This window comes from Kaistia sp. MMO-174 (assembly GCF_037147815.1).
In the GTDB taxonomy this organism is placed as follows: domain Bacteria; phylum Pseudomonadota; class Alphaproteobacteria; order Rhizobiales; family Kaistiaceae; genus Kaistia; species Kaistia nematophila.
In genome coordinates this window covers 1-108,056 of sequence record NZ_JBBCUO010000004.1, presented here as the reverse complement: position 1 = coordinate 108,056, position 108,056 = coordinate 1, and the positions used below count along the sequence as shown (strand labels likewise).

The window sequence follows — 108,056 nt, the reverse complement described above, 5'->3', positions numbered from 1 at the left end:
TCCTGGGCTACGGCCGGCGTTGATCCCGCCGTGATGGGAACCGGCCCGATCCCCGCCTCGAAGAAGGCGCTGCAGAAGGCCGGCTGGTCGGTCGAGGACCTCGACCTGATCGAGGCGAACGAGGCCTTTGCGGCACAGGCCTGCGCCGTCAACCAGGGCCTCGGCTGGGACACCTCGAAGGTCAACGTCAATGGCGGCGCCATTGCCATCGGCCACCCGATCGGCGCGTCGGGTGCCCGCATCCTCGTCACGCTGCTGCACGAGATGGCCCGCCGCGACGCCAAGAAGGGACTGGCGACGCTCTGCATCGGTGGTGGAATGGGAATTGCTCTGACCGTCGAGCGCTAACGCTTCGGCGGATTTCATCGAGGACCGGAACTCAACCGGTCGCTTCAGGGAGGAACACATGGGGAAAGTCGCCCTGGTTACCGGCGGCACGCGCGGCATTGGCGCGGCCATCGCAAGGGGTCTGCAGGCTGCCGGATACACGGTGGCGGCCAGCTTCGCCGGCAATGTCGAGAAGGCGCATGCCTTCCAGGCGGAGACGGGCATTCCGGTGTTCCAGTGGGACGTGAGCGACGCGGAGGCCTGCGAAGCGGGCGTCCGCGCGGTCGAACTGGCGGTCGGGCCGATCGACATCCTGGTCAACAATGCCGGCATCACGCGCGACGGCTGGTTCCACAAGATGGACCAGGCGCAGTGGTCGAGCGTGATGCGGACCAATCTCGATTCGATGTTCACCATGACCCGGCCCGTGATCGAGGGCATGCGCGAGCGCGGCTTCGGCCGCATCGTTAACATCTCGTCGATCAACGCGCAGAAGGGCCAGCTCGGTCAGGTCAACTACGCCACGGCCAAGGCCGGCGTCATCGGCTTCACCAAGGCCTTGGCGCTCGAGAACGCCCGCAAGGGCATCACCGTCAACTGCGTCTGTCCGGGCTATGTCGACACCGACATGGTGATGGCGGTGCCGCCGAAGGTGATGGAAGGCATTCTGGGCCAGATCCCCATCGGTCGCATCGGCAAGGCCGACGAGATCGCGGCGCTGGTGACCTATCTCGCCTCCGACGCCTCGGCCTTCATGACCGGCGCGGTGCTGACCATCAATGGCGGCCAGTACATGGCGAATGGCTGAGCGGAGAATGGCTGACCGCCTTCCGGCTTGGGCGGGCGGTTGATACGAGAAAGGCCGGTGCGGAGCACCGGCCTTTTCTTTTCTGGAACCTTCCCGCGCCGGGTTCGCTCAGCGGCCGGGCTTCCGGTTCTGGCTGTAGGCGGCGAGGATGCGCTGGATCTCGTCGCCGATGTCGCCGTCGTCGGGGACCTCCTGGAGGAGGTTCTGCGGCGGGGCGGCGGGCTCCGGCTGCGCCGCAATCCGGGCGGGTGCGCGGGTCTGGGCCCGTGGCGGGGTCGAACGCTGCGGCTGCCGCGGCTCGGTCTCCGCGGGCGCCTGCGCTTCCGTCTGGCTGCCATCATCAACCAGGACATCGACCGCCTGGGCGATCGCGGCGAGGATCGAGCTCTCGATCGGATCGCGCGGGTCGACCTCGTCCTCGGCGGTGGCCGGGGCGGCGCTGCGGCGCGCGGGCGGACGAACGGCGATCGGATTGACGGTGCCGCTGCGCGGCGCCGCCGGCCGCGGCTGGGCCGGACGCGACGCCGGCTCCTCGACCGGCTCCGGCTGGGCGGGGCGGGCGACGCGCGCACGCGGCGGCGCGATGTTGGAACGGGCGGTCGGCTGGGGCGAGGAAATCTCCGCCAGAAGCGATTCCGGGTCGACCTGGCTCCGGCGCGGCGCCGGTTCGGGCGCCGGGGCTGGCGCCTCGACCTTCACTTCCGTGCGCAGCACCGCCTGCGGCGGCGATGGCGGCGTGGCGACGACCGCAGCGGCCGGCTGCACGACGGGGCGAGGCGCCTTCTCGACCGGCGCGGCTGCCGCCGTGGCCTCGTCCCCGGGCTCCGGGACCGGCTCGACGATGGCGCGGACCTGGATCGGCCGGGCCGGCGGCTGCATCGTCGCCGAGATCGGCTGCAGGCTGATCGGGCGTGCCTCGCGCGGCGCCGCCTGGGGAGCGGCCGGCTGGGCCAGCGGCTGCGCCGACAGGCGGGAAGCCGACACGGGCGAAGGCGAAACAGGCGCCGGTGAAACCGAAGGCGTCGGCGCGGGCTGCGGCGCGAAGACCGGGGCGGCCGGGATCGGCGGCTGCGTTGCCGGCGGCTGCACCTGGAAGTGGGCGACGTCGGGCTGCGGCGCCGACGGGCGAGCCCAGGCCGGCTGCGCCGTGGGAGCTTGCGGCGCGACCGCAATGGACGGCGCGACCGACATGGGCGGCGGCGACGGAATCGGACGCTGCGCCGGGCGTTCGGCCGGAGCCGGCGCGGCGGCGATCTGGGTTGGTGCCTGCACGGGGGGCGGCGTCGGCGGCGGCAGCGCCGCCGGGGCGTTGCCGGTCTCGCGGCCGACGATCCAGGTGCTGATCAGCGTCTCCATGCCCTCGTCGATCTCGACGCCGGCGTTGCGGGCGAGATAGAGCACCTGCTCCTTGAAGGCCTCGGCGAGCTTTTCCGGGCTGTCGCTGGTCGAAAAGACATGGCCCTTCAGAGCCAGGCCCTTGACGACGAAGGCGATCTGCCGGCGCGAGGCATTGCGGCCATTGGCCGAGAGCCGGGCGGCGACGTTCTCCGCCGTGGTCTGGAAGTGATAGCCGTTCTCGGCGACTTCGCGCGTCAGCGCACGGAAGAGTTCGCCATACACGCGCGGCGCGAACAGCGGGACGTTGGTCGCCTGGTGGATGCGGCGGGCGAGGCCCGCCAGTCCGTCGCGCTCGCCGCCATTCGGCCGCTGCGCGTTTTCCTCTTCGGCGTCTTCCGTCGCTTCCGGTGTCTCGGCGTCGGCCGTCGGGGCCAGCAGCGCGATCAGCGCCTGTTCGTCGATGGCGCCGTCGGCGATGGCGCGGTAGCCGGCCGAGGTGGTCAGCGTCGTGTAGATCGAGGTGGCGCGGTTATAGGAACGCAGCCGGAAGATCACCGGCGTCAGGTCCGAATCCGCCGACAGCAGGATGAATTCCTCGAAGCCGGTCTGGTGCGCCAGCGCGTCGATCGTGTCGAGAACCATGTGGATCTCGGCCGAGTTGCGCTCGCGGCCGGGCAGCGGCGGGCAGTCGACGATCTGGAAGCCCTGGCCGGTGAAGGCGGCGCGCGCCTTGCCGAGCAGCTTCGGATCGGCATAGCAGCGTCGCATCAGGATGCGGCGGCGGGCCGTCTCCTCGCCGCGCGGTTCCTGCAGCAATCCGGCTTCGATTGCCTCGAGCCAGACGCCGGGGCGCAGCGCGAAACGCCGCGCCATGCCGGGGTCCCGGGCGCGAAGGCTGAGGTAGAGGCTGTCATAGTCGACGAAGAGAACGCTCTTGATTGGGGCCGTCATGACCTATTCCTGCGGTGCACCAACGTCATCCCCCCACTCCGATCGCAGACCCAAGCCGTCGCCCCAACGGCGCAAGCACCTTAACGGGCGATCTCTGATTTGGCGATGGCGCTTCGCCACTCTCGGTAAAGAATGGCGGTTTTCCCCTCAGTATCGCTCGGGCTGGTCGAGCGGCGCCCACTCCGGCGCCGCCAGTTCGAAGCCCTCGAAACGGAAGCCCGGCGCCACTGTGCAGCCGACCAGCGTCCAGTCGCCGAGGCTCTCCGCCGCCTGCCACCAGCCGGTCGGAACCACGACCTGCGGCCGCTCTCCGGCCAGAAGATCCGGGCCGAGGCGGTGGGTTTCCGTGACGCCGCCATCTTCCGACAGCGACAGCGCGATCGGCGCGCCGGCATAATAGTGCCAGACCTCGATCGCATCGATCCGGTGCCAGTGCGACTTCATGCCGGCGGCGAGCAGGTAGTAGATCGCCGTCGAGGCCGGCCGGCCGTCCTGCGCGACGCTGTCCTCGAAGGTGCGGCGATAATAGCCGCCCTCCGGATGCGGCTCGAGGCCGAGCAGGCCGATGATCTCCTCGGCCGAACTCACTTGAAATTGTCCTTGGCGGTGCGGATGGCGCCGAAGACGTCGGAGGCAGGCGCGGTCGGCATGTTCAGGGCGGCGCGCACGGCCGGGTCGTCGGCGCGCAGATAGGGATTGGTCGCCTTCTCGGCGGCGATCGTCGTCGGCACGGTCGGCTTGCCGGCGGCGCGCAGCTTGCGGATCTCCTCGCCGCGGGCGACGAGGGCGGGGTTGCTGCCGTCGATGGTCATGGCGAAGCGGAAATTCGATTCGGTGTATTCGTGGCCGCAATAGACGACCGTCTGGTCCGGCAGGGCGGCGAGCTTCTGCAGCGAACTCCACATCTGGTCGAGCGTGCCCTCGAACACGCGGCCGCAGCCGAGCGCGAACATGGTGTCGCCGACGAAGGCGACGCCGTCCTGCGGCAGGTAATAGGCGATGTGGCCGAGCGTGTGGCCCGGCGTGTGGATCACATGCACGGGATGGCCGGCGAAATCATAGACGTCGCCTTCGCTCAGCTTGCGGTCGATGCCGGGAATCGTGTCGGCCTCGTAGCTCGGGCCGCTGATGGTGCAGCCGGTCGCCTGCTTCAGCGCCAGATTGCCGTCCGTGTGGTCGGGGTGGTGATGCGTCGTAAGGATTTCGGTCAGCGTCCAGCCCTTCTCGGCCAGGGCGGCGCTGACGGCGGCTGCGTCCGGTGCGTCGATCGCCGCGGTGCGGCCAGAAGCCTCGTCGTGGATCAGAACGCCGTAATTGTCGGAAAGACACGGGAACTGGAAGATTGCGAGAGCCATGACGATCTCCGATATGGGCGTATGGATGGGGTGGCGTGGGTTCGGATCGTTACCTAACATCGTCGCGCCGACATCGACAGGGGAGATCGTGCTTGGAACAGGGCCGGACGTTGACGCCCGACGTGCTCGACCTCGCCAGCTTCTATGCCGAGCGGCTTGGCGGCGTGGCGCAGGGCCTCGTCGGCGCCAAGCTGGCGGCGCTGTGGCCGCGCGTCACCGGCGACCGGGTGCTCGGCCTCGGTTACGCGACGCCCTATCTCGCGCCGTTCCTGCCGCATGCGGAACGCGTGCTGAATTTCATGCCGGCGGCGCAGGGCGTGATGAATTGGCCGTCCGAGGGCGGCAATCTCGCCGCGCTCGTCGCCGACGACGAATTGCCGCTTACCGATTCGTCGATCGACCGCATCCTCGTCATCCACTGCCTTGAGACCGCGTCGAACGCGCGCGAGACATTGCGCGAGCTCTGGCGCGTGCTGGTGCCGGGCGGCAAGATCGTCATCGTCGTGCCGAACCGGCGCGGCATCTGGGCGCGGGTCGAGCGCACTCCCTTCGGCTATGGCCGACCCTTCAGCCGCCGCCAGCTCGCGACGCTGCTGCGCAATACCGAATTCAGCGAGACCGCCTGGAGCGGCGCCCTGTTCGCACCTCCCTTCAGCAGCCGGCTGCTGATCCAGAACGGCCGCGCCTGGGAACGGGCCGGCGAAATGCTGTGGCCGGGCTTTGCCGGCGTGCAGATCGTCGAGGCGACGAAGCTCGTCTATCAGGGCCTGCCGGCGCGGAGCCGCCGTCGCCACCAGCCCGCCTTCCGGCCGGCCTTGGCGCCACCCGGATAGGCGCTTTCGGTCGTCGTTCGCCTCGGCGCCGCCGGCTTTGCAGTTCCCGCGGTGATGCCGATCCGCAATGTTTTCTTTGATTTTGCCTTTGCGCTTGCCTATGAATCGGCCGCCTTGGCCGCCTCGGGCGGTCCTTGTTTTTCCCGCCCAGAGCCGATCCGACGATGGCCCCGACCGTGACAAAGAATTCTGCCAGCGAAGCAGATGCGGCGACACTCGCCCGCATCCGGCAAACCATCGACGAGCTGGATGCCGAGATGCATCGCTGCCTGATCGAGCGCGGCACCGCGATCGACACGCTGATCAAGGTCAAGGGCACGAGCCGCCCCGGTGCGGCGTTCCGGCCCGGCCGCGAGGCCGACATGATGCGCCGCCTGGTCTCCCGCCATGAGGGCGCTCTGCCGATCTGGACCGTCGAGCACATCTGGCGCGAGATCATCACCACCTTCACGCGGATGCAGGCGCGCTTCGACGTCGGCATCGACCAGGGCGTCGCCCGCGACCAGCTGCGCGATACGGCCCGCTTCCTGTTCGGCTTTACGGTAGCGCTGCACGGCTATGCCGACGCGGTGGCGACGATCAACCATATCCGCGAGACGGGCACCGACCTCGGTCTCGTCTCGGCTGAACAGCCGGCCTCCGCCGGCGCCTGGTGGCGCGCGCTTGGCCGCCCGTCGGCGCCGCGCATCATGGCGCTGTCGCCCTATATCCGCATCGCCGGCCGTCCGGCCGAGCATCCGGCCTTCGTCATCGCGCCGGAGCTGGCCGATCCGACGCCGCCCGATCTCGACCTGTTCGCCGTGACGGCGATCGGCAAGGATCCCTGGCCCGCGATCACGGCCGCCGGCGGCACCGTTCTCGCGGAAGCTGGCGCCGAGAAGCTGATCGCGCTGCCGGCCGGCGTCGCTGTCGCCGCCCTGGCGGCGCGTGCCGGCTTCGAGGATGTCGCGCGCGTCGGCGCGCTGTCGCGCGGCATCGCCATCGGCGATGTCGACGCCAACCCCGTTCTTTATGAGCGCCTCGACGAGGCGGGAGTATCGTGATGAGCAAGTCGTCGAAGACGCCGGACACCAAGCCCGCCGACCGGCCCGTGCCGCGGCCGGGCGTGCTGGATATCGCCCCCTATGTACCGGGTCGCTCCAAGGCGACGGGCGGTTCCAAGGTCTACAAGCTCTCCTCGAACGAGACGCCGCTCGGGCCGAGCCCGGCGGCGGTCGCCGCCTACCAGGGCGTCGCTGCCAAGCTCGAGATCTATCCCGATGGCTCGGCCGCGGAACTGCGCGCCGCGATCGCCGACGCCTATGGCATCAACGCGTCCCGCGTCATCTGCGGCAACGGCTCGGACGACGTGCTCGCGCTGGCGAGCCATGTCTTCCTCGGGCCGGGCGACGAGGCGATCTATTCGAAGCATGGCTTCAACGTCTATCCGATCCTGATCCAGGCTGCCGGCGCCACCCCGGTCGTTGCGCCGGAGAAGGACATGACGACCTATGTCGACGGCATTCTCGAACTGGTGACCGACAGGACGCGCATCGTCTATGTCGCCAATCCGAACAATCCGACTGGCACCTACCTGCCGTTCAGCGAGATCCGCCGCCTGCATGCGGCGCTGCCGCCGCGCGTGCTGCTGGTGCTCGACGCCGCCTATTCTGAATACGTCCGCCGCAATGACTACGAGAGCGGCATCGAGCTCGCCGGCACCTCGCCGAACGTGCTGATGACGCGCACCTTCTCGAAGATCTATGGCCTTGCCGGCGTCCGCCTCGGCTGGGGCTATGGTCCGGCCGAGGTCATCGACGCGATGAACCGCATCCGCGGTCCGTTCAACGTCTCCGCGCCGGCCATGGCCGCCGGCATCGCGGCGCTGAAGGATCGCGCGCATCTCGACGCCGCCGTCGCCCACAACGAGGAATGGCTGCCGCGCGTCACCGAGGGCATCCGTGCGCTCGGCCTCGAGGTGACGCCGAGCGTCGGCAATTTCGTGCTGATCCATTTCCCGGACGAGAAGGGCCGCCGCGCCGCGGACGCCGACGACTATCTGGTCTCGCACGGCATCATCCTGCGCGCCATGACCAGCTATCACCTGCCCAATGCGCTGCGCATGACCATCGGCTCGGCCGAGGCCAACGAGGCGACGATCGCGGCGCTGCGCGACTTCCTGCACCGGACGGCGCGCTGATGACGGATCCTCTCTTCGGCAAGCTCGCCCTGGTCGGCATCGGCCATATCGGCGCCTCGATCGCGCTCGCGGCGCGCCGGGCCGGCGTGGTCGGCGAGATCGCGATATCGACCCGCAGTCCGGCGACGCTCGCCCGCGCCGAGGAACTCGGCCTCGGCGACGTCTATTTCGTCGACGCGGCCGACGCGGTGCGCGGCGCCGATCTCGTCATCGTCTGCGTGCCGGTCGGCGCGTCGGGCGACGTCGCCAAGGCGATCGGCCCGCATCTGAAGGCCGGCGCGATCGTTTCCGATGTCGGCTCGGTCAAGGTCTCGGTCGTCAAGGCGATGGCGCCGCACCTGCCGTCGGCGGTGCATTTCATTCCCGGCCACCCGCTCGCCGGCACAGAGCATTCGGGCCCGGACGCTGGCCTGGTCGACCTGTTCCAGAACCGCTGGTGCGTGCTGACGCCGGCGGAGACGGCCGATCCCGCCGCGGTCGAGAAGCTGATGGCGTTCTGGCGGGCGCTTGGCGCCAATGTCGAGGCGATGAGCGCCGAGCACCACGACCTGGTGCTGGCGATCACCAGCCATCTGCCGCACCTGATCGCCTACAACATCGTCGGCACCGCCTCGGATCTCGAATCGGGCATCCGCTCGGAAGTGCTGAAGTTCTCGGCCTCCGGCTTCCGCGATTTCACCCGCATCGCGGCCTCGGATCCGACGATGTGGCGCGACGTCTTCCTGAACAACAAGGAAGCCGTGCTCGAGATGCTCGGTCGCTTCAACGAGGATCTGGCGACGCTGACGCGAGCGATCCGCAACGGTGACGGCGACACGCTCTTCGACCTGTTCACGCGGACCCGCGCCATACGTCGTTCGATCGTCGCCATTGGCCAGGACACGTCCGCCCCAGATTTCGGCCGCCGGGATCATACCAAGCCGGATCAGGCCAAGACCTGAGGTTGGAGGCTCTTCCTCACCTCTCCTGAGGGAGAGGTGAGTGTTCAGCTCGTCCGCGCCAGCGCGATCGCCTTGCGGATGGCGGCGCGGTGCGGGTCGACGAGCGGTAGCGGCAGCTCCGCCGCGACGTCGGCGAGGATCGGGATCAGCCCGGCGCCGCCGAGCACGACGCGCGCCGCGCCGGTGCGCTCTGCCTCTTCCGTGATCATCGCGCGGCACAGTTCGGCATCGCGCGCCGCCGCGTCGCCGATCGACAGGAAGCTGGAAATCCGGTCGGAGAGGCCGATCGTCGCCGCCAGCTCGGCGAGCATGTCGCACCAGGCTTCGCCATTGGTGGCGACCATGAACGGTCCCGGCTGTTCCGCCGCGGCGCGCAGTCCCGCCTCGGCAAAGCCGGCGACGGGGCAGGGGACCGCCTCCTGCAGGGCGTCGATGCCGGGATCGCCAAAGCAGGCGATGACGATCGCATCCGGTGCCGCGCCATCCAGCAGTTCAGCCTTGGCGACATCGACGACGGCCTCGGCCGCGATCGCCGCGCCGGCGCGGTCGGAGATATAGGGCGCGCCGAAGCGGGCGGTGACGGCGGAGACGGTGACGGAGCCGCCGGCTTCGTCCTCGGCCAGCGCACGAAGCCTCGCGGTGATCGCCTCCGACGTGTTCGGATTGATCACCATCAGCCGCAGCGGGCTCTGGGCGGGCTGGGAATTGTCGTTCATGTGCGCGTCTCCCGATGTTTCATCATGCCCGTTGCAAGCAAGCCGCGCGCCAGAAACCTCAGCTCCCGGCGATGGCGGCGGCCTTGCCGAGCCTCAGCGGCGGCAGGCGGCCGAGCGGGATGAAGCCGGCCGACACCTTGCCGTTCTTGATCGTCAGCGTCGTCTCGCGCCAAGTCTTGCCGTCGACCTGGACCGGCTTCAGGAAGGCCGAGAGCGGGCCGAGGATCTGTGCGACCTGGTCGCGGCTGCCGGGATGGATGGTTTCGGCGAGGTCCGGCAGCTTCTCGAGCTGGTCGACGCGGATCGCGACCTTGCCGGAGATGACGCCGTCCGGCGCGACCGTGAGATCGCCGCTGGCATTCGCCAGGAAGCCGCCGACATCGAGGCTGAGCTGGCCGAGCTTGACCTGGCCGCCGGCGGCTATCCAGGCTGGCAGCGGATCGACGTGGCCGTCGCGGAGCTCGGGCAACGCGCCCGGCAGGATGGCGTAGAGCTTGGCCGAGAGAGCGGGCAGCGGCGGCGCGCCGGGAATCGTCGCGGCGAAATTGTCGACCGTGCCGGCGAGGTCGAGAGCCGTTGCGTCCGCGTCGTTCTGCAGCAGGTGCAGTTCGGCGTGCTTGGCGCTTGCCGCCGTCGGAAGGCGCGGATTGGCGGGGGCGTTGATCGTGGTCGTCAGATCGTCGGCGACGGCGGAAAAACGCTTCAGGCGCGAGGTGCCGACGCGGACGCTGGTCTGCAGCGAGGTCCAGTTGGCCTCGACGCCGAGATCGCCGGGCGCCTTCAGGGCCAGCGGCCCCTGCACCGAGGCGAGCACATGGCCGGGATTGTAGATGAGCGCGATCGCCTCCATCGCGCCGACCTGGGCTTTGAGCCCCTTCGACGGCAGTTCGAGCGAAGCGGGTGCGCAGTCGAGCGTAAACTTGAACGGGAAGCCGCCGAGCGATTCGGCGTTGCAGCCGAGAACGCCGCCTTCGGCGACAAAATCGGCCTTCATGGCGGCGATGCGTTCGCTGGCGATCCGGTTGGCCCAGAACCAGCCGCCGGCCCAGATCGCGCACAGCAGCAAGGCTGCGGCGATGACGAACTGGAACTTGCGCCGGGCGGAACGGGGCCGGGCGGCGTCCACTGTCGCGGTTGCGTCCGTCTTGGCCGGGTCGATCATCCGTTTCCTCCGTTGATGTGGCGGGCGGCGGCTGTTACGCGGTGACAATCTGTCTTTTCGAGGACGAACTCATGTCCGATTTCTGGGTCTTTGGCTATGGCTCGCTGATGTGGCGGCCGGGCTTCGCCTTCGAAGAGGCGATTCCCGCCCATCTCGAGGGCGAGCGCCGGGCCTTCTGCATCCAGTCCTATGTCTATCGCGGCACGCCGGAACATCCGGGCCTTGTGCTGGGCCTCGACAAGGGCGGCTCGTGCCGAGGCATGGCGTTTCGCGTTGCCGATGGCGCGCGTGATGTCGTCCTCGCCTATCTGCGCGAGCGAGAGCTCGTCACCAATTCCTACATCGAGGTCGAGCGCAACATCCGGCTGGAGCGGCCGGCGCGCGATTATGTGCGGGCGATCACCTATGTCGTCGATCGCACCCACCCGCAATATGCCGGCGACCTCTCGCGCGAGGCGGTGTTGGCGCAGGTGCGCGACAGCGTCGGCCAGGCCGGCAGCAATCGCGATTATGTGCTGGCGACCGCGGCTCACCTCGCCGGGCTCGGCATAGAGGATCCGTTGCTCGAATGGCTGGCGGCGCGGCTGATGGCCGAGCCGGCCAGTTGATCACGCTGATTCGCTCGCCTGGACGGCGTTGATGCGGGCGACCGCTTCGGGCGGCAGCGGCGGCGGGTTCGGACCCTCGGCCGCCTCGATCAGCAGCTTGTCGGTTGCCGGCTCGAGCGCGCCGATCAGGGTCGCCAGGAAGGTCTTCGAATCGAGACCGGGCGGAATCGGGTCGAGGACGTCCATGACGATGGTGCCGGGAAAGCGCAGGAAGCTCTGGCGCGGCCAGTAGAGGCCCGAATTCATCGCGATCGGCACCACCGGCACCTTCAGCTCGCGATAGAGATGGATGATGCCGAACTTGTAGTCGGGCGGCGAGCCGGCGGTGCGGCGTGTGCCCTCGGGGAACAGGATGACCTGGCGGCCCGCCTCGACGGCTTCCTTCGAATCGGCGGCGAGCTTCCGGAGCGCCTTCGAGCCGCCGGCGCGGTCGACCGGGATCATGCCGGCCTTCCAAGTGTACCAGCCGAACAGGGGGATCCACATCAGCTGCCGCTTCATGACATAGGTCGGGTCATCGAGCAGATGGAACAGCGCCATCGTCTCGAAGGCAGACTGGTGCTTCGGCGCGATCAGGCCGCCGCCCTTCGGCAGCTTCTCGATGCCGCGCACCTCGATCTTCGTGCCGGCGAAGACGCGCAGCGCCCACATCGACGAGGCGGTCCAGAACTTGACCACGGCGATGGCGGCGCGGTGCGGCAGGAAGAAGAAAAACGGAAGCGTCACGGCGAGGATGATCGCCATGATCAGATAGAACGCGGCCTGGAAGAGCAGTGAACGAAGGGTCAGCATGGTGCGGTTCTACGTCGGCGTCGAAAGATACGGCGTCAGCGCAGGACCCCGCCGGTTGTCGCGTGAGTATGCGTTTCCGCCGCCATCGCGGTCCCGCTTTCCCCCCGCGGCGTCTCGAAGGCGAGCCGCGCACGAGCGAGCGTATACTTCAGGTACTCGCCGAGGAGAAGCTTTACTGATGCGCCATGTCGCCACCAGCGGTCCATTTCGAGCTGCTTGTTCGAAACCGGGTAGGGAATCAGGCGCACGCCGGGCATGGCTCGGGCCAGCTCCACCATGCTGCGCGGCATGTGGTAGTCGCTGGTGACGATGATCAGCGAGTGGATTCCCTGCTTCTCGACCCAGGCGCGGGTTTCGTCGGCATTGCCGATCGTGTCGCGTGCCGCATGGCCGAGATCGACGCGCTGGTCCAGCACGGCGCCATAGGCGCTTTCGACCGCGCGGGCGATGTCGTGCCGGCCGACCGCCGGATTGACGCCCGAGATCAGCAGCTTTTCGGCGCGATTGTCGCGCAACAACGCCAGTGCGCCGTCGATTCGCGCCGTGCCGCCGGTCAGCGCGACGATGCCTTCGGCGGTTACGTCGGTCGGCGGCGTGGTGTTGGCGACCTGGCTGGCGAAGCGGGCGAAGTCGAGGCCGGCGATCGAACCGGCGATGGCGACGAGCAGCAGCACCGTGACGAATGGGCGGCGGCCGGGGGCCGGCAAGCGGCCATGCGAGGCCGGGCCGGCAAAATTCCGTCGGCCAAGATCCGTTCCGGTTTGGGCCGCGTCACTCATGCCGATCAGCTTGCGAGCCGATTGCGGCCAAGAAGGGGCAGAAGTCACACCATGGTGACGACCGAGTGACGGGGACAAGGGCGCGCCGCCGGTCATTCGATCGAGGCCAGGTGGCGGTAGACGGTGAGCCGCGAGGTGATCGCGGTCATGATTCCGATCAGCAGCGCGATGACGAGGGCGCCGAGATAGCCGGTCGGGCCGATCGCGAAGCGGCCGAACAGCGCCGAGACCTGGTCGCCCTCGGGCGTCGCGATCGAGCGGCCGATGAAGAAGGAGAGGACGGCGAACAGGATCGCCGCGCCGGATGCGCCGAGCAACCCGCCCTTCAGGCCGAGAAACAGGAAATGACGCTGGAACTCGCGCGCGATGAAATTCGCTTCCGCCCCGACATAGTGCAGCACCGAGACGATGTCGCGGTTCGAGGCCATGGCGCCGCGCGTCGCGAAGATCACGGACAGCACGGTGGCGATGAAGACGAGGCCGAGGATCGAGACGCCGATGATCACGGTGGCGTTGGCCATCGTCTTCAGTCGGTCGGTCCAGCTGCGGTGATCGTCGAGGCTTGCGCCCTTCACTTCGGTATTGAGGCGGGAGGCGAGCGCGACGAGATCCACGGCATCGGGATCCGCCAGTTCAACGACGATCAGATGCGGGATCGGCAGGTCGCTCATGTCGAGGCCGCTGCCGAGCCAGGGTTCCAGCAGCTTGGCGTTTTCCCAGTCCTCCAGCACACGGGCCTGGGCGACGCCGGCCATCGATGCGGCGATGGTCGCCGCCTTCTGCGCCTCGGCATTCGTGTCGACGCCGTCGACCGGACGAACCTGGATAGTGACTTCGCGCACGATGTCGGCCTGCCAGCCGAGCGAGGCGTCGCGCACCAGCGACACGGCGCCGAGCGTCAGGCAGGCGAGGAAGCTCATGATGGCGATGACGATCATCAGCGACTTGCCGGCGATGGACTGCGACGGGACGATCGGCGCCGAGACGGTGTTTCCCGAGCGGGCGCGGCGGCGCGACGGCAGGATCGAGCCGAACATGCGGCCGAAGAAGCCTGGACCGCGGTGGGTGGCGAGCTCACTCATAGATCGAGAGCCGTCCTTCATGCAGCACGAGGCGCCGGGCATCGAACTGGTTCATCAGGCCGATGTCGTGGGTGGCGATGACGACGGAAGTGCCGAGCCGGTTCAATTCGACGAAGAGGCGCAGCAGGCGCTTTGCCAGCGGCGGGTCGACATTACCGGTCGGTTCGTCGGCGAGCAGGATCTCGGGCTGGCCGATCAGGGCGCGGGCGATCGCGGCGCGCTGCTTCTCGCCGCCGGAAAGGATCGGCGGCAGCGCCTGCATGCGGTCGCCGAGGCCGACCCATTTCAGCAGCTCGATGACATCGGCGCGATAGCTCGCCTCCTCGCGCCCGAGCACGCGCAGCGGCAGCGCGACGTTCTCGAAGGTGGTCAGGTGGTCGAGCAGGCGGAAATCCTGGAACACCACGCCGACGCGGCGACGCAGCGCCGGCAGCTCCGCCTTCGGCAGCGTGACGACGTCGCGGTCGAACACGGTGATCAGGCCGCGGGTCGGTTTCAGCGACAGGCAGAGCAGGCGCAGCAGCGTCGACTTGCCGGCGCCGGAAGGGCCGGTCAGGAACTGGAAGGATTTCGGCGCAATCTGGAAGGAGAGGTCGCGGAGGACCTCGGCTCCCATGCCATAGCGCAGGCCGACATTCTCGAAGCGGATCACCGTATTTTTCCTGCTTCCGCTCTCTCTGTGTCGTGGCGGCCGCTGGTCCGGCCGCGCTGAAGGCCGCCGCGCCGAGGCGGCGGACGATTCGCACAGCTTGCCGGGATCAGCGTTAACGAGTTGTTAGCGATGCCCGGTCTCCGGGCGGTTCCTGCCCAATATGCCATCCGATCAAGGCAAAGCGACGGCATGCCTGGCGTCGGCGCCGGCGCGAAAAGCCGCGGTACGAGGCTCTTTTTCGCCGATCGGCGCGGGTATTCCGCCGCGCCATGGCTACGACTTGCGACAAATCGCGGAGATCGGCCCGGATTCATGCGCCGCCGTCGCGTTTTCGGTGACATTCGCGCGGCCGGCGACTAAGAGAACTGCTTTCCCCGGGCCCGATCGCCCGGCCGGGTGAGCGGGACGGCGCGCGGCGCGCGCCACCGCTTCCGCCAACGAAGGAATGAACTGATGCCTGTTGTCCGTGGCCGGTCGATCCGCGTCCTCTATGACATTCCCGAGATCGCCGCGCGCAACGCCGAACTCGCCACCGAGATCGCCGGGGCCGGCTATCGCGACCTCCTGGTCATCTCGATCCTCAAGGGCAGCTTCGTCTTCGCCGCTGACCTGATCCGCGCCCTGCACGCGGCCGGGATGGCGCCGGAGGTCGAGTTCATCTCGCTGTCGAGCTATGGTGCCGGCACCACCTCGTCGGGCTCGGTCCGGGTGGTCAAGGACATCGAAAGCGAGGTCGCCGGCCGCGACGTCCTCCTGATCGACGACATCCTCGAATCTGGCCGAACCCTCGATTTCGCCCGCAAGCTGATGCTGGAGCGGGGCGCCGCCCGGGTCGGCATCGCCGTTTTGCTCGACAAGCCCGGCAAGCGCGCGACCGAGATCACGGCCGAGCATGTCGGCTTCAACTGCCCGGACCTGTTCGTTGTCGGCTACGGCATGGACGTGGCGCACGCGTTCCGCGAACTGCCCTTCGTCGGCGTCGTCGAAGACGCGGAATAGGCCCTCTTTTCCACGGTTTTTGGACAGGCGCGTCGGTTTCCGGCGCGCCTGTTCCGTTTTGGGCGACCTCTTCCGGCACGGAAGTCACGATCTGTTTAGGGGAATGGGGGATGATCCCGGTCTGATTGTTTGATCGATGATCCGATCCGGAAGCGTTTCGTTCCGGAGGATCATGCTCTGGGAACGGACCTGATGGCGCGTATTCTGGTGACCGAAGACGATGACGCGGTGCGCATGTTCGTATCGCGCGCGCTCATGCTCGACGGCCATGAGGTGCTGACGGCGGAGGATGGCGAGGACGCTCTCGACGTGCTGATCCGCGAGAACGGCCAGTTCGACCTGCTCCTGACCGATATCAAGATGCCGATCATGGACGGCATCGCGCTGACCCACGCGGCGGCGTCGCAATATCGCGACCTGACCATCCTGCTGATGACCGGCTTCGCCGATCAGCGCGAGCGCGCCGACGGCCTCGCCGAACTGATCTTCGACGTGGTGACGAAGCCGTTCTCGCTCGCCGAGATCCGTCACGTCGTCAAATGCGCGCTGAACTCCAATAATCTCCGGGCTGCGGTGGCGTAGGGGCGTAGACCCTCACCCTAGCCCTCTCCCGCGCGAGGGAGAGGGGATCCGCCGTCGCCTCGGCTGAATGGATCCCGGGTCAAGCCCGGGATGACGGCGAGGGTGGGGCGCTGGCGTGCCTGCATGCCAGATGCGCCGTTCCGCTGAAGCGATCTCGCCTCAGTACTTCTGCAGCAGCCGTTCCAGATAGTCGCGTTCGATCAGCGGCCGTGACGGGTCGCCGAGGCGCTTGCGGATCATGTCGAGGATCTCGCGGGCGCGCTGCGTGTCGATCGCGTCCGGCACCTTCACCGTCGAGCCGAGATCGGTGCCGCGGCCCTGCTGCTGGCGGCCGAGAGGGTCCTGGCCGGGCATCGGGCCGCCCTGGCGGGTGGCCGAGCCGTTCTGGCGGGCCATCTGGTCGGCGAGGCTGCGCGCGCCCTCGCGAAGCGCCTGCAGCGCCTGCCCCTGCGGGCCGACGGCCTGTCCGGGCGCGCCTTCGCCGAGCTGGTCGGCGGCGTCGCCCATCGAGCGGTCGGCCTGGCCGAGCTTGCCGTCCGGCTGCATGCCCTGCTGCTTCATGGTCTGCTGCAGCTCCTGCAGCATCTTCTGCAGGCTTTGCTGGCCCTCGCGCAGTTCCTGCAGCGCCTTCTGCCGCTCCTCCGGCGACATCGGCTGCGCCTCGGCGCCGCTGCCATCGGTATCGGGATCCATCTTGAAGGTGCGGTCCATAAGCTGCTGCTGGCGCTGGATCATCTCGCCGAGCTTGTCGAGCGCCTGGTTCATCGGGCCGTTCTGGCCATCCTGGCCCTGTTGCGAGCGGCTGGCCTCGAGGTTCTCCATCATCTGCTGCAACTGGCTCAGCATCTGTTGGGCGGCGTCGCGCGAGCCGGTCTTCGCCAGATTCTCGATCTGGTCCATCATCTTCTTAAGGTCTTCCGGCCGCAGCACCTGGGTGTTCGGATCCATCGGCTGCCGGTTGGCCGATTGCGGATTGCGGGCCGCGTCCTGCGCCAGCGCCTCCAGATACTTGTCCATCGCCTCGCGCAGGTCCTGCATCGCCTTTTCAAGCTCGGCGTCGGAGGCGTTGCTCTCGATCGCCTTGCGCAGGGCCTCCTGCGCGGCGCGCAGGTCCTGTGCCGCCAGCGACAGGTCGCCATCCTCGATGCCGAGAGCGATCTGCCAGAGGAAATCGACCGTTTCGACCAGCTCGGCGTCGCTCGGCTGGCCGGTCAGCCGGTGATAGGCCGTGCGCAGCGCCAGATAGGGGCCGTTGGTCTTGAACTTGTCCGGATAGAGCGTGATGGCGTCGATCGCCATGGCGACGTTCGGCGCCTTGCGGGCGTCGAGCGCCAGGACGCGGCGCTGCTCGACGACGGCGCGCGCGATCGGATTGCGGAAGGCGCGCATCGGCAGCGTGAATTCGATGGTCGGGCTCTCGCTCGTCTGACTGGCCTCGTCGGTGGCGGTCAGCCGCATCTTGACCTTGGCGCCGGCCCAGGGATGGGCCGACAGGTCGCGGATCGTCTCACCATTGCCTTCCCGCATCCGCAGGCGCGGCAAATTGAGCGGCAGTTCGGGCGCGGCGACCAGCGGCCGCGCGCCGCTTTCGGCCGGGGCTTCCGGGGCGCTGATGGCGGCGGCGGCGGACATCACGCCGTAGTCGTCGCTGACCGAGTAGCCGAGAGACAGCGCGCCGCTCTGTGTCGCCGACGGCTCGCGCGTCAATTCGATCTTCGGCGGCTCGTCAGGCGTCACGGCGAAAGACCAGGAGAGCAGGGTGCGGTCGCCGCGCGCGACCGTGAGGGCGCTGTCCCTGGAAAGCGTCAGCTTGTGCTCGGCAGGCGGCGGCGCGTCTGTTTGCGTCTTCGGCGGCGGCGCCGCATCGAAGACGAGGGGCTGGCCGCCCGTGGAGACCGCGTGCGCGGCGAGATCCGGCTCGGACGGCATCCGCAGGGTCACGACGGAGCCCTGTGGCACCTTCAGCGGCACATTCGGATCGAGCGAGCCCGGACGGGCCGCGTCGCCGGTCAGGAAGATCGGAGGGCGGCTGGTATAGGCGGGCGGGGTCACCCAGGCGTCGATCCGCGGCGGCGCCTCCGTTGCGGCGGCGGCCGGCCGGATGGCGTCGGCGATTCGGTCGATCCGGTCCGGCCCGGCCATCAGGAAGGCGACGACCAGGACCAGCGGCAGCAGGAAGCGCAGCGCATAGGGATCGCGCGCGTTCATGCCCGGCGAGGGCAGGCCGGCGGAGAGATGGTCGAGCTTCTCGAGCAGGCGCAGCCGATGGGCACGCCAGAGCGACTGTGTCAGCGGATCGTCGCTCGGCTGCGACAGCCGGTCGCCGAAGGCGGTGGCCGGGCGATGCTCCATGGCGCTTTCGCGCGCGACGCGGGCGAGCGCCTCGTCGCGGGACGGCAGCGGCATCCGCGCGAGATGGAGGATGAGCCCGACATAGGCGATGCCGAACGCCGCCAGCACGACGTAGCGCAGCGGATCGGCCATGCGCGGCCAGAGGCCGAGCCAGGAAAGGACGAGGAAGAGACCGCCGAGGCAAAGGATGGGGACGATGCGGGGCCAGGCGGCTTCCCAGACCAGCACCCGGCGCGCGCGGCCGACAGCCGTCGTGATCCGCCGCTGCGCCGCCGCTTCCAGCGCGGCCGGCAGCGCCGATCCCGTCTTGTTGCTGTCCGCAGTCTTGCCCGCGGGCTCGGTCATTGCCGCTCCGTCTTGTCCGCCACGCCCGCCGCCCCGGCTAGTGTAGCAACTGAAGTTGGGACGGGCGAGCCTTCCGGCAAGGTTTAGCGGTCAAGTGAGGCCGCGGCGAGACCGGCACGCCCGCATCGGAGGATGCGCGCGTGCCGGGTATTGCCTGTTAGCGCATGCCGCCGGAGGCGAGCAGCAGTTCACCGGTAAGCCAGCCCGAATCGGGGGAAGCCAGGAATACGGCAATCGTGCCGATATCGCCCGGCTGGCCGATTCGGCCGAGCGGCGTCTGCGCGACCAGCTGCTTCTCCAGATCGCTGCCGATGACGCCGGCCGTGCGCGTGCCCTCGGTCTCGACGCCGCCCGGATTGATCGAGTTCACGCGGATGTTCCGGCCCGCGAGCTCCTTCGACAGCACATGCGTGATCGCGTCGACCGCGCTCTTGGTGGCGGTATAGATCGACGAATTGGGCATCGGCAGCTGGCTGATGGTCGAGCCGATATTGATGACGCTGCCGCCTGCGGCACCGAAATGCTTCACGCCTTCCTGGGTGGTGAGCAGGAGGCCGAGCACGTTGGTGTTGAACTGCCGGTGGAACTCGTCCTCGGTGACGTCCTCGAGCGCGCCGAACTGGTAGACGCCGGCATTGTTCACGAGGATGTCCAGCGAGCCATAGGCCGCCTTGGCCTCGGCGAAGAGCCGCGTCACATCGGCCGATTTCGAAACGTCGCCCTGGACAGCGACGGCCTTGCCGCCCCTGCCTTCGATCTCCGCCACGACGCGGTCGGCGCCCTCCCTGCTGGAGGCGTAGTTGACCACGACGGAGGCGCCGGCGGCGGCCAGCTCCTTGGCGATGCCTGCCCCGATGCCCTTCGATGCGCCCGTCACGACCGCAACCTTGCCTGTCAGTTTGCTCAACTCATTCACTCCTGTTGGTATGAGTTGATTAGACAGTTAGATAATCGTCTAATCGTTACAAGAGCCGAGTCCGGTGAAATTTCCGGCCGCGGCCGGATTTCCTTCTCTTGGGTCAGATCTGGGAGAGCTGGGCCAGGTAGGCGTCGAGCACGTCGCGGCGCAGGACGAGGCTTGCGAACTTGCCTTCGCGCACGATCTCGATCAGCCCCGCCGTCTCCAGTTCCTTCAGATGATGGGAAATGGTGGCGGCGCTGACCTGCTGGTTCTGGACGACGCAGCTGCAGGCCAGCGGCGCGCTGGAGGCGCCGAGGTCCTTCAGGATCTGGTAGCGGCGCGGCTCGGCCAGCGCCTTCGAGATCAGCACCACCTGCCGATCGCTGAGGCGGGGCTCGGAGCGCTGGGTCTGGCCGGGATCGAGGGGAAACGCGTCTGCGTTGGTCATCGCCCCTCCAATATCGGTATTGCGCGGCAAAATGGCAATCTTGCCGCGCAGCGGCGGTGGAGCCGGGGCTGGCCTATTCGGCCAGCCAGTCCGGCAGCCTGTCCATGCCGATCAGCTCGTCATAGGTCTGACGGGGCCGGATGACTGCGAATTCGCTGCCATTGACCAGCACCTCGGCGGCGAGCGGCCGCGTGTTGTAGCTCGACCCTTGCACCGCGCCATAGGCGCCGGCCGTCATCACCGCGATCCGGTCGCCCGGTTCGACGGCGGCCATGGTGCGGTTCTGCGCCAGGAAATCGCCGGTCTCGCAGACGCCGCCGACGACGTCGGCGAAGATCTCGCGCGCGCCGGGCTTCGGCAGGGCGACCGGCAGGATGTCGTGATGCGCCTCGTAGAGCGTCGGGCGGATCAGGTCGTTCATGCCGGCGTCGACGATGACGAAGGTCTTGGCGGCGCCTTCCTTCACATAGACGACCTCGGAGACCAGAATGCCGGCATTGCCGACGATCATCCGGCCCGGCTCGAACAGGATCCTGCCGCCGAGATTGCCGAGCCGCTTGCGCACGATCGACGCATAGGCTGCCGGGTCCGGCGGGGCTTCCTCGTCGAGGTGATAGGGGATGCCGAGGCCGCCGCCGCCATCGACATGGTCGATGGTGTGCCCATCGGCGCGGAGCTCGCGCACGAGGTCGGCGAGCAGGCCATAGGCGGCATCATACGGCGCCATGTCGGTGATCTGGCTGCCAATATGCATGTCGACGCCGGCAACCTTGATTCCCGGCAGCGCGGCGGCGCGGGCATAGACCTCGCGGGCGCGCTGGTAGGGGATGCCGAACTTGTTCTCGGCCTTGCCGGTGGTGATCTTGGCGTGCGTCTTGGCGTCGACGTCGGGATTAATGCGCAGCGAGATGGTCGCGATCTTGCCCTTGGCGGTCGCGATCTCGGAGATCCGCTCCAGTTCCGGCTCGGATTCGACGTTGAAGCAGAGAATGCCGGTATCGAGCGCCAGCGCGATCTCGCGCGCCGTCTTGGCGACGCCGGAGAAGACGATCTTTTCCGGTGGGCAGCCGGCGGCAAGCGCGCGGCGCAGTTCGCCTTCCGAGACGACGTCCATGCCGGCGCCCTCGGCGACCAGCGTCTTCAGCACGGCCTGGTTTGAGTTCGCCTTGACGGCGTAGCAGACGAGCGTGTCGAGCCCGGCCAGCGCCTCGCGGAAGACGCGAAAATGGCGGACGAGGGTGGCGGTCGAATAGCAGTAGAACGGCGTGCCGACAGCGGCCGCGATGTCGGCGATCGCCACGTCTTCGGCGTAGAGCGCGCCGTCGCGATATTCGAAATGGTTCATGGCAGGGTCATACCTCAGTCGTCATCCCGGGCTTGACCCGGAATCCATTCCGCCGCGGCCCTGGCCGGAGGAACCTCCCCAGGCTTCGGCTGGATGGATTCCCGCCTTCGCGGGAATAACGGCAATCCAATGATGGCTTTGGCGCCGCTCGATCGCGACGCTCAGAGAAGCTTGTCGATCCAGAGCGACTGGTCCGGCTTGGCCGGTTTCGAGACGTCGGGTTTCTTGCCGTCCGGGCCGGCATGCTCGGCGGAGAGCGCCTGGGGACCGCCCGGCGGCGGCTCCGGCGGACCCTTCACGCCGCAAGCGGCAAGACCCAGCGCGGCGGTCAAAAGTAGAATTCGGGCGGCAAGGGCCAAGGCGGCTTCTCCTGGGGACTCGTCGGTCGGCGGCGCATCTTATCCGATCGCGCCGCCCCGTCATTGGCAAACTTGGCCAAGCTGGCCTGTGCCGAACTTGGCAGGTCTGCGAAGGCGTCGCGATGCCTTCGCGTTGTCGCCAAGCGTCGGCTAGGCCTTGAGCTCGCGTGCGAGCGCGCGCTGCCAGCGTTTCGCCTGGGCGCGGACGTTCTTCGGCGAGGTGCCGCCATAGCTGGTGCGGCTCCTGACCGACTTGTCGACGGTCAGCACCGAATATACCGCGTCGGTGATGGCCGGGTGCACGGCCTGCATCTCGTCCAGCGTCACCTTGGTCAGATCGACGCCGCGCTCGGAAGCGATCGCCACGATGCGGCCGGTGACGTGGTGGGCGTCGCGGAACGGCATGTTCAGCTCACGCACCAGCCAGTCGGCCAGATCCGTCGCGGTGGCGAAGCCGGAGCCGGCCGCCTTCTTCAGGTTGGCGGCTTCCGGCTCCATGTCGAGCACCATGCCGGTGGTCGCGGCGATCGCCAGTTCCAGGCTCTCGAAGGCGTCGAAGGCCTGTTCCTTGTCTTCCTGCATGTCCTTTTGATAGGCGAGCGGAAGACCCTTCATGACGATCTGCAGCGCGGTCTGGGCGCCGATGATGCGGCCCGTCTTGGCGCGCACCAGTTCGGCCGCGTCCGGGTTGCGCTTCTGCGGCATGATCGACGAGCCAGTGGTGAACTTGTCGGAAAGCTTGATGAAGCGGAACTGTGCCGACGACCAGATGACGATCTCCTCGGCGAAGCGCGACAGGTGGATGGCGCAGAGGCTCGCCGCCGCCAGCGCCTCGATGACGAAGTCGCGGTCGGAGACGCTGTCGAGCGAGTTCGCCGTCGGCCGGTCGAAGCCAAGCGACGCGGCGGTCTGGAAGCGGTCGATCGGGAACGAGGTGCCGGCCAGCGCTGCGGCGCCGAGCGGGTTCTCGTTGAGGCGCCTGCGCGCGTCCTGGAAGCGGCCGCGGTCACGGCCGATCATCTCGACATAGGCGAGCAGATGGTGGCCGAAAGTCACCGGCTGGGCGCTCTGCAGATGGGTGAAGCCCGGCATCACCTGGCCGGCATGGGCGAAGGCCTTGTCGGCGAGCGCCACCTGCAGCTCGCGCAGCGCCGCGTCCATCGCGTCGATCGTGTCGCGCACCCAGAGCTTGAAATCGGTCGCCACCTGGTCGTTGCGCGAGCGGGCGGTGTGCAGCCTTCCGGCGGCGTCGCCGATCAGTTCCTTCAGGCGCGATTCGATGTTGAGGTGGATGTCCTCGAGCGCGCGCGAAAACTTGAACTCGCCCGCTTCGATTTCGCGCAGGATGGCGTCTAGACCTGCCGCAATCTTTTCGGCATCGTCCGCCGCGATGATCCCCTGGCGGGCGAGCATGGCGGCATGCGCCTTCGAGCCGGCAATGTCCTGACGGTAGAGCTTCTGGTCGAAACCGATCGACGCGTTGATCTCTTCCATGATGGCGGCCGGGCCTTCGGAGAAGCGGCCACCCCACATCGAATTGCTCATGTACCCTCTCTCGGAGGCCTTGGAGGCAGGACGGAATGAATGAGACGCGCGGTAAATCGCGACGCTGGCCGATCATCGGCCTTGCCGCGATCGCAGGCATCGCAGTCGGAGTTGGCGCGGTATACGTGACCGAGACCCGGAAAGGCAACGGGGCTGTTGCGATGGCCGGGGTCGATTGCGGCCCCGCGGTCGAGGCCGCCGGCCTGCTGGCGCCGCTTGCGAAGGGCGAGGTCGCCGCCTTCCGCGTCGCCACCGAGCCGGCGCGACTGTCGGAACTCTCCTTCCAGACCGCCAATGGCGACAAGAAGAGCCTGGCCGATTTCAAGGGTCAGGCCGTGCTCCTGAACCTCTGGGCGACCTGGTGCGCGCCGTGCCGGCAGGAAATGCCGGCGCTCGACCGCCTCGACGCCGCCCATGATGGCAAGGACTTCTCCGTCGTCGCCGTCTCGATCGACACGCAGGACCCGGCCAAGCCGAAGAAGTTCCTGGAGGAGATCGGCGTCAAGTCGCTCGCCTTCTACGGCGATCCCACTACCGGCATTTTTTCCGCGCTGAAGGGCAAGGGTATGGCCGTCGGCCTGCCGACGACGGTGCTGATCGATAGGGAAGGCTGCGCACTGGGCGTGATGTCCGGCCCCGCCGAATGGGATTCGGAAGACGCCAAGGCGCTGATCGGCGCCGCCAGCAAGAGCATCTGACCAGCGGGGCGGCGAGGGGGTGAGGGATGACGGAGGTCGGTTACGATATTCGTCCGCTCGAACATCGCGATATCGACGCGCTCTACGCGATCTCTCTCGCCACCGGCGCTTCCGGCTCGGATGCCTCGTCACTCTACCAAGATCGTTCCCTGATGGGTGCGATCTATTCAGCGCCCTATGCCGTGCTCAGCCCGGCGACGGCATTCGTGGTCGAGGACCGGCAGGGCGTCGCCGGCTATGTGGTCGGCGCGCTCGATACGGTCGCCTTCGAGGCGCGTCTGGAGGCCGACTGGTGGCCGGCGCTGCGGGCAAGACATGTTGCGCCTTCGCGGGCTACTCAGGGGCGCTGGACGGCGGATGAGCGCCGCATCGCCCAGATCCATCAGCCGCGCCGCACGCCCGCCATCGTGGCGCTGGCATTCCCGTCGCATGTTCACGTCAACCTGTTGCCGCGCATCCAGCGGCAAGGTGCCGGCACGGCGCTGCTGCAGCGCTGGGCGGAATGCATGTCGTTGCTGGGCGCAGTCGGCGTGCATGCCGGCGTGAACGCGGGCAACCTTGGCGGGCTGGCATTCTGGGAGGCGCGGGGTATGGAGCGCCTGTCGCCGATCGCGGAAAGCACGGTCTGGCTTGGAGCCGGGATTGCGCAACTGCGCTAGGGCCACCTGATTGGCGGCATGGCTTGGTCGGTCGTAAGGACCCTCACCCCGACCCTCTCCCGCTGGCGGGAGAGGGGGCGCGTTAAGCCCAGTCTTCCGACAGGACCGCAAGCCAAAAAGCCCTCGCCCGCTTGCGGGAGAGGGTTGGGTGAGGGGCTTGCTTGACTAGATGGCCGTGTCGACGACGACGGTGGCCTGCCAGGCCTCAGCGGGTCGGGACGGGGTGCTCGCCGCGATAGTCGTAGAAGCCGCGATTGGTCTTGCGGCCGAGCCAGCCGGCCTCGACATATTTCACCAGCAGCGGGCAGGGGCGGTACTTCGAATCCGCCAGGCCCTCATAGAGCACCTGCATGATCGACAGGCAGGTGTCGAGGCCGATGAAATCGGCGAGCTGCAGCGGCCCCATCGGATGGTTGGCGCCGAGCTTCATGGCGGTGTCGATCGCGTCCACCGTGCCGACGCCCTCATAGAGCACGTAGATGGCCTCGTTGATCATCGGCAGCAGGATGCGGTTGACGATGAAGCCCGGGAAATCCTCCGAGACGGTCGAGGTCTTGCCAAGCGCCAGCACATAGGCCTTGGCCGCCTCGAAGGTCTCGTCGCCGGTGGCGATGCCGCGGATCAGCTCGACGAGCTGCATCACCGGTACGGGATTCATGAAATGGATGCCGATGAAGCGCTCGGGCCGGTCGCTCGCCGAGGCGAGGCGGGTGATCGAAATCGACGAGGTGTTGGTGGCGAGCATCGCCTCGGGCTTCAGCGCCGGGCAGACGCCGGCGAATATCTTGCGCTTCGTCGCCTCGTCCTCGGTTGCCGCCTCGATGACGAGGTCGCATTCGCCGAGCGCGTCGACGCCGAAGGCTGGCTTGACGCGGGCAAGCGCCGCCTTGCGGTCTTCCTCGGTGATGCGGCCGGAATGGACCTGGCGCGCGAGGTTGCCGTCGATGGTCGCGAGACCCTTGCGGACGCGCTCCTCGGCGACGTCGTGGATGAAGACCTCGTAGCCGGCAAGCGCGCTCACATGGGCGATACCATTGCCCATCTGACCGGCTCCGATGACGCCGATCGCCTTAATCGCGGTGCTCATGCCCCAAGGGCTCCTTTGTCTTCCAGAAATCGAAATGGCGTTCAAAAACGGTTCGGCCGCGCTCGCTGACCGGAGTCAGTCGAGCACGGCCGGCAGGAATGTCAACCGGCGATGGTAAAGGTCTAGTTCGCGAGGGCCTTCGTCAGCGCCGGAACCGCCTCGAACAGATCCTCGACCAGGCCGAAATCGGCGACCTGGAAGATCGGCGCGTCACCATCCTTGTTGATCGCGACGATGACCTTCGAATCCTTCATGCCGGCGAGATGCTGGATCGCGCCCGATATGCCGATGGCGATGTAGAGATCCGGCGCGACGACTTTGCCGGTCTGGCCGACCTGCCAGTCGTTCGGCGCGTAGCCTGCGTCGACGGCGGCGCGAGAGGCGCCGATGGCCGCCTTGAGCTGGTCGGCGAGCGGGGCGATCACTTCCTGGAACTTCTCCGCCGAGCCGAGTGCTCGGCCGCCGGAGACGATCACCTTGGCGGAAGCGAGCTCCGGCCGGTCGGAGACGGAAAGATCCGCGCCGACGAAGCTGGAGATGCCCTTGTCGGCCGGCGCGGCGATCGTTTCGATCGGCGCGCTTCCGCCGAGGGCTGCGGCCGGGAAGGCGGCGATGCGGACGGTGACGACCAGCTTCTTGTCGCTCGACTGCACCGTTTCGATGGCGTTGCCGGCATAGATCGGACGTTCGAATGTATCGGGAGCCACGACCTTCGAGATTTCGGAGACCTGCATCACGTCGAGCAGGGCGGCGACGCGCGGCGCGACGTTCTTGCCGGTCGAGGTCGCCGGGACGACGATCGCGTCATACTTGTCGGCGAGCGACACGACCAGGTCGGCGAGCGGTTCGGCCCGGCGATTGGCGAGGCTCTCGCCGTCGGCGAGCAGCACCGTGCGCACGCCGGAAAGCTGCGCGGCGGCATCGGCGGCCGCCTTGGCCTGGTGGCCGGCGACGAGGACGTCGACCGGCTGGCCGAGCGCAAGCGCCGCGGTCAGCGCCTTGGCGGTCGCCTCGTTCAGATGCGCGTCGTCATGTTCCGCGAGGATCAGCGTTGCCATCTCAGAGCACTCCCGCCTGCTTGAGCTTTGCGACGAGTTCGTCGACCGAACCGAGCTTGACGCCGGCCGTGCGGCCGGTCGGCTCGACCGTCTTCAAAACGGTGAGGCGCGGGCTCGCGTCGACGCCGAGCGTCTCCGGCGTGGTCTCGTCGAGCGGCTTCTTCTTCGCCTTCATGATGTTCGGCAGCGAAGCGTAGCGCGGCTCGTTCAGGCGAAGGTCGGTGGTGACGATCGCCGGCAGTTGCAGCCGCAGCGTCTCGAGGCCGCCATCGACTTCGCGCGTCACGTCGACGGAACCGTCGCCGAGCACGACCTTCGAGGCGAAGGTCGCCTGCGGCCAGCCGAGCAGGGCGGCCAGCATCTGGCCGGTCTGGTTCGAATCGTCGTCGATCGCCTGCTTGCCGAGGATGACCAGGCTGGGCTCTTCCGCCGCGATCACGGCCTTGAGCAGCTTGGCGACGGCGAGCGGCTCGACGCTGGCGGCGTCGGTCTTCACCAGGATGGCGCGGTCGGCGCCCATGGCGAGGCCGGTACGCAGCGTTTCCGCCGACTTGTCCGAGCCGATCGACACGACGACGACTTCCGTCGCCTTGCCGGCTTCCTTGATCCGCAACGCTTCTTCGACGGCAATTTCGTCGAAGGGATTCATCGACATCTTCACGTTGGCGAGGTCGACGCCGGTTCCGTCCGCCTTCACGCGGATCTTGACGTTGGTATCGACCACCCGCTTGACGGGCACGAGGATCTTCATCGCGGCGATTATCCTTTCGGCGCAGCAATTTGCGGAGCGTTTGGGGCGGGACCGTACCGGCGGGTTCTCCCCGAGTCAACGTAAGGAACGTACCCTGGAAGGGCTCAAACCACAGGGTCGACGGGCATTTCCTCGTCGACCTGCCGCGCCAGCAGAGGAACGCCAGGCCGGCGGAAGAAGAGAACCAGCACGGTGCCCATCAGCAGGCCGCCGAGATGGGCGGCCCAGGAGATCTCGCCTGGCGCGCCAAAGGCGAAATTATACAGCTGCAGCAGGATCCAGAAGCCGAGCACCCAGACCGTCCTGAGCCGGATCGGGATGCGGAACAGCAGCAGCACCCAGATTTTCACGCGGGGGTGCAAGAGAAGGTAGGCGGCGATGACGCCGGCGACCGAGCCGGAAGCGCCGATCAGCGCGACATCCGAGCCGGGCTCGACCATGACATGCGCCAGCCCGCCGCCGATCGCGCAGAGGAAATAGAACAGGATGAAGCGGATGTGCCCCATCGCGTCCTCGACATTGTCGCCGAAGACCCAGAGGAACAGCATGTTGCCGGCGAGATGCCAGATGTCGCCATGCAGGAAGGAGGAGGTGATGAAGGTGAGGTATTCCGGCGCGTGGTAGATGCCGGGCGTGCGGATGTGAATGCCGGCGAGCGTCGACGGGATCAGCCCGAACGCCATCACGGACGCCGCCTCGGCATCGGCATTGCCGGCGCGCTGGTAGATCAGGAAGACCAGGCAGTTGAGGACGACGAGGCCGCGCGTCACCCAGGGAAAGCGGATGTAGCGGAGCGGATTCTGATCGTGGAACGGCACGAACATGCGTCGTTCCTCACCGGTTCTGGCCGGGCACCCACAGGACATCCGTGGCGCCGCGATCATTGACGTAACGGGCGGCGACGAACAGGAAGTCCGACAGCCGGTTGACATAGCGGATCGCCGCCGGATTGACAGCCTCGCGCGAGGCGAGCTCGACCATCACCCGTTCGGCGCGGCGCGTCACGGTGCGGGCGATGTGCAGATGCGCCGCCGCCGGCGAACCGCCCGGCAGCACGAAGGAGCGCAGCGGGCTCAGCTCGGCGTTCAGCTGGTCGATCTCGGCTTCCAGCCGGTCGGTCTGCGCGTCGATGATGCGCAGCGCCTCGCGGCCGGGTTTCAGGCCGGTTTCCGGCGTCGACAGGTCGGCGCCGAGGTCGAAGAGATCGTTCTGGATGCGCGCCAGCATGGCGTCGACGACGGGATGGTCGGCGAGGTGGAGCCGGGCGGCGCCGACCTGGGCGTTGGTCTCGTCGATCGTGCCGTAGCTGTCGACGCGGAGATCGGATTTGGCGCGGCGCTCTCCCGTGACGAGGGACGTGGTCCCGTCATCGCCGGTTCTTGTGTAGATGCGGGTGAGCGCGACCATCGGAATGCCTCAGCGGGCCGAGAAATACAGTGCAGCCATCATGATGATGATCGCCGCGAACTGCAGCAAGACGCGCATCCGCATCAGCTTCTGCGACCGCTCCGGCGAGCCGCCGCGCAGCATGTTGAACAGCCCCAGCAGCAGCACGATGGCCACGGCGGCGAGCGCAATCGGGATCAGATAGTAAAAGAAGCTGTTCATCGGGCTCTTGCTTCAGGAATCGGATCGATCCGTCCTTATACGCTCGATCTTCGCCGCCTCGCCATATGCGCGGCCTGCGCTCAATTGAGCCACCAGACCGCCGCGTTCAGCACGCTGGCGAACGAGACCCAGGCGAGATAGGGCAGCAGAAGCCAGCTCGAAAGCCCGTCGATCCGCGAGAAGGCGCCCATGGTCGCGATGATGGCGAGGAGCAGCGCGACGATGTCGATCAGCGCCAGCCACGGCATGTGCAGGGCGAAGAAGGCTCCGGACCAGGCGACGTTCAGCACCAGCTGCACCGCGAAGGCGAGGACGGCGACCTGCAGCGTCGTGCCGCGGCCGAGCACCCATACCCGCCAGAACGCCACCGCCATCATCGCGTAGAGCAGGGTCCAGACCGGCCCGAACACCCAGTTCGGCGGGCTGAAGAACGGCTTCGCCAAGCCCGCATACCACGTCGGGATGCTGGGCAGGGTCATCCACGAGCCGAGCGCCGCGGCGGCGAAGCAGATGGCGAGGCTCACGACCAGGCGGACCAGCGAGCCCGGCGACAGCCAGAAATGCGGCGAGCGGAAATCGGCGGAAACGGAACTCATGGCAATACCCTCACGGCGGCGCGTCCCGCGCCCGATGCTCCTTCTACGCGCGCCGGGGCGTTCCGGTTCCAGTGCCCTGCGATTTCCCGCTCAGGAATTCCGCGCGATCAGCCGGTCCATCAGGCGGGCCGGTAGCAGCCGCTTCATCACGGCCGCCGCCTTGGTCAGCACGGTGACGCGGTAGCGAAGGCGCGGGCGCGAGCTTTCGAGCGCATGCAGCAGGGCAGCGGTCACCGCCTCCGGCCCGAGCTTGAAGCGGGAAGGGCGGCGGGTGCCCTTCATGCGCGCGAGCTGCGACTGGTATTCGTCGCGGTGGATCGAGCCCTCGACATCGACGGTCGCATGAAAATTCGCCAGTGCGTTCTGGGTGAAGCGCGTGGCGATCGGGCCGGGCTCGATCAGCGCCACTTGGACCCCGCTGCCGCAGAGCTCGATGCGCAGCGAATCGGTCAGGCCTTCGAGCGCGAATTTCGAGCCGACATAGGCGCCGCGATACTTGCCGGCGACGAAGCCGAGGATGGACGAGCACTGGACGATGCGGCCATGGCCCTGCGCCCGCATCACCGGCACGATGCGGCGGGTCAGCGTGTGCCAGCCGAAGACATTGGTTTCGAACTGCCGGCGCAGGACGTCGGTGGTGAGATCCTCGACCGCACCGACCTGGCCATAGGCGCCGTTGTTGAACAGCGCATCGAGCCGGCCACCGGTCCGTTCGAGCACGGCGTCGGCGCAGGCATGGATCGACGCCTCGTCCACATAGTCGAGGTAGAGCGCCTCGCATCCGGCCTCGGCGAGGGCGGCGAGATCCTCCGGCTTGCGCGCCGTTGCGAAGACGCGCCAGCCGCGCGTCTTCAGGGCCAGCGCGGCATCGCGGCCGATGCCGGTCGAGGCGCCGGTGACGAGGATCGATCGGGCGTCCGTCATGCTGGTCTCTGCTGCTCCCGTTCCGCGCCGGGCTTCGGCGCGACGGCCGGACTATAGTGTGCGAGGCGGCGGAGCCAAGCGGAACCATGGTCGCGCCGGTTGACCGCTGCGGCAGCGCTTTCTACTGTCGGGAACCATCCTCCCAGCCTTGTGATCCCGCATGCCCGCCTGTGCCTTCCCCATCACCGCCCTGCCGGGGGCCGGCGCATGCTGATGCTCGGCCGCCTGACCGAGATCGCTTTCATCGTGCTGCCGATCGCCGGGCTGATCAGCGTCGGCTATCTCGCCGGCTGGACCAAGCATCTCGGCGACCGGGCCGCCGACGGCCTGTCGGAATATGTGTTCGGCATCGCCGTGCCGGTCTTGATTTTCAAGACGCTGTCGGAAGCGAAGATGCCGGAAGGCGGCCAGCCCTGGGGCTACTGGATCGCCTATTTCACAGGCGCTTTCATCGTCTTCGGCATCGGCTTCCTGATCGCCAGGCGGGTGTTCGGCCGGGCCCATGTCGAGGCGGTGATGCAGGGCTTCGCCTCCGGCCAGTCCAACACCGTGTTTGTCGGCGTGCCGGTGATCCTCAACGCCTTCGGCGAAGAGGGCGCCGTGCCGCTCTTTCTGCTGATCGCCATCCATCTGCCGGTCATGACGACGGCCGCGACCTTGTTCGCGGAGGGCTCGGAGTCAGGCATTTCGCGCGCGACGCTGATGCGGCTCCTGAAGGCGCTGGCGCGCAACCCGATCCTGTTCGGCATCTATGCCGGCGCGATCGGCCAGATCGCCGGCATCCAGGCGAGCGGCCCGGCCGGCGAGGTGGTGCGCATGCTGGCGGCCTCGTCGGTGCCCTGCGCGCTGATCTCGATGGGGCTGGCGCTGCGCCGCTACGGCTTCGCTGGCGACCTCAAGGCCTCCTTCGTCATCAGCATCCTGAAGCTGGTCGTCCACCCCCTGATCGTGCTCGGCCTGGCGCATGTGCTGCCGATGCCGCCGGTCTGGGCCGGCGTCGCCGTCGTCTTCGCCGCCATGCCCTGCGGGGTGAACGCCTACCTGCTCGCCAATCACTACAAGGCCGGCGTCGCCAGCACGGCGAGTGCCGTCTCGCTGTCGACGCTGCTCAGCCTGTTCACGGTGACGATATGGCTCTACGTGCTCGGCGTCGGCTGATCGGGCGTTAGAGCCCGACGAGGGCGCGGATCTCGGCTGGCGTCGCGCCGGCGTCGCGCAGGACGCGCAGCCCGGTCGAGCCCTCCGATTTCGACAGCTTGCGCCCCGCGGCGTCGCGGATCAGGCCGTGATGGCGATAGGCGGGTTCCGGCAAGTCGAGCAGGGCCTGCAGCAGGCGGTGCACGCTGGTGGCGTGGAAGAGGTCTTCGCCGCGCACGACGTCGGTGATGCCCTGCAGCGCGTCGTCGACGACGACGGAGAGATGGTAGCTGGTGGGGATCTCCTTGCGCGCGATCACCACGTCGCCCCAGCGGCCGGGCTCCGCCGTCACCCTTCCCGTCTCGCCTTCCGGGCCGCGACCCTGTTCGGCGAAGGCGAGGGGGCCGGCCTTGGCCATGGCCGCGTCCATCTTCAGCCGCCAGGCATAGGGGGCGCCGGACGCGATCCGCGCGTCCGCCTCGCGCGCCGGCAGGTCCCGGTCTCCGCCCGGATAGAGCGGCGCGCCGTCCGGATCGCGCGGCCAGTCCGGGCTCGCGGTCGCCGCGCGGATCTCCGCCCGGCTCAGGAAGCTTGGATAGACCAGGTCCATGGCCTTCAGCCGGCCGAGCGCTTCCGCATAGGCGTCGAAATGTTCCGATTGCCGGCGTACCGGTCGTTCCCAGTCGAGCCCGAGCCAGGCGAGATCGTCGAGGATCGCGGCCTCGAACTCCGGCCGGCAGCGCGTCACGTCGATGTCCTCGATCCGGATCAGCAGCCGCCCGCCGGTCTCCCGCGCCAGGTCGCCGTTGAGCAATGCCGAATAGGCGTGGCCGAGATGCAGCTCGCCATTCGGGCTCGGGGCAAAGCGGAAGGTGTGGGACATGTCGGCGCGACGTCGTGCGGGATGGCGAAACGGAATGCGGACTTGCTAGCATGAGCCAGATTCGTTTGCCTGCCTGCAACAGGGATTTTCCATGCTCGATGGTCCGCGCCTCGCTCCGCTTTCCGGCGATAAGCCCAAGAAACTCGTCGTCCTGCTGCATGGCGTCGGGGCCGACGGACACGATCTCATCGACATCGGCCGGCATTGGGCGCCGCTGTTTCCCGATGTCTATTTCGTCGCTCCCGATGCGCCCGATCCGTCCGATTGGGGCATGGGCCGGCAATGGTTCCGCCTTTCCGTGCGCGATGCGCATGAATACTGGCAGGGCGCTTCCGCGGCCGCGCCGAAGCTCGACGAATTCCTCGACGCCGAACTGGCGCGGCACGGCCTGACCGATGCCGACCTGGCGCTGGTCGGCTTCAGCCAGGGCACGATGATGGCGCTGCAGGTCGGCCCGCGCCGGCCGAACGAGATGGCCGGCATCGTCGCCTATTCCGGGCGCATCGCCGGCGTCGAGCGGCTGAAGGCGGAGACGAAGAGTCGGCCGCCGATCCTGCTGGTGCATGGCGCGCTGGACGAGGTGATTCCCGTCGCCGCGCTCAAGGAGACGGAAAGGGCGCTTCTCGACGCCGGTTTCCCGGTCGCGGCGATCGAGCGGCCGGCCCTCGGACACAGCATCGACGAGGCCGGACTTGCCGCAGGGGCGGCCTTCCTGAAACGCATTTTTGCCACAGCCGAGGCCTGATCGACGCGCACGGAAACGTCAACGTTTCATTGGCTTCACAAGGATGACACAGAGCCTATAGACTATTTCGGCAATCTCGAGGTTTCGGCGAGTCTCAACAGAGGAAGCCTGTCTTGACGATAGCCGTGTCGCCCGGCGCCCATCCGGCCCTTGTGCTCAATGCCGATTACCGGCCGCTGAGCTACTACCCGCTCTCGCTCTGGTCGTGGCAGGACACGATCAAGGCGGTCTTCCTCGATCGCGTGAATATCGTCTCGGAATACGACATCGACATCCGCAGCCCGTCCTTCCGGATGCGGCTGCCCAGCGTCGTCTCGCTGAAGAGCTACATGACGCCGGCCCGCAACCCGGCCTTCACCCGCTTCAACGTCTTCCTGCGCGACCGCTTCCAGTGCCAGTATTGCAGCGCGCGCGAGGACCTGACCTTCGACCACGTCATCCCGCGCGCCCGCGGCGGCCAGACGACGTGGGAAAATGTCGTGGCCGCCTGCTCGCCCTGCAATCTGCGCAAGGGCAGCCTCACCTCGGCCGATGCCAGGATGTGGCCGCGGCAGAAGCCCTACCAGCCGAGCGTCTCCGACCTGCACAACAATGGTCGCCTGTTCCCGCCGAATTATCTGCACGACAGCTGGCTCGATTATCTCTACTGGGATACGGAACTGGACCCGTAGTCCGCCTTCCTCCCCAGCCTGCCGCCCGTCTTGCCGAACCTGATCCGCATCACCGACCCCGCCGATCCGCGCATCGCCGCCTATTGCCATGTGCGCGAGCGCGACCTCGTCGGCCGCGACGACCACTTCATCGCCGAGGGCGAGGTGGTGCTGCGGACCCTGCTCGAATCGAAGCGGCACCAGCCCGTCTCCCTGCTCCTCGACGAGAAGCGCGTCGACGGCCTCGGCGACATCACCGATCGCCTGGCTGATAACGTGCCGGTCTATGTCGCGAGCCAGACCGTGCTCGACGGCATTGTCGGCTTCCATATCCACCGCGGCATCCTGGCGCTCGGCCACCGCGCGCCGGCGCCCACGGCCGATGCGCTGCTTGCCGGTCTTTCCGGCCGGGCGCTGGTCGTGGTGCTGATGGGGATCGCCAACCACGACAATCTCGGCGGCATCTTCCGCAACGCCGCCGCCTTCGGCGCCGATGCCCTCCTGCTCGATTCGCATTGCTGCGACCCGTTCTATCGGAAGGCGATCCGCGTCTCGGTCGGCAATACGTTGACGCTGCCGCACGCGAAGCTGGGGCCTTCGGAGGATGTCGTGGCGCTGCTGGAAGAGCACGGCTTCACGGCGGTGTCGCTGAGCCCGAATGGCGAATTCCGGCTGGCCGAGCTGAAGCGGCCGGCCCGCGTCGCGGTGCTGCTCGGCACCGAGGGGCCCGGTCTCGACGAGGCGGTGCTGGTCCGGACGCGCACGGTGCGGATCCCGATGGCGGCCGGCGTCGATTCGCTCAATGTCGCGACGACGAGCGGCATCGTCCTGCACCAGCTGACGCAGGCCGCCGCCGACGAAGAGCCGGCCTAGGCGGCCGGCCGCCGGCTCACGCCCGGCGCAGGCCGGCGCGGAGCAGGAGGGCGGCGATCACGGCCGAGACGACGGCGTTCCAGCCGGCGAAGGAGAGGCCGAGGACGCGCAGCGCGGCGTCGGTGCAACTCACCACTTTCGTCTTGTTCACCTGCGCCAGCAGGTCGCCGGCGTTGCTCGTCGTCGTCAGGCCGCCGCCGCAATCGGCCGGGCCGAGCCAGAATTTCCATTCGACGCCGGCATGATAGATGCCGAGGCCGAGGCCGACGAGGAAGATCACCCCGGCCAGAACGAGCAGCGCGCGCGCCAGCCCCGTCGACTTGCGGGCGGCGAGCAGCAGGATCGCGACCAGCAGCACGGGCAGGCTGAGATAATAGGGAATGCGCTGTTCGAGGCAGAGCTTGCAGGGCGAATAGCCGCCGAAGATCTGGAAGCCCCAGGCGCCCAGGATCGCCGCGAGGCCCAATCCGAAGCTGAGGACGGCAAGCGGCAGGCGGCGGGAGGTATGGTCGGCCATTCAAGTCTCGCTTTGATCGATGCGCTCTGCTTCTAGCTTGCCGCGCGCAAATCTGTCGACCGCGACGGCTTTCACATCCGCGTGGGGTGTGGAGGCGCCGCGCGCGGGGGGGCATCCGGCAGGTGGGCATAGCGCGAAAACGGCGTTGCTTCTGCCGCCGGCCTGACTATAGTCGCGCCGTCGCAGGCCACTGGCCAGCGCGTTGCGGGCGTGGTGGAACTGGTAGACGCGCCGGACTCAAAATCCGGTTCCGAAAGGAGTGTCGGTTCGATTCCGACCGCCCGCACCACCTTTATCCTTACAGAGCAGATCCTGAACAGATCCATCCGCCGGCGAGAACCGCGCATGATGCGTTGATGTCCATGGCTGCGGGCTCCGCGATGAGAAGGCTGCGACGCGCCCCGGTTCGGGCGCGCGGCTCGTGGGGACGCCTGCAGGCGCGGACAGGTGGAAGCGATTCGAGTCTTGCCGGGCGAAGGATTCCGACCCTGCAGCCGCGATCCGGCGCATTCATCGAATGGCGGGCAGCCATCCCGCGCGTCTGGCTGTGGCCAAAAAACCTCAAGCCTGTCCGGTTTCGCGTCGCGTTGTTTGGCGGGGAGGCGCTTGACTCTGGTCCGGCAAGCAACGCCGCCCGGGGCTGAATCGCACGATTCAGCGGTTGCAAGCCAATACTCCGCAAGCCCGCGGATATCCTTAACGAATGGTTAATCGAGTTGGATGCGGCTTGCGTGGCGGTGTTGCATTTCTGTCATAGCGCGCGTCAGGCCCTTGGGTAATAGTGACTGCAGGAATCACGAGATGAGGTTCCGGTTGCGTCTGCCGGCTGCCCTGGGGTGGGAGCCAAAAAAGCGGACGCAGCTAAACGGGGATTAGGACGGACTTCGTACGGGCTGTCGAGAAGGGGTGATCCTGCGGGATCTACTCGGTGGCGACGAGAAGAATGAAATACTCTCCTGGATTTACCTTTTTGGAGGTCAGGATATGAACTTTAAGACCCTTCTCCTCGGCTCTGCAGCAGCCATGCTGATGGCTGGTGGCGCTCAGGCGGCGGATCTCACGGTCGCCGAGCCGGTTGACTACGTGAAGGTCTGCGACGCTTTCGGCGCTGGCTTCTTCTATTCGCCGGGCACGGACACCTGCATCAAGATCGGTGGCTACGTGAAGTTCGGTACCGCCTTCGGCGATAGCGACTTCGGCTACTTCAATGCTGGCTACGACAACAGCAACTGGGGCAACTTCTACACGGAAGTGTCGATCCAGGCGACGGCTTCGACGGTCACCGAATACGGTAACCTGACCGGCTTCATCGACATGCGCGCCCAGACCGGCAACACCTACTCCGGTGGTCAGACCTTCTCCGACCTGGTCAACTCCTCGACCAATTCGGCTTACGTCGACAGCGCCTACCTGGAGCTTGGCCCGCTGAAGGCTGGTCGCTTCACCTCGCTGTTCGACTTCGGTCGTGGCTACAACGACACCGGCATGTTCGGTTCGGACTCGACCACTGACCACATCCAGCTGACCTATGCCGTCAACGGCTTCGGTCTGGCGATCTCGGTCGAAGACAACCGTGACCGTGGCGCTCTCGGCTACACCGACGGCATCCTGGTTGATGGCTCCGGTGACTACTTCACCGGCGGCAACGACAACATCCCCGATATCGTCGGTGCGGTGACCTACGCTTCGGGCATCTTCAGCGCCAAGGTGGCTGCTGCATACGTCAACGAAGCTGTTTCGATCGGCAGCGGCTCGGGCACTCTCCTGGATCCGTACAACCTGAACAACGAGTCGGGTTGGGCCATCGGCGGCGGTCTCGAGATCGCGCTCGACAGCTTCTCGGCTGGCGACCGCTTCTTCGTGTCGGCTGCTTACGGTGACAACGCCAACTCCTTCACCGGCATCACCGGTGGCACCTCGGTTGCTGGCACGTTCAACCCGTTCTCGGCTGACATCACCTACTCGGTCACCCCGGGCACCAGTTGGTCGGCTCTCGCTTCGTACAAGCACGTTTGGAGCCCGCAGCTCTGGTCGTCGCTCTCGGGCGGTTATGCCAACTTCGACGGTTCCGATCAGTCGGACGGCGTGAACGTCGACGCATGGCGCGTTGGCTTCACCACCGCCTACACCCCGGTCAAGGGTCTCGACCTCGTTGGCGACGTGTTCTACTCGAACATCAAGGCTGACGATAACGGCTACGACCTGAACGGCGACAACGGCGACAGCGCCTGGAACTTCAACCTGTTCCTGAAGCGTTCCTGGTAATCTGACCTAGTCAGACTATCGAAGGCCCGGCAGAGCAATCTGCCGGGCTTTTTTGTTTTTGCCGGACGCGATCGAGCGGCGAGGGCAGCCGCCAGCCTGATCATCGGTCCGGCCAGAGCTCCGACACCCCGGGATCGGATCGTGCGGAAGGTATCGGCGCCAGGGCTCCCGCCGATGCGGTGGAATTGCTAGCCCGAACGCCGCGCGCCCCATTTCCGGCCGAGCTTCGCGCGGCCGATATCGCGAGCGTCCAAACGGGCGCGTCGAGACGCGCGCGCCTGCAGGCCGCGACGGTCGCCGCCGATCACGGCCGCGCCGTGCGCCGTCGTGTGGCGGTGCCGGTCGCCCGCCGCGCATCGTGAATGCGTTCGTCGTCGCTTGCCTGCGCGGCCGAGCCGAGCGGCCCGACACCGGCGCCGGCTTCAACCTTTGCGGGTCCCGGATGCGATCGGTCCGGACATGCGAGGCAGCAGGCCCGGGCGCCTTCTCTCTGTTTGCGCGCCACTATTGTCAGGCAGCAAATATAGTCGGCGCTGTCCGGATCCCGCGATTGCGCCGGCTGAGCAATGCTGCAATGCAGCCAAGAAGATAGGCCGGATTCTGCAATAATATCTCCGGTTGAAGTTGCCTTTGCGCCGCCTAACCTAGATGGATCGTTGCGGGGGTGAGGTCTTTCCTGGTTTCACTCGCTCTGTTCGGCCGCCCTTGCGCAACGCCCATTCACCGAAAAAGCAGCCTCGTCACGCAGATAGTCGTTGCTCGGGAAGGGACCAGATCGATGAGCAAGGATACAGGGACAAACCTCGGCGAGCCCTCGCAGCCGGAGACGGGACTGACGCGCCGCAATCTGCTTCTGACCTCCAGCGTGCTGACGGCGTCGGCGGTGCTGGGACCGCTCGCTGCGGTCGAGCAGGCCAAGGCCCAGCAGGCTGCGACGGGCCGCAGGCCGAACATCCTGATCATCTGGGGCGATGACATCGGATGGCAGAACGTCTCGGCCTATGGCATGGGGACGATGGGCTACACGACGCCCAATATCGACCGTGTCGGCAATGAGGGTATCCGCTTCGTCGATCACTATGCCCAGCCGAGTTGCACCGCCGGCCGTGCGTCGTTCATCACGGGGCAGTATCCGATCCGGCATGACGACGGTCGGCCAGCCCGGATCGTCGCTCGGCCTGCAGGCGGCGTCGCCTTGCCTCGCCGAGGTCATGAAGTCGGCCGGCTATCGCACCGGTCAGTTCGGCAAGAACCATCTCGGCGATCGCAACGAGCATCTGCCGACGGTGCACGGCTTCGACGAGTTCTACGGCAATCTCTACCACCTCAACACGCAGGAAGAATCCGAGCAGCGCGATTACCAGCGCTTCGGCAAGGCGTTCGCCGGCAATATCGAGGACTATGAGAAGCGCTTCGGAACCCGCGGCGTCCTCCATGCCAAGGCTACCACCAAGGACGATCCGACCGAGGATCCCCGCTTTGGCCGCGTCGGAAAGCAGACGATCGAGGATACCGGCCCGCTTACCCAGGAGCGCATGAAGAACTTCGACGCCGGCGAGGTGATTCCGCGGGCGCTCACCTTCATGGGCGCCGCCAAGGATGCGAACGAGCCGTTCTTCGTCTGGCTGAACACGAGCCGCATGCACCTCTACACGCGCCTCAACGACGAGTGGCGCTACGCGGCGGAGACCATGACGTCGGAGGCCGACATCCATGGCTCGGGCATGCTGCAGCACGACCACGACGTCGGTCTGGTGCTGGACTGGCTCGATAACCAGGGTCTCGCCGAGGACACGATCGTCTGGTACTCGACGGACAACGGCCCCGAGCATACGTCCTGGCCCTATGGTGGCACGACGCCGTTCCGGGGCGAGAAGATGACGACCTATGAAGGCGGCGTCCGTGTCCTCTCGATGCTGCGCTGGCCAGCCGAGCTGCCGAAGGGCAAGGTCCTGAACGGCATCCAGGCGCATCAGGACATGTTTACCTCGCTGGCGGCCGCCGCGGGCGTCGATGACGTCAACGCCCAGGTGCTGAAAGACAAGAAGCAGTATATCGACGGCGTCAACAACCTGCCCTACTGGAAGGGGGAGAGCGAGACCTCACAGAGGGATCACATCTTCCACTATTATGAGAGCAAGCTGACGGCGGTCCGGATGGGGCCGTGGAAGTTCCATTTCTCCACGAAGGAAGACTACTACGCGAACGTCATCCCGAGGACGGTGCCATTGGTCTTCAATATCCGCATGGACCCGTTCGAGAGCTTCGATTCACCGGATGCCTATGGCCATCTGATGCAGAAGGTCTCCTGGCTGATCCAGCCGATGAATGTCCTGATGCAGGAGCATCTGCAGACGCTGGCGGACTATCCGCCGGTGCAGGGCGGCACTTCCTTCGACATGTCCAACATCGTCAAGGACTTCATGGCCAAGGGCCACGATTGATGCATCGCGGCCCCCGACCTCGCAACAAGGTTGGGGGCCAAAGCGCATGCCGGCTCTCGTCCAGGTGCCTGTCCGCGCTTCCGGCGGGCAGGTGGGACGTCGGTTGATCGACGCAGCAAATGTCCCCCGGCCGGGTCGATTTCCGGCCGAGGGGTGCAAGCCGGCTAGATGAAATGGCCGTCGCAGCCGGGATGCGTCCGCGTGGGGGCGATGGGCAGTGTCGTTATGCCTGACGCTATTTCGGAAACAGGAAGGTGGCGACGAGGCGCGCTCCCCATTCCGGCCCATTCTCGGGCGCGACGGCGTAATAGCGTCCCATCGCCGCGAGGCTGACGCGCTGGTCGCCGAACTTGAAGATCTTACTGACGCCGAAATTGATCGGAATGGTCCACTCGCCGGACTGCCAGTCGTAGGTCGATTCGGTATTCAGGATCAGCGACGTCGTATCGGGGAAGGTGTAGTTCAGGAACGGCTGGATGAAGGCCTTGCTGTAGTCGTCGCGGTCGCTCGGCCCGGCGTAGGACCAGATCTGGTTGGCCAGCACGCCCACGGTCCAGCCATTCATCTGCCGGAGCAGGATCGCCGTCGGACCCGCGCCCCAGACGCCGTTGCCGAGTTCGCTTTCCGTGGCCGTCGGCCAGAGGAAGGCGGGGCCCGCGCCGAAAACCCAGCCATCTTTCAGGGCCGGCGCGAGGAAGAAGCTCTGCGTCGTGTCGCCAAGGCCGAAATGGCTGCCATAGCCGGGCGCCAGTTCCCCCTGCTGGATCGTCGGCACGATGGTGCGGACGATGAGGCTCAGATCTTCCGACAGGGTGACGGGAACGACCGGCTGGAGATTGAGCGTGTACTGGCCCGCGTCGCTCGGCCCGAAGCAGCAGTCATAATTGCCCTGGAACGGCACGCTGATGAGGTTGGCGATCGGATTGGCGAGCTGCTTGGCGAGTTCGGCATCGTCTTCCGCGCGGGCGGCGCCACCCTGAAGCGCGAAGGCGACGGTCGCCATGAGGGCGAGCCGGATCGAGCTTGTCATGCGAATTCCCCCTGTCGTGCCGGTCCCAACGAGGCCGTTCGACGGGGCCGGGCCCGTCGAGATGCGCCGGGTCTTCCTTGAGTTCGTCTGTCATGGAAGGAGGGCCGGTCTCCTGCCAGCTTTGGACGTGGCGAGCGAGCCTTGCTTGTGGAGCCGCCGGGCTTCCGTTGCGATTCTGTCCTCGGCTTGCAGCGCGCAAGCTGCATCGAAGCAAAGGCACCGACTATCGTCCGAGACATATCAGAATCAGCCCCGTTGAGATGCAAGAAGTATGTTCTGCATGACTGGGGCGCGTCCAGAAAAAAGCTCTTGGCCCGGCGAAGGCGGACGGCGGAGATAGATCGAATACTGAACTACTTTGGGGGCGGGGGAGGGCATCCCACGCCAGGCGTCGCGTCTCCCGGAGCGGGACGCCAGTCCTCTATGTGCGACGTGATTCCGGCCGTTGCCCTGTCACCCTCGGGGTGGGCATTCGAGCGCGTCTGGCCAAGGGCGCGCGAAGTCCAGCGGCGCGGCACGCCTCGGCTGTCGGCGCAGTACGAATCGTCCGCCGGCGCGGCGCGACATCCGTCATCGTGCTGCGGGGCGGATGCCGTCGTGATGACGGGTCGCCATCAGCTCCGGATGTCGGGGCAGTCTTGCGCGCTGCGCGTGGAAGCCGGCTTGACGGGTGCCATCACGACGGTCCGCTCCGCCGTGGCCCTGGCCTCCTCGGCTGCCATCCTGAGCAGATAGGCGAGGTCGTGCATTTCGTGCTGCCGGGCCAGATGGCTGAGCTCATCCGACAGGTCTTCGATGTATCGAGCTACTCTCTGCATTTCCGCCTCCCAGTCCCAAGCGTGATGCGAAATTCGCGTGAACCGTCTCGGATCAAGGTTCAACGGAACAAAAGAAGTGACCGCAGCCGAGGCAGTCAGTTCATTCCCGGGCGCTCCCTTCGCAGAGGTCGCCCACCTATGTGCGATCCCACGTGCGTATCCGCATTGCCACTGTCCACCTGATCAGTTGACAATTCCGATGCGCAGGAAATCCGCTATTTCGGCGGCGCCGGATCTAGGCGCCCCGAGATGGACAGGGTCCCCGCCATGTCATCCGGCCAGGGCCTGCTGCATGCATTTCGGCTCTTCCCAGCCGAACATTTCGATTTCGGCCCGGCAGATCCGGCTCACCCGCTGGATCTGCTCCCGGGACAGGCTCTCGACCGAGCGGCTCTTGACCCGAATGCCTGATTTGTGCCGCGGCAAGTCATCGACCGACAAGGGAAGCCGCAGCCGCTTTGCGACACCCTCCAATTCGCAGGTGAGCTTGGAATAGTCTAGCACAGTGTCGACAATGATCGAGCCGCTCTCGTCTGCATAGGCTGGAATATTCGACCAGTACTGCACGAGCGGATCGCCGTCATTGCTCTCGATCCGATCGCCTGCAGGTTCAGGTTGCCTGTCGGCGCTGGTGCGACTGTTCCATGCCGGACCGCCGGCGGTGTGGAGGGGCGCCTCAGTCGACCGCGCAGATATCCGAGCGGACCAGGAAGCGGCGCTCGCGGCCGTTGTCGAGCGAGAACATGCCGCCGCGACCGTCGATCGCGTCGATCGTCAGTTCGGTGTGCTTCCACACCTCGTATTGCGCAGCGCCGATATAAAAGGGCGTGTCGCCGATCGTGCCGAGCAGCACGTCGCGGTCGCCGATGAGAAAGTCGCCGCGCGGGTAGCACATCGGCGACGAGCCGTCGCAGCAGCCGCCCGACTGGTGGAACAGCACCGGGCCGTGATCGGCGATGATCTCGTCCAGCAGCTTCTGCGCCGCCGGGGTCGCGGTGACGCGGTTTTCCGAACCTTCTGCCATGATGGCCTCCGCTACCTTCCGGCCCGATCCCGCAGGAAAAATGCACCGCGCGGAGCGCCCGCGCGGTGCCAGTCTGGGGAGGAGCCGTTCTAGAAGAAGCCGAGCTTCTTCGGCGAGTAGCTGACCAGCATGTTCTTGGTCTGCTGGTAGTGGTCGAGCATCATCTTGTGGTTTTCGCGGCCGATACCGGATTGCTTGTAGCCGCCAAAGGCGGCATGGGCCGGGTAGGCGTGGTAGCAATTGGTCCAGACGCGGCCGGCCTGGATGGCGCGACCGAAGCGGTAGGCGCGGTTGCCGTCGCGCGTCCAGACGCCAGCGCCGAGGCCGTAGAGCGTGTCGTTGGCGATCGAGAGCGCCTCGGCGTCGTCCTTGAAGGTGGTGACCGAAACCACCGGCCCGAAGATCTCCTCCTGGAAGATGCGCATCTTGTTGTGGCCGCGGAAGACGGTCGGCTGCACGTAGTAGCCGCCGGCGAGGTCACCCGGCAGTTCGTTGCGGGCGCCGCCGGCCAGCACCTCGGCGCCTTCCTTCCGGCCGATGTCGAGATAGGAGAGGATCTTTTCCAGCTGCTCGCTGGAGGCCTGCGCGCCGATCATGGTCGAGGGATCGAGCGGGTCGCCCTGCTTTATCGCCGCGACGCGCTTCAGCGCCTTCTCCATGAAACGGTCATAGATCTTCTCGTGGATCAGCGCCCGGCTCGGGCAGGTGCAGACCTCGCCCTGGTTCAGCGCGAACATGACGAAGCCCTCGATCGCCTTGTCGAGGAAATCGTCGTCCTCGGCGGCGACGTCGGCGAAGAAGATGTTGGGCGACTTGCCGCCGAGTTCCAGCGTCACCGGAATCAGGTTCTGCGAGGCGTACTGCATGATCAGGCGGCCGGTCGTCGTCTCGCCGGTGAAGGCGATCTTGGCGATGCGCGGGTTGGAGGCGAGCGGCTTGCCCGCCTCGAGGCCGAAGCCGCTGACGACGTTGAGCACGCCGGCGGGCAGGATGCCGTCGATCAGGTCGAGCAGCACCTGGATCGAGGCGGGGGTCTGCTCGGCCGGCTTCAGCACGACGCAATTGCCGGCGGCGAGCGCCGGGGCGAGCTTCCAGACGGCCATCAGGATCGGGAAGTTCCACGGAATGATCTGGCCGACGACGCCGAGCGGCTCGTGGAAGTGATAGGCGACGGTGTCGTGGTCGATCTCGGAGATACCGCCTTCCTGGGCGCGGACGGCGCCGGCGAAGTAGCGGAAATGGTCGATCGCGAGCGGGATGTCGGCGGCGGTGGTCTCGCGGATTGGCTTGCCGTTGTCCCAGGTCTCGGCCAGCGCCAGCGTCGCGAGGTTCTCCTCCATGACGTCGGCGATGCGGTTCAGCAGCAGGGCGCGCTCGGCCGGGCTGGTGCGGCCCCAGGCGTCCTTGGCGGCGTGGGCGGCGTCGAGCGCCAGTTCGATGTCGGCGGCCTCCGAACGGGCGATCTCGCAGAGCACGCGGCCGTTGACGGGCGAGGTGTTGTCGAAATAGCGGCCCGATACGGGCGGTACGCGCTTGCCGCCGATATAGTTGTCGTAGCGGGGCGCGAAGGGCGCCTTGGTGGCGCGGGTGAATTCCGGCTTGTTCATGCTGACCTCCCTTGGTCGACGCTGAGTGGGCGTCATGGGAGGGAGTTTGCCCGGCCCGCGGCCGGTGTCAGCCCTGCCGTGTCGCAGGGATCGACGAAACTGTCTCACCCTTGCGACACTGTGCGGCGCAATACCCGGTTGCAGCGCAATATTCAGTGCGGACGTTCGAGCCCGAGCTTGCCGAGCTTGCGATGCAGGGTGGCGCGCGACACGCCCAGCTGGCGGGCCGCCGCCGTCACATTGCCGCCGGAGCGCTGCAGCGCCCGTTCGAGGATGGCCCGTTCGGCGTGGCGGAGCTCGTCGCCGAAGCGTGCCTCGCCGGCGACGTCGCCGAGCGGCAGCGGCTGGCCGATCAGCGCTTCGCGATGGCGATAGGCCTGGCGCGCGGCCCGCGTCGCGCCGACGACGATATCGTCCTTGTCGACGGCGAGCAGGGCGCTTGGCGACCATTCCGGCGTCGGGGCGACGACGATGCGGGCGTCTGGGAAGGCGAGGCGGAAATTCTCCGCCTCGATGCGGCGCGTCGCATCGGTCACCGCCATCGCGACCAGATTGGAGAGATCCTCCGTTTGGTCGTTTCGGCAGGAGGAGACGTCGAGCGCGGCGGCGAGGCGTCCCTCGTGGTCGTAGATCGGCGCGGTGGTGCAGGAGAGCGCCGTGTTGCGGGTGAAGAAATGCTGCTGGCGATGGATGGTCAGCACGCGCTGCTCGACGAGGCAGGTGCCGATGCCGTTGGTGCCCTCGCTCTCCTCGCTCCAGACGCAGCCGGTCCAGAGGCCCCAATCCTCGAAGGTCTCGTCGTCGCCGACGGCGCCGCGCCGCTCGACCGGGATGCCGTCGCGATCGGCGAGCAGCACGCAGCAGCCCATGCCGCCGACGGCGAAATAGAGGCGGTCGAGGCTCGCCTGCGCCGCCCGAAGCAGGGGCTCCATCCGTTGCCGGACGGCTGTCAGCTCGCGATCGCTCAATCGATTGGGGAGGCGCCGCTCGGCCGGGTCGAGCCGGTGCAGGCTGGCGGAGCGCTGCCACGACGCGACCAGCGCCGAGGAAGCCGCCTCGCCCGAGCGGATGGCCGACTGCACCCTGTCGGCATGCAGGCCGATTTCCGGCTTCGACATCGCCTCCTCCCAGATGGCTTGTTGCTGTCGTCGCTTTCCGTGTCTTGTCGCGGCGGGCCCGTTCCTTGTCGGCGGCCGCCCGCATGTTCCCCATAAGATAGCGAGCCGCGGCCGTTTCGCAAAACCCGTTACCTTGGCCCGGCCCTGGCCTTTCGCGTGGCTCGCCGCCATCGACAATCCGCGCGCAAGAAATTATCTATAAAACATGAGCAAGCCCAAGGAAGACACGCTGGCGGTGCGGATCAGCCGCGCCCTGGCCGAGCGGATCATTGCCGGCGAGATCGAGCCCGGCGCCCGTCTGCGCCAGGATCATGTCGCCGAGGAGTTCGGCGCCAGCCATGTGCCGGTGCGCGAGGCGTTCCGTCGTCTCGAAGCGCAGGGCCTGGCCGTCAGCGAGCCGCGCCGCGGCGTCCGCGTGGCGTCGTTCAACCTCGCCGAGGTCAAGGAAGTGGCGGAGATGCGCGCTGCGCTCGAAGTGCTGGCGCTGCGCCATGCCGCGCCCAACCTGACCGCCGCCATCCTCGACGAGGCCGAGGCGGCGACCAAGGCAGGCGACGAATCGCGCGATGTCCGCTCCTGGGAGGAGGCAAACCGGCGGTTTCACCGGCTGATCCTGGCGCCTTGCGGCATGCCGCGGCTGCTTGCTTCGATCGACGACCTGCATGCGGCCAGCGCGCGCTTCCTGTTCGCCGCCTGGCGCGCAGACTGGGAGGCGCGCACCGATCACGATCACCGCGCCATCCTGGCCGCCTTGCGCAGCCGGCAGGTCGAGGCGGCCTGTTCGACGCTGGCGGGGCATGTGCAATGGATCGGGCGGCGTCCGGTCTCGGCGTCCGGCGGCCGCACGCGCGACGCCTTCGCTATCGTTGGCTGAGTTTTATAGATAGAGATTGCGCGAATCGATCCGATGTGGATTCAGTTATAGATAGACTGCAATATTATCTATAATTTGGAGTTCGCATGACCTCGACCCTCGTTCCCGCCATCCGCCAGGCCCGCAGCCTGTGGCGGCCTGCCGCCGTCGTCGTCGCCGGCATCGCGCTGATCACGCTCTGCGCCAAGATCCATATTCCGTCCTGGCCGGTGCCGATGACGCTGCACACCCTGGCCGTGATGGCGATCGCCATTGCCGCCGGTCCGCGTCTCGCTGCGGCGACGTTCTTCGGCTACCTCGCCGTCGGCGCGGCCGGTCTGCCGGTCTTCTCCGATTCCCCGGCGCGCGGCGTCGGACTTACTTACATGATGGGGCCGACCGGTGGTTACCTGCTCGGCTATCTCGCGGCCAGCTGGCTCACCGGCGCGCTCGCCGAGGGGCGCAGGACGCTCGGCCGCACCCTCGCCATGCTGGCCGGTCTCGCCGTCACCTATGCCGTCGGCCTGCCGTGGCTGGGGCTGTTCGTGCCGGCCGGGAACATCCTGGCGCTCGGCTTCACGCCCTTCATTCTTGGCGACCTGATCAACATCGCCATGGTCGCGGCCGGCGCCGCGATCCTGCCCGCCCGCTTCATCGGGGCGATCGGCCGATGATCGCCGAGCATGGCGTAGCTCCGGTTTCCCCGTCTGCGATGCAGGCGGGGAGGCCGGACCGGCAATGGACCGAGGCGGAGGTGGCGGCGCTCTATGCGCTGCCGTTTCCGGAGCTGATGTTCCGGGCGCAGAGCGCGCATCGCCGGCATTTCGACCCTGCCGCGATCGAGCAGGCGAGCCTGCTCAGCATCAAGACCGGCGGTTGCCCGGAGGATTGCGGCTATTGCTCGCAATCCGCAGCCTATGCCACCGGGGTCAAGGCGACCAAGCTGATGGAGGTCGAGCGCGTCGTCGCCGAGGCGGCGCGCGCCAAGGCGGGCGGTGCGACCCGGTTCTGTATGGGCGCGGCCTGGCGCAGCCCGAAAGACCGCGATATGGACAAGGTCTGCGCCATGATCGCCGGCGTGCGGGCGCTGGGGCTCGAAACCTGCGTGACGCTCGGCATGCTGACGCCGGACCAGGTCGAGCGGCTGCGCGAGGCCGGGCTCGACTACTACAACCACAATATCGACACCTCGCGCGAATTCTATCCCGAGATCATCACGACGCGGACGATCGACGATCGTCTCGAGACGCTCGGCCATGTCCGCGATGGCGGCATCAAGGTCTGCTGCGGCGGCATCGTCGGCATGGGCGAGACGATCGCCGACCGGATCGGCATGCTCGTCCTCCTCGCCAATCTCGATCCCCCGCCGGAGAGCGTTCCGATCAACATGTGGAACGAGATCCGGGGAACGCCGGTGCTGGACAAAGGCGAGCCGGTCGAGCCGATCGCCCTGGTGCGGCTGGTGGCGCTTGCCCGCATCCTGATGCCGGAGAGCGTCGTCCGCCTGTCGGCGGGGCGGGATTCGATGAGCGACGAGACGCAGTCGCTCTGCTTCCTGGCGGGCGCCAACTCGATCTTCACCGGCGACGTGCTGCTCACCACGGCCAATCCGCAGCGCGACCGCGATGCGGCCCTGCTGGCGAAGCTCGGCATGCGCCCGGCGGCCGTCGCCGCGAGGGCGCGGTGACGCCGCGGCGGATCGTCGTCACCGGCACCGATACCGGCATCGGAAAGACGGTATTCTCGGCCGGTCTCGTCGATCGGCTGGGCGCCGACTACTGGAAGCCGGTGCAGGCGGGGCTCGACGGCGAGACGGACAGCGAGACGGTGGCGCGGCTCGCCGGGATCGGCGGCGGGCGCGTGCATGCGGAGGCATACCGCCTGAAGATGCCCGTCTCGCCGCATCGCGCGGCCGCGAGCGAGGGCGTCGCGATCGACGTCGCCGGGCTGGCGCCGCCGCCGACGCTTCGACCGCTCGTCATAGAGGGGGCGGGCGGTGTGCTGGTGCCGCTGACGCCGGCGGCGAGCTTCGCCGACGTTCTGGCGCGCTGGGGCTTTCCCGTCGTGCTGTGCGCGCGGACCTCGCTCGGCACGATCAACCACACGCTGCTGTCGCTGGAGGCGCTCCGCCATCGCGCCGTTCCGCTCTTCGGAGTCGCGTTCGTCGGAGAGGCCGAGCCGGAGACGGCGCAGGCGATCGCCGGGATCGGTCGCGTGCGCATTCTCGGCCGGCTGGCGTGGCTTCCGCAGCTGACGGCCGCGTTGCTGCGCCAATCGTTCCGCCAGGGCTTTGGCGCGCGCTTCGACGTCGGGCCGGGCGGGGAGGGGTGTGATGTTTAGGCAACGGTAGCTGCCGATGCGTCCGTGCATGGCTGCGTTGCAGGCGGTCATCACATACGCGCCGCATTCCCTCTGGTAGGAGGCGGACCAAGGCCCGCGCGTTGCGCCAGGCCATTCCCATCCACTTCCAAGGTTTTCCGTCCGTGTCTTCAGCTGTTTCGCGTCGGTCGTTCCTGACCGGCATGTCCCTTGTCGGCGTTTCGGCGCTTGCCGCCTGCGCGCAAGTGCCGAAGGAGGTCGGCGTGGAGACGAGCCTCGCGCCGATGGCGCCGGGCCTGTCGCCCGCCCCGGCGACGGCCGAGCCGGCAGCCGCGACCGCAGCCGCCGAACCGGTCTCCGGCGGCAGCGACTATGCGCGGATGTACGCAGCCGTGACCGATGGCGATTTCAAGCTGCCGGCGATCCGCCACGACGCCGTCGATCCGAAATATCTGCGCCAGCTGGTCGATGATCCGACCGGCGAGGCGCCCGGCACGCTGGTCGTCAACACCAAGGACAAGCATCTCTATCTGGTGCTTAGGGATGGCAAGGCGATGCGCTATGGCGTCGGCCTCGGCCGTCAGGGCTATTCCTGGAAGGGCCGCGCCATCGTGCAGTGGAAGCGCAAGTGGCCGACCTGGACGCCGCCCTCCGCCATGATCGGCCGCAAGCCGGAACTGGAGAAGTGGCGCACCGGCATGCCGCCCGGCCTGCAGAACCCGCTCGGCGCGCGCGCCCTCTACATCTACAAGGATGGCGTCGACACGCTCTATCGCATCCATGGCTCGCCGGAATGGCGCACGATCGGAAAGTCGGCTTCGTCCGGCTGCGTCCGGATGTTCAACCAGGACGTCATCGACCTCTACGACCGCGTGCCGTCGAAGACGACGCTGGTGGTGATCTAGGCCCGGACGCTGCGCGCCGTCATTCGGCCGTCACTTGGCCGTCATCGCCGGCAGGTCGGCGGCAAGAGCATCGATCGCGATGCGAACCCGCAGCGGCAGCCGCGCCTGCCCCGGCCAGACGGCGTTGATCTGAAACTCCAGCCCCGGCCGTTCGGGCAGGAGCCGTACCAGTTCGCCGGACGCGATCCGGTCGCGGACCAGCCAGCATGGCAGCCAGGCGAGCCCGAACCCGGCGGCGGCGGCATCGGCGATTGCCTCGAGATCGTCGAACCGCATCCGGCCCAGCGGGATGAATTCCTCCGGGGCCTCGTTGTCGCGCGGAAACAGCCAGCTGCGGATCCGATCGCCGCGGCCATAGGCGATGGTGGCATGACCGCCTAGGTCCGCGATCGTCATCGGCCTGCCGTGGGCTTGGAGATAGGCCGGCGCGGCGCAGACGGTCATGCGCTGGCGCGCCAGTCGCCGCGTCAGCAGACCCGGGACTTCCGCGAAGGGTTCGTTGCGGATCGCGAGATCGAAGCCGTCGCCCATCAGGTCGACGGTCCGGTCGCTGAATTGCAGGTCGAGTTCGAGGCCGGGATGCTCGCGAGTCAGCCGTGACAGGATCGGCGCCACGCAGCGCCGCCCGAACAGCACCGGCATCGACACGCGCAGCCGGCCGATGACCTCCTTGCGGCCGGATTCCAGCATGGTTTCGGCGGAGCGCAACGCTTCCAGCGCGCGCGCGGCGTGCTCGTAAAGCGCCTGGCCGTCATCCGTCAGGCTCATGCTGCGCGTGGTGCGATGAAACAATTGGACGCCCAGCCGCTGTTCCAGCCTGGCGATGGTCTTGCCGACCGCGGAGCGGGACAGGCCGAGACGCGCGGCCGCCGTGGCGAAGCTGCCGGATTCGACGGTCTGGACGAAGACGGAGACACCAGTCAGCGGGTCGCTCATGGTCGGCTCTTTGTATCGCTAGTGGAACCAATGAGGTGCGATCTTATCGCCACTGGATCTCTTCGTTCAACGCTATCGTCCGTTTCCCGAAACGATCAGGAAACGGACATGACTGAAACGATGCAGCGCTGGACCCTCGACGCGGTCGGTCGTGATAACCTCGCGCTGACAAGAGCGCCGATCCCGGAGCCCGGACCCGGCGAGGTGCTGGTGAAGGTCGCGGCCGTGTCGCTCAACTATCGCGACAAGCTGGTGATCGATGGCGCCATGCCTCTGCCGCTCGCCTTCCCCTTCACGCCAGCCTCGGACCTTGCAGGCTCGGTCGTCGCGCTCGGCGAAGGCGCAAAGCGCTTCGAACCTGGACAGCGGGTGATCTCGACCTTCGAGGCGGGCTGGATCGATGGCGCGCCGGAAGGCACGGCCCGCAATCCGCCCTATCGGACGCTGGGCGGCATCCATCCGGGCGTGCTCGCCGAATACGTCGCCTTTCCGGAGGATTGGCTCGCGCTGGCGCCCGCCAGCCTCGACGACGCCGAGGCAAGCACCTTGCCGGTCGCCGGCCTGACGGCATGGTCGGCGCTGGTCGAATATGGCCGGCTTCGGGCCGGGCAAACCGTCCTGCTGCAAGGGACTGGCGGCGTGTCTCTCTTCGCGCTGCAGATCGCCAAGGCGCATGGCGCCGAGGTGATCGTGACCTCGTCGAGCCCGGACAAGCTCGCCCGCGCCAGGGCGCTCGGCGCGGACCACGGCATCCATCGCCGGGACGATGGCTGGGTGGCGGCCGTGCACGAACTGACGGCCGATCACGGCGCCGACCACATCCTCGAAATGGCCGGAGGCGCCAATCTCGGCCGTTCGGTCGAGGCGGTGGCGGTCCAGGGGCGGATCTCCGTCATCGGCGTGTTCGAGGGCTTCGCCTTCTCGGGACCGATGGGGCCGTTGCTGCGCAAGCAGCCGGTGATCCAGGGAATCAGCGTCGGCCATCGCCGGGCGCTGGAGGATTTCGTCTTGGCCGTCGACCGTGTGGGGCTGAAGCCGGTCATCGGCCGACGCTATCGCTTCGCCGAGCTGCCGGCGGCCCTCGATCACCTCGATCGCGGTCCGTTCGGCAAGATCGTCGTCACGCTCGACGGCTGAGGCGCCTCAGCGCTTGCAGTCGGTGGCGAGCAGGAAGTTCTTCACCGAGATGTCGCCCTTGATGACGAAATCGAAGGCGCGCGGCCCCCAGAACACCACGTCGCTGGCAAGGCGCTTGGTGTAGTCGCTGTCCTTGCCGATCCGGCCGAGATCGATCGGTCCGTGCGTCGCGCTCGTGCCGTCATCGAGGACAAGCGGCCGCTCGCAGGTCGTGAAGGTGAGCTGCACCAGCAGGATGCCGACACCGATCACGCAGTAGAGCAAGGCCAGACGAACGAGAAAGAACACCGCGGATCACCCCTGTGCGACGCAAAGTTTGCCGAGCATAGAGAACTATGCCGGCCGCGCCAGAGCCGGCCCCACTGGCGTCATGCTGGAACGGCCTCGTGACCCGGCGGTTCCTGAAACGAGAGAGGCGCCGCGACCTGTTCGGTCGCGACGCCTGTTTGCCATGGCCCCGCTTGGCCGATATGGCGGAAACTAGCCGCCGCGCAGCCAGACCAGCATTTCGCCGGGCTCGCGGTTGTCCCAGGCGTAGTAGGGGACGGCCTTGATCGGCACGGTCTCGGTCTTCGGCGCGGCGGTGCGGTAGAGATCGCCGTTCCAGTCACCGGTGGCGTCCGCCTCGGCTTCCGCCGCCAGCGTCACGACGCCTTCGAGCAGGCCCGGCTCGAAATTGGCCGTGAAGCTCGACGGGGCGGGAACGCGGAGGCGGTTCAGCGACAGCGGGTTGTCGATGCCTTCCAGGCAATAGACCAGCGGTCCGCGCTTCAGCGTGACGCGGCCGACGTCCTGGCGGACTTCCGGATGGGCGTGGAGCTGTTCGACGGCGAGGTCGAGATCGAGCTGGACGGTGTCGCCCGCCTTCCATTCGCGTTCGATCCGCGCATAGCCGTCCTCGGTGGCGGCCTTCAGGTCGACGGGCGCGCCATTGACCGAAAGCGTCGCCTTGCGGCACCAGCCGGGGATGCGCAGGTTGAGCGCGAAGCGGGTCGGCTTGGCGACGTCGACGGTGATACCGATCGCGCCATCCCAGGGATAGCGGGTGTCCTGGGTCAGCTTCACCTCGGCGCTGCCGATGTCCAGCGTCGCGGTCGAGTCGCAATAGAGGTGGACGGCGACTTCGCCTTCCGCCTGGCCGTACATGTAGGTGCCGATCGACGCGACCATGCGGCCGATGTTCGGCGGGCAGCACGGGCAGCGGTGCCACTTCCAGCGATTATGGCCGCCGCGGCTCTCGAGCGGATTCTCGTAGAAGAACAGCGAACCGTCGAGCGACAGGCCGGAGATCGAGCCGTTGTAGAGCGACAGCTCCATGGCGTCGGCATAGCGCGTGTTCGGGCCCATGCCGAGCATGCGATTGGCCCAGAAGGCGAGGCCGACGGCGGCGCAGGTCTCGGCATAGGCCGTCTCGTTCGGCAGGTCGTAGTCCGAGGTGAAGCCCTCGTTGTCGGCCGACGGGCCGAGGCCGCCGGTGACGTAGAGCCGCTTCGAGTTCAGATCGTCCCAGAGCCGGTCGAGCGCCTTCTTGAGGTCGTCGTCGCCATATTCGGTCGCGACGTCGGCCATGCCGGCATAGAGATACATGGCGCGGACGGCGTGGCCGACGACCTTGTCCTGCTCGCGCACCGGCTTGTGCGCCTGGTTATATTCATAGTTCTTGAAGTGGTAGTCGGCCGGATCGGCACCGCGCGCCTTTGCCTCTTCGTCGAAATAGTGCGGCTGCTGGCCGCGCTGGTCGACCATGTACTTGGCGAGATCCATGTATTTGTGGTTGCCGGTGACGCGGGCGAGCTTCACCAGCGCCAGTTCCAGCTCCTCATGGCCGCAATAGCCCTGGCGCTGGCCCGGATTGGGGCCGAACACGGTGCCGATATGGTCGGCATAGCGCGACATGACGTCGAGCAGCTTACGCTTGCCGGTCGCCTGGTAATAGGCGACGGCGCCCTCGATCAGGTGGCCGGCGCAGTAGAGTTCATGGCAATCGCGCAGATTGGTCCAGCGCTTGCCGGGCTCCATGCGCTGGTACCAGCTCGACAGGTAGCCGTCTTCCTGCTGCAGCTTCTCGAACATGTCGATGACGGCGTCGATCTTGGCTTCGAGCGCCGGATTGGGCTTGCGATAGACGCAATAGGCGGCCGTCTCGATCGTCTTGCCGAGATCGGAATCCCAGAACATCTGCATCGTCACCGTGCCGTTCGGATGGAACGGGATGCGCAGCGCCGGCACTGGCCGGTCGGGGTCGATCTGGTCGAGCATGCCGGCCTCGACGCAGCGCTGGTAGAGGATGTCGGCGGTCTTGTCGGCGACAGCGTCGACGCGCGCGCCCCAGAAGCCGCGCACTTCGACCTGGGGGACGGCGGGCGGACGGAAGCGGGCGCGCGGGGCTTCGTCGACGGATGGCAGGGCACTCATGGAAGACTCCTATTCTATCGGAAGCAGGGTTCGGGGGAGGGCTACTTCACCGCGCCGGCCGTCAGGCCGCGGATGTAGTAGCGCTGCAACAGCAGGAAGAGGATCAGGCAGGGGATCATCATGACGGTGACGCCCGCCTGCACGGCGCCCCAGTCGACGGCGCCGAAGCGGCCCGACTGCACGGCGGTCATCATGATCGGCAGGGTGAACTTCGCCTGGTCGGTCATCAGCACCAGGGCGGCGAGGAACTCGTTCCAGGTGTTCAGGAAGGCGAAGAGCGCGACCGTCACCACGCCGGGCCAGACCAGCGGCAGCATCACCTTGGTCAGAAGCGCGAAATTGGTGGCGCCGTCGATGCGGGCGGCCTCCTCGATCTCCTTCGGCACCGCGTCGAAGGCGTTGCGCATCATGAAGATCGAGAACGGCATCTGCAGCGTCACATAGACGAGCACGAGGCCTGTCAGCGTGTTCTGCAGCCCGAGCCAGGAGAGGATCAGGAAGATCGGCGTCAGGATCGACTGGAACGGGATCATGATCGTCGACAGGATCAGCACGAAGAACAGGTTCTTGAACGGGAAGCGGAAGCGCGAGAAGCCGTAGCCGGCGAGCAGGCTGATCACCGTCGTCAGCAGCACGCTGGCGACGGCGACGAAGATGCTGTTCTGGGCGGAATGCCAGAGGCCGGCACCGAAGCTGTCGAGCGTGACGTAGTTCTGGATCGAGAAGCCGGTCGTCGGCCAGGGCGGGATCGGGGGCAGGCGGGCTTCCGCCGGCGGCTTGAAGGTCGAGAGGATCGTCCAGACGATCGGCGCCAGGAAGATCAGCGACAGCAGGACGCCGGTGCCGTGCTCGCCGAAGAGGCTGGCGACCGAACGGTTCGAGGTGGAGCGGGTGGTGGCGGCCATCATGTGCCCTCCGGATTGCGCAGCAGCCGGAGCTGGATCAGGCTGAGGACGACGAGGATGACGAGCAGCACCATCGAGAGCGCCGCGCCGTAGCCGAGTTTGAACGAGACGAAGGACTGGTTGAAAATCCAGTACACCGCCGTGATCGTCGAGTTGCGCGGCCCGCCGCGCAGCAGGATGTAGAACTGGTCGAAGGCGAGGATCGATCCGGCGACCGAGAGGATCAGCGCCAGCGCCACGGTGCGGCGCATCAGCGGCAGGGTGATGGCGCGGAAGCGCTGCCAGGCATTGGCGCCGTCGATCTTGGCGGCTTCCTGCAGTTCGGTCGGGATCGACTGCAGCCCGGTCATCAGGATGACCATGGTGAAGCCGGCCACTTTCCACACCACCATGACGATGATCGACCAGAAGGCCGGGTTGAAGGTGGCGATCAGGTTGAACTTCTTCTCCGTCAGGCCGAGCATCTGCGCCGCCGGGCTGAACAGGCCGCTATCGACGTTGAGCAGCCAGGCCCAGAGCAGGCTCGCCGAGGCGAAGCCGACGACGACCGGCATGAAGAAGGCGGTGCGGTAGACGCCTGTCATCGGCCGCGGCTTCTCGACGAAGAGCGCCAGCGGGAAGGCGACGGCGAAGATCGCGATGGTGACGATCACCGTGTAGTAGAGCGTGAACTTCAGGGCGTTCCAGAAGCGGACGTCCTTGGTGATGGCGATGTAGTTGTCGAGCCCGATGAAGCGGTGCTGGCCCATCAGCGGCCAGTTGTGCAGCGACATCCAGGCGGTCATGCCGAGCGGGATCACGAAGAACACCGTCACCAGGATGATGGCCGGGGCGATATAGAGGAGGCCGACCCAATGGCTGCGGTCGACTTTCGCGCGTCGGCTGACGGGCTGGGAGGGCATGGCGCCCGCCTTGGCCGTGATCGAGGACATGGTGCTTCCTTCGCGAGCGATGCGGGCGGACGGCGGAGGCGCGATGGCGCCCCCGCCGATCGAGAGGCCTACTGGCCGGTGCCGGCGTCGATGATGCCCTGCATGGTTTCCTGCGCATTGGCGATCGCGCCGTCGACGTCGTCGCCGAAGAACACCTCATTGACCATCTGCGCCCACGGGCCGTTGGCGCTGTTGATGATGTCGTTGAAGACGACGGAGTACGGGGTCTTGCCCTTGGCCATCGCTTCGGCCGCGATCTGGTAGCGCGGGTCGAGATCCTTCAGCGCTTCCTTGGCGATGTCGCCACGGACCGGCAGGCTGCCGCGGCTGGCGAGCAGCGTCTGGCCTTCGAGCGAGTAGGCGTAGTCGAGGAATTCCTTCAGCACGGCGAGCTTCGGCGTGCCTTTGGTGACGACGAAATTGTCGCCGCCGGCGAAGGAGGACCAGCCGCCATCCTTGCCCGGCAGGAAGGTCACGCCGTAGTCGATGTCCTTGTACTGGGTGTTGAGCGCGCCGATAGCGAAGGCGCCCGATGGCGCGATGCCGACATTGCCGCCGGCGAAGGCGGCGAAGAAGTTGGCGCCGCTATCGGTCTTGGCGCCTTCCGGCACCAGGCCCTTCTCGACCATGCCGCGATAGAGTGCGATGGCGTCGCGCATCTGCGGGCTGTCGAGTGTCGCCTTCGAGCCGTCCTCGCTGAGGATGTCGCCGCCCGAGGCCCAGATCAGCGGCGTGAAGGTGAAGATGTTGCAGCCGCCGCAGGCGCCGGAGAAGTAGAAGCCCTTGATGTCGCCGCCCAGCGCCGCGACCTTTTCCGCATCCGCCGCGATCTCGGCGAAGTTGGTCGGGCCCTTTTCGGGATCGAGGCCGGCCTGCTTGAACAGTTTCTTGTTCCAGATCAGCACGGAGCTGTCGGCCGAGAAGGGCAGGCCGTAGATCCGGTCCTTGTAGGTGCCGGTCTTCACATGCGCCGGCGACAGGTCCTTGAAGTAGGGCAGGCCCTTGGCCCAGTCGGTGATGTCCTCGAGCTGGCCGGCGGCGGCGAAGGCCGGGGTGTAGATCAGGTCGAGCGACAGGCCATCCGGCGCGGTGCCGCCCGCTGCGGAGGTCGCATATTTCTGCACCAGCTCGGCGTTCGGGATGATGTCGAGCTTGATCTGGTTCTCGTGGCTCTTGTTGAAGGCCTCGACGATCTGCGGCATGAAATTCGAGCCGTCGGCGCGGACCCAGATATTGGCCGTCTCGGCCGCCGAGGCGAGCGCCGTCATCGAGAGCAGCGTGGCGGTCGCCGCCAGCAGGCTTGTCAGTCTTTTCATGGTCTTCCCTCCCTGATGTCCCCGATCCAGGCTCCTCCCGGGACCGTGACAGGTAACCCTAGTCGCCCGGCGGACGACCGCATGACTGACGCACCACCAGGCGGCACGGCAGTTTCCGGATGCCCGGCTCGACGGGTTTTCCGTCGACGAGCGAAAGCAAGGTGAGGCCGGCCTCGCGGCCAAGCGCCGTCAGGTTCATATCGACCGTGGTGAGCGGCGGACGCGTGGCGGCGGCGACGATCTCCCAATTGTCGAAACCGATGACGCCGACATCCTCGGGTACGCGCAGCCCGCGTTCGCGCAGCGCGTCGACGACGCCGCGCGCGATCTGGTCGTTGCCGCAGAACACCGCATCCGGCTTCTCGCCCGGTGCGTCGAAGAGCTCGGCCACCGCCTGATGGCCCCAGCCTTCCGACCATTTGCCCATCAGCACGTGTGGCGGCGCCATGCCCTGCTCGTTCAGTACGGCGCGATAGGCGCCGGCGCGCTGGTGCACGACCTCGAAGGTTTCGGGACCGGTGACATGCACGATGCGCTTCCGGCCGAGCGCCACGAAATGCTCGACGGCGAGGCGGGCGCCGCCTTCGTCGTCCGAGACGAAGGCGATCGAGTTGGGATCGGGATCGGTGAAGGCGTAGATCACCGGAATCCCGAGATTGGAAAGGTCGACCGGCAGATGACGGTCGAGCCGCTTGCCGGAGGCGATGATGCCGTCGACGCGCTTTTCCAGCATGGCGTCGACATGCATCTGGCCGAGGCGCGGATCGTCCTCGACATTGCAGAGGAAGACGGAGACGCCGTTGTCGAGCAGCGCTTCCGACACGCCGGCCATCACCGGCAGCGAGAACCGGCCATAGGTGTCGTTGGTGAGCAGGCCGACGGTGAAGCTGCGGCGGCGCAAGAGGCTCTGCGCCAGGCCGTTCGGCCGGAAGCCGAGCTGCAGCGCGACCGAGCGGATGCGCGTCCGCGTCTCGACGGTCATGCGGCCCTGGTCGTTCAGCGCCTTGGAAGCGGTGGCGACGCTGACGCCGGCGGCCTCGGCGACGTCGCGCAACGTCACAGGCCGCCTGCGGGCGGGCTGAATCACGTTGTCGCTGCCGTCGCTCATGCCGTCGTTTCCTCGCCTGGCCGTCCGTTCGAGCGGCGGCCTCTCTTTTAGAGAAAAGGTTTTCTCAACCGGCTTCAAAAAAGGGCGGAGGGAATAGCGCCGCCGCCCGGACCGTCTGAGAAAACCTTTTCTCAGGAAAAGCTAGCACAGTTTTTCCGTCGCGCAAGGCGCTCGCGACGTGCCGGTGAAGAAAGTTTTCGGATAGCGGAACAAACGCCCGGATTGCCTCGGTTCCGGGAAATCCGGGATGGCCAGCCGGCGTCGAGGGGAGGGGCTCAGGCCGCGCCCCAGAGGTCCGACGTCCAGCGATAGAGGAACAGCGACAGTTCCGCGCCGAAGAAGACGATCGCCGAATTCCAGGCGATGGCGACGACGGTGAGCCCCCAGCCGACGAGAACGGCCAGGCCGTCGCGCTCGATCAGGCCGAAGGCGAAGACGATGACGGCGAGCGCCGGCAACTGGTTGCCGAGCGGGATCGGCAGCAGGATCATCACGGCATGCACGAAGATCGGCACGGCGAGGATGAAGGGCGCCAGCCGGCCGGACAGGAAGGCAAAGCGCGGCCGCAGCATCCATTCCACACGCCGGAACCAGGGCGCGATCCAGGCGCCACCGCTGACGACCGGCCCGCGCGGCAGGCTTTGCCGGCGCAGCCATTGCGGCAGGCGCAGCCGGTCGGCGCCGGCGAGAATCTGCAGCGACAGGATCGCCAGCGCCGTGCCGAAGACGAAGCCCGTCGGCAGGCCGGGAATCGGGATGAAGGAAGGCAGCGCCAACATCAGGATGGAGAGGCCGAGACCCGCTTCGCCGAGCGCATCGACCATGTCGCCGAGGCTGACGCGCTCCTTCTTCAGCACCGTGTCGAGATCGGCCAGGATCGCCGAGGCGGAGCGCGTCCGGAAGAAGGCGGTCGTCGCGTCGTCGGGGGCGGGGTCGGCGGGCAAGCGGCGGATCCTCTGCGGTCTTTCGATCGTCCCATATGGGGTGCCGCCGTCGCGACGCCACCCGTGACTGGCATCCTGCGCCGCTTGCATGACGTGTCGATTGCGTCCTAACTCCCTATTCTCGTCATCTTTAATCCTATAGCTCAGGCAGCCGCATGATGCGGTGCATTGCCCTGCTGGAGATCTGCTTGTTCAGCGCTGCCTCCCCCAGCCGCCGGCCGGCTTCCGTCGATACGTCCCGTGGCGCGGTCGCCGCCTTCCTTTGCCTCGTCGTCGCCGCGTGGCTGTTCGGCGTGCTGGCGGCGGGATCCGCCTGGGCGCAGCCAGAAGATCCGCAGAAGCAGATCAATGCCTGGAACATGGCGCTCGAGAAGATGGACGCCGCCATCGATGGCGACGGCCTGACGGACGCCGACTTCAAGCGGTTCAAGCAGGACACGACCGATATCGTCACGGCGGCCAACGCTCTGGCCGACGCGCTGGCGCCGAAGGTCGAGGCCGCCACCGCCCAGGTCGACCAGTTGAAGCCGACCGGCGCGGCAGACGCGACGGAATCGGACGCGGCGAAGGAGAATCGCCAGCAGGCCGAGCAGCAGCTTGCCGATCTCGCCGGCTTCCAGAAGCAGGCGCTCGCGGTCGCCACCCACGGCTCCTATACGATTTCGCAGATTTCCGAGCGCCGGCGCACCCGCTTTACCGCCGCGCTGCTCGAGCGCAATTCCAGCCTGATCGATCCCGGGCTCTGGGGCGACGCCGCCACCGACGTGCCGGCGATTGCCGGACGTTCCGGCTCGGTCGTCGGCGAATGGGCGACGGTGATCGCCAACCGCAGCGACCGCTCGGTAATCGCGATCTTCGTCAGCCTGCTGGCGCTGATCGTCATGGTGCTGGTGCCGGGTCGGCGCTTCCTGCTTTCCAAGCTGCGCCGGCCGACCGCCGACCAGCAGCCGACGATGCGCACCAAGGTGATGTCGGCGGCGGCCATCGTCGCGGTCAACGCCTTCCTGCCGCTCATCGTGCTGACTGGCGTGCAGTCGATCCTGAAGGCGCTCGATCTGATGCCATATCGGATCGATCTGCTCTGGACCGCGACCACGGCGGCGGTCGTCTTCTTCTCGCTCGCCTTCGGCGTGTCGCGCGCCCTCCTGGCGCCGACGCGCAGCACCTGGCGGATGGTCGATCTCGACGACGCGGTATCCACCCGCGCCTTCCACATCTCGGTCGCCATTGCCGCGCTCGAGGCGCTGGTGGTCGTGCACCAGAGCTTCGCCAAGGTGACGCTGGCGTCGCTGCAGTTCGTCATCGCGCTCGACGGCGTGCTGTCGATCGCCATCGCGGTGCTGATCATCAGCATGGTTCGCGTGCTGACCCGGCGGGGTACGCCGGAGGATGAAGAGAACGACGATCCCGCCGACGAGGACTACGGCCTCGGCCGCATCGCGCTGATCATCGCGGGCCTTTCGGCCGGCATCGCCATCGTCGCCAACGTGATGGGCTATGTCGCGCTTGGCCGCTTCATCACCACGCAGACGGTGTGGATCACGGTCGTCATCTCGCTGCTCTACCTGCTGATGAAGCTGACGGACGAGATCACCGCCGCCTCGTTCCGTCGCGATGGCGTCGTCGGCAGTCGCCTGATCGGTTCCGTCGGCTTCGCGCCGCGCTCGGTGACGCAGGCCGGCGTGCTGGCCAATGGCGTCGCGCACCTCGTGCTGATCAGCTTCGCCTGTCTCGCCATCGTGGCGCAGTGGGGCGTCGATTCCTCCGGGCTGTTCGAGACGATCCGCCAGCTCTTCTTCGGCTTCAAGATCGGCTCGATCACCATCTCGCTCTCGACGCTGGTCGCCGGCATCGCCGTCTTCATCGTCGGCCTGGTGATCACGCGTTCGATCCAGAACTGGCTCGACACTCGCTTCCTGCCGACGACGCGGCTCGATTCCGGCCTGCGCAATTCGATCCGCACCAGTTTCGGCTATGTCGGGATGATCTTCGCGGCGACGCTCGCCTTCGGCTATGCCGGCCTCGACCTTTCCAACATCGCGATCGTCGCCGGTGCGCTGTCCGTCGGTATCGGTCTCGGCCTGCAGGCGATCGTCAACAATTTCGTCTCCGGACTGATCCTGCTGGCCGAGCGGCCGATCCGCGCCGGCGACTGGATCACGGTCGGCGCGGAGGAGGGGACGGTCAAGCGGATCAACGTGCGCGCCACCGAGATCGAGACCTTCGATCGCGCCACCGTGATCGTGCCGAATTCGAGCCTGATCACCGGCGTCGTCAAGAACATGGTGCTGCGCGATCGTTCGGGGCGCGTCGTCGTGCCGGTGACGGTCAGCAAGCTGGCCGATGCCGAGCAGGTCAAGGCCATCCTCCTCGAATGCGCCAAGGGCCATTCGCTCGTTCTGCGCTATCCGGAGCCGATCGTGCTGTTCCTGAGCTTCGGCGAGAAGTCGCTCGATTTCGAGTTGCGTTGCTATCTCGCCGACATCGCCACCGGCGCCACCGTCAAGTCCGATCTGCGCTTCGCCATCCTGAGCAAGCTGAAGGAGGCGGAGGTGGCGCTCCCCGGCTGAGCCGCCGCCGACCCTTCTTCTTCTGCGTCGCGTGTCGCTCGCAGTTCGTTAGCGTTTCCTGACTATTCCAGACGTCACCGCGTCCCTTACCCCCGAGGCCGTTCCATGCTCCTCTCTTCCCGGCGCCTGCCCCCGCTGCTTGCCGCACTGACCGCCGCTGCCGTCCTGGCCGGCTGTTCGGAAACGGTCGTCGACACCACGCCGAAATCGCCGGTCTTCTACAACCGGATCGATTCCGCCGGCGCCACTGTCGACCCGCAGGCGGCCGCCAGCCTCATCTCCGGCTATCGCATGAACAAGGGCCTCGGCACCGTCACCGTCGACCCGCTGCTGAACAAGATGGCCGCCGACCAGGCGCGCGCCATGGCGAAGGCCGACAAGGTGAACCATGACGTCGGCGGCAGCTTCCAGCGCCGCCTCGCGGCTTCCGGCTTCGACGCCGGCATCGCGGCGGAAAATGTCGGCGCCGGCTATCGCACGCTCGCCGAGGCGTTTTCCGGCTGGCGCGATTCGCCCCACCACAATGCCAACATGCTGAAGCCGGGTGTCACCAAGATCGGCATCGGCACGGCCTATGCGCCGAACAGCAAGTACAAGGTCTACTGGTCGCTCGTGCTGGCCAAGCCCTATGAGCGCCCGGCCGTCGTCGGCGGCGGCCCGCTGCCCGCCGATGGCAGCACGGTCGTCTCGATCGGCGGCGCCGTCGTCAACCGCTAGTCGGCTCCGACAGCAGCGTCTCCAGGGCGCGCGCCGCCTTCGAGCGGTAGCGCTCCTTGTGCCAGACCATGCGGAAGGCGCGCGGCGTCATCTCGAAGGCGACACGCGCCAGCTTGCCGGCCTCGATATGCGGGCTCGCCACCAGTTCGGAGACGACAGTGGCGTGCTCGCCGGTTTCGACGGCGGCGCGCACGGCCTCGTTGCTGGGCAGTTCCATGTCGACCTGCAGCCTCTCCGGCTGGATGCCGCGCGCCGTCAGCGCCGCCTCGAACACCGAGCGCGTGCCGGAGCCGCGCTCGCGCATCACCCAGCGTGTGGTGGCGATCTCTTCGGGGCCAACCGTCGCGGCCCGGGCCAGGGCATGGCCGGGCGTCGTGACGAGAATCAGCCGGTCCTCGCCGACCGCGCGCGTCGCCAGCGCCGGGTCGTCGATCTCGCCTTCGATGAAGCCGATTTCGGCGAGGCCCTCATGCACGGCATGGCGCACGGTCTCGGTGTTGCCGATCTGCAGATGGATGCCGAGCGAGGGATAGGCGGCGCGGAAGCGCACCAGCGCGGACGGCAGCCAGTAGCTGGCGATGGTCTGGCTCGCCTGCACCTCCAGCGTGCCGCGCAGCAGCCCGCCCAGTTCGGCAAGCGCCAGTTCCGCCGCCTGCGCCCGGGCGATCGTGGCCCGCGCCTCGACCAGGAAAACCCGGCCCGCCTCGGTGAGTTCGATCCGCCGTCCGACGCGGTCGAACAGCCGCGCGTCATAGCGGGCCTCGAGCGCATGGATCGCCGAGCTCACCGCCGAGGGCGTCAGCCGCAACGCCTCCGCCGCGCGGGTCAGATGCTCGCGCTCGGCGACCGCGATGAAAATTCTAAGCTGGTCGAGGGTCATGGCATTGTTTGTTCGATTGGGTCGAACGAACAGTAATATATTTCGAAATGGAATGCATGATTGGGCAGGATCATCCTGCCGTCATGATGATTTCCCTTCGTACTCTCCCGTCGCGTCTGCAGGCCCTTGGCCCCGGACTCGCCCTCACTGCGGCGGTCTCGGTGGCCGCCCTCGCAATCGAGCATGTCGAGGCGTCGTTTCTCGGACGTGCCTGGCTCGACGGCGTCGTGCTCGCCATCCTGCTCGGCGTGGCGGTGCGCTCGCTCTGGCGGCCGGGCGCCATATTCCTGCCGGGCGTCACGTTCAGCGCGCGGACGCTGCTCGAGGTGGCGGTCATGCTGCTCGGCGTTTCGATCAGCGCCTCTGTCGTCGCCGCGCAGGGCATGACCCTGCTCGTGGGCGTCGCCGTGGTCGTTGCCTGTGCGATCCTCGTCAGCTACGGCATCGGCCGGACGATGGGCCTCGATCGCGGTATGGCGATCCTGATCGCCTGCGGCAACTCGATCTGCGGAAATTCCGCCATCGCCGCCACGGCTCCGGTCATCCATGCCGATGGCGAGGATGTGGCTTCCGCCATCGCCTTCACCGCCGTGCTCGGCGTCGTCGTCGTGCTGACGCTTCCGCTGCTGATGCCGGTCTTTGGCCTGTCGGTGACGCAATATGGCGTGTTCGCCGGCCTCACCGTCTATGCGGTGCCGCAGGTGCTGGCCGCCACCGCGCCGGTTGCCGCCGCGAGCGTGCAGATGGGCACGCTGGTCAAGCTGCTGCGCGTCCTGATGCTCGGCCCCGTCGTGCTGGTGCTGTCGCTGTTGCAGAGCCGGATCGACGGCGCCCGCATCGACGCCGGCCGTCCCAATTTGCGCCACATGGTGCCGTGGTTCATCCTCGGCTTCATCGGCCTTGGCATGCTGCGTTCGGCCGGCCTGATCCCGGATGTCGTCGTCGCCCATACCGCGCCGGTCTCGGGTTTCCTGACGGTGCTTGCCATGGCGGCGCTCGGGCTCGGCGTCGATGTCCGCTCGGTGGCGCGGGCCGGCATGCGGGTGACGGCGACGGTTGTCCTGTCGCTCGCCGCCCTTGGCGTGATCAGCCTTGTGGCGATGCGGCTGATGGGGATCGCCTGAGCCGGGCCTTCACCGCCTCGGCCTTCCTGCGGGTGGCGCGCAAGAAGCGGCGGGCGATCGGACGCAGGGTTAGTTCCAGCCTCGCCAGGGCCAGACCCGTCTCGTAACCGATCCCGCCGCCCTTCGGCCCGATCACAAGCGTGCCGATTTCCAGCCGGTCCGGCCAGATCGGATCGACCATCGGGTGGTTGGCGACGGCGATCGAATCGATCCGCTCCACGGCCGGGTCGGCGAGCAGGGCCTTCGACCCTTCCAGCATGACATGGACGCCGGGCGAGAAGCGGGCATAGGCCTCGTCATAGGCGATCTTCCAGGTGACGGCGCTGGCGCCGGCCCGGAAGCTGACCAGCATGGCGACGGCGCGGCCATCGAGCCGGATGGCGTGGATCACAGCGTCGCCGTCCGCGACGGCGGCCCGGGCAAACGCTTTTTCCCGCGGGCGCAGCGCCAGCGCGGTGCCGCGTCGGCCCTTCCAGCCGCTCGCCTCCAGCGCGAAGAAGTCTTCGAGCGCATCGGCGTGCTGGGCCGGATCCGAGATATGCGCGACCGTCACGGAGCCGAGGTCGCCGAGGCGGCGCCATTGCCGCGTCAGTTCGCGGCGCTTCTTGGTCGATATCGTCTGCAGGAAGGCGGTTGCATCCGGATAGGGGCGCTTCAGCATGGCGCGCCGGTGGCCCGCGAGCACGGCGATGGGGCGACCGGCAAGTCCGGCCTGGCGGCGGAGCGCGTCGGCAACGGGACCCGCCAGCGCCAGATAGGGAAATTCGAGGATGGCCCGGCCCGGTCGGCCGCCATCCATGGCGGCGAGCAGTCCGGCCGCGGCCTCGTCGATCGCGCCGGCGTCGAGCAGCGGTGTGCCGAGCGGGCCATGCGGGTGTACCCAGACCGCCATCGCCGGCACGACGCGGCCGAGCCGTGTCGGCCGGATCGGCGCCAGGCCGATGGTCTGGCCGGCGGCATCGGTGATTTCGGCCACCGTCACCCTGGCATCGCCGAGATGTTGTCGAGCCGCGCCGAGGATGCCGGCGGTGAAGAAGGGATTGTCCTCGGCCGCGCGGGCGGTCAGGTCCGTGGCCGGAGCCTGGGCCGCCGCCTCGCTCACGACGGGCTCTCCGGGCGCGGTGCCAGGCGGATCGTGCCGCGCGGCCCCAGCACATGCAGGATCGAGCAGCGCAGTTTCAGACGCCAGCGCACCGCCAGGTAGACGGCGAGCGTCTCGAGGCAGAGCGCCAGCGAGGTGGCGATCGCCGCGCCCTCCAGCCCGAAATGCGGGATCAGCGTGTAGTTCAGGATCAGGTTGACCAGGAAGGTGCCGGCATAGACGGCGGCGCAGATGCGCTGTTCGCCGGCCATGGTCAGGATGCTCTCCGCCGGGCCGATCGCGGCGCGGACGAGCAGGCCGGCGGCGAAGATGAAGATCAGCGGAAAGCCGGAAACGAAGCTCGCGCCGAACATCGACAGCAGGAAGCGGCCGCAGGCGAGCAGGACGAGGACGGCGACGACGGAGGGCCAGAAGGTCCAGTGCAGCGAATCGCGCACGGTCGCTTCGAAGCGGACGCGGTCGCCGGAGGCGTAATATTGCGAGAAGCGCTGCATGGTGGCGGCGCGGACGGCGAAATAGACGAAATGCACGAGCGCCAGCGTCTTCACCGTGGCGAAATAGACCGCGACCTCTTCCGGCGCGCGCAGCTGGCCGACGATCAGGATGTCGACGTTGGTGAGCAGGTTGAAGAAGCCCTCGACCAGGAAGATCGGGAAGGCGACGGCGATCCAGGTGAAGGAGCGATAGTGGCGGACGCCCGGGGCCACCACCTTGCGCGTGCGATAGGCGAGCGCTCCCATCTGCAGCAGGCTGGTCAGGTAGGTGGCGAGGATCGCCGTCGTCATCGCCGTGGTCGCGTCGGGAACGGCGCCCATTTCGAGCGCGGCGAAGGTGAAGGCGATGATCAGGACGGGGCGGATGATGAAGGTCGGCCACAGCGCCAGGTCGGCCCAGTTGAAGCCGCGCGCCAGCCCGTCCTGGATCTCGCCGATCGCCAGCATGGGAATGCAGATCGCCGCCAGATAGAGCGGCATGACGTAGTATCCGGCGATCTGATCGCGGAACAGGAAGACGCCGACCAGGCCGATGGCGCCGATCAGCGTCGCGGTGGCGAGGCCATGCACGCGGCTGCCGATCAGGATGCCACGCAGCAGCGCCAGTTCGTTGCGCGCCGCATATTCCGGCACGAAGCGGACGACGGCGGTCTGGATGCCGAGGCAGGCGAGGCCGCCGATGATGACCGCGCCGACCCAGACGACGACATAGACGCCATATTCGAAATCGCCCATCCAGCGCGCCAGCAGCACCTGGCTGACATAGGCGATGACGGCGGAGAGCACGCGGATGGTGAAGGCGGTCAGCGCCATGCGCTGCGCCACGGCGCGGTCGTCGCGGCCCGTCACGATGTTGTCCGCGATGGCGGCGAAGCGGGAAAGCCGGGCGCGCAGCGCCGCCGGCGCAAGGCGCTCGACCATGCCGACGAAGGAAACACGCAACGGGCAGGGCTCCTGGATCAGGATCGCGTTCGGGGACCGGGTTCACCTTCTAGGGCGTTCTGCTTTAAGAAAGCGTTCGCCGGCCGGGGAGCCGGCAGAGACAGGATGCGCCGAACGAGATGATGGACGAAGCCGAAGCGACGCGCGGCGCGGATGCCGACCGCTTTCTGGATGCGCGCGGGATCGCCTGTCCCCTGCCGGTCTTGAAGGCGCGCAAGCATCTTGCCGGCATGGCGCCGGGCGAACGGCTGCGGGTCGAGGCGACCGATCCGATGGCGGCGATCGATCTCCCGCATCTCTGCCAGGAGGACGGTCATTTGCTTGTGCGGCAGGAGCGGTTCGAGGAGGCCGGCCGCACCATCCTGCGCTTCGTCATCGAGCGCGGCACGCGCGTGGCTCAGTCGGACTGAACGGCCGAAAGAAGCGCCGCGAGGCCCGTCTCGATCGTGGGCCGGAGAGCCGGATCCGCCGCGATCGCCCCTGCCTCCATGCCCTTGGCGATCAGGGCGACGCTGATTGCCGCCTCGTCGACGACGCGGCCCGACATTGTCGTCAGCACCAGGCGAAGCTGTGATTGCGCGTCGGAGGCGCGGGGCGAGGCGTTGAAGAGCGCGATCGGCTTGCCGGGGAATTCATGACCGCCGACCAGCCAGTCGAGCGCGTTCTTGAACGCGCCGGGGATGCCGCGCGCATACTCCGGGCAGGAGATCAGCAGGGCGTCGGCATTATCCACGCGGGCGCGCAGCGTCGCGACCCGCACGGGAAGCGGCCCGGCCTCGATGTCCGGATTGAAATGCGGCAGTTCGCCGATGCCCTCGTAGTGTTCGAACGTCACTCCCGCCGGCGCAATCAGTTCGGCGGCGCGCAGCAGCGACCGGTTGGAGGACGCCGCGCGCAGGCTGCCGCAAAGGGTGAGGACATGAACCATGGCGGACCGAATCGCTCCATCGTGACGGGAGCGTCATGATGCCGGAGCGATCCGGATCCGCCAGGGGCTTCCGCGTCAGCCGAGATAGCGGACCTTGCCGCCCTTGGTGACGATGCAGTTGAACTGCGCGTCGTTGATCACGAGCCCGAATTCATAGGTGTTGCTGTGGATCCTGGCGCGATTGATATGCACGTTGCCGCGCAGCGAGTTGTGCTTGATGGCGGCCTGGTTGATGCAGATGTTCTTCGCTGCGGACTGCGTAACCGCCTGCGCCTCGATCGGGATCAGCGGCAGGAAAGCGGCAATCGACACGGCGGCGACGGCAATTTTCATCGACATCTTGGGTCTCCTTCCGGTTGCATCTGCAGCCTCAACGGCGATTTTTCCGTTCAGTTCCCGCTCGGGTTCGGCGATTTTTCCGAAGTCCTTTTGCGGGGATGACCGGAATGGCGCTAGGGCCGGAAGACGCCGGAAAAGCCCGAAATGGCGAGTGGATTGTCGGCGATCGTTGTTGCATCCGCCGTGTCGGTCTGCGGCAGGTCGGAGAAGGCGCCGACGATGGCGCGCTCGGCTGCCTCGGGGAGATCGCGCACGATCAGCACCAGTCGCGAGCGGTGGTCGTCGCTCGGCCAGGCCGGGAGCCGGGCAGGCGGGTGGAAGATCGTCTGCGCCGCCTGGATCACCAGCGGCCGGTCCGGCGCGTCGGCGGTCTGCACCAGCCCCTTCAGCCGCAGCAGGCTCGGGCCGTGCTCGCGGGCCAGCCGGTCGAGGAAATCATCGAGGGCATGGCGGGAGATCGGCGTTGCGCGCGTCGCCGTGAACGAACGGATGCGCGCATCGTGGCGGTTGACGTCGTGCGCCTGCGGGTGGGCGTGGCCATGATGGTCATGGCCGTGATCATGGTGGTGCCCATGATCCCCATGGTGGTCGTGGTGATGATGGTGGTGGCCGGCGTGATCCTGCGCCTCGGCCGCCAGCCAGCCGACAACGTCGGCGATCTTTCCCTCGGTGGTGAAGGGCTGCGTATCGAACAGATCCGCCGGCTGGACGTCGTCGCGGCCGGCCTCGAGGACCTTCGCGCCGGGGTTCAGGGCGAAGATGCGGTCGCGGATGGCCGGGTCGGCTTCGTCGAGGTCCGTCTTGGTCAGCACGATCCGGTCGGCGACGGCGATCTGCCGGTTCGCCTCGTCCGAGATGTCGAGGGTGTGCGCGCCGTTGACGGCATCGACCACGGTGACGACGCCGTCGAGCCGGTAGCGCATCGAGAGATAGGGGTGGAGCAGCACGCTCTGCAGCACGGGCGCCGGATCGGCGAGGCCGGTGGTTTCGATCACGACCCGGTCCAGACGTTCGATGCGGTGATTGTCGAGCGCGCGCAGCAGGTTTTCGAGCGTCGTGACCAGCTCGCCGCGGATGGTGCAGCAGAGGCAGCCGGAGGAAAGCTCGATGATGCCATCCTCGGATTCGCCGACCAGCAGGTGGTCCAGCCCGATCTCGCCGAATTCGTTGACGATAACGGCTGTGCCGGCCAGCGTCGGGTCGCGCAGGAGGCGGTTCAGCAGGGTCGTCTTGCCGGCGCCCAGGAAGCCGGTCAGCACGGTGAGCGGAATCGGCTTCGGGCGCTGGCGGGCGGGGCGGGCTTCGGTTTGCTGAGGCATGGCGGGATCGGGAACTGGGCCACGGAACGGGCCGTGGGCATCACTGCGTGACGGCGAGGGCGGAATCCGGCAGCGGCGCGACGTCGGTCGAATCGAACGGCACGCCGAGCTCGATTTTCGGCTTGGCCGGCGCCTTCGCCTTGACCGGCTTCTCGTCGGCCTTCTTCACCGGCTTGGGGACGGGCTTGGTGGCCGTCTTCTTCTCGCCATCCTTCTTTTTCGCAGCCTTGCCCTTCTGTTTCTTCTCGAGCTTGGCGGCCGCGGCCGCGGCGGCGGCCGCTTCGTCCTCGGCTTCGGCAACGGCGGCCGGCTTGATCGACCCGTCCGGGTTGCGGACGCCGAGCGTCGAAACGACGACGGGCTCCATCAGCTTGACGCGCGGCTGCAGCGCGCTCGGCAGGTTCGGCGTGGCGGCTGTCTCCGCCTCATGCTCGCCGCGATCCTTCTTGCTGCAGATATCCTCGCGCATGTTGATCGCGCCTTCGACCGGCGAGGCGCCGCGGAAGCTGGCGAGCGACGGGCGGCTGCCGGAAAGCGCCAGGCTGCCGAAGCTCTGGTTCAGCAGACGAGCCGTCAGCTCGGCGCGCTCCTTGGCGGTGCTGGCGCCGAGAACGACGGCGGCGAGCGTGTGGCCGTCGCGCGATGCGGTCGCCACGACGTTGAAGCCCGAGGCGCAGATGAAGCCGGTCTTCATGCCGCTGGAGCCCGGATAGCGCTCGAGCAGCGAGTTGGCCGATTTCAGCACGCGCTTGCCGGAACGGATCGCCGTGATGCCGTAGAGCTCGCGCCGCTCGGGAAACTCGGTCCAGAGTGCCCGCGCCAGCACGGCGAGATCGCGCGCCGTGGTGTACTGGCCTTCGCCGGGCAGGCCGTTCGGATTGATGAAATGGGTATTCGTCATGCCGAGGCGAGCCGCTTCGGCGTTCATCATGGCGACGAAGCCTTCCTCGCTGCCGCCGACCGTCTCGCCGATCGCCATGGCGATGTCATTGGCCGAGTGGACCAGCATCATCTTCAGCGCATTGTCGAGGTCGATGACGGTGCCGACCTTGAAGCCCATCTTGCTCGGCGGCTCGTCGAGCGCGTGGCGCGAGACGATGATCTGGCTCGCCAGCGTCAGCTTGCCGGCGCGCAGCGCCTTGAACACGACATAGGCGTTCATCAGCTTGGTGACCGAGGCGGGATACCATTCCTGGTGCGGATTGCGCGCCGCCAGCACCTTGCCGCTGTCCATGTCGACGACGACGTAGGGCGTTTCCACTGCGGATGCCGCGTTCACGCCAAGGCCGATCAGCAGGATGAGTGCGAAGAACCGGGCGATCGATCGGGTCACGAAGTGCATGTCTGGCTTTGTCCGTCTCGGGGAGGTCGCAGTACCGACGGGGCCGGCGCGTCCGACCTGAATAACCGATCTGGGGCTCGATTGGCAAAGCGACCATTCGGCCAGGACCGATCACAATCCCGAAGTCCTTGGAACCAGAGTGGAAATTTCTGTGGGCTCCGGATGCCGCACGGACAGGCTTTCGCTAGGAAATCCGCGGAATCTGGCAAGTGAATCAGCTCGTGAATCGGCGTGGCGGCACGCCGGCTTTGCATGGCCGCATGGTATGACGTAGCGTTATGGCCTAGATTGGGGGCATGGACCGCCGCGTGCGGGGCAGGCGGCGCGTCGGAAATCGCCGGGCCGACATCATGTTCGGGACCGGCCTGTCGTGATGAGGCGCCCGATGATCCGCGCAACCGCCGTTCTTCCCGCCGGTTCCTGGACCGGCCCCCCGGCCGACACCATCCTGCTCGACTATGACGCGCGCCATCGCCGCCGGCTCGCCATATCGGGCAGGGCCGGCGTGTCCTTTCTGCTCGACCTGCCGATGGCGCTCGGCCTGCGCCAGGGCGACGGGCTGCTGCTCGAGGATGGCCGCATCATCGCGGTCGAGGCCGCCGCCGAACCGCTGGTCGAGATATCAGCCGCCAGCCCGGCCCAGCTGAGCCGCATCGCCTGGCATATCGGCAATCGCCAATTGCCGATCGAGATCGTCGGCGAGCGCCTGCGCATTCGGCCCGATCCGGCCGTGGAGGCCACGCTGGCCGGGCTCGGCGCCGCTACGCGGATGATCGAGGCGCCGTTTGATCCGGAGGGCCCGCCCAGTGCGGAGGAGGACGGGCCTTGGGCCGGCTTCTGGCAGGGCTTTGGCGACGGCCAGTTCTTTTCGGAGAGCTTCGGCGCCTCGTCGGGACCGGGACATGCCTCGGCACGCGGAAGTTTCCATCGCGATGGTCCGGTTTTCGCGGAGGCGCATGGCAACGCGCATGCGAGCGGCCGCGCTCGGCATTCCTACACGCGGTCGGAGAGCCACGCCCGCAGCCCGGCCCATCCGCAGCACGATCATTCGGAGCCGGAGGACCGGGACCCGGATGGGCCGAATCCCCGTCAGGGTTGAGTGCATGGGAAAAGCAAACCGGATCGTGATTTCTTGCTGCGCTGCAGCTAGAGTGGGGCTTCGTGCTGTAGATCCTGCGGAGTTCCGGAATGCCGATCGTCAATCGTCTCGCCGAATATCAGGACGAGCTGGCCGCGTGGCGGCATGATCTGCACCAGCATCCGGAAATCCTCTACGACGTGCATCGGACCGCCGCCTCGGTGGCTGCGCGGTTGCGGGAGTTCGGCGTCGACGAGGTCGTGACCGGCCTTGGCCGCACCGGCGTGGTCGGCGTCATCCGCGGCCGGCGCGGCGAGGGCGGCCGGACGGTGGGGCTGCGCGCCGACATGGACGCGCTGCCGCTGACGGAGATCACCGGCAAGCCCTATAGCTCCACGATCCCTGGCAAGATGCACGCCTGCGGCCATGACGGCCACACCGTGATGCTGCTTGGAGCCGCCAAGTATCTGGCCGAGACCCGCAATTTCGATGGCACCGCGGTCGTCATCTTCCAGCCGGCCGAGGAGGGCGGCGGCGGTGGCCGGGCCATGGTCGAGGACGGGCTGATGGAGCGGTTCGGCATCGACGAGGTCTATGGCATGCACAACATGCCGGGCCTCGACCTCGGCAAGTTCGCGATCCGGCCGGGCCCGATCATGGCGGCGACGGACGAGTTCAACCTCAGCATCGCCGGTCTCGGCGCCCATGCCGCCAAACCGCATCTGAGCCTCGACCCGATCGTCATCGGTGCGCAACTGGTGCAGGCGATGCAGACGATCGTGTCCCGCTCGGTCGATCCGCTCGAATCCGTCGTCGTCTCGGTGACGAAGTTCCACGCCGGCGAGGCGCACAACATCATTCCGCAGACCGCTGCTCTCGGCGGCACGGTCCGCACGCTGAAGGCGGAGATGCGGGATCTCGCCGAGAGGCGGATCCGCGAGATCGCCGCCGGCATCGGCGCCGCCCATGGCGTCAGCATCGAGGTCGAATACGACCGCAACTATCCGGTGACGGTCAACCATGTCGCCAACACCCTCTTTGCCGGCGATATCGCCTCGGAGATCGTCGGCGGCGATCGCGTCGATCGCGACGTGGCGCCGATGATGGGCGGCGAGGACTTCTCCTACATGCTGGAGAAGCGGCCGGGCGCCTTCATCTTCATCGGCAATGGCGACTCGGCCGGGTTGCACAACCCGGCCTACGACTTCAACGACGACGCCCTGCCGATCGGCGCATCCTACTGGGTGCGTCTGGTCGAGACGTCGCTGGCGCCGGCCTGAAGCGCGGCGCGGTCGTCGCGCCGCGTCTTCCACAGCGAGAGGATGACGCCGCCGCCGAGCAGGCCCAGCGTCGAGCCGAGCGAGAGCAGCGTATCGACCGGCCCGACCAGGTGGGTCCAGAAGATCTTGCCGCCGACCAGCACCAGCACGAGCGCCAGCGCGTATTTCAGGTAGTCGAACCGGTGCACCATGGCGGCGAGCGCGAAATAGAGCGCGCGCAGGCCGAGAATGGCGAAGATGTTCGAGGTGTAGACGATGTAGGGATCGGTCGTGATCGCGAACACGGCCGGCACGCTGTCGACCGCAAAGACGATATCGGCGATCTCGATCGAGACCAGCGCCAGGAACAGCGGCGTCGCCACCCAGTGCATCTTGCCGTCGGCCTTCTTCACATGGGTGAAGAAGTTGTGGCCGTCGAGCGTCGGCGAAACCGGAATCATGCGCCGGACCAGCTTCAGGATGCGGCTCTTCTCCAGATCCATCGGCTCGTCGCCGGCAAACAGCATCTTGATGCCGGTGATGATCAGGAAGGCGCCGAAGAAGTACAGGATCCAGCCGAAGGACGAGATCAGCGCCGCGCCGAGGCCGATCATGATGGCGCGCAGCACCAGCACGCCGAGAATGCCCCAGAACAGCACCCGGTGCTGGTAGGCGCGCGGAATGGCGAAGGCGCCGAAGATCAACGAGATGACGAAGATGTTGTCGAGGGCGAGGCTCTTCTCGACGACGAAGCCGGTCAGGTAGAGCATGCCGGCGTCGGCGCCGAGGTCATACCAGACCCAGCCGCCGAAGAGCAGGGCGACGCCGATATAGAACGAGGAGAGGATGAGGCTGCGGCGGATGCCGATCTCGTGATCGCCGCGGTTGAGCACGCCGAGATCGAGGACGAGAAGCGTCGCCACGACGCCGACGAACAACGCCCACGCGACCGCGGACTTGCCGAGAAACTCGGCACCGAGAAATGAAACGATATCCATGAGTCACGAGCACAGGTCGCCGGGCCAATAGGCTCAAGGGTCCGACATCGCGGTGGGCGACACACCGCCAGAGGGGCCCGGACCCCACTCGTTCGGGACAAATGGCACCCGGATCGGTGACTCGCAAGGGTCTGGATGGAGGAATTTTCTCGACATCCCCCCCGCTTTGGTGCAACCAACCCTAGCCACCACCTCCCTCGGACGTTCCGCTCGATCGGCAGCGCCTTATATGAGGGAGACCGCAGTAGATCGAGGTCATCATGCCCGCCTATCGTTCCCGTACCTCCACCCATGGCCGCAACATGGCCGGCGCGCGCGGCCTTTGGCGCGCCACCGGCATGAAGGATGGCGATTTCGGCAAGCCGATTATTGCGGTGGTAAACTCGTTCACGCAGTTCGTCCCCGGCCACGTCCACCTGAAGGACCTCGGCCAGCTGGTGGCGCGCGAGATCGAGAAGGCCGGCGGCATCGCCAAGGAATTCAACACGATCGCCATCGATGACGGCATCGCGATGGGGCATGACGGCATGCTCTATTCGCTGCCGTCGCGCGAGATCATCGCCGACTCGGTCGAGTACATGGTCAACGGCCATTGCGCCGATGCCATGGTCTGCATTTCGAACTGCGACAAGATCACCCCCGGCATGCTGATGGCGTCGCTGCGCCTCAACATCCCGACGATCTTCGTCTCCGGCGGCCCGATGGAAGCCGGCAAGGTGGTTCTCTCCGATGGCAAGATGCACGCGCTCGACCTGGTCGACGCCATGGTCGCCGCCGCCGACGAGACGGTGTCGGATGCCGACGTCAAGCTGATCGAGCAGAATGCCTGCCCGACCTGCGGCTCCTGCTCGGGCATGTTCACGGCCAATTCGATGAACTGCCTGACCGAGGCGCTCGGCCTGTCGCTGCCCGGCAACGGCTCGACGCTGGCGACGCACGCCGATCGCAAGCGCCTGTTCATCGAGGCCGGCCACCAGATCGTCGATATCACCCGCCGCTACTACGAGCAGGACGACGAGAGCGTGCTGCCACGCAACGTCGCCTCGTTCGGCGCGTTCGAAAATGCGATGACGCTCGATATCGCCATGGGCGGCTCGACCAACACGGTCCTGCACATCCTGGCGGCCGCGCATGAAGGCGAGATCGATTTCGACCTCGACGACATCGACCGCCTGTCGCGCCACGTTCCCGTGCTCTGCAAGGTCGCGCCGGCCAAGCAGGACGTGCACATGGAAGACGTCCATCGCGCCGGCGGCATCATGGCGATCCTCGGCGAACTCGCCCGCGGCGATCTGCTGAACCTCGACCTGCCTACCGTCCATTCCTCGACCATGGCCGAGGCGATCGCCCGCTGGGACATCCGCCAGACCAACAGCGAGAGCGTGCGCGAATTCTACCGCGCGGCGCCGGGCGGCGTGCCGACGCAGACGGCGTTCAGCCAGGACCGCCGCTGGACCGATCTCGACCTCGACCGCGAGAAGGGCGCGATCCGCGACGTGCCGAACGCCTTCTCCAAGGATGGCGGCCTCGCCGTGCTGAAGGGCAACATCGCGCTGAACGGCTCGGTGGTGAAGACCGCCGGCGTCGACGAGTCGATCCTGAAGTTCACCGGCCCCGCCGTGATCTTCGAGAGCCAGGACGACGCCGTGCTCGGCATCCTGAACAAGAAGGTCAAGGCCGGCGACGTCGTGATCATCCGCTACGAGGGTCCCCGCGGCGGCCCCGGCATGCAGGAAATGCTCTATCCGACCAGCTATCTGAAGTCGCGCGGCCTCGGCAAGGCCTGCGCGCTGGTGACGGACGGCCGCTTCTCCGGCGGCACGTCGGGCCTCTCCATCGGCCATGTTGCCCCCGAGGCGGCGGCCGGCGGCGCCATCGGCCTGGTCGAGGAAGGCGATACGATCGAGATCGACATCCCGAACCGCATCCTGCGCATCAAGATCTCCGACGAGGAGCTTGCCGCGCGCCGCGCCGCCATGGACGCCCGCGGCAAGGACGGCTGGAAGCCGGTCAAGCCGCGCAAGCGCAACGTGACGACCGCGCTCAAGGCCTATGCCGCCATGGCGACCAGCGCCGACAAGGGCGCCGTCCGTGACGTCAGCCGCTTCGACGTCTGATCCGACGGATCCTCGGAAATGAAAAAGGGCGCCTCCTGGCGCCCTTTTTGTTGTCTGGTCTTGCGTTGCGAGGGCACGAGGGGCCGACGCGCCTCAATCGTCGATAATCTTGACCTTGTCGCCGACGGGCGGCAGCGCATTGCCCTTGATATCGTTCAGGATGCGGAAGAGATCCGCCGGCCGGTCGACGCCGTTCATCCGCCGGGAGAGGCTGTCGACCGTGTCGCCTGTCTTCACCGTCACCAGCTGGACGCGCAGCGGCTTCAGCGCGGCGGCTTCCTGTGGCGACAGCTTGCGGAAGCTCTGCACCGTTTCCATCGTCGCCTGCTCGAGGCCGGGCGTATCCGTCTCGTTGGCGAAGATGAAGCGATAGGTGGCGCTGGCGCCGACCCGGATCACGGCGATGCGGAACACCCAGCCCTTGGCCTCGGCGCGCGCCGAAGCGGCCTCGAGGCCGTTGACCGTGAAGCTCTTGATCGAATTGCGGTCGAGCCCGTTGACCCAGCCTGACGCGATGTAGTCGGCCAGCGCCGTGCCGACAGGCAGGTTGGCGCCGTCGAAGCGCAGCGCCGTGCCGTCCGGCGCCGTCGCCAGCACCGCATCCGCCGTGTTGTCGAGCACGAACCCGTTCGGCACGGTGAAGCCGACGCCCAGCGTCGGGTGATAGAAATTCTTGCCGCGGACGAAGCCCTGCGAGCGGTCGTCGCCATAGAGCATGCCGTCGATGCCTTGCAGGTAGCGGTCGCGGTCGACCTCGCCGATGCCCGGCGCGCCGAACTGGCGGGCGGCGCGGATGGCGAAATCGACGCGCTGCGGCGTCGCCGGGTGCGAGGCGAGGAAGTCCGGTCGCTTGTCCTGTACGCTGCCGGCCGACTTGTAGGCGGCGAAGCGGCCCATCAGGTCGAGGAAGCGGGCCGCGGCGAAGGGATCGTAGCCGGCCTTGCCGATGGTGCGGACGCCGATCGCGTCGGCCTCCAGCTCCTGCTGCTGCGAGAAGGCGGCGAGCGTCCGCTGGCTGGAGGCGAGCGCCAGCTGGCCGGCGTCGCCGTCCTGCAGCACGTCGGTGACGACGCGGCTGACGATCATCGCGGCGCGCGCCTTGTTCTGGCGCTGCATGGCGTGGTTGGCGGTGACGTGGCCCATCTCGTGCGCGATGACGGCCGCGACTTCGGAGGAATCGTTCGCCAGCGCCAGCAGGCCGCGCGTCACATAGAGATAGCCGCCCGGCAGCGCGAAGGCGTTGACCGAGGGCGTGTTCAGGATGGTGATGCGATAGGATTGCGACGGGTCGTCGGAGGCGGCGACGATGCGGCCGACGATGCGGGCCACCGTCTTCTCCAGCTTGTCGTCGTGATAGACGCCGCCGAAGCTCGCAACGATGCGCGGATGCTCCTGCGCGCCGATGCGGGCCTGCTCGGGATCGACCGGGGGCGGCGTCGCCGCGCCGGCCGTCGTCTGCGGCGGGCCATAGGTCTGCTCGAGCACGGTTGTGCAGCCGGCGAGCAGCAGGCTCGCCGTGAGGATCGCCGCCTTCCAGAGAAGCGCGCCGGGGGAGCTCGACCGCTCCCTATCCAGTGTGGCACCGAATGCCGTCATTCTTCACCATTGGTCCAACAGTTCGAGCTGCTCGGGATGCGTGACCCGCAAGCTCGGTCCGTCGTGACTCTCGATCCAGCCTCTCAGTCTTACCCGTTGCCCCCTCAAGGCCGCCACGGCGATGCCGTCCTCGGCCAAGGCCGCGATGGCCTCGGCGGTCACGACAGCCGTGAAATCCGTCGACCAGTCACGCCCGAAATCGAGATAGGCGATCGGGCCGCGCTCGCCGACGGAAACGACCCTTCCTTCAACCAGATCATATACATCGTGCCGGGTTGCAAGCCCGGGATCGGTCGCAGGGCGGATGGCGTAGTATGGATCGGGCCAGAGGCCAAGCCCTGATTTGCGCGCGTCCCTTTCAACCTTCATCAAAGCGCCGACACATTGACGATTGTCGGCGAAGGAATAGACGCGGGCGAGGCCGCTCGCCACCATCTCGCGCTGCAGCCACAGCACCTCGCCGTCTTCGGGCAGGATCTCGACATGCGCCAGCGCGCGGCCATAACGGTCGCGCCGGGCGCCGCCATAGCGCAGTTGCGCCGCTTGGCCGAGCGCCATCCGCTCCAGCGCCGTCTTCGCTTCCTCGGCCAGCGGCCAGGCGGTGAAATCCGGTCGGCCGAGCGGCAGTTTCGGCGCCTGGATGCCGACCAGCCGGACCTCGAGGCCCGAATCGAGCACGAGCGTGTCGCCGTCGACGACGCTGGCGACCAGTCCGGTCTCGCCGTCGAAGAGCCGGCATTCGTTGGGCCCCGCCGTCCTTTCGGCCGGCTCCGCCCCGGTCGCAGCTGTCATCATCGCTCCCAGTATCAGCAGGACACGCCCGAGCCGGCTGCCCGGCATCCGAAGACGCCGTCGAGCTTCCGGCACGACCCGCGACGCCCATCCGGCACGACGCTTCGTCCCCATCCTTGATCCTGCTTCCCCCGTCCTTGTGTCATCGTCATGGCGGGCATGCGGCATCGTCTCATGGCAGACGGATCGGCGCATCAGGAAATCCGGCATGGCGGGGCTGCGGCGCCCGCACGACTCGGGCAGGCGGCATCCGTATGCAGCGGTCGATTCCCGCGCAGATTTCTGGCGGTGGCTCTTGAAAACGACGCGACAATCGGACCATAAGCATGTCGCCCGTCCGGCCCGCCGGATGGCGCCATGCTGCCTCGGCGGCCGCTTAAGTCCCGGTAGCTCAGCAGGATAGAGCAACGGTTTCCTAAACCGTAGGTCAGGGGTTCGAATCCCTTCCGGGACACCACCCAAAATCCAAGCTACTGACATTGCTTGGAAGTTCGAGGTAGTTCCCGCACCTCGGATTAAGGTGCGGGCGTTTTGTTCTGTTTCTGTTGCTGCAACTTGTCGCTCGCGTTGACACCCATTGCGGCTCGGCTCGCCGCCCGGGTGTACAGTTCAGCCTGCTTCGATGACTGCCAGCCGAACATCGCCATCAGCTCCGAGGTTGTTGCGCCGGCCTCCGCCGCGCGAGTCGCTGCGGCCTTTCTAAGCCCATGCGCGGATCCAGGCACGCCAGCTTCGGCGCACCGGTCGCGGAACCAGTTTCCAAATCCATCGCTAGAAAACGCCTTGCCATACTCTGTCGTCAGGTAAGTGAGGTCGCCGGTCTTGGACGCGTCCAATGAGGCGCGGAGTGGTGGCAGAAGGCGGAGGGTGACGACCTCGCCAGTCTTCTTCGTGCGGATGTTTAGGATCTCGTTGCGGACGTGCTGGCGCCCGAGCACCACGGCGTCCGAGCGTCGCAGGCCGGTGTAGAGCAGGATGTCCAAGGCGAGCCGGGCTTTCGTGCCTATCGGATGCCTTGCCTCATAGCGCGCGACCTCCTCCACCGTCCACGTGTGGATGCCGCCGGTCTTGCTTGAGAACATCTTCACGTCGCGCGCCGGATTTCGGTCGATGAGGTTCGCCGCTACGGCATAGTCGAGCAGGACGCGCATCGTCTTGATGAAGGTGTTGGCGGCTTCCGGGGTCGCGGCGCGACGTTCTCGGCCGGCGAGAATGGCTGCTCGCGTCAACCGTTCGATCGGGCTATCGCCGGACGCGTCACAAAGTCGAAGCAGAAGCCGCTCGCGAACACGCTTAGTCGAGGGCGCGAGCCGGATGAAGTCGGATGACTCCCGGTAGCGATCCACTAGCCAGCGCAGCGTGTTCGGCTTCGCTGTAGCGCGCACCTGCTTGACGGCAGTCCCGGCCAGCGCCGCGTGATAGGCCGCCATGAACTCCGGGCTATCATACTCCCCCGGAAGGCGTGTCCTCGGTCCTTTCCCGCGACGAAAATACCAGACCGTCCGACCATGGCGGGTCTTCTCGCGGTAGACGTGGGCGTGCAATTTGCGCGGCATGGGATCCATCACAAAATGATCGGCTCCAGATCGTCAACATCGATCTTCTCTTCCCCGACCGACTGGAGCAGGCGGATCGTGCCGAGCCTGGTGATCTCGACGCCCTTGACCTCGAAACCGGCCTTGGTTGCCGCACGAATTGCGCGTTTCAGATCGACCTCGGTGAAGGTGGCGGCTCGCTGTCCCATCATCCCTCCTGCATTTTTGTGGCCTTGGAGCGGGGGCGGCCCGGGCGCGGTGGTCTGGGGCGCTCGATCTTGCGGACCGTCATCCGCCCTGCCTGACTGCCGGCAAGTGGGAATTCGCCGTAGAGGTATTCCCGGCCGTGCACGAGCGCCTCGGCGCGCGTCACGGGCTTGTCGAAGGCGAGCGTCACGACGAAGCGGTGCTTTCTGAACGTCGACATAGTCACGGTCCCATCGTGCTGGAGAACAGGTCGGGGGCGGCCTGGCGCTGCTCGCGCGCGGCGCGCAGCAGCGGCGTGGCGCGGGCGAGGCGCATCTCGGCTTCGAGCTGCGCATGCGTCGCGCTGCGGAGGGCGGCGTGGGCCTTGGCGGCGCCGCGGTGACGGCGGCGAGCGGTGCGATAGTCCTCGGCCAGCCGGCGCCGGCGGGCGGCAAGTGTGGCGATGCGCTGGGCGATCTTTGCGCTCATGACAGTGCTCCCGGGATCGCGTCGTGGTGCTGGCCGTCGAGCCGGCGGCCGGAGGCGTGTTTGCCGACCCGGCGAACGATTCTGCCGTCCTCGAACGTGTGATGGGGCAATCGGCTGTGGGTATCGGCGGCCGGCGCCCATTCACCCCACTGCTTGAAGAAGAACGAGGTGCCGAAATCCTGCAGCTGGTCGCGGAGGGAAAGCGCCCAGGCCGGGTTCATCGGCCGAGCGTTGGGACCGCTCTCGCCGCCTGCAATCACCTGGTCGATCGCGCCGCATGATTCCGAGGCCTTCTGCGCCGCCGGAAGGCTGCGTAGCCCGCCGTTGCCGAGATCCTCGGCCTCGGCCCAATAACCCATCAGGGGGCGATAGACGCGGACGACGCCCGGGCGCCGCGCCACGCGGATCTCGGAAAGGTCAAGTGGCCCGAGCAGCGGCTCCGCGGAGATGAAGCGCCGGGCGGCCGGGGTATGGAGAAGGTCCGGGACGCGTTCGTTAGCGCGGCGCTGATCCTCGGCCGAGACGCCAAGCCAGACGTTCGGCAGATGCGCGCCGCCGCCGCGGAGCGTGTACCAGAAGCCCTTACCGCCGAAGCCGGTCTCCTCGAAGATAGTCTTGGCAGCCAGGGAGACACGGTCGCGCTCGTGGTGCCCGCCCAGGCTCGAGCAATAGGCCCGCATGCGGTCGGCGCGCTTGGTCAGCACCTGGAAGGTGTGCTGCGGGGCGAGGGCCATGATGGCGAAGACGCGATCGATCCATGCATCGGGGATCGCTTCGTGAAACAGGTCGCCCATGGAATTGACGAAGATGCGCCGCGGCTTCTGCGACCGCAGCGGCCAAAGCACAATATGGTCCGGCGCCAGCCGAACCTCGCCGGTCCACACAGGGCCGCCCTTCCGCTTGATGGCCGTGCCGGCATAATGCGACGCGGGGTGCATCGCCTCAATCCGGCGGGCCATGCTCATGGCGTAGCAGTTGGTGCAGCCGGGAGAGACGACGGAACAGCCGACGATTGGGTTCCAGGTCGCATCCGTCCATTCGATTCCGGTCTTGTCGGCCATGATCACACCCGCATCGGCATGAGCACGACGAGCAGGTCGTCGTCGCTGGGGCTCTTCAGCAGCGCCGGGTCGCCGGGCTGGTTGAGGCCGAAGACGACGCTGTCGGCGGCGAGCACCTCGAGCGCGTCGGCGACGTAGCGCGAGTTGAAGCCGATATCGATCGGCTCTCCGGCATAGTCGACGTCGAGCGTCTCCTCGCCTGTGCCGGCGTCGGTATTGTTGACGGTCAGCTGCAGCGTGCCCAGCGTCAGCGCCATCTTCACGGCCCGGCCGCGCTCGGTCGCGACGGTCGACACGCGATCAACGGCGCCGGCGAGCGCGGCGCGATCGACGGTCATGTGCTTCTCGCTCGATGCCGGAATGACGCGCTTGTAGTCGGGGAAGGTGCCGTCGATCAGCTTCGAGGTCAGCACGGTTTCGCCGGCGGTGACGCGGATCTTGGTCTCGGAGATCTCGACCGTCATGTCGGCCTCGGTCGCCTTGGCGAGCACGCGCAGGCGAGAGACGGTCTTCGTCGGCACAATGATGCCCTTGAAGGTCGGGTTCTCGGCCGGGCTCGGGACGGCGATGCGGGCCAGGCGGTGGCCGTCGGTCGCGACGACGACCAGCTTGTCGTCCTGGCGGTGCCAGAAGGTGCCGTTCAGGTAGTAGCGCGTCTCTTCCGACGAGATCGCGAACTCGGTCTTGCCGAGCATGCGCGCCAGCGTGGCCGGCGGCAGGGTGAAGCGGCAATCGAACGCGCCGGCCGAAATGTCGGGGAAGTCGCTGGCCGGAAGCGTCTGCAGATTGAGGCGGGCGCGGCCCGAGGCGACGGTCAGCGTCTGGCCGTCGGCGGCGAGCGAGAGCGTGACGTCGGCCTTGTCCGGGAACTTGGCGACGATGTCGGCCAGCATGCCGGCCGGGACGGTCGTCTCGCCGGTGGCGGCCGGCTGGCCCGCGACGCGGGTCGAGATCTCGATATCGAGATCCGTGCCGATCAGGCGCAGGCCCGACGCGTCGACAGTGATTCGGACATTAGAAAGGATCGGGATGGTGTTACGGCGCTCGACGACGGCCTTGACCATGCCGAGCGCGGCGAAGAGGGCGGAGCGTGGAAGGGTGATCTGCATCGGTCGATTCCGGCCATGGGAGGAAAGGCGGGCGGCCCGGCAATGGGCCGCCCGTTTGCGTTCAGCCGTTCTCCGGCGCGCCTTCGAAGGTCGGGAGCTCGGTCTTCTCGCCGGCCTTGGCGAGGTCCTGCTGCACCTTGTTCCGCAGCCAGAACTGCCAGCGATAGAGCTGGTAGGACCATGAGATGTCGCCGCCCTTGATGCGGTAGCGCAGCCGCGCCGGGATGCGGATGGCGTCGCCGTCGAGGAAGGCCGGCACCGACACCATGAAGATGCCCGGAATGTCGACCTTCTCGCCCTTGCCGTTCAGGTGCTCCTCGGAGAACTCGATGGTGCGCTCGCCGGTCTGCAGGCGGATTCCCTGCTTGGCCTTGGCGTTGACGAAGACTTCGAGATGGCGGGCTAGCGCGATCAGATCGGCCGGCGTCGCGAACCGCTCCTTGAACAGCAGCTCATATTCCGACCGCTCGCCATCGAACGGCGCCGACAGTTCGGCCGCATGCTCCTCGAGGAAGAAAGCGAACGTCGCCTGGTCCATGCCGTCGCCGTCACCCTCGATCCAAGCCTTGAATTCCTCGGTGAGCGGGAATTCGTAGATGATGCGATGGTCGTTCCAGTGCGGCGACGTGCCGGTGTTGTAGTTGAGCACCGCGGTGAGCTTCGGGGTCGGCCAGATGGTCGTTCCGAAGATCGCCGAGGTCTCATCCTTGTGGCGGTTCGCCAGGTCGATGAAGCTGCGCAGTGTCTCGACCTTGGCGACGCCCTTGCGGCGCGCCGGCTCCTGCCGAGCGGCGTTGATCGTGCTCTGAAGGTCGATCACCTTCTGATTGGCGCGGTCGAACAGGATCGGCACTTCCCCCGGCAGTCCGGCGCCCAGGCCGTCGGTGGGGATCAACACCAGTGCAGGTCCGCAGCTGGCCGTAGCCAGCTCGGCGATGAGGCCGGCGGCGCCGGCGGCCGTGATGTCGTCGATGGTCTTGCTATTCATGGTCTACGTCTCCGGTTGGGGAACTGAGGCTGGGAAAGGGTCAGGCCTGCTCGCGCCGCTCGGCGGCGTCGCGCGGGCCGGCGAACATGTCGGTTTGGCTCGGATGCTGGACGGAGAGGCCGCCCTCGAGCGACCAGAACGGGGTTCCGTTGAACCCCTTCTCTTCCGGCAGCTTCGATTTGATCGCCGGGCGGATGTCGATACGGCCAGACTGGTAGATGACTTCGACCGTCATGGTGATCGTCACCTTGCCGGCCTCGTCGGGCAGCGCCTCGAGCGTCTGGATCGCGGTCTGGAGATGCTCGTCGCATTTCTCGACGAACTTGCCGCGATTGAGCAGACCGAGCATGTCGGTGAAGCGATGGATGGTGCGGGCAGACATCAATTGGCTCCTCGGTAGGGGAAGAAAGCCGCGGCGCGCGGCGGCGGGCTGATGCCGTTCTCACGGCGGCAGAAGTGAGCGGCGATGCACCAGCGGTCGGGGTGCTGGGGCACGGCGCCCCAGTGAATGACCTTCCAGCGCCAGCCGCCGTCGACGCGGATGCGCTGCGCGCGACTGCCATCAACCAGGCAGGCGACGCGGCCGGCGGAATCGTCGAGGTAGTAGACGGGGCCGATCACAGCTGGGGCCTCCCCGGCGGATAGGCGCGTGGATTGACCCCGCTCGCCTGGGCGAGCGCCCTGACGTGGCTGCTGACGGCGTTGGCGGACAGGCCGAGGGACCGGGCGCAGGCGATCTGCTTGGCGCCCGGATTGCGGGTGAGATAGAGCCGCACGCGTTCGCGGTTCTTCTGGCCGCGCCGGGTGGAATTCTGGCCCGGCATCAGCGTGCAAAGCCACAGAAGAGCGCGCCCAGAAGGGCGGCGCAGGCCGGAAAGCTGGCAAGAGCAATCCAGTCGCCCCGGTCACTCGCGTGAACGGCGCGGATCATGTCGATGATGGTGCGCATGGGGTGCTCGTCGAAGGACAGGATCGTCCGGCGACGCGGCTTCGGTCGTGGGCACAAGCGGCACCGAAGCCGCGCTGGCCTGACGGTCTTGTCAGGCCGCGAGCGAATGCTCGCGCGTCGACATCCGCTCGGCTTCCTGGCGGGCGGTCGGGCCAAAGGTCTGGATCTCGGTGTCGGAGAAGCCGTAACGGCGCAGATCCGCCTCGCTGCAGCTGCCGCTCATGGCGACATGGTCCACCATCTCGGCGGCCATCAGCTTGGGGATGGTCGCGGTGCTGCGCGCCTTGTCGAGGGCGGAAAGGCGGATTTCGTCGGTGGGGTAGAGGCGACGCTTGGTCTGCATGGTGCTCTCCATCGTGAACCTTGACAGGTTCGGCGCGACGGACGACCGCGCCGATGGAGAGAAAATACCAATGCGGTATTTTATGTCAATACCGTTTTGGCATAACCGTCATGAATGGCGCTAGCCGGCCGAGAATTTGCCGATATAGCGTCCCAGAATGTAGAGGTCGTCGAGCGCGAGCAGTCTGGGCTCATGCCTCGGGTTGTCCGAGACGACACTGACCATGACCTCTGGGTCCGATGGCTTCGATACCACGTCCAGCCTTTTGAACATGACCCCGCCGAACTGATCGGCGATGGCGTAGATGCCAGGCGGAGACGGGACCTTGTGCCGTAAGTCGATGAACCCGACTTCTCCTCCGAATAGGGTGGGCTCCATCGAATCGCCCTGCATCAGGAATGCGGCTGCGTGTTCAGGCTTGATGCCGAGCCGAGCGAGGATCCAGGCCGGCAGGACCCAAAAGTCCTTGATCACCTCCGCTGCGAACCGTGCGCCTTCAGGCGACGTGGCCTCGGAGATCATTGCGATGCCGCCGGCGCCGAGCCCGGCGGTCACGTCGATTTCCGCTATGCTATGTGCGGGGATGCCCTGGCGTCCGGTCTCGGTGCCTACCGTCGGAAGGTGGTCCGGGTCGCTCTCTGGCGGAAATTCTTCGCCCAAAGGTACGCGCTTCAACTCGTCTGCCGGCACGGTCTCTGCCAGAACGGCCTCATCGAAGAGCAAATCCTTAGCCGAAATACCCAGCGCTTTGGCCAGGCGCGTGGCCCATTCCTTCGTCAGCTTGCGCTCGCCAGCTTCTAGTCGGCGGATCTGGGGTTGGGTCGTCTGCACCAACTCGGCCAAAGCCGCTTGGGTGAGGCCGCGCTGCTCTCTGATCTGCTTCAATTGGCTCATGCCGAAACGGTATGATACCGCCGACGGTATAGCCAAGTCCGAATTGGTATTTTTCCCTTGCGAAGCGAATACCATTTTGGCATAACCCGGTTATGAAGCTCGCAGATTACCTCGCAACGGAAAAGATCTCGCACGCTGCGTTCGCCCAAAGGATTGGCGTTTCGCAAGCGGCGGTAACCCGTTACGCGCGGGGCCTGCGATTCCCGCACCGCGGTATTCTCGCCCGAATCAAGTCGGCCACTGACGGCGCGGTCACATTCCGCGACTTCCTGGATTTGGCGGAGGCGGCTGAATGATCGCTCGGCGTGATCCTGATGGTCGTCATCTGCGCGGCCCTCCCTAACCAGAGCGTCCGGGCCTCAAGGCCCGCTGACTGAACCTCTCACAATCGACGGCTTCCCACACCGGGAACGAACGCGGAGCTTTCCCGTGAGCGATTTCGCATTGCCTCCTGAATTCAAGTACCGCGTCAAAGCCGCGACGCGCGCCCTGGTCAAGAAGGCTGGAGGCCTTGTGATCGCTGGCGAGATCGTCGGCAAGGGTAAGAGCACCGTCGACCGCTGGGGCGACCCCGACAGCGAAGACATGATCCCGGTGCTTGCCGCTCTGGCGCTGCAGCAGGCGACGGGGCTTTCCCTTGTCACGCAGGCAATGACCGAGTTGCAGGGGCTGGCGATCGCGCCCCACGCCGCGCCGGCGGCGGCCGCGCATTTCCTGACGACACAGGCCCGTATCGCCAAGGAAGTGGCCGAATACAGCTCGGCCGTGGCCGACGCCGTGGCCGACGGTATCATCACGCCGAACGAGCAGGACCGGATCGACCGCGAGGCGGGCGAACTGAGCGAGGCCCTCGCCGACGGCCGGAATGAGCTGGCCGCCGCCGCGGGTGCCGCCATCCACGTCTTCCCGAAGGCAGGCTGACATGCGCCGCTCCGCTCCCCAAAGGCCGGGCGGCCAGGTCGACAAGGTCGTCGGCCTGATCATGTTCTGGCTGTCCTTCGCCACCGTCGCCCTGCTGGCCGGCGCCGACCTGGTCGGCGCTTCGCTCAGCTATTGCGACCGGCTTCTCGGAGGCGGGAACTGATGGCCCGCAAGCGCCCGGACTTCACCCGCGATTTCGCCGCGCCGCCCTCGGCCTATCGGGACGAGCCGACCGAGGCGCCCTTCCGAAAGCGCATGCCGCGCCGGCGCAAGCGCGACCTGGTCGCGCTCGCGGAACAAGCCTACCGCCGCGAGGATGGCGCGATCATGATCCCGGTCGGGGAGGGGCGCTGCGTCAACAGCGCCTTCCTGCGGCGGGCCGGGCGCGAGGACGCGACATGATCCTCACCTGTCACGATTGCCCGCGCCAGCTCGCCTTTTCAGGTGGGGCAGAGACCCGTGAAAGGACTGCTGCGGCCTTTGGCTGGAAAGCTCGTCATCCCGAAGGGTTCCTATGCGGAGAATGCGCCGCGCTCATCGATGACAGCGTCCTCCAGATTTCGCACCATTCGCCACGTCTTGACGATGCTCTCCATGAGCGAGGCTTTGAAGTTAAGCATAGTGGAGAAGCATTTCTCCAAGCCTGCCTGACAATTAACAAACGCCGCCTCGCGTTGTTCGGCCGAGAGATTCGGGCCTTCAACGTCATCGTGCCACGAAGTTATCTGCCAGTAATCTCTGGCCAATGTAGAAAAAAGCATACAGGCGTCATCAATCTGATTGATGAACCGCCATCGATCGTCATTAACGGGGCTGGATCTGGAGTGGCGGCTGCCGTTTTGCCTGTAGTATTGGACCTCAATCTCGAAGCGCTTGGAACTCTCGCGGAGCTCGTCTCGGAGTTCGCCCGAATGCGCGAACGTTCCTTGAGCCTCGTAGCGAAGGACATTGAGCCAATCCTGACAGCTTCTAATAACGTGTTCCGTGGATGCGAGCCTCGCGACCTCGTCCTCCATCCTCTGTGCGATGGACGAAAATGTGCCGACGGCGGACGCGGCGGACTGCCGTCTCATTTGATCGAGCTGCTGAAACACGGGGCGGCTCGCCCAAATGGCCGCGCCGACGGCAAGCAGACCAGTCAGAAGCGTCTGCCAACGGTCCACGCCTCGAAAAACTGCGTCCCATCCGACGACCCATGTGCCCGTCACAATGATGCCAGCGATCGCGCCGCCCAGAAACCAAGGCGCCAGTTGTCGCTTCCTCACAGCCCGTTCTCCTTGAAGTCGTCGGCCCATCCTCCGGTGTGGCGGGGGTCATGAGCAACAAAAAAGCAGCTGAGATGGATGCCTTCGTCGACGAAGCCAGGGCCGTGCCGATCGAGAGCGAGATCGCCAAGCGCAAGCTGCGCCTGAAGCGGGCCGGCACCGAGTTGGTCGGGCCTTGCCCGGTCTGCGGCGGCGACGACCGCTTCGGCGTCAACCCGCGCAAGGGCGTCTTCAACTGTCGCGGCTCGGGCAAGGGCGGCGACGTGATCGCCCTCGTCGAATATCTCGACGCCACCGACTTCATCGGCGCCTGCGAGACGCTGACCGGTCGCAAGGCGCCGAAGGGCGAAAGCAGCGGCCCCGACGAAGCCGAGATCGCCCGGCGCGAGGCGCGGCGCATCGCCGCCGCGGCCGAGCGCGAGCGCGGCGAGATCGACTACCGCGAGCAGGAGAGGGCGCGCATGCGCCGCTTCTGGAAAGAGGCCGGGCCGGTCGACGAGGGCTCGCCTGTCGCCCTCTACCTGGCAGGCCGCGGCCTTCCCCTGCCGAATGTTCGGACGCTGCGCTGTCTCGCCGATCATCCCTACTACGTGAGCCGGCGCGAAGGCGACCGCGAGGTCTGGCACGAGATCTGGCGCGGGCCGGCGATGATGGCGGCGATCGTCGATTCCGCCGGCGTCTTTCGTGGCGGGCACGTCACCTGGATCGACCCCGAGACCTTCGGCAAGGCCGAGATCGTCGACCCGGAATCCGGCGAGATCCTGAAGGCGAAGAAGGTGCGCGGCTCGTTGTCGGGCAACCACATCATGCTGTCGACCACGCCGGCGGCGCGCAGGCTGGTGATCGGCGAAGGGATCGAGACCGTGCTTTCCGTGCGCCTGGCGCTGGCCGAGCGCAAGCCGGCCGACTGGATGGCCGAGACGCTGTTCTGGTCGTCGATCAGCCTCGGCAATCTCGGGGGCAGGGCAGACGGCACGGTCGTCCACCCGACCGAGATCCGCATCGACGCGCGCGGCGCGAAGCGGCGGGTGAAGGTGCCCGGGCCGGTGCCGCTCGAAGATCCGGAGAAGCCGGCGCTGATGCCGCCTGACGGCATCGACGAAATCATCCTGCTCGGCGACGGCGACAGCGACCGCTTCGCCACCGAGCTTGTGCTGCAGCGCGCCGCCGCCCGATGGGCATGGCCGGGTCGCATCATCCTTGCCGCATGGGCTCCGGCCCAGGCCGATTTCAACGACATCCTGAGGGCCGCAGCATGAGCGAGAATCCTATCGACCGGATCGTCTCGATCATCGACCAGGCCGAGCCGGTGGGTGCGTTTCAGGCCGGGACAGAGACCGGGACGGAAGGGGTAGAAGCGAATTCCGCGAATGAGCCCGAGGCGCCGGCGGACGACGATGGCGGCACCGACGACGTCGGACCGAAGGATTGGGGCTTCGATATCGACCGGATGAACCGGGAATGGGCCTTCGTGCTGATGGGCTCCAAGGCCGTCGTCGTGCGGGAGCAGGATGTCGGGCCGATCGAGGATCGCGTCCGCGTCGTCGGCCTCGATGGGTTTCGCGCCCTCTTCATGAACAAGCCGACGCAGATCCTGAATATCGCGGACGGAAAGATCAAAACCGTAACCTGGGGCGACCGCTGGCTGCGGCATTCGAAGCGCCGAAGCTTCAACGGCATCGAATTCTTCCCGAACCCGGACGGCGCGGAATCGACGCCGGGATACCTCAACCTCTATCGCGGCTTCTCGGTCACGCCGGCGCCCAAGCCGAACGGCTGGGGCGTCCTGCGCGATCATATGCTGACCAACATCTGCCATGGCGACAAAGAGCTGTTCGACTGGCTGTTCGGCTGGTTCGCGCACCTGTTGCAGAGGCCGCGCGAGCGGGTTGGCACCGCGCTTGTCTTTCGCGGGCGCATGGGCGCCGGCAAGTCGATCGTCGGCGAGATCATGGGCTCGCTGATCGCCTCGCACTACTTCCTCGTCGGCGATGCCCGCTACATCACCGGCAACTTCAACGCGCATATGGCGTCCTGCCTGCTCTTGCAGGCGGAGGAAGCCGTCTGGGCCGGCGATAAGGCGGCCGAAGGGCGGCTGAAGGATCTGGTCACGGCCGAGATCCAGATGATCGAGCAGAAATCGATCGACCCGATCCGGCTGAAGAACTTCGTCCGTCTTATCATGACCTCGAACGAGGACTGGGTGGTGCCGGCCGGCAAGGACGAGCGGCGCTTCGCCGTGCTCGACGTGCATCCGCGCTGCGCCCAGAACCATGAATACTTCGCCGAGATGAGGGCAGAGATCGAGAATGGCGGGCGCGAGGCGCTGTTGCACGACCTCATGACCTTCGATCTTTCCAAGGTGAATCTGCGCAAGATCCCCATGACGAAGGCGCTGCTCGAGCAGAAGTTCCGCTCGCTCGACACGGTCGAAGCCTGGTGGCTGGAGCGGCTGATCGACGGGACGACAAGGCGCGGCGGCAGCGAATGGGGTGCCGAGGTGCCGATCGACGCGCTGTTCGACGACTACATCGCCGTCTCCGAGAAGATCGGCGTCAAGCGCAAGTCCGAGAAGACCAGCTTCGGCATGAAGATGATGAAGCTGGTGCCCGGCCTCGCCAAGGTCCGCCCTTGGATCACCGACGAAGACATGAAACGGGCGCGGCAATGGTGCTACGCGCTGCCGCAACTCCACAAGTGTCGCGACGCGTTCGAACAGGCTGTCGGCCAGAAGATCGAGTGGAACGAAGGCGACGATCACGCCCCGGAGAGAGACCGTCATGAAGGGGTATAGGCGCTTTTGGTCCAACGTAGGTTGGACCGCCCGGCATGGGTCGGACCGGAAAACATCAATGAAATCAACGGTCGGTCCAACCTGTCCAACCTGTCCAACCTTTTTGCCTCGCGTACGCGCGCGATCGGGCTCGCGCCGAGGCCAAAAAATCGCCCCGTCCCGCTCTCGCCGGACGATAGAGGCGACGGCGGAAAATCCCGTCTGGGCCGAATGAGGTCGGACAGGTTGGACAGGTTGGACCAGCCGAACAAAAACAACGGGTTGGTTCGGTCCAACCTTCTTCTTTCTTCTTCTCAAGGTTGGACAGGTTGGACCATGGCGGCACTGGCGGTTTTGCAGGAGGCTAGCACGATGACGATGGCGAGCGAGGCTTCGGCGACGGCGATTGAGGCGGCGGCGACGCCCTGGTTCGTGCTGATGACGCGGCCGAAGGTCGAGCGTCAGGCGGCGCGGGATATCGAGACGCTCGGGCTGGAAGCGTATTGGCCGCGCGCCGTGCGGTTTGGCGGGCGGTCGCTTCGCCATCGGCGCGTGCGGCAGGTCGAATGCGCGCTGTTCCCCGGCTACGTGTTCGTGCGCGGCTGCAATGCCGACGACGTGGTCCGGGTTGCCCGCGAGGCTCCGCTGGTGGTCGGCGCCATCTGCGCGCTGGACCGGCCGTTGCGCGCCCCGGCGCTGGCGGTGGATCGGTTGCGCAAGGCGGAGGAGGCCGGGCACTTCGACGAGACGCGCGCCACCGCGGTCCAGCGGCGCGGCCCGCGCGGGCTCAAGGTCGGGGATGCGGTCGAGATGACGGGCGGCGCGTTCGCCTGGTCGAAGGGCAGGGTGCAGGACCTCTACGTCGGCCGGCACTATGCCAAGATCGAGATCCGGCTGTTCGGCGGCGTCCATCCCATCGACGTGCCTATTGACCTTCTGAGCATCCTGCTATAGCGAGGAATCAGGATGCCCCGTGAGATCGAGTGGCGATCGGCGATGCCGAGGATCTGCCCCGCACGGACCCAGATGACGGTCTGACCGATCATCGCGAATGGCGACGCATGGCCCGGATGCTGAGAAGCATGCCGGGCTTTCGTTTGCTTGGGATATGGCAAAGCGTCCCTCAGCCTTCCGCCCAGCGCATCAGCCGACACGGCAAGAGCAGAGCCGCCAGTATGATCGCCGGCGTGGCAGCGCGCGGGAGCGCGGCTACAATGTCCGATGGGAGAAGGCCCGGCGCACGTTTCTGGCCCGCGCCCCTCTCTGCCTGGGATGCGAGGCTGTCGGCAGGGTCGAGCCCGCCATCATCGTTGATCACGTCATCCCGCATGGTGGCGACAGCGATCGGTTCTGGGACACGGCCATGTGGCAGGGCTGCTGCAAGTGGCACCACGACGTGGTCAAGCAGCGCCTCGAGGATCTCTTTGCGAGGGGTAACATCGCCGCCGCTAGCCTCCACCTCGACAGTGCAGAGGCCATCGCGATGACCAGAGCTCTCCGGTCGAATGGCCTCTGAGGCTTAGGGCATCGCCTGAACGGCATCACTTAGGGCTACGTCTTTCAGATTTCGGAATAAGGGGGGTGGGTCAAAAGTCCAGGACCTCCCAACAGCGGACCGGCGGTCCAATGAACTTTCTGGCGGCGCGATATTTCAGCGCCAAACTTTTTTTCTGCACCGGAGTAGAGGTCGCCTATGGGCCGCAGAAAGCAGGACCCGCTTCTGCAAGCGGCTCAAGGGTTTCCGGGGCGGCGCAAGAAGGCGGTCGAGCGCGAGATCAACGCCGCGGCGAACGCCGCCGAGGCAGAGCGCGTCATCGACAGCAACCCGTTCCTGCTTCCCGCCATCCTGGCGCGGGCGCCTGCGTATTGGCGGCGAGCGATCGAACTATGGGACCAGCAAGCCGACGTCCTCCGCGCCGGCGGGCGACGTCGCCCGGGATACCGGGCGGCGCTCACGCGCTTCTGCATCTGGAGCCAGATCTACGAGGCAGCTGCCGAGACCCTTCGAAAGGATCTGCCAAAGGGCGGCCTCACCATGAAGTGGGAGATGGGGCACGGCGGCACCAAGATCGTTCCGCATCCCAGTCTCGACATCATGAAAGATGCCGAAGGGGTGCTCCGTCTGCTCGAGGCCGAGTTCGGCTTCCCGCCGCGCGGCGACAGCGACCTGACGCGGGTCGAGACCTTCAATGCGGGGCATGGTGGGCGCCAGCCCTACCTTCCAGGGATGGGGCCGCAGGCCGCGCTCCCGGCGCAGGACGATCCAGATCCGAGCGACCTGATGAACCAGACCGACAGCGTGCCTCCGGGCCAGAGCGTGAACTGATGCCCGGCAACCAGGCGGCGCCGAGCGCGCTGCCGCCCTGGCTGGCGCCGGTCGCGGATGACCCGATCTATCAGTGGGCCGTATTGGCCTGGGGCCGGGCGAGCGCGGTAGAGGGCGCATGGTTCGACCATGGCAAGGCTGATGCCATCGTCGCCAACTGGCCCCGCGTGTTCCGCCTCACGAACGACCGCTTCAAGGGCGTCCCGTTCAAGCTCCTGCTGTCGCAGGAGATCATTGTTCGGATGTTGGTCGGCTGGAAGAAGCCGATTGAAATCATCGACGCCGCCACGCATCTGCCGGCTATCCAGCATGTGCGGTTATTCCGGCGGCTGGATCTCTGGATCCCGCGCAAGAACGGCAAGTCCGAGTTCCTGGCGACGCTGGGCGTGCTGTTCTTCGTGATGGAGAAGATCCAGGGCGCCGAGGGCTTCGTGTTCGGCCGGAACGAAGACCAAGGCCGCATCCCGTTCAAGAAGATGAAGGATGTCATTCTCGAGGCTGTCGGCCTGAAGGATGACAAGCAAGGCAACGAGCGCGTCACCTTCACCGACAAGGGCATCTACCTCCGCGAAACCGCCTCTCTTTGCCAGCTTCTGACCGGCGCGCCGGACGGCAAGCATGGCCGCGCGCCGACGGTCATCCTCGGTGATGAGATCCATGAATGGCGGACCCGCGAACTGGCCGACACCCTTCGGCAAGGAACCGGCTCCCGCCTGCAGCCGATCGAGCTCTACGCATCGACTGCGGGTCGAAAGCAGAACCGGATCGGCTATGAGTGGTTCGAGGAATCGCTCGCGATCATGCGTGGTGACCTCGACGAGCCGACGGCGCTGATCGTCTATTTCGGGATCGCCGACGACGACGATTGGGGCGACGAGGCGGTCTGGCGGAAAGCCAATCCGAGCCTCGGCCTGACGCCGACACTGGACTACCTCCGTGGCGAATACCGGAAGGCGAAGGGACGTCCGGCCGCCGAGGCGGTGTTCCAGTGCTACCACCTGAACCGGTGGGTAGATCAGGTTTCCGCCTGGCTGCCGCGTGACCGATGGGCCGCCTGTACGGTCGATGCGAAGTCGTGGCCGAAGCTCTACGCGCGACACAAGGGCCGCAAGGCGTTCGTCACCTGTGACGTCTCGTCGACCCGCGACATCACGGCGAGAATGATCGTCATCCCGCCAGATGACACATACGATCGCTGGGTGCTGATTCCGAAGTTCTGGGTTCCTGAGGCGACGCTCGACGAGCGCGCCGCCGCCGACAAGCGGGTGAACTGGAAGAAGTGGGTCGCAGAAGGTGCGCTCTTCACGACGCCCGGCGATTTTGTCGACCAGAACTTCGTGCAGAAGGACGTCGTCCAGGTCGGCCACGACTTCGATCTGATGGCCTTCGGCTATGACCCGTGGAATGCGGGCAAGCTCGTCGCCGATCTGCAGGTCGACGGGCTCGATGCCGAGCTGATGCATGAGATGCGTCAGGGTCACGCGACGCTTGGCGCGCCGACGAAGGAAATGGAGCGTCTCGTCTTCGCCACCAAGATCGAGCATGGCGGCCATCCTGTCCTGGCCTGGATGGCCGGGCACTGCACGGTGCGCTTCGACGCCAACCTCAACTACGTCCCGGACAAGAAAAGCTCCCTCGACAAGATCGACGGCATCGCCGCCGGCGTCATGGGGATTGGTCTGGCAATCGCTGGCAATGAAGAGGGCGGAATGGACGACTACTTCAAGAGCCTGGCGGGTGCAGCGTGAACCCAATTCGCAGCCTTGCCCTGAAGGCCGCCCAGACCGTGGTGCGCTCGCTTTCCATTCAAAACGTCGAGGGATGGTTCGGGGCGGGCCACATGGGCGACGCCGGCGAGCTCGTTACGGAGTCGAGCGCACTGGCGCTCTCCGCTGTCTGGGGCTGCGTCAATCTCCTCTCGGGCACCATCTCGTCGCTACCCCTGGTCGTGTACCGCAAGGGAGCGGCCGGAGCGCCTGAGCCTGCCGATGATCACCCGCTCTTTCGCCTGCTGCATGACAGCCCGAACTATGATCAGACCGCACTGGACTTCTGGGATTTCATCGCGGCTTCGATTGAGCTTCACGGCAACGGGTTCGCGCGCATCGAGCGCTCGGGCGCTCGGATCCTCGCCATCGTGCCGGTCGCCCCGGATCTAGTCAGTGTCCGCCGTCTGTCGACAGGGACGCTGGAATACCGCTGGTCGGATGCGGGCAAGAGCTACGTAGAGACCGACCGGACCATGCTCCATATCCGCGGTCCCGGCGGCAATCCGCTGGGCGGAATGTCCACCCTGCAGTTCGCGCGTCAGGCGTTCTCGTCGGCTAGGGCGGCAGATCGAGCGGCGGCGAAGATGTTCGCCAACGGTCTGCGCCCCTCCGGTGTCGTCACCTTTGAGAAGTGGCTGACGCAGGAGCAGCGGGATATCGCCGAAAAGGTGCTGATGGAGAAATACGCCGGCGCCATCAACGCCGGCCGTCCGATGCTGCTGGAGGGCGGGTCCACCTGGAACCAGATCACCATCAGTCCCGAAGACGCGCAGATGCTGGAGACGCGCGCTTTCTCAGTCGAGGAGATCTGCCGCTTTTTCGGAGTTCCGCCGGTCATGGTCGGCCACACCTCGAAGACCACCAGTTGGCCGACCGGCGTCGAGCAGCAAGGCGACCTCCTGCAGAAGTTTACCCTGCGTCGCAGACTGAAGCGGATCGAGCAGGCCATCGCCAAGCAGCTGCTCACCGCGGCTGATCGGGCTGCGGGAATTACCGTCAAGTTCAATATTGAAGGCCTGCTGCGCGGCGACAGCGCCGGCCGGTCGGCCTTCTATCAATCTGCCCTGACCAACGGATGGATGACCATCAATGAGGTTCGGGCGAAGGAGAACTTGCCGCCTGTTCTCGGCGGCGATGTTCCCCGCATGCAGATGCAGAACGTGCCGATCACCCAAGCAAGGGGCATCGGCGACAATGGCGGCCCCCCGATGGAGGATGAAGAATGACGATCTTCCGCAAGGATTCCGCCCTGCAGATCAGCAAGGCTTCACGGTGCCTTGAGATCAAGTCGCTGACCGACGAGGGCGAGATCGAGGGCTATGGCAGCACGTTCGGCGGCGAGCCGGACAGCTATGGCGACGTGATCGCGCCGGGGTCGTTCGCGAGCAGCCTGGCGGGCCATGCTGCCGCCGGAACCATGCCGAAGATGTTCTGGCAGCATGATGCCAGTCAGCCGATCGGCAGGTGGCTTTCGGCGACGGAAGACGACCACGGCCTCTTGATGCGCGGCCGGCTCAACATGGCTGTCCAGCGCGCCCGCGAGGCGCATGCCCTTCTGAAGGCGGGCGACATCGACGGGCTGTCGATCGGCTATCGCATCAAGCGCTATTCGGTCGATGCCGAGACTGGTGTGTGGACGCTTGAGGAAGTGGACCTGCGCGAGGTCTCGATCGTGTCCATCGGCGCGAACGAGAATGCGACGGTGGCCAGCGTGAAGGCGGCCAAGCAGGCTCATGAACTGACGGAAAAGCTGAAGGCCGGGGACCGGCTGACAGAGCGAGAATTCGAGGCGTGGCTCAAGGGGTTGGGCTTCTCGAATTCGCAGGCGGAGCGTGCCGCGCGCCTCCACCTGAAGAGGCAGGGGGAGCCTGCCAAAGCGGATGACCAGCTCGCATTCCTGCGAGCCCTCCGGGGCTAGGCCCCATCCCTCACTCTTTGGAGATATCCATGTTTATGCACAAGCGTGCCATGTTCGTCATGGCCGGCGCGGCGCTGCTGCTCGGCCGCATGACCCCGATGGAACGTGCGGCCGGCCGCTACATGCGCGCGCCGGATCACGACAGCAAATCGGCCGCCGAACTCGCCACCGAGATCAAGGCGGACTTCCAGCGCTCGATCGACCAGGTGAAGGCGATCGCCGAGGAGGCGATCGGCAAGGCCAAGTCGGGCGAGGCGCTGACGACCTCGCTGAAGGAGAAGGCCGACGAGGCGCTGATCAAGATGAACGGCCTCGGCGAGCAGATCACCGAGATCGAGCAGAAGCTGGCGCGCGGGGGCGGCGAAGAAGGCGACGCCGAGAAGTCGATGGGCCAGCGCTTCATCGACAGTGAAGGGGTGAAGAAGTTCCTCGCGGACAAGCCGTCGTCTGGTAAGGCGGACTTCCGCATCAAGGCGTCGATCACCACCGCAACCACCAATGCGGCTGGCTCGGCCGGTGCGGCAGTGGCGCCGACCAGGTTGTCCGGTATCCTCGAGCTGCCCCAGCGCCGGATGACGGTGCGGGATCTCATCACGCCGGGCCGCATGGATGGCGGCGCGCTCGAATACGTGAAGGAGACCGGCTTCACCAACAACGCGGCTCCTGTCGCCGAAGGGGCTGCGAAGCCGTCGTCCGACATCAAGCTGTCTCTGGTGACCACGTCGGCCAAGGTCATCGCCCACTGGATGAAGGCCTCTCGTCAGATCCTCGACGATGCGCCCCAGGTCCGCTCCATGATCGATGGACGTCTGCTCTACGGTCTCGCTTTCAAGGAAGAAGGCCAGCTGCTGAACGGCGATGGCACCGGCCAGAATCTGATGGGCATCATTCCGCAGGCCTCGGCCTATGCCGTCCCCGCGGGCTACACTGCGCCGACGCCGATGACGGCGATCGATACGCTTCGCATCGCGCAGCTGCAGGCAGCTCTCGCCGAGTATCCGGCTACCGGCCATGTGCTCAATCCCATCGACTGGGCCGCGATCGAGCAACTCAAGGATGACGTTGGCCGCTACATCATCGGCAACCCGCAGGGCTCTGCGGCGCCGACCATGTGGGCGCTGCCTGTGGTCGAAACCCAGGCCATCACGGTCGGAAAGTTCCTGACGGGAGCTTTTCGGCTCGGTGCCCAGTTGTTCGATCGTTGGGATGCCCGTGTCGAGCTCGGATACGAGAACGACGACTTCACGAAGAATATGGTCACGCTGCTTGGCGAGGAGCGGCTCGCACTGGCGGTCTACCGACCCGAGGCCTTCATCTACGGCAACGTTGCGCCGCCGAGCGGTCCGTAACGGTCGCGACTGGTCATCGACAGGAGGGCGGTCACCGCCCTCCGCTTCAATGGAGGTTCAATCATGAAGTTCGAGGTCATTCGCGAGCACATCGGCGATCGACTCTACAAGCCCGGCGATACTCGCGATGCGGCGCGCGCCGACGTTGCGCATCTGATCGGCAAGGTGTTGGCCGAGCCGAAGCCGAAGGCGGCCAAGCCGTCGGCCAACAAGGCCGCCGCGCCGGTGAGCAACAAGGCCGGAGCCTAGCATGGCCACGTATGTGGTCGAGGCGCCAGCGGCTGTCGTGACCTGGGCGGAGGCGAAGGCGCATCTGCGCCTCGATGGCGACGACGAACAGACCTACGTCGAGACGCTGATCGCTGCAGCGACGGCTTGGATCGACGGGCCGTCCGGCTGGCTCGGGCGTGCTATCGGTTTACAGGAGTTGGTGACCGTCTTCGACAGTTTCGACGATCCCCTCATGCTGATGGCACCGGTCGACCCGGAGAGCGTCGAGATCCGCTATGTCGATGCTGACGGGGTCGAGCAGGCTCTGCCGAGCGCGGCCTTCCGGCTATCGGGGCCTCCCTCCTGTCCACGCGTCATCGCAGTGCACGGCGTGGCCTTTCCATCGGCTCGGTGCGAGGCCGATGCGATCAGGGTCTCCTATCAGGCGGGATATGCCAAGCCACCCGCTCCGATCATGCAGGCGATCCTACTCCTCGTCGGGCAGTGGTTCGAGGCCCGCGAGGCAGTCAACATCGGAGGCACCGTCAATGTCCTTCCCTTCACGGTAGAGGCTCTGCTCTCGCCGTATCGGGTGGCCCGTTGATGCGGGTCCGGTTCCTGGCGGATTTCGATTGGTCGCCGGCGGAGAGGGGTGGGCGCGTCACGATCGCCTACAAGGCGGGCATGACGCTGAGCGTGACGCGCGCCTGCGCTGCCGAGGCCATCGCCGTCGGCAAGGCTGAAGTGGCCAAGAAGGAAAACCCAGATGAGCGCCGGTGAGCTTCGCGAGCGGGTGGCCTTCGACCGCCGCGCCGCCGTCGATGATGGCTACGGCAATATGGTTGCCGGAGACTGGCAGGAGCAGTTCGTCGTCTGGGCCCGGATCCAGCCGCTCAAGGGCGGCGAGGGCGTCCAAGCGGCCCGGCTTGCCGGAACGCAGCCGGTAATCATCCGTGTGCGCTCGTCCTCCAGCACGCGCCAGATCCGTACCGACTGGCGGGCACGGGACGCGCGCATCGGCACGCTCTTCAACATCACGTCGATGGCGAACATGGATGAGAAAGGCGCCTATCTCGACCTTCTGGCGACAAGCGGCGAGGCGGTCGGCTGATGGCGACGAGAGTCCAGAACCGGCAACGCCTGCTGCAGAAGCTGGCCGCCATGCCGCCGCAAGTCCGAGCGGCTGCCAAGCAGGCCTTGGCGGAAAGCGCCGATGAGATTCAGGGCATGCAGCGCCGGCTCGCGCCGAAACGCACCGGCCGTCTGGCGCGCAGCATTGTCCAGACCTGGGGTGGTGGCAAAGAGCGCTATGCGTCGTTGGCAGGTTCGGCCATGTCGGACGGCGACCCCGACCTGACGGTGGTCATCTCGGCGGGCAACTCGGAAACCCGGTACGCCCATCTGGTCGAGTTTGGCACCGCGCCGCATGATAATGGCGGCACCACCAAAGGCTCGAAGCACCCTGGCGCGCGTGCACAGCCCTTTTTCTTTCCCGCCTATCGGGCGCTGCGGAAGCGGGCCAAAAGCCGTGTGAACCGCGCGATGACCAAGGCGATCAAGCGGATTACAGGGGGCTCATGAGCACGGATCCAAGCCTCGCTCTTCAGGCCGGTTTTCTCCATGCCATCGTTGCCGCCGTCCCTGTCTTGGGTGGTCGTGTCTATGACATGCCGCCGGCATCTGCGCTCTACCCTTATGTGACAATCGGCGAGATCCAGGTGAATGCAGACCTGGCGGATTGTTACGCCGGATCAGAGAGCTTTGCCGATGTGCATGTGTGGTCACGCGCCGTCGGCTTCCCTGAGGCCAAGGGCATCGCCGATCAGATCCGCAGCGCCCTGCATGACGCCGATCTCGCGCTCTCCGGGCATTCCCTTGAGCTGCTGCAATTTCGCGACGCCCGCACGCTTCGAGATCCGGACGGGATCACCAGCCATATCGCGATGACCTTTCGGGCCCTGACACAGCCCGACTGACCCAAGCCACCAAAGGAGACCGCCATGGCGAGGCCCACTACGCTTCGGGGTTCGAAGCTGCTCATCAAGATCGGCGACGGCGCATCGCCGGAGGTTTTCGTTGCGCCGTGCGCGCTGACGACCAAGTCGTTCAACCGCTCGGCGGCGATGAACGAATTCAACGTCGCAGACTGCCTCGACCCGGACGCGCCAATCTGGACGGAGCGGGTGAAAAGCGCCCTGACCGCGTCCCTGTCCGGTTCCGGCACCTTGGCCAAGGAAAGCCTCGATCTCTACGAGGAAGCCTTCGCCGACCAGGACTCGCGCAACGTCCAGGTGACGATCGACTACGCGGTCGGCCCGCGGACCTATGAGGGGCGCTACCACCTCGCCACGCTCAACATCACCGGCGAGCAGGACGGGCTCATCCAGGTCGAGATGGAGTGGCAGTCCGACGGTCCGGTGGAACTGGCCGCATGAGCCGCGACGGTTCGGTCTCCTTCGCCTGGGGCGATGGCGAGCATCGTTTCCGGCTCGCCATCGGCGAATGGCGCGAGCTGCAGGAGAAGACGGGCGTTGGCCCGGCGGAGCTTCTGCAGCGCGTCAACACGGGGCGCTGGCGGGTCGATGATATCCGCGAGACGCTGCGGATCGGCTTGATCGGCGGCGGCATGAAGCCGGTCGAAGCCCTCGGTCTGGTCAGCCGGTACGTCGACGTGTTCCCGTTGATGGACAACGTCCCTGCTGCGCAAGCCGTTCTCATTACCGCGCTTGTCGGCCCGCCGGACGAACCGGTGGGAAAAAGGGAGCCGGCGGAGGCCGCGACGGAGGCGACGGACGCCTCGCCTTCGCCGAGCTCTACGGCGCCGGAGCGGTCCTAGGCTTCACGCCTGCCGAGGTCGACGCGATGAGCCTCTGGCAGTTTGCCGCGTGCGTCGACGGACACAACCGCGCGAACTCACCCGATGAAGTCGTCGACCCGCCGACGACCGATGAATTCCACGATCTGGTGAGGAGGCTTGGCTGATGGCGACCGATATTGAACGACTGGTTGTGCAGCTCGAGGCGCAGGTAAAGAGCTATGAGCGCTCGATGAAACGGGCGGCAGGCGTCGCTAACCAGACCGCCACCCAGATCGAGGGCCGGTTCAACAAGATGAACCGGAACCTCAACAACCTCGGCACGGGCTTCCTGAAGGGGGCGGCTGCCGGCGCCGTCGGCGCGTTCTTTTCGGCGCAGACGGTCAGTGCCATCACGGATGCGGTTGCTGCCTTGGCCGAGATCGGCGACGTCTCGGATCGCATTGGCATCACGGCCGAAAAGCTGCAGGAACTGCGGTATGCTGCCGACATGGCTGGCGGTTCGGCTGAGGCGCTCGACAACGGCCTGCAGAAGTTCGCGCAGAACATGTCGCAGGCGGCGGGCGGCAGCGGCGACCTCGCCAAGGTTCTCAAGATCAACGGCATCGCGCTGTATGACCAGGACGGCAAGCTGCGCTCCGTCACGGATCTCCTGGGTTCCTATGCCGATCTCGTCACGCGTGCCAAGAGCCCGCAGGACGCCCTGAACCTGTCGATCCTTGCCTTCGGCCGGTCGGCCGGCAAGGACATGGTTGGGCTACTGCAGCAGGGATCGGCAGGCATCAATCAGCTGACGCGCGATGCCCAGGTTGCCGGCGTCGTCGTGAGCAACAGCCTGGTTGCCCGGGCCGGCGATCTCGACGACAAGCTCGTCAAGCTGAAGGCCACGCTGCGAGCGACGTTCCAGGGCTTCGCGGTCGAGACGGCGCCCCTTGTCGTCGCCGCTATGGCCGACATTACGCTCGCAGTGAAGGATCTCAGCTACTCGCTCGAGCAGTTGAAGAAGGGGAATTTCGGCGAAGCTATTGGCCTCACGATCGGGGGCACCGCTGCCCAGGCTGCAGCACTTCGGGCGCTCAAGATCGGTGCAGGCACGCCCACGCCCAGCCAGTCGCAATCCGATGACTTCTTCGATTCAGTCCGTGGCGGCGGTCGAAAGGTTCTCGACGCAGGGACGATCACCAATCCGGCGATCGTCCCCCCGGACGGATATGGCACCGATCGCAAGAATGAATATGAGCGTGAGACCGAAGCGATCACGCGCCGGACGGCTGCGCTGCTTTCGGAGACCGCGGCTCAGGCTTCGGTCAATCCGCTGATCGACGACTATGGCTTTGCAGTTGAAAAGGCCCGGGCGGCTCAGGATCTGCTTTACGCTGCGCAGGCGGCGGGTCTGGCGATCACGCCGGCGCTCCGCGAAAAGATCGACGCGCTGGCCTCCGGCTATGCAACCGCCTCTGTCGAATCGCAGAAGCTTGCTGAAAAGCAGGATCTCGTCCGCCAGCGTGCGGAAGAGATGCGCGATCTCGGCCGCGACGTCTTTAGTGGCTTCATCTCCGATATGCGAGAGGGCAAGTCTGCCACCGAAGCGCTCGCCAATGCCCTCGACAAGGTGGCATCGAAGCTGATCGACATCGCGTTGAATGAACTGTTCGGCGGCGGCTCGAGCGGCAGCGCCTTCGGTGCCATCGGTAAAATGCTCGGCTTCGCCAGCGGTGGCTACACGGGTGACGGCGGTACCGGGAAGGTTGCCGGTGTCGTCCATGGCAAGGAATTTGTGGTGAACGCCCGGGCGACCGCCAAGCACCGCGATCTCCTCGAGGCGATGAACTCCGGACTGTCCGGCATTGGTGCCATGATGGGCGTCCCCGTGACGCCGGCGGCTGTCGCGCCGCGGTCGAACTCGGCGCCGGTCTTTCAATTGGGCGACACGCATATCGACGCGCGCGGGTCGCAGATGACCGAGGCGGAGTTCGCCGCGATCCTGAAGCAGAACAATCAGCGGCTCATCGCTTCCTTGCCGGACACCATCAAGAGGCTGCAGCGGGACCGGATCCTTCGATGACGATCACCTATCCGCTCGATCTCCTCGCCGACTGGCCCGGCTGGGCGACGCTTGACCTGTCCTATGGCGACGAGACGTCCGGCCAGGCCGGCGGCCAAGTGCGGGTCAAATCCCGGCGGGCACCGCTCTGGGCCATGCAGGCCGCGACGCGCGACCTCGAGCCGAATGAGCTGCGTCGCTGGAAGGCCCGGCTCGCCGCGCTCGAAAACGGGCAGAAGACGTTCTGGGGCTACGACCTGGCGTCCTTCTTCCCGGCGGCCTATCCGCACGGCACCTGGCCGACGGGCGGCGCCTTCAACGGCGAGACGGCGGCCATCTCGGCGCTGCCTTCGACGATCGCGGTGCGGCTGAAGGGCCTGCCGGCCGGCTTCAAGATCTCGATCGGTGATCACGTCTCCTGGGCCTATGGGGCGGGGCCGCTCTATGCCCTGCACCAGGCCATGGAAGATGTCGTCGCCGACGGCTTGGGCATGACGCCGGCCTTCGAGGTCCGTCCGCCGATTCGGCAGGGCGCCGCCATCAACAATGTCGTCAAGGTGAAGCGGCCCGGCTGCCTGATGATGATCACGCCCGGTTCCGTCTCGACCCCCGCCAATCTCAACGCGCGCGGCCCGATCTCCTTCACCGCGACGCAGGTGATCGGCTGATGCTCGCCCTGGAGCCAGCCGAGCTTGCGGCGATTGCCGCCCGCGCTGTCGTCGCTCGCGACTTCGTCGTCTTTACCGTCAAGGATCGGATCACCGGCGCTACGCAGGAGGCCTGCTTCTGGTTGGATGGCGGGCCGTTCACCTGCCTGATCAAGAATGGCCTGACCGGCCTGATCGAGACCAAGAGCTTTGTCGGCGGTGCGCTCGTCTCGGTCGGTGACATTGCGCTGACCTCGGATATCTCGGTGCGCACGGTCGAGGTCGAGTTGTCCGGGATCGACGACGCCGTGAATGCGGCCGTCCGCGCCTATGACGCGCGCAACGCCCCGATCGCGATCTATCGCGGCTACCTGAACCCGCACACGCTCGAGCTGGTTGCCCCGGCCAAGGCCCGGTTCATCGGCTTCATCGACGAAGCGCCGATCGAGACGGCGGCCGAGGGTGGCGCATCGACGGTCAGGCTTTCCTGCGCGTCCCATACGCGCGAGCTGACGCGGAAGAATCCCGACGTGCGCAGCCATGAGAGTCAGATCCTCCGCAAGGCGGATGACGATTTCTATCACGACACCAGCGTGGTCGCGGATTGGGAAATCTTCTGGGGCAAGAAGCAGGGGAAGGCCAGCTGATGGTGCTGCAACGCATTCCCGCTTGGCGGACGGCCCTGCATGAGACGATCGAGGCGCATCGCCGCCTGCCGTTCGCCTGGGGTGAGCACGACTGCGCGCTGTTCGCTGCCGATTGCATCCGGGCGATGACGGGCCTCGATCTCGCGATCGGCTTTCGTGGCTCCTATCGCTCGGCCAGTGGTGCACAGCGGGCTCTGAAGCGGGCCGGCTATCACGACCTAGTGGCCCTCGCCGCTCATTTCTTCAATGAGGTTCCGCCGGTGATGGCGGGGGCCGGTGACGTCGCGGCCTTCGACACGCCAGACGGCTGGGCGCTCGGCATCGTCGCTGGTGAACGGGTGGCTGTGCTGGGGCCGGATGGCCTGGGCACCCTCGATCGCCTCGACGCAGCCAGGGCATTCAGGATCGGATGATGCGCCGTCTTCTTCGCACTGCCTCTCTCGCGACGCAGCTTCTGCTCTGCTCGACGGCGCTCTGCCAGGCTGCGCCGGTGATTGCTGCCGTCGGCGCGTTCGCCGGCTGGCTGGGAGGTGGCGGCGCGCTTGCCGGCATCGTCGGCGGCGTCCTGAAGGCGGGCGTCGGGCTCGGCCTTACCTATCTCTTCGCCAAGAAGAAGGAGGTCGGCAGCGGCGTCGGCGGCGTCTCCGGCAAGCTGCAGTTCGGTGGTGCGGTCCCGCGCAGTTTCATCCTCGGTCGCGGCATGACGGCCGGATCGCTGGTCTATGACGGCACGTGGGGCGAGGTCGACGGCACGCCGAACGCCTTTCTGCACTATGTGATCGCGCTGTCGGACCTGCCGGTGAAGGGCCTGGCCGAGGTCTGGGTCAACGGATCGAAGGTGACCTGGGACCCCGCGACGCCTTCGGGCACACAGCGCGCGATTCCTGAATACAACAATGACGGCGATCGCCTGTGGATCCGCTTCTATGACGGCAACCAGACGGCGGCCGATGCCCAGATGGTGGCGCGCTTTGCCGGCTCGAGCCGTCCCTGGAAGTCGACGCGCGTCGGCACCGGCGTCGCCTATGCCGTCGTGATCGCGCGCGTCAGCGACAAGCTGTTTTCCGGCTTTCCGCAGTTCAAGTTCGTGCTGGACGGTGTGCCGCTCTACGACGTGCGCAAGGATAGCGCCATGGGCGGCGTCGGTACGCAGGTCTGGGGCGACACCTCGACCTATACGCCTGCTTCACCGAGCCCGATCGTGCAGATCTACAACGTCGTTCGCGGGATCTCCTATAAGGGCAAATGGTTCTATGGCGGTCAGACCGTCACAGGATCGCAACTGCCGGTCTCGGCCTGTACCGCGGCTATGAATGAATGCGACCTGTCGGTCCCGGTCGTCGGGGCCGGGACGGAGCCGCAGTATCGCAGCGGCGGCGAGGTCTCGCTCGACACCGAGCCCGCCGATCTCATCGCCGAGTTGCTGAAGTGCTGCAATGGCCGGCTGGCCGAGGTCGGCGGGATCTACAAGCCGCATGCGGGCGCACCGGACCTCGCCGTCTATTCGTTCACCGACGACGACGTGCTTTCGACGGACCCGCAGACCTTCGAGCCATTTCCGTCGCTGGCGGATGTGGTCAATGGCGCGACCGGCAAGTACACCGAGCCGGCCGAGGGCTGGAACACCAAGGATGCGCCGCCGATCTATTCGACCCTGTTCGAGCAGCAGGACGATGGCCGGCGCCAGGTGGCGGATGTCAGCTATGGCTATGTGACTTCCGGCACGCAGGTGCAGCGGCTCATGGCGTCGGCTTTGGCCGAGGCGCGGCGGTTCCGCCAGCACGCCTTGCCGATGCCGCCCGAGGCCGTCGTGGTCGAGCCGGGGGACTATGTGTCCTGGACCTCGGCGCGCAATGGCTATGTGAGCAAGCTGTTTCGCGTCGATGCCGTCCAGAGCCTCGCGAACCTCAATGTAGGCTGGAACCTGACCGAGGTTGACCCGAGCGACTACAGCCCGATTGATCTCCGGCCGATCATCACCGCGCCGACCGAAGTCGTGCGGCCGCCGGCGCAGCCGATCATCGACTGGAACGTGATCCCGATCACCATCCGCGGTGATGGCGACAATGCGCGGGCCGGCATCCGCATGTCGTGGGACCCGAACCTGGACGACGTCGACGGCGTCCAGTTCGAGGTTCGCCTCGAGGTCGACCAGACGCTAGTTCTGCAGGGCGAGACCGACCGCGTTGATGCGGGCGCGATCGAGATCTCGCAGTCGATCCTCGGTCGTACCCGCTACGAGGTGAGGGGGCGCTACCGGCCGGCATCGCCGCGCGATACGGCCTGGTCGAGCTGGCGGAAGGTGCTGACGCCCGACATCGCCGAAGGCCTGACGCAACAGCAGGCCTATGAGCTGGCGCTCAACACCAACGACGCTCGCGGCTCGATGCAGGAGCTGCAGCGCCAGCTCGACGAGGTGATCGATCGGATAGCGCTCGACGGGGCCGAGAATGTCGGCGCCGACTACATCCAGCGCGCGGCGATCCGCGGCGACCTGGTCGCTGCCATCCAGCAGGTGACGCAGGCCTACATCGCTGGCGACACGGCGATCGCCGACCAG

Annotated in this window: 118 protein-coding genes, 2 tRNA genes and 1 pseudogene (1 of these 121 running past the window's edge); 58 read left to right on the top strand and 63 right to left on the bottom strand. The window is 66.7% G+C overall.

Annotated elements, in window-relative coordinates; all coding sequences use genetic code 11:
* A protein-coding gene (locus WFK98_RS15615) for an acetyl-CoA C-acetyltransferase (RefSeq protein WP_336800887.1) crosses the window boundary here: on the top strand, positions 1–348 show its 3' end. The gene continues 834 nt to the left of window position 1, outside the view; only the last 348 of its 1,182 coding nucleotides appear in the window; its start codon lies beyond the left edge, outside the window; it ends in the stop codon at positions 346–348.
* 58 nt (positions 349–406) lie between these two features.
* Positions 407–1,135 carry an acetoacetyl-CoA reductase gene (phbB, locus tag WFK98_RS15610; RefSeq protein ID WP_266338687.1) on the top strand — a complete coding sequence of 243 codons (729 nt, stop codon included), beginning with the start codon at positions 407–409 and terminating at the stop codon, positions 1,133–1,135.
* Between the two features lie 108 nt (positions 1,136–1,243).
* Here phbB and WFK98_RS15605 read toward each other — a convergent pair whose 3' ends face one another.
* The 3 genes from WFK98_RS15605 to gloB form a co-directional block, all read right to left on the bottom strand.
* Positions 1,244–3,424, bottom strand: a complete 2,181-nt coding sequence (locus WFK98_RS15605) for an NYN domain-containing protein (RefSeq protein WP_336800886.1) — start codon at positions 3,422–3,424, stop codon at positions 1,244–1,246.
* A gap of 147 nt (positions 3,425–3,571) precedes the next feature.
* A complete protein-coding gene (locus tag WFK98_RS15600; protein WP_336800885.1) occupies positions 3,572–4,012 on the bottom strand; it encodes a cupin domain-containing protein in 441 nt (146 codons plus the stop codon).
* Positions 4,009–4,779: a hydroxyacylglutathione hydrolase gene (gene gloB / locus WFK98_RS15595; protein ID WP_266338684.1), complete on the bottom strand. Its 771-nt coding sequence runs from the start codon at positions 4,777–4,779 to the stop codon at positions 4,009–4,011. The genes WFK98_RS15600 and gloB overlap by 4 nt, the downstream gene beginning before the upstream one ends.
* A gap of 92 nt (positions 4,780–4,871) precedes the next feature.
* Here gloB and WFK98_RS15590 point away from each other — a divergent pair, with 92 nt between their 5' ends.
* The 4 genes from WFK98_RS15590 (at position 4,872) to WFK98_RS15575 (ending at position 8,732) form a co-directional block, all read left to right on the top strand.
* The gene (locus WFK98_RS15590; RefSeq protein ID WP_442907423.1) at positions 4,872–5,612 is read left to right on the top strand and encodes a methyltransferase domain-containing protein; all 741 of its coding nucleotides are present in this window, start codon (positions 4,872–4,874) and stop codon (positions 5,610–5,612) included.
* Between the two features lie 176 nt (positions 5,613–5,788).
* On the top strand, positions 5,789–6,655 hold the full coding sequence (locus WFK98_RS15585) for a chorismate mutase (RefSeq protein ID WP_266338683.1): 867 nt from the start codon (positions 5,789–5,791) through the stop codon (positions 6,653–6,655).
* Positions 6,655–7,791, top strand: coding sequence for a histidinol-phosphate transaminase (hisC, locus tag WFK98_RS15580; RefSeq protein ID WP_336800884.1), 1,137 nt, complete (start codon positions 6,655–6,657; stop codon positions 7,789–7,791). The genes WFK98_RS15585 and hisC overlap by 1 nt, the downstream gene beginning before the upstream one ends.
* Positions 7,791–8,732, top strand: coding sequence for a prephenate/arogenate dehydrogenase family protein (locus tag WFK98_RS15575; protein WP_336800883.1), 942 nt, complete (start codon positions 7,791–7,793; stop codon positions 8,730–8,732). Before hisC ends, WFK98_RS15575 begins: the two co-directional genes overlap by 1 nt.
* 44 nt (positions 8,733–8,776) lie before the next feature.
* Here WFK98_RS15575 and WFK98_RS15570 read toward each other — a convergent pair whose 3' ends face one another.
* The gene (locus tag WFK98_RS15570) at positions 8,777–9,448 is read right to left on the bottom strand and encodes an aspartate/glutamate racemase family protein (RefSeq protein ID WP_336800882.1); all 672 of its coding nucleotides are present in this window, start codon (positions 9,446–9,448) and stop codon (positions 8,777–8,779) included.
* A 58-nt stretch (positions 9,449–9,506) separates the two neighbouring features.
* Positions 9,507–10,610, bottom strand: coding sequence for a DUF2125 domain-containing protein (locus WFK98_RS15565; RefSeq protein ID WP_336800881.1), 1,104 nt, complete (start codon positions 10,608–10,610; stop codon positions 9,507–9,509).
* Between the two features lie 71 nt (positions 10,611–10,681).
* Between WFK98_RS15565 and WFK98_RS15560 the strand changes: the two genes are divergently transcribed.
* The gene (locus WFK98_RS15560; protein ID WP_266338678.1) at positions 10,682–11,218 is read left to right on the top strand and encodes a gamma-glutamylcyclotransferase; all 537 of its coding nucleotides are present in this window, start codon (positions 10,682–10,684) and stop codon (positions 11,216–11,218) included.
* Here WFK98_RS15560 and WFK98_RS15555 read toward each other — a convergent pair whose 3' ends face one another.
* Genes WFK98_RS15555 through ftsE form a run of 4 tightly spaced genes read right to left on the bottom strand, consistent with a single transcriptional unit; the run spans position 11,219 to position 14,523 of the window.
* Complete coding sequence (locus WFK98_RS15555) at positions 11,219–12,010, bottom strand: lysophospholipid acyltransferase family protein (RefSeq protein ID WP_266338677.1); 792 nt, start codon at positions 12,008–12,010, stop codon at positions 11,219–11,221. It abuts the gene before it with no gap.
* Between the two features lie 35 nt (positions 12,011–12,045).
* Positions 12,046–12,885 (bottom strand): YdcF family protein, encoded by an 840-nt coding sequence (locus tag WFK98_RS15550; RefSeq protein ID WP_266338676.1) that lies wholly within the window; start codon positions 12,883–12,885, stop codon positions 12,046–12,048.
* Positions 12,882–13,871: a cell division protein FtsX gene (locus tag WFK98_RS15545; RefSeq protein ID WP_266338675.1), complete on the bottom strand. Its 990-nt coding sequence runs from the start codon at positions 13,869–13,871 to the stop codon at positions 12,882–12,884. Before WFK98_RS15545 ends, WFK98_RS15550 begins: the two co-directional genes overlap by 4 nt.
* Entirely contained in the window at positions 13,864–14,523 is a 660-nt protein-coding gene (ftsE, locus tag WFK98_RS15540; protein ID WP_266338674.1) for a cell division ATP-binding protein FtsE, read from the bottom strand. Before ftsE ends, WFK98_RS15545 begins: the two co-directional genes overlap by 8 nt.
* 453 nt (positions 14,524–14,976) lie before the next feature.
* Here ftsE and hpt point away from each other — a divergent pair, with 453 nt between their 5' ends.
* Both hpt and WFK98_RS15530 read left to right on the top strand, forming a co-directional pair.
* On the top strand, positions 14,977–15,522 hold the full coding sequence (gene hpt / locus WFK98_RS15535; RefSeq protein WP_336800880.1) for a hypoxanthine phosphoribosyltransferase: 546 nt from the start codon (positions 14,977–14,979) through the stop codon (positions 15,520–15,522).
* A gap of 192 nt (positions 15,523–15,714) precedes the next feature.
* A complete protein-coding gene (locus tag WFK98_RS15530) occupies positions 15,715–16,104 on the top strand; it encodes a response regulator (protein ID WP_266338672.1) in 390 nt (129 codons plus the stop codon).
* A 159-nt stretch (positions 16,105–16,263) separates the two neighbouring features.
* On the opposite strand, the gene WFK98_RS15525 is transcribed toward WFK98_RS15530, so the two are convergent.
* From WFK98_RS15525 to argH, 6 genes are all read right to left on the bottom strand, one after another.
* On the bottom strand, positions 16,264–18,801 hold the full coding sequence (locus WFK98_RS15525; RefSeq protein WP_336800879.1) for a TIGR02302 family protein: 2,538 nt from the start codon (positions 18,799–18,801) through the stop codon (positions 16,264–16,266).
* Positions 18,802–18,958: 157 nt separating this feature from the next.
* Positions 18,959–19,708 carry an SDR family NAD(P)-dependent oxidoreductase gene (locus WFK98_RS15520; RefSeq protein WP_336800878.1) on the bottom strand — a complete coding sequence of 250 codons (750 nt, stop codon included), beginning with the start codon at positions 19,706–19,708 and terminating at the stop codon, positions 18,959–18,961.
* 112 nt (positions 19,709–19,820) lie between these two features.
* Positions 19,821–20,150: an ArsR/SmtB family transcription factor gene (locus WFK98_RS15515; protein WP_336800877.1), complete on the bottom strand. Its 330-nt coding sequence runs from the start codon at positions 20,148–20,150 to the stop codon at positions 19,821–19,823.
* A gap of 73 nt (positions 20,151–20,223) precedes the next feature.
* Positions 20,224–21,495, bottom strand: a complete 1,272-nt coding sequence (gene lysA / locus WFK98_RS15510) for a diaminopimelate decarboxylase (protein ID WP_336800876.1) — start codon at positions 21,493–21,495, stop codon at positions 20,224–20,226.
* Between the two features lie 161 nt (positions 21,496–21,656).
* Positions 21,657–21,854: an LPS translocon maturation chaperone LptM gene (lptM, locus tag WFK98_RS15505; protein ID WP_266340352.1), complete on the bottom strand. Its 198-nt coding sequence runs from the start codon at positions 21,852–21,854 to the stop codon at positions 21,657–21,659.
* 150 nt (positions 21,855–22,004) lie between these two features.
* Positions 22,005–23,399: an argininosuccinate lyase gene (gene argH / locus WFK98_RS15500; protein ID WP_336800875.1), complete on the bottom strand. Its 1,395-nt coding sequence runs from the start codon at positions 23,397–23,399 to the stop codon at positions 22,005–22,007.
* 35 nt (positions 23,400–23,434) lie between these two features.
* Here argH and tlpA point away from each other — a divergent pair, with 35 nt between their 5' ends.
* Together tlpA and WFK98_RS15490 are read left to right on the top strand one after the other, a co-directional pair.
* Entirely contained in the window at positions 23,435–24,097 is a 663-nt protein-coding gene (gene tlpA / locus WFK98_RS15495; RefSeq protein WP_266340354.1) for a thiol:disulfide interchange protein TlpA, read from the top strand.
* A gap of 26 nt (positions 24,098–24,123) precedes the next feature.
* On the top strand, positions 24,124–24,756 hold the full coding sequence (locus tag WFK98_RS15490; protein WP_336800874.1) for a GNAT family N-acetyltransferase: 633 nt from the start codon (positions 24,124–24,126) through the stop codon (positions 24,754–24,756).
* 205 nt (positions 24,757–24,961) lie between these two features.
* Here the strand turns inward: WFK98_RS15490 and WFK98_RS15485 are convergent, their stop codons facing one another.
* From WFK98_RS15485 to WFK98_RS15450, 8 genes are all read right to left on the bottom strand, one after another.
* Positions 24,962–25,843 (bottom strand): 3-hydroxybutyryl-CoA dehydrogenase, encoded by an 882-nt coding sequence (locus tag WFK98_RS15485; protein ID WP_336800873.1) that lies wholly within the window; start codon positions 25,841–25,843, stop codon positions 24,962–24,964.
* Positions 25,844–25,965: 122 nt separating this feature from the next.
* Positions 25,966–26,901, bottom strand: a complete 936-nt coding sequence (locus WFK98_RS15480) for an electron transfer flavoprotein subunit alpha/FixB family protein (RefSeq protein ID WP_336800872.1) — start codon at positions 26,899–26,901, stop codon at positions 25,966–25,968.
* 1 nt (position 26,902) lies between these two features.
* Positions 26,903–27,652: an electron transfer flavoprotein subunit beta/FixA family protein gene (locus WFK98_RS15475; protein ID WP_336800871.1), complete on the bottom strand. Its 750-nt coding sequence runs from the start codon at positions 27,650–27,652 to the stop codon at positions 26,903–26,905.
* A 104-nt stretch (positions 27,653–27,756) separates the two neighbouring features.
* On the bottom strand, positions 27,757–28,476 hold the full coding sequence (locus WFK98_RS15470) for a rhomboid family intramembrane serine protease (protein WP_336800870.1): 720 nt from the start codon (positions 28,474–28,476) through the stop codon (positions 27,757–27,759).
* A gap of 10 nt (positions 28,477–28,486) precedes the next feature.
* Positions 28,487–29,059, bottom strand: a complete 573-nt coding sequence (locus WFK98_RS15465) for a cob(I)yrinic acid a,c-diamide adenosyltransferase (protein ID WP_336800869.1) — start codon at positions 29,057–29,059, stop codon at positions 28,487–28,489.
* 9 nt (positions 29,060–29,068) lie between these two features.
* Positions 29,069–29,260 (bottom strand): twin transmembrane helix small protein, encoded by a 192-nt coding sequence (locus WFK98_RS15460; protein WP_266340360.1) that lies wholly within the window; start codon positions 29,258–29,260, stop codon positions 29,069–29,071.
* Positions 29,261–29,340: 80 nt separating this feature from the next.
* Entirely contained in the window at positions 29,341–29,856 is a 516-nt protein-coding gene (locus WFK98_RS15455; protein WP_266340361.1) for a TspO/MBR family protein, read from the bottom strand.
* A 90-nt stretch (positions 29,857–29,946) separates the two neighbouring features.
* Positions 29,947–30,780, bottom strand: a complete 834-nt coding sequence (locus tag WFK98_RS15450) for an SDR family oxidoreductase (protein WP_336800868.1) — start codon at positions 30,778–30,780, stop codon at positions 29,947–29,949.
* A gap of 213 nt (positions 30,781–30,993) precedes the next feature.
* Here WFK98_RS15450 and WFK98_RS15445 point away from each other — a divergent pair, with 213 nt between their 5' ends.
* On the top strand, positions 30,994–31,938 hold the full coding sequence (locus WFK98_RS15445) for an AEC family transporter (RefSeq protein ID WP_266340553.1): 945 nt from the start codon (positions 30,994–30,996) through the stop codon (positions 31,936–31,938).
* A 7-nt stretch (positions 31,939–31,945) separates the two neighbouring features.
* On the opposite strand, the gene gluQRS is transcribed toward WFK98_RS15445, so the two are convergent.
* The gene (gene gluQRS / locus WFK98_RS15440) at positions 31,946–32,800 is read right to left on the bottom strand and encodes a tRNA glutamyl-Q(34) synthetase GluQRS (RefSeq protein ID WP_336800867.1); all 855 of its coding nucleotides are present in this window, start codon (positions 32,798–32,800) and stop codon (positions 31,946–31,948) included.
* 91 nt (positions 32,801–32,891) lie between these two features.
* Here gluQRS and WFK98_RS15435 point away from each other — a divergent pair, with 91 nt between their 5' ends.
* The 3 genes from WFK98_RS15435 (at position 32,892) to WFK98_RS15425 (ending at position 35,068) form a co-directional block, all read left to right on the top strand.
* On the top strand, positions 32,892–33,545 hold the full coding sequence (locus tag WFK98_RS15435; RefSeq protein WP_336800866.1) for an alpha/beta hydrolase: 654 nt from the start codon (positions 32,892–32,894) through the stop codon (positions 33,543–33,545).
* 113 nt (positions 33,546–33,658) lie between these two features.
* On the top strand, positions 33,659–34,216 hold the full coding sequence (locus WFK98_RS15430) for an HNH endonuclease (RefSeq protein WP_266340365.1): 558 nt from the start codon (positions 33,659–33,661) through the stop codon (positions 34,214–34,216).
* A 30-nt stretch (positions 34,217–34,246) separates the two neighbouring features.
* Positions 34,247–35,068 (top strand): TrmH family RNA methyltransferase, encoded by an 822-nt coding sequence (locus WFK98_RS15425; RefSeq protein WP_336800865.1) that lies wholly within the window; start codon positions 34,247–34,249, stop codon positions 35,066–35,068.
* A gap of 16 nt (positions 35,069–35,084) precedes the next feature.
* Here WFK98_RS15425 and WFK98_RS15420 read toward each other — a convergent pair whose 3' ends face one another.
* Positions 35,085–35,585 (bottom strand): disulfide bond formation protein B, encoded by a 501-nt coding sequence (locus WFK98_RS15420; protein WP_336800864.1) that lies wholly within the window; start codon positions 35,583–35,585, stop codon positions 35,085–35,087.
* Between the two features lie 204 nt (positions 35,586–35,789).
* Here WFK98_RS15420 and WFK98_RS15415 point away from each other — a divergent pair.
* From WFK98_RS15415 to WFK98_RS27385, 4 genes and pseudogenes are all read left to right on the top strand, one after another.
* Positions 35,790–35,874 (top strand) — tRNA-Leu (locus WFK98_RS15415).
* Positions 35,875–36,569: 695 nt separating this feature from the next.
* A complete protein-coding gene (locus WFK98_RS15410; RefSeq protein ID WP_336800863.1) occupies positions 36,570–37,850 on the top strand; it encodes a porin in 1,281 nt (426 codons plus the stop codon).
* Between the two features lie 778 nt (positions 37,851–38,628).
* A pseudogene (locus WFK98_RS27390) lies at positions 38,629–39,802 on the top strand (sulfatase-like hydrolase/transferase); the annotation flags it as partial.
* A 27-nt stretch (positions 39,803–39,829) separates the two neighbouring features.
* Complete coding sequence (locus WFK98_RS27385; RefSeq protein ID WP_442907442.1) at positions 39,830–40,294, top strand: hypothetical protein; 465 nt, start codon at positions 39,830–39,832, stop codon at positions 40,292–40,294.
* A 235-nt stretch (positions 40,295–40,529) separates the two neighbouring features.
* On the opposite strand, the gene WFK98_RS15400 is transcribed toward WFK98_RS27385, so the two are convergent.
* From WFK98_RS15400 to WFK98_RS15375, 6 genes are all read right to left on the bottom strand, one after another.
* Positions 40,530–41,324 (bottom strand): hypothetical protein, encoded by a 795-nt coding sequence (locus WFK98_RS15400; RefSeq protein ID WP_266340370.1) that lies wholly within the window; start codon positions 41,322–41,324, stop codon positions 40,530–40,532.
* A 614-nt stretch (positions 41,325–41,938) separates the two neighbouring features.
* Positions 41,939–42,142 carry a hypothetical protein gene (locus WFK98_RS15395; protein ID WP_336800861.1) on the bottom strand — a complete coding sequence of 68 codons (204 nt, stop codon included), beginning with the start codon at positions 42,140–42,142 and terminating at the stop codon, positions 41,939–41,941.
* 270 nt (positions 42,143–42,412) lie between these two features.
* Complete coding sequence (locus WFK98_RS15390) at positions 42,413–42,709, bottom strand: hypothetical protein (RefSeq protein ID WP_336800860.1); 297 nt, start codon at positions 42,707–42,709, stop codon at positions 42,413–42,415.
* A gap of 109 nt (positions 42,710–42,818) precedes the next feature.
* Positions 42,819–43,166 (bottom strand): DUF779 domain-containing protein, encoded by a 348-nt coding sequence (locus tag WFK98_RS15385; protein ID WP_266340373.1) that lies wholly within the window; start codon positions 43,164–43,166, stop codon positions 42,819–42,821.
* Between the two features lie 89 nt (positions 43,167–43,255).
* Positions 43,256–44,773 (bottom strand): aldehyde dehydrogenase, encoded by a 1,518-nt coding sequence (adh, locus tag WFK98_RS15380; RefSeq protein WP_336800859.1) that lies wholly within the window; start codon positions 44,771–44,773, stop codon positions 43,256–43,258.
* A 152-nt stretch (positions 44,774–44,925) separates the two neighbouring features.
* Positions 44,926–45,891: a helix-turn-helix domain-containing protein gene (locus tag WFK98_RS15375; RefSeq protein WP_336800858.1), complete on the bottom strand. Its 966-nt coding sequence runs from the start codon at positions 45,889–45,891 to the stop codon at positions 44,926–44,928.
* Between the two features lie 205 nt (positions 45,892–46,096).
* Here WFK98_RS15375 and WFK98_RS15370 point away from each other — a divergent pair, with 205 nt between their 5' ends.
* The 5 genes from WFK98_RS15370 to WFK98_RS15350 all read left to right on the top strand — a co-directional run bounded on the left by WFK98_RS15370 (position 46,097) and on the right by WFK98_RS15350 (position 49,968).
* Entirely contained in the window at positions 46,097–46,765 is a 669-nt protein-coding gene (locus WFK98_RS15370; protein WP_266340376.1) for a GntR family transcriptional regulator, read from the top strand.
* 86 nt (positions 46,766–46,851) lie between these two features.
* Complete coding sequence (locus tag WFK98_RS15365) at positions 46,852–47,418, top strand: biotin transporter BioY (RefSeq protein WP_336800857.1); 567 nt, start codon at positions 46,852–46,854, stop codon at positions 47,416–47,418.
* A 38-nt stretch (positions 47,419–47,456) separates the two neighbouring features.
* Positions 47,457–48,431, top strand: coding sequence for a biotin synthase BioB (gene bioB, locus WFK98_RS15360; protein ID WP_336801176.1), 975 nt, complete (start codon positions 47,457–47,459; stop codon positions 48,429–48,431).
* Complete coding sequence (gene bioD, locus WFK98_RS15355) at positions 48,428–49,084, top strand: dethiobiotin synthase (protein WP_336800856.1); 657 nt, start codon at positions 48,428–48,430, stop codon at positions 49,082–49,084. Before bioB ends, bioD begins: the two co-directional genes overlap by 4 nt.
* Positions 49,085–49,326: 242 nt before the next feature.
* The gene (locus tag WFK98_RS15350) at positions 49,327–49,968 is read left to right on the top strand and encodes a L,D-transpeptidase (RefSeq protein WP_336800855.1); all 642 of its coding nucleotides are present in this window, start codon (positions 49,327–49,329) and stop codon (positions 49,966–49,968) included.
* Positions 49,969–49,998: 30 nt separating this feature from the next.
* Here WFK98_RS15350 and WFK98_RS15345 read toward each other — a convergent pair whose 3' ends face one another.
* On the bottom strand, positions 49,999–50,904 hold the full coding sequence (locus WFK98_RS15345; protein ID WP_336800854.1) for a LysR family transcriptional regulator: 906 nt from the start codon (positions 50,902–50,904) through the stop codon (positions 49,999–50,001).
* 108 nt (positions 50,905–51,012) lie between these two features.
* Here WFK98_RS15345 and WFK98_RS15340 point away from each other — a divergent pair, with 108 nt between their 5' ends.
* Positions 51,013–52,041: a zinc-dependent alcohol dehydrogenase family protein gene (locus WFK98_RS15340; protein ID WP_336800853.1), complete on the top strand. Its 1,029-nt coding sequence runs from the start codon at positions 51,013–51,015 to the stop codon at positions 52,039–52,041.
* A gap of 6 nt (positions 52,042–52,047) precedes the next feature.
* Here WFK98_RS15340 and WFK98_RS15335 read toward each other — a convergent pair whose 3' ends face one another.
* The 7 genes from WFK98_RS15335 to WFK98_RS15305 form a co-directional block, all read right to left on the bottom strand.
* Positions 52,048–52,329, bottom strand: coding sequence for a hypothetical protein (locus tag WFK98_RS15335; RefSeq protein ID WP_336800852.1), 282 nt, complete (start codon positions 52,327–52,329; stop codon positions 52,048–52,050).
* 192 nt (positions 52,330–52,521) lie between these two features.
* A complete protein-coding gene (locus WFK98_RS15330) occupies positions 52,522–54,456 on the bottom strand; it encodes a glycoside hydrolase family 127 protein (protein WP_336800851.1) in 1,935 nt (644 codons plus the stop codon).
* A 41-nt stretch (positions 54,457–54,497) separates the two neighbouring features.
* On the bottom strand, positions 54,498–55,361 hold the full coding sequence (locus WFK98_RS15325) for a carbohydrate ABC transporter permease (RefSeq protein WP_336801175.1): 864 nt from the start codon (positions 55,359–55,361) through the stop codon (positions 54,498–54,500).
* Positions 55,361–56,263 (bottom strand): carbohydrate ABC transporter permease, encoded by a 903-nt coding sequence (locus tag WFK98_RS15320; RefSeq protein ID WP_336801174.1) that lies wholly within the window; start codon positions 56,261–56,263, stop codon positions 55,361–55,363. Before WFK98_RS15320 ends, WFK98_RS15325 begins: the two co-directional genes overlap by 1 nt.
* Before the next feature lie 98 nt (positions 56,264–56,361).
* Positions 56,362–57,561 (bottom strand): ABC transporter substrate-binding protein, encoded by a 1,200-nt coding sequence (locus tag WFK98_RS15315; protein WP_442907440.1) that lies wholly within the window; start codon positions 57,559–57,561, stop codon positions 56,362–56,364.
* 106 nt (positions 57,562–57,667) lie between these two features.
* Positions 57,668–58,717 carry a LacI family DNA-binding transcriptional regulator gene (locus WFK98_RS15310; protein WP_336800849.1) on the bottom strand — a complete coding sequence of 350 codons (1,050 nt, stop codon included), beginning with the start codon at positions 58,715–58,717 and terminating at the stop codon, positions 57,668–57,670.
* Between the two features lie 275 nt (positions 58,718–58,992).
* Positions 58,993–59,661, bottom strand: a complete 669-nt coding sequence (locus WFK98_RS15305) for an exopolysaccharide biosynthesis protein (protein ID WP_336800848.1) — start codon at positions 59,659–59,661, stop codon at positions 58,993–58,995.
* 188 nt (positions 59,662–59,849) lie between these two features.
* Here WFK98_RS15305 and WFK98_RS15300 point away from each other — a divergent pair, with 188 nt between their 5' ends.
* Positions 59,850–62,231: a DUF3772 domain-containing protein gene (locus WFK98_RS15300; protein WP_336800847.1), complete on the top strand. Its 2,382-nt coding sequence runs from the start codon at positions 59,850–59,852 to the stop codon at positions 62,229–62,231.
* 105 nt (positions 62,232–62,336) lie between these two features.
* On the top strand, positions 62,337–62,948 hold the full coding sequence (locus tag WFK98_RS15295; RefSeq protein WP_336800846.1) for a CAP domain-containing protein: 612 nt from the start codon (positions 62,337–62,339) through the stop codon (positions 62,946–62,948).
* On the opposite strand, the gene WFK98_RS15290 is transcribed toward WFK98_RS15295, so the two are convergent.
* The gene (locus WFK98_RS15290; RefSeq protein ID WP_336800845.1) at positions 62,938–63,828 is read right to left on the bottom strand and encodes a LysR family transcriptional regulator; all 891 of its coding nucleotides are present in this window, start codon (positions 63,826–63,828) and stop codon (positions 62,938–62,940) included. The two genes, WFK98_RS15295 and WFK98_RS15290, sit on opposite strands and share 11 nt — an antisense overlap.
* Before the next feature lie 83 nt (positions 63,829–63,911).
* Here WFK98_RS15290 and WFK98_RS15285 point away from each other — a divergent pair, with 83 nt between their 5' ends.
* A complete protein-coding gene (locus WFK98_RS15285) occupies positions 63,912–64,952 on the top strand; it encodes a YeiH family protein (protein ID WP_336800844.1) in 1,041 nt (346 codons plus the stop codon).
* Here the strand turns inward: WFK98_RS15285 and WFK98_RS15280 are convergent.
* Both WFK98_RS15280 and WFK98_RS15275 read right to left on the bottom strand, forming a co-directional pair.
* Entirely contained in the window at positions 64,915–66,054 is a 1,140-nt protein-coding gene (locus tag WFK98_RS15280) for a GNAT family N-acetyltransferase (protein WP_336800843.1), read from the bottom strand. The genes WFK98_RS15285 and WFK98_RS15280 overlap by 38 nt on opposite strands.
* Positions 66,051–67,490 (bottom strand): lipopolysaccharide biosynthesis protein, encoded by a 1,440-nt coding sequence (locus WFK98_RS15275; RefSeq protein WP_336800842.1) that lies wholly within the window; start codon positions 67,488–67,490, stop codon positions 66,051–66,053. The genes WFK98_RS15280 and WFK98_RS15275 overlap by 4 nt, the downstream gene beginning before the upstream one ends.
* Positions 67,491–67,609: 119 nt before the next feature.
* Between WFK98_RS15275 and WFK98_RS15270 the strand changes: the two genes are divergently transcribed.
* Complete coding sequence (locus WFK98_RS15270; protein WP_266340393.1) at positions 67,610–67,900, top strand: sulfurtransferase TusA family protein; 291 nt, start codon at positions 67,610–67,612, stop codon at positions 67,898–67,900.
* Here the strand turns inward: WFK98_RS15270 and WFK98_RS15265 are convergent.
* The 4 genes from WFK98_RS15265 to WFK98_RS15250 all read right to left on the bottom strand — a co-directional run bounded on the left by WFK98_RS15265 (position 67,888) and on the right by WFK98_RS15250 (position 71,418).
* Positions 67,888–68,418 carry an NADPH-dependent FMN reductase gene (locus WFK98_RS15265; protein WP_336800841.1) on the bottom strand — a complete coding sequence of 177 codons (531 nt, stop codon included), beginning with the start codon at positions 68,416–68,418 and terminating at the stop codon, positions 67,888–67,890. The two genes, WFK98_RS15270 and WFK98_RS15265, sit on opposite strands and share 13 nt — an antisense overlap.
* 75 nt (positions 68,419–68,493) lie before the next feature.
* Positions 68,494–68,757, bottom strand: a complete 264-nt coding sequence (locus WFK98_RS15260; protein WP_266340395.1) for a hypothetical protein — start codon at positions 68,755–68,757, stop codon at positions 68,494–68,496.
* 113 nt (positions 68,758–68,870) lie between these two features.
* Complete coding sequence (locus tag WFK98_RS15255; protein WP_336800840.1) at positions 68,871–70,076, bottom strand: CobW family GTP-binding protein; 1,206 nt, start codon at positions 70,074–70,076, stop codon at positions 68,871–68,873.
* A gap of 40 nt (positions 70,077–70,116) precedes the next feature.
* Positions 70,117–71,418, bottom strand: a complete 1,302-nt coding sequence (locus WFK98_RS15250) for a D-alanyl-D-alanine carboxypeptidase family protein (protein ID WP_336800839.1) — start codon at positions 71,416–71,418, stop codon at positions 70,117–70,119.
* A gap of 385 nt (positions 71,419–71,803) precedes the next feature.
* On the opposite strand from WFK98_RS15250, the gene WFK98_RS15245 reads away from it, so the two are divergent.
* Together WFK98_RS15245 and WFK98_RS15240 are read left to right on the top strand one after the other, a co-directional pair.
* A complete protein-coding gene (locus WFK98_RS15245) occupies positions 71,804–72,517 on the top strand; it encodes an urease accessory protein UreE (RefSeq protein WP_336800838.1) in 714 nt (237 codons plus the stop codon).
* 89 nt (positions 72,518–72,606) lie between these two features.
* On the top strand, positions 72,607–73,776 hold the full coding sequence (locus tag WFK98_RS15240; RefSeq protein WP_336800837.1) for a M20 aminoacylase family protein: 1,170 nt from the start codon (positions 72,607–72,609) through the stop codon (positions 73,774–73,776).
* Here the strand turns inward: WFK98_RS15240 and WFK98_RS15235 are convergent.
* Positions 73,734–74,753 (bottom strand): TerC family protein, encoded by a 1,020-nt coding sequence (locus tag WFK98_RS15235; protein ID WP_336800836.1) that lies wholly within the window; start codon positions 74,751–74,753, stop codon positions 73,734–73,736. The two genes, WFK98_RS15240 and WFK98_RS15235, sit on opposite strands and share 43 nt — an antisense overlap.
* A gap of 260 nt (positions 74,754–75,013) precedes the next feature.
* On the opposite strand from WFK98_RS15235, the gene ilvD reads away from it, so the two are divergent.
* A complete protein-coding gene (ilvD, locus tag WFK98_RS15230) occupies positions 75,014–76,870 on the top strand; it encodes a dihydroxy-acid dehydratase (RefSeq protein WP_266340401.1) in 1,857 nt (618 codons plus the stop codon).
* A 93-nt stretch (positions 76,871–76,963) separates the two neighbouring features.
* Here the strand turns inward: ilvD and WFK98_RS15225 are convergent, their stop codons facing one another.
* Together WFK98_RS15225 and WFK98_RS15220 are read right to left on the bottom strand one after the other, a co-directional pair.
* Positions 76,964–78,466, bottom strand: a complete 1,503-nt coding sequence (locus tag WFK98_RS15225; RefSeq protein WP_266340402.1) for a M48 family metalloprotease — start codon at positions 78,464–78,466, stop codon at positions 76,964–76,966.
* A gap of 3 nt (positions 78,467–78,469) precedes the next feature.
* Entirely contained in the window at positions 78,470–79,258 is a 789-nt protein-coding gene (locus tag WFK98_RS15220) for a thermonuclease family protein (RefSeq protein WP_336800835.1), read from the bottom strand.
* Between the two features lie 380 nt (positions 79,259–79,638).
* On the opposite strand from WFK98_RS15220, the gene WFK98_RS15215 reads away from it, so the two are divergent.
* Positions 79,639–79,715: transfer RNA gene (locus WFK98_RS15215), tRNA-Arg, on the top strand.
* A 58-nt stretch (positions 79,716–79,773) separates the two neighbouring features.
* Here WFK98_RS15215 and WFK98_RS15210 read toward each other — a convergent pair.
* The 13 genes from WFK98_RS15210 to WFK98_RS15150 all read right to left on the bottom strand — a co-directional run bounded on the left by WFK98_RS15210 (position 79,774) and on the right by WFK98_RS15150 (position 86,812).
* Entirely contained in the window at positions 79,774–80,688 is a 915-nt protein-coding gene (locus WFK98_RS15210; RefSeq protein ID WP_336800834.1) for a tyrosine-type recombinase/integrase, read from the bottom strand.
* 134 nt (positions 80,689–80,822) lie between these two features.
* Entirely contained in the window at positions 80,823–81,002 is a 180-nt protein-coding gene (locus WFK98_RS15205) for a hypothetical protein (protein ID WP_336800833.1), read from the bottom strand.
* Positions 81,002–81,220: a hypothetical protein gene (locus WFK98_RS15200; protein ID WP_336800832.1), complete on the bottom strand. Its 219-nt coding sequence runs from the start codon at positions 81,218–81,220 to the stop codon at positions 81,002–81,004. The genes WFK98_RS15205 and WFK98_RS15200 overlap by 1 nt, the downstream gene beginning before the upstream one ends.
* A gap of 2 nt (positions 81,221–81,222) precedes the next feature.
* Complete coding sequence (locus WFK98_RS15195; protein WP_336800831.1) at positions 81,223–81,468, bottom strand: hypothetical protein; 246 nt, start codon at positions 81,466–81,468, stop codon at positions 81,223–81,225.
* Entirely contained in the window at positions 81,465–82,529 is a 1,065-nt protein-coding gene (locus WFK98_RS15190; protein ID WP_336800830.1) for a phage Gp37/Gp68 family protein, read from the bottom strand. Before WFK98_RS15190 ends, WFK98_RS15195 begins: the two co-directional genes overlap by 4 nt.
* A 2-nt stretch (positions 82,530–82,531) precedes the next feature.
* A complete protein-coding gene (gene dnaN, locus WFK98_RS15185; RefSeq protein WP_336800829.1) occupies positions 82,532–83,638 on the bottom strand; it encodes a DNA polymerase III subunit beta in 1,107 nt (368 codons plus the stop codon).
* Positions 83,639–83,699: 61 nt separating this feature from the next.
* The gene (locus WFK98_RS15180; RefSeq protein ID WP_336800828.1) at positions 83,700–84,626 is read right to left on the bottom strand and encodes a DUF2303 family protein; all 927 of its coding nucleotides are present in this window, start codon (positions 84,624–84,626) and stop codon (positions 83,700–83,702) included.
* A 40-nt stretch (positions 84,627–84,666) separates the two neighbouring features.
* On the bottom strand, positions 84,667–85,008 hold the full coding sequence (locus tag WFK98_RS15175; RefSeq protein ID WP_336800827.1) for a hypothetical protein: 342 nt from the start codon (positions 85,006–85,008) through the stop codon (positions 84,667–84,669).
* Positions 85,008–85,247, bottom strand: coding sequence for a hypothetical protein (locus tag WFK98_RS15170; protein ID WP_336800826.1), 240 nt, complete (start codon positions 85,245–85,247; stop codon positions 85,008–85,010). Before WFK98_RS15170 ends, WFK98_RS15175 begins: the two co-directional genes overlap by 1 nt.
* Positions 85,244–85,450 carry a winged helix-turn-helix domain-containing protein gene (locus WFK98_RS15165; RefSeq protein WP_336800825.1) on the bottom strand — a complete coding sequence of 69 codons (207 nt, stop codon included), beginning with the start codon at positions 85,448–85,450 and terminating at the stop codon, positions 85,244–85,246. The genes WFK98_RS15170 and WFK98_RS15165 overlap by 4 nt, the downstream gene beginning before the upstream one ends.
* Entirely contained in the window at positions 85,450–85,575 is a 126-nt protein-coding gene (locus WFK98_RS15160) for a hypothetical protein (protein WP_336800824.1), read from the bottom strand. The genes WFK98_RS15165 and WFK98_RS15160 overlap by 1 nt, the downstream gene beginning before the upstream one ends.
* 91 nt (positions 85,576–85,666) lie before the next feature.
* On the bottom strand, positions 85,667–85,918 hold the full coding sequence (locus tag WFK98_RS15155; protein WP_336800823.1) for a hypothetical protein: 252 nt from the start codon (positions 85,916–85,918) through the stop codon (positions 85,667–85,669).
* Positions 85,919–86,038: 120 nt separating this feature from the next.
* Positions 86,039–86,812, bottom strand: a complete 774-nt coding sequence (locus tag WFK98_RS15150; RefSeq protein ID WP_336800822.1) for a helix-turn-helix domain-containing protein — start codon at positions 86,810–86,812, stop codon at positions 86,039–86,041.
* 429 nt (positions 86,813–87,241) lie between these two features.
* Here WFK98_RS15150 and WFK98_RS15145 point away from each other — a divergent pair, with 429 nt between their 5' ends.
* Genes WFK98_RS15145 through WFK98_RS15135 form a run of 3 tightly spaced genes read left to right on the top strand, consistent with a single transcriptional unit; the run spans position 87,242 to position 88,135 of the window.
* Positions 87,242–87,733: a phage regulatory CII family protein gene (locus WFK98_RS15145; RefSeq protein ID WP_336800821.1), complete on the top strand. Its 492-nt coding sequence runs from the start codon at positions 87,242–87,244 to the stop codon at positions 87,731–87,733.
* Position 87,734: 1 nt separating this feature from the next.
* Positions 87,735–87,896 (top strand): hypothetical protein, encoded by a 162-nt coding sequence (locus WFK98_RS15140; protein WP_336800820.1) that lies wholly within the window; start codon positions 87,735–87,737, stop codon positions 87,894–87,896.
* Entirely contained in the window at positions 87,896–88,135 is a 240-nt protein-coding gene (locus tag WFK98_RS15135) for a hypothetical protein (RefSeq protein WP_336800819.1), read from the top strand. The genes WFK98_RS15140 and WFK98_RS15135 overlap by 1 nt, the downstream gene beginning before the upstream one ends.
* Positions 88,136–88,245: 110 nt before the next feature.
* Here the strand turns inward: WFK98_RS15135 and WFK98_RS15130 are convergent, their stop codons facing one another.
* Entirely contained in the window at positions 88,246–88,998 is a 753-nt protein-coding gene (locus WFK98_RS15130) for a hypothetical protein (RefSeq protein WP_336800818.1), read from the bottom strand.
* A gap of 50 nt (positions 88,999–89,048) precedes the next feature.
* Here WFK98_RS15130 and WFK98_RS15125 point away from each other — a divergent pair, with 50 nt between their 5' ends.
* The 22 genes from WFK98_RS15125 to WFK98_RS15020 form a co-directional block, all read left to right on the top strand.
* Entirely contained in the window at positions 89,049–90,257 is a 1,209-nt protein-coding gene (locus WFK98_RS15125) for a DUF7146 domain-containing protein (protein WP_336800817.1), read from the top strand.
* On the top strand, positions 90,254–91,792 hold the full coding sequence (locus WFK98_RS15120; RefSeq protein WP_336800816.1) for a primase-helicase family protein: 1,539 nt from the start codon (positions 90,254–90,256) through the stop codon (positions 91,790–91,792). Before WFK98_RS15125 ends, WFK98_RS15120 begins: the two co-directional genes overlap by 4 nt.
* A gap of 234 nt (positions 91,793–92,026) precedes the next feature.
* The gene (gene nusG, locus WFK98_RS15115) at positions 92,027–92,725 is read left to right on the top strand and encodes a transcription termination/antitermination protein NusG (RefSeq protein WP_336800815.1); all 699 of its coding nucleotides are present in this window, start codon (positions 92,027–92,029) and stop codon (positions 92,723–92,725) included.
* Positions 92,726–92,822: 97 nt separating this feature from the next.
* On the top strand, positions 92,823–93,287 hold the full coding sequence (locus WFK98_RS15110; RefSeq protein WP_336800814.1) for an HNH endonuclease: 465 nt from the start codon (positions 92,823–92,825) through the stop codon (positions 93,285–93,287).
* A gap of 177 nt (positions 93,288–93,464) precedes the next feature.
* Positions 93,465–94,097, top strand: coding sequence for a P27 family phage terminase small subunit (locus WFK98_RS15105; RefSeq protein ID WP_336800813.1), 633 nt, complete (start codon positions 93,465–93,467; stop codon positions 94,095–94,097).
* Positions 94,097–95,845, top strand: coding sequence for a terminase large subunit (locus tag WFK98_RS15100; protein WP_336800812.1), 1,749 nt, complete (start codon positions 94,097–94,099; stop codon positions 95,843–95,845). Before WFK98_RS15105 ends, WFK98_RS15100 begins: the two co-directional genes overlap by 1 nt.
* Entirely contained in the window at positions 95,842–97,092 is a 1,251-nt protein-coding gene (locus WFK98_RS15095) for a phage portal protein (RefSeq protein WP_336800811.1), read from the top strand. Before WFK98_RS15100 ends, WFK98_RS15095 begins: the two co-directional genes overlap by 4 nt.
* Positions 97,089–97,784 (top strand): HK97 family phage prohead protease, encoded by a 696-nt coding sequence (locus WFK98_RS15090; protein WP_336800810.1) that lies wholly within the window; start codon positions 97,089–97,091, stop codon positions 97,782–97,784. The genes WFK98_RS15095 and WFK98_RS15090 overlap by 4 nt, the downstream gene beginning before the upstream one ends.
* 98 nt (positions 97,785–97,882) lie before the next feature.
* The gene (locus WFK98_RS15085; protein ID WP_442907439.1) at positions 97,883–99,133 is read left to right on the top strand and encodes a phage major capsid protein; all 1,251 of its coding nucleotides are present in this window, start codon (positions 97,883–97,885) and stop codon (positions 99,131–99,133) included.
* A gap of 63 nt (positions 99,134–99,196) precedes the next feature.
* Positions 99,197–99,382, top strand: a complete 186-nt coding sequence (locus tag WFK98_RS15080; RefSeq protein WP_336800808.1) for a hypothetical protein — start codon at positions 99,197–99,199, stop codon at positions 99,380–99,382.
* A gap of 1 nt (position 99,383) precedes the next feature.
* Positions 99,384–99,947, top strand: a complete 564-nt coding sequence (locus tag WFK98_RS15075; protein ID WP_336800807.1) for a head-tail connector protein — start codon at positions 99,384–99,386, stop codon at positions 99,945–99,947.
* On the top strand, positions 99,947–100,123 hold the full coding sequence (locus WFK98_RS15070) for a hypothetical protein (protein ID WP_336800806.1): 177 nt from the start codon (positions 99,947–99,949) through the stop codon (positions 100,121–100,123). The genes WFK98_RS15075 and WFK98_RS15070 overlap by 1 nt, the downstream gene beginning before the upstream one ends.
* Positions 100,110–100,454 carry a phage head closure protein gene (locus tag WFK98_RS15065; RefSeq protein ID WP_336800805.1) on the top strand — a complete coding sequence of 115 codons (345 nt, stop codon included), beginning with the start codon at positions 100,110–100,112 and terminating at the stop codon, positions 100,452–100,454. The genes WFK98_RS15070 and WFK98_RS15065 overlap by 14 nt, the downstream gene beginning before the upstream one ends.
* Positions 100,454–100,924: an HK97-gp10 family putative phage morphogenesis protein gene (locus tag WFK98_RS15060; protein ID WP_336800804.1), complete on the top strand. Its 471-nt coding sequence runs from the start codon at positions 100,454–100,456 to the stop codon at positions 100,922–100,924. Before WFK98_RS15065 ends, WFK98_RS15060 begins: the two co-directional genes overlap by 1 nt.
* On the top strand, positions 100,921–101,319 hold the full coding sequence (locus tag WFK98_RS15055; RefSeq protein WP_336800803.1) for a DUF3168 domain-containing protein: 399 nt from the start codon (positions 100,921–100,923) through the stop codon (positions 101,317–101,319). Before WFK98_RS15060 ends, WFK98_RS15055 begins: the two co-directional genes overlap by 4 nt.
* A 24-nt stretch (positions 101,320–101,343) precedes the next feature.
* Positions 101,344–101,778, top strand: coding sequence for a phage tail tube protein (locus tag WFK98_RS15050; RefSeq protein WP_336800802.1), 435 nt, complete (start codon positions 101,344–101,346; stop codon positions 101,776–101,778).
* Positions 101,775–102,179: a gene transfer agent family protein gene (locus tag WFK98_RS15045; RefSeq protein WP_336800801.1), complete on the top strand. Its 405-nt coding sequence runs from the start codon at positions 101,775–101,777 to the stop codon at positions 102,177–102,179. Before WFK98_RS15050 ends, WFK98_RS15045 begins: the two co-directional genes overlap by 4 nt.
* Positions 102,180–102,324: 145 nt before the next feature.
* Entirely contained in the window at positions 102,325–104,223 is a 1,899-nt protein-coding gene (locus WFK98_RS15040) for a hypothetical protein (protein ID WP_336800800.1), read from the top strand.
* Entirely contained in the window at positions 104,220–104,870 is a 651-nt protein-coding gene (locus WFK98_RS15035; protein ID WP_336800799.1) for a hypothetical protein, read from the top strand. Before WFK98_RS15040 ends, WFK98_RS15035 begins: the two co-directional genes overlap by 4 nt.
* Positions 104,870–105,496 carry a hypothetical protein gene (locus WFK98_RS15030; protein WP_336800798.1) on the top strand — a complete coding sequence of 209 codons (627 nt, stop codon included), beginning with the start codon at positions 104,870–104,872 and terminating at the stop codon, positions 105,494–105,496. The genes WFK98_RS15035 and WFK98_RS15030 overlap by 1 nt, the downstream gene beginning before the upstream one ends.
* Entirely contained in the window at positions 105,496–105,909 is a 414-nt protein-coding gene (locus tag WFK98_RS15025) for a DUF6950 family protein (RefSeq protein WP_336800797.1), read from the top strand. Before WFK98_RS15030 ends, WFK98_RS15025 begins: the two co-directional genes overlap by 1 nt.
* On the top strand, positions 105,909–108,056 hold a 2,148-nt coding region (locus tag WFK98_RS15020), incomplete at its 3' end, for a phage tail protein (protein ID WP_336800796.1). The genes WFK98_RS15025 and WFK98_RS15020, both read left to right, overlap by 1 nt.

What these genes read in the sequence shown, in the direction of transcription:
- phbB (WP_266338687.1), top strand. Translation starts at nt 407, where the DNA reads ATGGGGAAAGTCGCCCTGGTTACCGGCGGCACGCGCGGCATTGGCGCG.
- WFK98_RS15605 (WP_336800886.1), bottom strand. Translation starts at nt 3,424, where the DNA reads ATGACGGCCCCAATCAAGAGCGTTCTCTTCGTCGACTATGACAGCCTC.
- gloB (WP_266338684.1), bottom strand. Translation starts at nt 4,779, where the DNA reads ATGGCTCTCGCAATCTTCCAGTTCCCGTGTCTTTCCGACAATTACGGC.
- hisC (WP_336800884.1), top strand. Translation starts at nt 6,655, where the DNA reads ATGAGCAAGTCGTCGAAGACGCCGGACACCAAGCCCGCCGACCGGCCC.
- WFK98_RS15575 (WP_336800883.1), top strand. Translation starts at nt 7,791, where the DNA reads ATGACGGATCCTCTCTTCGGCAAGCTCGCCCTGGTCGGCATCGGCCAT.
- WFK98_RS15570 (WP_336800882.1), bottom strand. Translation starts at nt 9,448, where the DNA reads ATGAACGACAATTCCCAGCCCGCCCAGAGCCCGCTGCGGCTGATGGTG.
- WFK98_RS15565 (WP_336800881.1), bottom strand. Translation starts at nt 10,610, where the DNA reads ATGATCGACCCGGCCAAGACGGACGCAACCGCGACAGTGGACGCCGCC.
- WFK98_RS15560 (WP_266338678.1), top strand. Translation starts at nt 10,682, where the DNA reads ATGTCCGATTTCTGGGTCTTTGGCTATGGCTCGCTGATGTGGCGGCCG.
- WFK98_RS15555 (WP_266338677.1), bottom strand. Translation starts at nt 12,010, where the DNA reads ATGCTGACCCTTCGTTCACTGCTCTTCCAGGCCGCGTTCTATCTGATC.
- WFK98_RS15550 (WP_266338676.1), bottom strand. Translation starts at nt 12,885, where the DNA reads ATGACCGGCGGCGCGCCCTTGTCCCCGTCACTCGGTCGTCACCATGGT.
- WFK98_RS15545 (WP_266338675.1), bottom strand. Translation starts at nt 13,871, where the DNA reads ATGAGTGAGCTCGCCACCCACCGCGGTCCAGGCTTCTTCGGCCGCATG.
- hpt (WP_336800880.1), top strand. Translation starts at nt 14,977, where the DNA reads ATGCCTGTTGTCCGTGGCCGGTCGATCCGCGTCCTCTATGACATTCCC.
- WFK98_RS15530 (WP_266338672.1), top strand. Translation starts at nt 15,715, where the DNA reads ATGGCGCGTATTCTGGTGACCGAAGACGATGACGCGGTGCGCATGTTC.
- WFK98_RS15525 (WP_336800879.1), bottom strand. Translation starts at nt 18,801, where the DNA reads ATGACCGAGCCCGCGGGCAAGACTGCGGACAGCAACAAGACGGGATCG.
- WFK98_RS15515 (WP_336800877.1), bottom strand. Translation starts at nt 20,150, where the DNA reads ATGACCAACGCAGACGCGTTTCCCCTCGATCCCGGCCAGACCCAGCGC.
- lysA (WP_336800876.1), bottom strand. Translation starts at nt 21,495, where the DNA reads ATGAACCATTTCGAATATCGCGACGGCGCGCTCTACGCCGAAGACGTG.
- argH (WP_336800875.1), bottom strand. Translation starts at nt 23,399, where the DNA reads ATGAGCAATTCGATGTGGGGTGGCCGCTTCTCCGAAGGCCCGGCCGCC.
- tlpA (WP_266340354.1), top strand. Translation starts at nt 23,435, where the DNA reads ATGAATGAGACGCGCGGTAAATCGCGACGCTGGCCGATCATCGGCCTT.
- WFK98_RS15490 (WP_336800874.1), top strand. Translation starts at nt 24,124, where the DNA reads ATGACGGAGGTCGGTTACGATATTCGTCCGCTCGAACATCGCGATATC.
- WFK98_RS15485 (WP_336800873.1), bottom strand. Translation starts at nt 25,843, where the DNA reads ATGAGCACCGCGATTAAGGCGATCGGCGTCATCGGAGCCGGTCAGATG.
- WFK98_RS15480 (WP_336800872.1), bottom strand. Translation starts at nt 26,901, where the DNA reads ATGGCAACGCTGATCCTCGCGGAACATGACGACGCGCATCTGAACGAG.
- WFK98_RS15475 (WP_336800871.1), bottom strand. Translation starts at nt 27,652, where the DNA reads ATGAAGATCCTCGTGCCCGTCAAGCGGGTGGTCGATACCAACGTCAAG.
- WFK98_RS15470 (WP_336800870.1), bottom strand. Translation starts at nt 28,476, where the DNA reads ATGTTCGTGCCGTTCCACGATCAGAATCCGCTCCGCTACATCCGCTTT.
- WFK98_RS15465 (WP_336800869.1), bottom strand. Translation starts at nt 29,059, where the DNA reads ATGGTCGCGCTCACCCGCATCTACACAAGAACCGGCGATGACGGGACC.
- WFK98_RS15460 (WP_266340360.1), bottom strand. Translation starts at nt 29,260, where the DNA reads ATGAACAGCTTCTTTTACTATCTGATCCCGATTGCGCTCGCCGCCGTG.
- WFK98_RS15455 (WP_266340361.1), bottom strand. Translation starts at nt 29,856, where the DNA reads ATGAGTTCCGTTTCCGCCGATTTCCGCTCGCCGCATTTCTGGCTGTCG.
- WFK98_RS15450 (WP_336800868.1), bottom strand. Translation starts at nt 30,780, where the DNA reads ATGACGGACGCCCGATCGATCCTCGTCACCGGCGCCTCGACCGGCATC.
- WFK98_RS15445 (WP_266340553.1), top strand. Translation starts at nt 30,994, where the DNA reads ATGCTCGGCCGCCTGACCGAGATCGCTTTCATCGTGCTGCCGATCGCC.
- gluQRS (WP_336800867.1), bottom strand. Translation starts at nt 32,800, where the DNA reads ATGTCCCACACCTTCCGCTTTGCCCCGAGCCCGAATGGCGAGCTGCAT.
- WFK98_RS15435 (WP_336800866.1), top strand. Translation starts at nt 32,892, where the DNA reads ATGCTCGATGGTCCGCGCCTCGCTCCGCTTTCCGGCGATAAGCCCAAG.
- WFK98_RS15420 (WP_336800864.1), bottom strand. Translation starts at nt 35,585, where the DNA reads ATGGCCGACCATACCTCCCGCCGCCTGCCGCTTGCCGTCCTCAGCTTC.
- WFK98_RS15410 (WP_336800863.1), top strand. Translation starts at nt 36,570, where the DNA reads ATGAACTTTAAGACCCTTCTCCTCGGCTCTGCAGCAGCCATGCTGATG.
- WFK98_RS27385 (WP_442907442.1), top strand. Translation starts at nt 39,830, where the DNA reads ATGTTTACCTCGCTGGCGGCCGCCGCGGGCGTCGATGACGTCAACGCC.
- WFK98_RS15400 (WP_266340370.1), bottom strand. Translation starts at nt 41,324, where the DNA reads ATGACAAGCTCGATCCGGCTCGCCCTCATGGCGACCGTCGCCTTCGCG.
- WFK98_RS15395 (WP_336800861.1), bottom strand. Translation starts at nt 42,142, where the DNA reads ATGCAGAGAGTAGCTCGATACATCGAAGACCTGTCGGATGAGCTCAGC.
- WFK98_RS15385 (WP_266340373.1), bottom strand. Translation starts at nt 43,166, where the DNA reads ATGGCAGAAGGTTCGGAAAACCGCGTCACCGCGACCCCGGCGGCGCAG.
- adh (WP_336800859.1), bottom strand. Translation starts at nt 44,773, where the DNA reads ATGAACAAGCCGGAATTCACCCGCGCCACCAAGGCGCCCTTCGCGCCC.
- WFK98_RS15375 (WP_336800858.1), bottom strand. Translation starts at nt 45,891, where the DNA reads ATGTCGAAGCCGGAAATCGGCCTGCATGCCGACAGGGTGCAGTCGGCC.
- WFK98_RS15370 (WP_266340376.1), top strand. Translation starts at nt 46,097, where the DNA reads ATGAGCAAGCCCAAGGAAGACACGCTGGCGGTGCGGATCAGCCGCGCC.
- WFK98_RS15365 (WP_336800857.1), top strand. Translation starts at nt 46,852, where the DNA reads ATGACCTCGACCCTCGTTCCCGCCATCCGCCAGGCCCGCAGCCTGTGG.
- bioB (WP_336801176.1), top strand. Translation starts at nt 47,457, where the DNA reads ATGCAGGCGGGGAGGCCGGACCGGCAATGGACCGAGGCGGAGGTGGCG.
- WFK98_RS15345 (WP_336800854.1), bottom strand. Translation starts at nt 50,904, where the DNA reads ATGAGCGACCCGCTGACTGGTGTCTCCGTCTTCGTCCAGACCGTCGAA.
- WFK98_RS15340 (WP_336800853.1), top strand. Translation starts at nt 51,013, where the DNA reads ATGACTGAAACGATGCAGCGCTGGACCCTCGACGCGGTCGGTCGTGAT.
- WFK98_RS15330 (WP_336800851.1), bottom strand. Translation starts at nt 54,456, where the DNA reads ATGAGTGCCCTGCCATCCGTCGACGAAGCCCCGCGCGCCCGCTTCCGT.
- WFK98_RS15325 (WP_336801175.1), bottom strand. Translation starts at nt 55,361, where the DNA reads ATGGCCGCCACCACCCGCTCCACCTCGAACCGTTCGGTCGCCAGCCTC.
- WFK98_RS15320 (WP_336801174.1), bottom strand. Translation starts at nt 56,263, where the DNA reads ATGCCCTCCCAGCCCGTCAGCCGACGCGCGAAAGTCGACCGCAGCCAT.
- WFK98_RS15315 (WP_442907440.1), bottom strand. Translation starts at nt 57,561, where the DNA reads ATGACGGCGCTCGCCTCGGCGGCCGAGACGGCCAATATCTGGGTCCGC.
- WFK98_RS15310 (WP_336800849.1), bottom strand. Translation starts at nt 58,717, where the DNA reads ATGAGCGACGGCAGCGACAACGTGATTCAGCCCGCCCGCAGGCGGCCT.
- WFK98_RS15295 (WP_336800846.1), top strand. Translation starts at nt 62,337, where the DNA reads ATGCTCCTCTCTTCCCGGCGCCTGCCCCCGCTGCTTGCCGCACTGACC.
- WFK98_RS15290 (WP_336800845.1), bottom strand. Translation starts at nt 63,828, where the DNA reads ATGACCCTCGACCAGCTTAGAATTTTCATCGCGGTCGCCGAGCGCGAG.
- WFK98_RS15285 (WP_336800844.1), top strand. Translation starts at nt 63,912, where the DNA reads ATGATGATTTCCCTTCGTACTCTCCCGTCGCGTCTGCAGGCCCTTGGC.
- WFK98_RS15270 (WP_266340393.1), top strand. Translation starts at nt 67,610, where the DNA reads ATGATGGACGAAGCCGAAGCGACGCGCGGCGCGGATGCCGACCGCTTT.
- WFK98_RS15265 (WP_336800841.1), bottom strand. Translation starts at nt 68,418, where the DNA reads ATGGTTCATGTCCTCACCCTTTGCGGCAGCCTGCGCGCGGCGTCCTCC.
- WFK98_RS15260 (WP_266340395.1), bottom strand. Translation starts at nt 68,757, where the DNA reads ATGTCGATGAAAATTGCCGTCGCCGCCGTGTCGATTGCCGCTTTCCTG.
- WFK98_RS15255 (WP_336800840.1), bottom strand. Translation starts at nt 70,076, where the DNA reads ATGCCTCAGCAAACCGAAGCCCGCCCCGCCCGCCAGCGCCCGAAGCCG.
- WFK98_RS15250 (WP_336800839.1), bottom strand. Translation starts at nt 71,418, where the DNA reads ATGCACTTCGTGACCCGATCGATCGCCCGGTTCTTCGCACTCATCCTG.
- WFK98_RS15245 (WP_336800838.1), top strand. Translation starts at nt 71,804, where the DNA reads ATGATCCGCGCAACCGCCGTTCTTCCCGCCGGTTCCTGGACCGGCCCC.
- WFK98_RS15240 (WP_336800837.1), top strand. Translation starts at nt 72,607, where the DNA reads ATGCCGATCGTCAATCGTCTCGCCGAATATCAGGACGAGCTGGCCGCG.
- WFK98_RS15235 (WP_336800836.1), bottom strand. Translation starts at nt 74,753, where the DNA reads ATGGATATCGTTTCATTTCTCGGTGCCGAGTTTCTCGGCAAGTCCGCG.
- ilvD (WP_266340401.1), top strand. Translation starts at nt 75,014, where the DNA reads ATGCCCGCCTATCGTTCCCGTACCTCCACCCATGGCCGCAACATGGCC.
- WFK98_RS15225 (WP_266340402.1), bottom strand. Translation starts at nt 78,466, where the DNA reads ATGACGGCATTCGGTGCCACACTGGATAGGGAGCGGTCGAGCTCCCCC.
- WFK98_RS15220 (WP_336800835.1), bottom strand. Translation starts at nt 79,258, where the DNA reads ATGACAGCTGCGACCGGGGCGGAGCCGGCCGAAAGGACGGCGGGGCCC.
- WFK98_RS15210 (WP_336800834.1), bottom strand. Translation starts at nt 80,688, where the DNA reads ATGGCGGCCTATCACGCGGCGCTGGCCGGGACTGCCGTCAAGCAGGTG.
- WFK98_RS15205 (WP_336800833.1), bottom strand. Translation starts at nt 81,002, where the DNA reads ATGGGACAGCGAGCCGCCACCTTCACCGAGGTCGATCTGAAACGCGCA.
- WFK98_RS15200 (WP_336800832.1), bottom strand. Translation starts at nt 81,220, where the DNA reads ATGTCGACGTTCAGAAAGCACCGCTTCGTCGTGACGCTCGCCTTCGAC.
- WFK98_RS15195 (WP_336800831.1), bottom strand. Translation starts at nt 81,468, where the DNA reads ATGAGCGCAAAGATCGCCCAGCGCATCGCCACACTTGCCGCCCGCCGG.
- WFK98_RS15190 (WP_336800830.1), bottom strand. Translation starts at nt 82,529, where the DNA reads ATGGCCGACAAGACCGGAATCGAATGGACGGATGCGACCTGGAACCCA.
- dnaN (WP_336800829.1), bottom strand. Translation starts at nt 83,638, where the DNA reads ATGCAGATCACCCTTCCACGCTCCGCCCTCTTCGCCGCGCTCGGCATG.
- WFK98_RS15180 (WP_336800828.1), bottom strand. Translation starts at nt 84,626, where the DNA reads ATGAATAGCAAGACCATCGACGACATCACGGCCGCCGGCGCCGCCGGC.
- WFK98_RS15175 (WP_336800827.1), bottom strand. Translation starts at nt 85,008, where the DNA reads ATGTCTGCCCGCACCATCCATCGCTTCACCGACATGCTCGGTCTGCTC.
- WFK98_RS15165 (WP_336800825.1), bottom strand. Translation starts at nt 85,450, where the DNA reads ATGCCGGGCCAGAATTCCACCCGGCGCGGCCAGAAGAACCGCGAACGC.
- WFK98_RS15160 (WP_336800824.1), bottom strand. Translation starts at nt 85,575, where the DNA reads ATGCGCACCATCATCGACATGATCCGCGCCGTTCACGCGAGTGACCGG.
- WFK98_RS15155 (WP_336800823.1), bottom strand. Translation starts at nt 85,918, where the DNA reads ATGCAGACCAAGCGTCGCCTCTACCCCACCGACGAAATCCGCCTTTCC.
- WFK98_RS15150 (WP_336800822.1), bottom strand. Translation starts at nt 86,812, where the DNA reads ATGAGCCAATTGAAGCAGATCAGAGAGCAGCGCGGCCTCACCCAAGCG.
- WFK98_RS15140 (WP_336800820.1), top strand. Translation starts at nt 87,735, where the DNA reads ATGCGCCGCTCCGCTCCCCAAAGGCCGGGCGGCCAGGTCGACAAGGTC.
- WFK98_RS15135 (WP_336800819.1), top strand. Translation starts at nt 87,896, where the DNA reads ATGGCCCGCAAGCGCCCGGACTTCACCCGCGATTTCGCCGCGCCGCCC.
- WFK98_RS15125 (WP_336800817.1), top strand. Translation starts at nt 89,049, where the DNA reads ATGAGCAACAAAAAAGCAGCTGAGATGGATGCCTTCGTCGACGAAGCC.
- WFK98_RS15120 (WP_336800816.1), top strand. Translation starts at nt 90,254, where the DNA reads ATGAGCGAGAATCCTATCGACCGGATCGTCTCGATCATCGACCAGGCC.
- WFK98_RS15110 (WP_336800814.1), top strand. Translation starts at nt 92,823, where the DNA reads ATGGCGACGCATGGCCCGGATGCTGAGAAGCATGCCGGGCTTTCGTTT.
- WFK98_RS15105 (WP_336800813.1), top strand. Translation starts at nt 93,465, where the DNA reads ATGGGCCGCAGAAAGCAGGACCCGCTTCTGCAAGCGGCTCAAGGGTTT.
- WFK98_RS15100 (WP_336800812.1), top strand. Translation starts at nt 94,097, where the DNA reads ATGCCCGGCAACCAGGCGGCGCCGAGCGCGCTGCCGCCCTGGCTGGCG.
- WFK98_RS15090 (WP_336800810.1), top strand. Translation starts at nt 97,089, where the DNA reads ATGACGATCTTCCGCAAGGATTCCGCCCTGCAGATCAGCAAGGCTTCA.
- WFK98_RS15085 (WP_442907439.1), top strand. Translation starts at nt 97,883, where the DNA reads ATGGAACGTGCGGCCGGCCGCTACATGCGCGCGCCGGATCACGACAGC.
- WFK98_RS15080 (WP_336800808.1), top strand. Translation starts at nt 99,197, where the DNA reads ATGAAGTTCGAGGTCATTCGCGAGCACATCGGCGATCGACTCTACAAG.
- WFK98_RS15075 (WP_336800807.1), top strand. Translation starts at nt 99,384, where the DNA reads ATGGCCACGTATGTGGTCGAGGCGCCAGCGGCTGTCGTGACCTGGGCG.
- WFK98_RS15070 (WP_336800806.1), top strand. Translation starts at nt 99,947, where the DNA reads ATGCGGGTCCGGTTCCTGGCGGATTTCGATTGGTCGCCGGCGGAGAGG.
- WFK98_RS15065 (WP_336800805.1), top strand. Translation starts at nt 100,110, where the DNA reads ATGAGCGCCGGTGAGCTTCGCGAGCGGGTGGCCTTCGACCGCCGCGCC.
- WFK98_RS15060 (WP_336800804.1), top strand. Translation starts at nt 100,454, where the DNA reads ATGGCGACGAGAGTCCAGAACCGGCAACGCCTGCTGCAGAAGCTGGCC.
- WFK98_RS15055 (WP_336800803.1), top strand. Translation starts at nt 100,921, where the DNA reads ATGAGCACGGATCCAAGCCTCGCTCTTCAGGCCGGTTTTCTCCATGCC.
- WFK98_RS15050 (WP_336800802.1), top strand. Translation starts at nt 101,344, where the DNA reads ATGGCGAGGCCCACTACGCTTCGGGGTTCGAAGCTGCTCATCAAGATC.
- WFK98_RS15045 (WP_336800801.1), top strand. Translation starts at nt 101,775, where the DNA reads ATGAGCCGCGACGGTTCGGTCTCCTTCGCCTGGGGCGATGGCGAGCAT.
- WFK98_RS15040 (WP_336800800.1), top strand. Translation starts at nt 102,325, where the DNA reads ATGGCGACCGATATTGAACGACTGGTTGTGCAGCTCGAGGCGCAGGTA.
- WFK98_RS15035 (WP_336800799.1), top strand. Translation starts at nt 104,220, where the DNA reads ATGACGATCACCTATCCGCTCGATCTCCTCGCCGACTGGCCCGGCTGG.
- WFK98_RS15030 (WP_336800798.1), top strand. Translation starts at nt 104,870, where the DNA reads ATGCTCGCCCTGGAGCCAGCCGAGCTTGCGGCGATTGCCGCCCGCGCT.
- WFK98_RS15025 (WP_336800797.1), top strand. Translation starts at nt 105,496, where the DNA reads ATGGTGCTGCAACGCATTCCCGCTTGGCGGACGGCCCTGCATGAGACG.